Source organism: Flavobacterium sp. ZT3R18 (assembly GCF_007097385.1).
In the GTDB taxonomy this organism is placed as follows: Bacteria; Bacteroidota; Bacteroidia; order Flavobacteriales; family Flavobacteriaceae; genus Flavobacterium.
Genome location: NZ_VJZS01000015.1, coordinates 1 through 115,343, shown reverse-complemented (window position 1 = coordinate 115,343; position 115,343 = coordinate 1). Strand labels below are relative to the sequence as shown.

General features: G+C 34.3%; 76 protein-coding genes and 4 tRNA genes. 45 read left to right on the top strand and 35 right to left on the bottom strand.

What is annotated here, in order from left to right:
* Positions 1 to 248 precede the first annotated feature (248 nt).
* The 5 genes from FNW52_RS15240 to FNW52_RS15220 all read left to right on the top strand — a co-directional run bounded on the left by FNW52_RS15240 (position 249) and on the right by FNW52_RS15220 (position 6,083).
* Complete coding sequence (locus tag FNW52_RS15240) at positions 249 to 2,207, top strand: putative porin (RefSeq protein ID WP_143378295.1); 1,959 nt, start codon at positions 249 to 251, stop codon at positions 2,205 to 2,207.
* A 155-nt stretch (positions 2,208 to 2,362) separates the two neighbouring features.
* Entirely contained in the window at positions 2,363 to 3,724 is a 1,362-nt protein-coding gene (locus FNW52_RS15235) for a pyridoxal-phosphate dependent enzyme (RefSeq protein WP_143378294.1), read from the top strand.
* 86 nt (positions 3,725 to 3,810) lie between these two features.
* Positions 3,811 to 4,293 carry a 3'-5' exonuclease gene (locus FNW52_RS15230; RefSeq protein WP_143378293.1) on the top strand — a complete coding sequence of 161 codons (483 nt, stop codon included), beginning with the start codon at positions 3,811 to 3,813 and terminating at the stop codon, positions 4,291 to 4,293.
* Positions 4,294 to 4,442: 149 nt separating this feature from the next.
* On the top strand, positions 4,443 to 5,714 hold the full coding sequence (locus FNW52_RS15225; protein ID WP_143378292.1) for a DUF2851 family protein: 1,272 nt from the start codon (positions 4,443 to 4,445) through the stop codon (positions 5,712 to 5,714).
* A 141-nt stretch (positions 5,715 to 5,855) separates the two neighbouring features.
* Positions 5,856 to 6,083 carry a PspC domain-containing protein gene (locus FNW52_RS15220; RefSeq protein WP_143378291.1) on the top strand — a complete coding sequence of 76 codons (228 nt, stop codon included), beginning with the start codon at positions 5,856 to 5,858 and terminating at the stop codon, positions 6,081 to 6,083.
* Positions 6,084 to 6,155: 72 nt separating this feature from the next.
* On the opposite strand, the gene FNW52_RS15215 is transcribed toward FNW52_RS15220, so the two are convergent.
* A complete protein-coding gene (locus FNW52_RS15215; RefSeq protein WP_143378290.1) occupies positions 6,156 to 7,649 on the bottom strand; it encodes an amino acid permease in 1,494 nt (497 codons plus the stop codon).
* 234 nt (positions 7,650 to 7,883) lie between these two features.
* Here FNW52_RS15215 and FNW52_RS15210 point away from each other — a divergent pair, with 234 nt between their 5' ends.
* From FNW52_RS15210 to FNW52_RS15115, 20 genes are all read left to right on the top strand, one after another.
* A complete protein-coding gene (locus tag FNW52_RS15210) occupies positions 7,884 to 8,768 on the top strand; it encodes a helix-hairpin-helix domain-containing protein (protein ID WP_143378289.1) in 885 nt (294 codons plus the stop codon).
* A 17-nt stretch (positions 8,769 to 8,785) separates the two neighbouring features.
* Positions 8,786 to 9,925: an acyl-CoA dehydrogenase family protein gene (locus FNW52_RS15205; protein WP_143378288.1), complete on the top strand. Its 1,140-nt coding sequence runs from the start codon at positions 8,786 to 8,788 to the stop codon at positions 9,923 to 9,925.
* A gap of 314 nt (positions 9,926 to 10,239) precedes the next feature.
* On the top strand, positions 10,240 to 10,437 hold the full coding sequence (rpsU, locus tag FNW52_RS15200) for a 30S ribosomal protein S21 (RefSeq protein ID WP_024982054.1): 198 nt from the start codon (positions 10,240 to 10,242) through the stop codon (positions 10,435 to 10,437).
* 70 nt (positions 10,438 to 10,507) lie between these two features.
* Positions 10,508 to 11,404, top strand: coding sequence for a tyrosine-type recombinase/integrase (locus tag FNW52_RS15195; RefSeq protein WP_143378287.1), 897 nt, complete (start codon positions 10,508 to 10,510; stop codon positions 11,402 to 11,404).
* A 35-nt stretch (positions 11,405 to 11,439) separates the two neighbouring features.
* Complete coding sequence (gene hpf, locus FNW52_RS15190) at positions 11,440 to 11,742, top strand: ribosome hibernation-promoting factor, HPF/YfiA family (protein WP_143378286.1); 303 nt, start codon at positions 11,440 to 11,442, stop codon at positions 11,740 to 11,742.
* Between the two features lie 91 nt (positions 11,743 to 11,833).
* Positions 11,834 to 11,907 (top strand) — tRNA-Thr (locus FNW52_RS15185).
* Between the two features lie 118 nt (positions 11,908 to 12,025).
* Positions 12,026 to 12,106: transfer RNA gene (locus FNW52_RS15180), tRNA-Tyr, on the top strand.
* An 84-nt stretch (positions 12,107 to 12,190) separates the two neighbouring features.
* Positions 12,191 to 12,262 (top strand) — tRNA-Thr (locus FNW52_RS15175).
* Between the two features lie 54 nt (positions 12,263 to 12,316).
* Positions 12,317 to 13,504, top strand: coding sequence for an elongation factor Tu (gene tuf, locus FNW52_RS15170; RefSeq protein ID WP_143378285.1), 1,188 nt, complete (start codon positions 12,317 to 12,319; stop codon positions 13,502 to 13,504).
* Between the two features lie 54 nt (positions 13,505 to 13,558).
* Positions 13,559 to 13,629: transfer RNA gene (locus FNW52_RS15165), tRNA-Trp, on the top strand.
* A gap of 18 nt (positions 13,630 to 13,647) precedes the next feature.
* Entirely contained in the window at positions 13,648 to 13,845 is a 198-nt protein-coding gene (secE, locus tag FNW52_RS15160; RefSeq protein ID WP_116763649.1) for a preprotein translocase subunit SecE, read from the top strand.
* Positions 13,846 to 13,854: 9 nt separating this feature from the next.
* Positions 13,855 to 14,406 (top strand): transcription termination/antitermination protein NusG, encoded by a 552-nt coding sequence (gene nusG, locus FNW52_RS15155; protein ID WP_116763585.1) that lies wholly within the window; start codon positions 13,855 to 13,857, stop codon positions 14,404 to 14,406.
* A 67-nt stretch (positions 14,407 to 14,473) separates the two neighbouring features.
* On the top strand, positions 14,474 to 14,911 hold the full coding sequence (gene rplK / locus FNW52_RS15150; RefSeq protein WP_035639405.1) for a 50S ribosomal protein L11: 438 nt from the start codon (positions 14,474 to 14,476) through the stop codon (positions 14,909 to 14,911).
* Positions 14,912 to 14,924: 13 nt separating this feature from the next.
* Positions 14,925 to 15,614: a 50S ribosomal protein L1 gene (gene rplA, locus FNW52_RS15145; RefSeq protein ID WP_143378284.1), complete on the top strand. Its 690-nt coding sequence runs from the start codon at positions 14,925 to 14,927 to the stop codon at positions 15,612 to 15,614.
* A gap of 22 nt (positions 15,615 to 15,636) precedes the next feature.
* Positions 15,637 to 16,146 (top strand): 50S ribosomal protein L10, encoded by a 510-nt coding sequence (gene rplJ / locus FNW52_RS15140; RefSeq protein WP_116763587.1) that lies wholly within the window; start codon positions 15,637 to 15,639, stop codon positions 16,144 to 16,146.
* 84 nt (positions 16,147 to 16,230) lie between these two features.
* Entirely contained in the window at positions 16,231 to 16,599 is a 369-nt protein-coding gene (gene rplL, locus FNW52_RS15135; protein WP_077370834.1) for a 50S ribosomal protein L7/L12, read from the top strand.
* Between the two features lie 266 nt (positions 16,600 to 16,865).
* A complete protein-coding gene (gene rpoB / locus FNW52_RS15130; protein ID WP_143378283.1) occupies positions 16,866 to 20,678 on the top strand; it encodes a DNA-directed RNA polymerase subunit beta in 3,813 nt (1,270 codons plus the stop codon).
* Positions 20,679 to 20,939: 261 nt separating this feature from the next.
* On the top strand, positions 20,940 to 25,253 hold the full coding sequence (gene rpoC, locus FNW52_RS15125; RefSeq protein WP_143378282.1) for a DNA-directed RNA polymerase subunit beta': 4,314 nt from the start codon (positions 20,940 to 20,942) through the stop codon (positions 25,251 to 25,253).
* A 59-nt stretch (positions 25,254 to 25,312) separates the two neighbouring features.
* Complete coding sequence (locus FNW52_RS15120) at positions 25,313 to 25,621, top strand: DUF3467 domain-containing protein (RefSeq protein WP_143378281.1); 309 nt, start codon at positions 25,313 to 25,315, stop codon at positions 25,619 to 25,621.
* Positions 25,622 to 25,838: 217 nt separating this feature from the next.
* Positions 25,839 to 26,201 (top strand): hypothetical protein, encoded by a 363-nt coding sequence (locus FNW52_RS15115; protein WP_143378280.1) that lies wholly within the window; start codon positions 25,839 to 25,841, stop codon positions 26,199 to 26,201.
* Positions 26,202 to 26,284: 83 nt separating this feature from the next.
* On the opposite strand, the gene FNW52_RS15110 is transcribed toward FNW52_RS15115, so the two are convergent.
* Together FNW52_RS15110 and FNW52_RS15105 are read right to left on the bottom strand one after the other, a co-directional pair.
* The gene (locus FNW52_RS15110) at positions 26,285 to 27,874 is read right to left on the bottom strand and encodes a peptide chain release factor 3 (protein WP_143378279.1); all 1,590 of its coding nucleotides are present in this window, start codon (positions 27,872 to 27,874) and stop codon (positions 26,285 to 26,287) included.
* 449 nt (positions 27,875 to 28,323) lie between these two features.
* Positions 28,324 to 29,766, bottom strand: a complete 1,443-nt coding sequence (locus tag FNW52_RS15105) for an alpha-amylase (protein WP_143378278.1) — start codon at positions 29,764 to 29,766, stop codon at positions 28,324 to 28,326.
* Between the two features lie 822 nt (positions 29,767 to 30,588).
* Between FNW52_RS15105 and FNW52_RS15100 the strand changes: the two genes are divergently transcribed.
* From FNW52_RS15100 to FNW52_RS15070, 7 genes are all read left to right on the top strand, one after another.
* Positions 30,589 to 32,019, top strand: a complete 1,431-nt coding sequence (locus FNW52_RS15100; protein WP_143378277.1) for a peptidylprolyl isomerase — start codon at positions 30,589 to 30,591, stop codon at positions 32,017 to 32,019.
* A 143-nt stretch (positions 32,020 to 32,162) separates the two neighbouring features.
* Entirely contained in the window at positions 32,163 to 33,116 is a 954-nt protein-coding gene (locus tag FNW52_RS15095) for a MoxR family ATPase (RefSeq protein ID WP_143378276.1), read from the top strand.
* 334 nt (positions 33,117 to 33,450) lie between these two features.
* Positions 33,451 to 36,222: a bifunctional aconitate hydratase 2/2-methylisocitrate dehydratase gene (locus FNW52_RS15090; RefSeq protein WP_143378275.1), complete on the top strand. Its 2,772-nt coding sequence runs from the start codon at positions 33,451 to 33,453 to the stop codon at positions 36,220 to 36,222.
* Positions 36,223 to 36,344: 122 nt separating this feature from the next.
* On the top strand, positions 36,345 to 38,612 hold the full coding sequence (locus tag FNW52_RS15085; protein WP_143378274.1) for an aconitate hydratase: 2,268 nt from the start codon (positions 36,345 to 36,347) through the stop codon (positions 38,610 to 38,612).
* Positions 38,613 to 39,030: 418 nt separating this feature from the next.
* Complete coding sequence (locus FNW52_RS15080) at positions 39,031 to 39,663, top strand: hemolysin III family protein (protein WP_143378273.1); 633 nt, start codon at positions 39,031 to 39,033, stop codon at positions 39,661 to 39,663.
* 212 nt (positions 39,664 to 39,875) lie between these two features.
* Complete coding sequence (locus FNW52_RS15075; protein ID WP_143378272.1) at positions 39,876 to 41,522, top strand: peptidoglycan endopeptidase; 1,647 nt, start codon at positions 39,876 to 39,878, stop codon at positions 41,520 to 41,522.
* A gap of 150 nt (positions 41,523 to 41,672) precedes the next feature.
* Positions 41,673 to 43,082, top strand: a complete 1,410-nt coding sequence (locus FNW52_RS15070) for an APC family permease (RefSeq protein ID WP_143378271.1) — start codon at positions 41,673 to 41,675, stop codon at positions 43,080 to 43,082.
* A gap of 370 nt (positions 43,083 to 43,452) precedes the next feature.
* Here FNW52_RS15070 and ald read toward each other — a convergent pair whose 3' ends face one another.
* Positions 43,453 to 44,547 (bottom strand): alanine dehydrogenase, encoded by a 1,095-nt coding sequence (gene ald / locus FNW52_RS15065; protein ID WP_143378270.1) that lies wholly within the window; start codon positions 44,545 to 44,547, stop codon positions 43,453 to 43,455.
* Positions 44,548 to 44,722: 175 nt separating this feature from the next.
* On the opposite strand from ald, the gene FNW52_RS15060 reads away from it, so the two are divergent.
* Together FNW52_RS15060 and FNW52_RS15055 are read left to right on the top strand one after the other, a co-directional pair.
* Positions 44,723 to 45,208, top strand: a complete 486-nt coding sequence (locus FNW52_RS15060; protein ID WP_255515611.1) for an Lrp/AsnC family transcriptional regulator — start codon at positions 44,723 to 44,725, stop codon at positions 45,206 to 45,208.
* A 192-nt stretch (positions 45,209 to 45,400) separates the two neighbouring features.
* Positions 45,401 to 46,273, top strand: a complete 873-nt coding sequence (locus tag FNW52_RS15055; protein ID WP_143378269.1) for an Rpn family recombination-promoting nuclease/putative transposase — start codon at positions 45,401 to 45,403, stop codon at positions 46,271 to 46,273.
* A gap of 613 nt (positions 46,274 to 46,886) precedes the next feature.
* On the opposite strand, the gene FNW52_RS15050 is transcribed toward FNW52_RS15055, so the two are convergent.
* Together FNW52_RS15050 and FNW52_RS15045 are read right to left on the bottom strand one after the other, a co-directional pair.
* Positions 46,887 to 48,335 (bottom strand): glyceraldehyde-3-phosphate dehydrogenase, encoded by a 1,449-nt coding sequence (locus FNW52_RS15050; protein WP_143378268.1) that lies wholly within the window; start codon positions 48,333 to 48,335, stop codon positions 46,887 to 46,889.
* 363 nt (positions 48,336 to 48,698) lie between these two features.
* Entirely contained in the window at positions 48,699 to 50,099 is a 1,401-nt protein-coding gene (locus tag FNW52_RS15045; RefSeq protein WP_143378267.1) for a S1C family serine protease, read from the bottom strand.
* Between the two features lie 139 nt (positions 50,100 to 50,238).
* On the opposite strand from FNW52_RS15045, the gene dapF reads away from it, so the two are divergent.
* The 4 genes from dapF (at position 50,239) to FNW52_RS15025 (ending at position 53,922) form a co-directional block, all read left to right on the top strand.
* Positions 50,239 to 51,021, top strand: a complete 783-nt coding sequence (dapF, locus tag FNW52_RS15040; protein ID WP_143378266.1) for a diaminopimelate epimerase — start codon at positions 50,239 to 50,241, stop codon at positions 51,019 to 51,021.
* Between the two features lie 131 nt (positions 51,022 to 51,152).
* Positions 51,153 to 51,680, top strand: a complete 528-nt coding sequence (locus FNW52_RS15035; RefSeq protein ID WP_143378265.1) for a GNAT family N-acetyltransferase — start codon at positions 51,153 to 51,155, stop codon at positions 51,678 to 51,680.
* Between the two features lie 55 nt (positions 51,681 to 51,735).
* Positions 51,736 to 52,776: an endolytic transglycosylase MltG gene (gene mltG / locus FNW52_RS15030; protein ID WP_143378264.1), complete on the top strand. Its 1,041-nt coding sequence runs from the start codon at positions 51,736 to 51,738 to the stop codon at positions 52,774 to 52,776.
* Between the two features lie 510 nt (positions 52,777 to 53,286).
* Entirely contained in the window at positions 53,287 to 53,922 is a 636-nt protein-coding gene (locus tag FNW52_RS15025; RefSeq protein ID WP_143378263.1) for a peptidoglycan-binding protein LysM, read from the top strand.
* 73 nt (positions 53,923 to 53,995) lie between these two features.
* Here the strand turns inward: FNW52_RS15025 and FNW52_RS15020 are convergent, their stop codons facing one another.
* From FNW52_RS15020 to FNW52_RS14880, 29 genes are all read right to left on the bottom strand, one after another.
* Positions 53,996 to 54,532, bottom strand: a complete 537-nt coding sequence (locus FNW52_RS15020) for a hypothetical protein (protein ID WP_143378262.1) — start codon at positions 54,530 to 54,532, stop codon at positions 53,996 to 53,998.
* A 429-nt stretch (positions 54,533 to 54,961) separates the two neighbouring features.
* On the bottom strand, positions 54,962 to 57,091 hold the full coding sequence (gene scpA, locus FNW52_RS15015) for a methylmalonyl-CoA mutase (RefSeq protein ID WP_143378261.1): 2,130 nt from the start codon (positions 57,089 to 57,091) through the stop codon (positions 54,962 to 54,964).
* A gap of 31 nt (positions 57,092 to 57,122) precedes the next feature.
* Positions 57,123 to 57,419 (bottom strand): type II toxin-antitoxin system RelE/ParE family toxin, encoded by a 297-nt coding sequence (locus tag FNW52_RS15010; RefSeq protein WP_143378260.1) that lies wholly within the window; start codon positions 57,417 to 57,419, stop codon positions 57,123 to 57,125.
* Positions 57,409 to 57,645 carry a hypothetical protein gene (locus tag FNW52_RS15005; RefSeq protein ID WP_143378259.1) on the bottom strand — a complete coding sequence of 79 codons (237 nt, stop codon included), beginning with the start codon at positions 57,643 to 57,645 and terminating at the stop codon, positions 57,409 to 57,411. Before FNW52_RS15005 ends, FNW52_RS15010 begins: the two co-directional genes overlap by 11 nt.
* A gap of 67 nt (positions 57,646 to 57,712) precedes the next feature.
* The gene (locus tag FNW52_RS15000) at positions 57,713 to 59,077 is read right to left on the bottom strand and encodes a methylmalonyl-CoA mutase subunit beta (protein WP_143378258.1); all 1,365 of its coding nucleotides are present in this window, start codon (positions 59,075 to 59,077) and stop codon (positions 57,713 to 57,715) included.
* A 38-nt stretch (positions 59,078 to 59,115) separates the two neighbouring features.
* A complete protein-coding gene (locus FNW52_RS14995; protein WP_143378257.1) occupies positions 59,116 to 59,439 on the bottom strand; it encodes a septum formation initiator family protein in 324 nt (107 codons plus the stop codon).
* A 122-nt stretch (positions 59,440 to 59,561) separates the two neighbouring features.
* The gene (gene udk / locus FNW52_RS14990; protein WP_143378256.1) at positions 59,562 to 60,170 is read right to left on the bottom strand and encodes a uridine kinase; all 609 of its coding nucleotides are present in this window, start codon (positions 60,168 to 60,170) and stop codon (positions 59,562 to 59,564) included.
* A gap of 101 nt (positions 60,171 to 60,271) precedes the next feature.
* Complete coding sequence (locus FNW52_RS14985; protein WP_255515612.1) at positions 60,272 to 61,045, bottom strand: ATP-binding protein; 774 nt, start codon at positions 61,043 to 61,045, stop codon at positions 60,272 to 60,274.
* A 106-nt stretch (positions 61,046 to 61,151) separates the two neighbouring features.
* Complete coding sequence (locus FNW52_RS21155) at positions 61,152 to 61,580, bottom strand: hypothetical protein (RefSeq protein WP_143378254.1); 429 nt, start codon at positions 61,578 to 61,580, stop codon at positions 61,152 to 61,154.
* Positions 61,581 to 61,591: 11 nt separating this feature from the next.
* Positions 61,592 to 61,798, bottom strand: a complete 207-nt coding sequence (locus tag FNW52_RS14975) for a hypothetical protein (protein ID WP_143378253.1) — start codon at positions 61,796 to 61,798, stop codon at positions 61,592 to 61,594.
* A 71-nt stretch (positions 61,799 to 61,869) separates the two neighbouring features.
* Positions 61,870 to 65,163: a type I restriction endonuclease subunit R gene (locus tag FNW52_RS14970; protein ID WP_143378252.1), complete on the bottom strand. Its 3,294-nt coding sequence runs from the start codon at positions 65,161 to 65,163 to the stop codon at positions 61,870 to 61,872.
* A 4-nt stretch (positions 65,164 to 65,167) separates the two neighbouring features.
* Positions 65,168 to 66,832, bottom strand: coding sequence for a DUF262 domain-containing protein (locus FNW52_RS14965; protein ID WP_143378251.1), 1,665 nt, complete (start codon positions 66,830 to 66,832; stop codon positions 65,168 to 65,170).
* 116 nt (positions 66,833 to 66,948) lie between these two features.
* The gene (locus FNW52_RS20835) at positions 66,949 to 67,095 is read right to left on the bottom strand and encodes a hypothetical protein (protein WP_185966004.1); all 147 of its coding nucleotides are present in this window, start codon (positions 67,093 to 67,095) and stop codon (positions 66,949 to 66,951) included.
* A 91-nt stretch (positions 67,096 to 67,186) separates the two neighbouring features.
* The gene (locus tag FNW52_RS14960; protein ID WP_143378250.1) at positions 67,187 to 67,399 is read right to left on the bottom strand and encodes a hypothetical protein; all 213 of its coding nucleotides are present in this window, start codon (positions 67,397 to 67,399) and stop codon (positions 67,187 to 67,189) included.
* The gene (locus FNW52_RS14955) at positions 67,386 to 68,588 is read right to left on the bottom strand and encodes a restriction endonuclease subunit S (protein WP_143378249.1); all 1,203 of its coding nucleotides are present in this window, start codon (positions 68,586 to 68,588) and stop codon (positions 67,386 to 67,388) included. The genes FNW52_RS14960 and FNW52_RS14955 overlap by 14 nt, the downstream gene beginning before the upstream one ends.
* On the bottom strand, positions 68,585 to 70,687 hold the full coding sequence (locus FNW52_RS14950; RefSeq protein ID WP_143378248.1) for a type I restriction-modification system subunit M: 2,103 nt from the start codon (positions 70,685 to 70,687) through the stop codon (positions 68,585 to 68,587). Before FNW52_RS14950 ends, FNW52_RS14955 begins: the two co-directional genes overlap by 4 nt.
* Positions 70,688 to 72,042: 1,355 nt before the next feature.
* Positions 72,043 to 72,552, bottom strand: coding sequence for a hypothetical protein (locus FNW52_RS14945; protein WP_143378247.1), 510 nt, complete (start codon positions 72,550 to 72,552; stop codon positions 72,043 to 72,045).
* Between the two features lie 29 nt (positions 72,553 to 72,581).
* Positions 72,582 to 73,538 carry a hypothetical protein gene (locus FNW52_RS14940; RefSeq protein ID WP_143378246.1) on the bottom strand — a complete coding sequence of 319 codons (957 nt, stop codon included), beginning with the start codon at positions 73,536 to 73,538 and terminating at the stop codon, positions 72,582 to 72,584.
* A complete protein-coding gene (locus FNW52_RS14935) occupies positions 73,522 to 74,046 on the bottom strand; it encodes a hypothetical protein (RefSeq protein ID WP_143378245.1) in 525 nt (174 codons plus the stop codon). Before FNW52_RS14935 ends, FNW52_RS14940 begins: the two co-directional genes overlap by 17 nt.
* Positions 74,039 to 75,226, bottom strand: a complete 1,188-nt coding sequence (locus tag FNW52_RS14930; protein ID WP_143378244.1) for a PilN domain-containing protein — start codon at positions 75,224 to 75,226, stop codon at positions 74,039 to 74,041. Before FNW52_RS14930 ends, FNW52_RS14935 begins: the two co-directional genes overlap by 8 nt.
* Positions 75,226 to 77,040 carry a type II secretion system protein GspD gene (locus FNW52_RS14925; protein WP_255515608.1) on the bottom strand — a complete coding sequence of 605 codons (1,815 nt, stop codon included), beginning with the start codon at positions 77,038 to 77,040 and terminating at the stop codon, positions 75,226 to 75,228. The genes FNW52_RS14930 and FNW52_RS14925 overlap by 1 nt, the downstream gene beginning before the upstream one ends.
* A 99-nt stretch (positions 77,041 to 77,139) precedes the next feature.
* Positions 77,140 to 78,543: a GspE/PulE family protein gene (locus FNW52_RS14920; protein ID WP_143378242.1), complete on the bottom strand. Its 1,404-nt coding sequence runs from the start codon at positions 78,541 to 78,543 to the stop codon at positions 77,140 to 77,142.
* Positions 78,544 to 79,026: 483 nt separating this feature from the next.
* Positions 79,027 to 79,461 carry a type IV pilin protein gene (locus tag FNW52_RS14910; protein WP_143378240.1) on the bottom strand — a complete coding sequence of 145 codons (435 nt, stop codon included), beginning with the start codon at positions 79,459 to 79,461 and terminating at the stop codon, positions 79,027 to 79,029.
* A gap of 74 nt (positions 79,462 to 79,535) precedes the next feature.
* Entirely contained in the window at positions 79,536 to 80,657 is a 1,122-nt protein-coding gene (locus tag FNW52_RS14905; protein WP_143378239.1) for a type II secretion system F family protein, read from the bottom strand.
* Entirely contained in the window at positions 80,657 to 81,142 is a 486-nt protein-coding gene (locus FNW52_RS14900) for a type II secretion system protein J (RefSeq protein WP_255515607.1), read from the bottom strand. The genes FNW52_RS14905 and FNW52_RS14900 overlap by 1 nt, the downstream gene beginning before the upstream one ends.
* On the bottom strand, positions 81,135 to 81,482 hold the full coding sequence (locus FNW52_RS14895; RefSeq protein ID WP_143378238.1) for a hypothetical protein: 348 nt from the start codon (positions 81,480 to 81,482) through the stop codon (positions 81,135 to 81,137). The genes FNW52_RS14900 and FNW52_RS14895 overlap by 8 nt, the downstream gene beginning before the upstream one ends.
* On the bottom strand, positions 81,457 to 82,668 hold the full coding sequence (locus tag FNW52_RS14890) for a hypothetical protein (protein ID WP_143378237.1): 1,212 nt from the start codon (positions 82,666 to 82,668) through the stop codon (positions 81,457 to 81,459). The genes FNW52_RS14895 and FNW52_RS14890 overlap by 26 nt, the downstream gene beginning before the upstream one ends.
* Before the next feature lie 6 nt (positions 82,669 to 82,674).
* A complete protein-coding gene (locus FNW52_RS14885) occupies positions 82,675 to 83,571 on the bottom strand; it encodes a toxin-antitoxin system YwqK family antitoxin (protein ID WP_143378236.1) in 897 nt (298 codons plus the stop codon).
* Between the two features lie 149 nt (positions 83,572 to 83,720).
* Entirely contained in the window at positions 83,721 to 86,444 is a 2,724-nt protein-coding gene (locus FNW52_RS14880; RefSeq protein ID WP_143378235.1) for a reprolysin-like metallopeptidase, read from the bottom strand.
* A gap of 414 nt (positions 86,445 to 86,858) precedes the next feature.
* Here FNW52_RS14880 and FNW52_RS14875 point away from each other — a divergent pair, with 414 nt between their 5' ends.
* The 7 genes from FNW52_RS14875 to FNW52_RS20975 all read left to right on the top strand — a co-directional run.
* Positions 86,859 to 87,308, top strand: coding sequence for an OmpH family outer membrane protein (locus tag FNW52_RS14875; protein WP_143378234.1), 450 nt, complete (start codon positions 86,859 to 86,861; stop codon positions 87,306 to 87,308).
* A complete protein-coding gene (locus FNW52_RS14870) occupies positions 87,295 to 87,897 on the top strand; it encodes a hypothetical protein (RefSeq protein WP_143378233.1) in 603 nt (200 codons plus the stop codon). Before FNW52_RS14875 ends, FNW52_RS14870 begins: the two co-directional genes overlap by 14 nt.
* Before the next feature lie 8 nt (positions 87,898 to 87,905).
* Positions 87,906 to 93,497, top strand: coding sequence for a hypothetical protein (locus FNW52_RS14865; protein ID WP_143378232.1), 5,592 nt, complete (start codon positions 87,906 to 87,908; stop codon positions 93,495 to 93,497).
* Between the two features lie 13 nt (positions 93,498 to 93,510).
* Positions 93,511 to 99,621 carry a DUF5977 domain-containing protein gene (locus FNW52_RS14860; protein WP_143378231.1) on the top strand — a complete coding sequence of 2,037 codons (6,111 nt, stop codon included), beginning with the start codon at positions 93,511 to 93,513 and terminating at the stop codon, positions 99,619 to 99,621.
* 116 nt (positions 99,622 to 99,737) lie between these two features.
* Positions 99,738 to 104,249 carry a VWA domain-containing protein gene (locus tag FNW52_RS14855; protein WP_143378230.1) on the top strand — a complete coding sequence of 1,504 codons (4,512 nt, stop codon included), beginning with the start codon at positions 99,738 to 99,740 and terminating at the stop codon, positions 104,247 to 104,249.
* Between the two features lie 3 nt (positions 104,250 to 104,252).
* Positions 104,253 to 104,969: a hypothetical protein gene (locus FNW52_RS14850; RefSeq protein ID WP_143378229.1), complete on the top strand. Its 717-nt coding sequence runs from the start codon at positions 104,253 to 104,255 to the stop codon at positions 104,967 to 104,969.
* A 13-nt stretch (positions 104,970 to 104,982) separates the two neighbouring features.
* On the top strand, positions 104,983 to 115,343 hold a 10,361-nt coding region (locus tag FNW52_RS20975; protein ID WP_221933400.1), incomplete at its 3' end, for a thrombospondin type 3 repeat-containing protein.

Below are 115,343 nucleotides of genomic sequence, written 5' to 3'. Positions count from 1 at the left end.
AGCTACCAAAGTAGCGCGGATAGCCCGACAGCAGTAGAGAAAGGGGCGAATAAGCGGTACTGTGAGTTAGCCCCTTTTTCTACTGGTGGCTCGCCCAGGTTATTCGGAATAGTGGAGTTGTAGTTTATAACTAAATTATGTTTTGTTGTTTGTTCTATAAATTGAGGTGTTTTTTTATTTATACGTTTTTATCCTTTACCTTTGCTCGATATATCAGTGAAATAATTGCCTAATTATAACCTTTTCAAATGAGAATTTTCTTTTCTTTATTTTTTTTAGCTTTCCCAATTCTCCTGTTTTCTCAAGTAAATAGTGCCAAAGAAATAGATTATAATAGCAAATACAATGCTACGGACTCTATAAAAAAGAAAAAAGCGCCAGTGGCAACTATTGATATGTATCAGTTTATTTCGGTAGATCGTGATACGACTTATATTGATACGACCCAGTCTATAAAGAAAGAATATAGTCATAATTATTTGAGGAAAGATATTTTTGGTCTTTTGCGTTTTACCAATGTGGGACAAACATACAATACGTTGCAGTACGGAATAAATGGTTTTTCGCCTTATCCCGAGTTTGGTTTTACAGCAAAACAGTTTGATTACATCAAAGCCAATGAAATTAAATATGCAAATGTAGCCACTCCAGTAACCGAGCTGTATTTTAAAACGACGATACAAAGAGGGCAATCGGCGGATTCTTATTTTACGTTGAATACGTCTCCAAGACTGAATTTTTCTATTGCGTACAGAGCATTACGATCGGAGGGAAGGTATATTAACCAAGAGTCTCGAACCGGAAATTTTAGATTCACAACGAGTTATAATACAAAGGATGGTCGTTATGTTGCCAATACACATTATACCGGTCAGAAGATTCAGAACGAGGAAAATGGTGGAATTAGCTCTGTAAGTGATTTTGAAAATGGTGAAACTGCTTTTGACAATAGAGCCCGATTGGGGGTTTATTTTGAAGATGCCATGTCTTTGCTAAAAGGAAACCGAATTTTTGTGGATCAAGCCTTTAGAGTAAATAGAAAAAAAGATGCCAATAATTTATATGTGACCGAACAGTTTAATTATGAAAATATACATTTTAATTATACACAGAAAACGATAGCCTCTTCAGTTGCAGGAAAACAGGTGTATCGTTACGGGGAATCTTTCGTGACAAGCGGCATCAACGATGAGACAAAATACAATAAAATGTACAACAAGTTGGGGTTGATGTATGAGAACACCACTTTAGGAACTTTTACTTTTTTTGTAGATGATTTTCGCTCTAATTATTACTATAACAAAATACTGTATTTTAGTAATAATGTGGTTATTCCAAATTTGTTAAGTCAAAACATAAACACGGTTAGTGGACAATATAATTATCGGAAAGACAAATGGAATGGGAAGTTTTTATATTCGAAATCGGTTACGGATCAAAATTTATCGAACTTAGATGCTTCGGCTCAGTATGATATTAATGACGAGAATCAAATCTCTTTCCGTTACCAGAATATGAATAAATTGCCAAACAACAATTATAATTTGTATCAAAGTAGTTATAAGGCATACAATTGGTCAAACGATTTTCAGAATGAAAAAATTAACGCCATTAGTGTCAATGCCACAACAAAATGGGTTTCACTTTCTTTGCAACTCAATTCGATAAAAGATCATTTGTATTTTGCAGATATCACAACAGCAATCGAAAGAAATGAAGGTAAGCAAATAGTAACACCAGCTCAATATGGTAACGTGATTAATTATGCTTCGCTAAAGGTTGCTAGAGAGTTTGTGTTTGGAAAATGGGCATTAGACAATACGTTGTTGTTTCAAAAAGTAGAGCAATCTAATTCTATTTTGAATGTTCCAGAATTTGTAACCAGAAACACCTTGTATGTGTCGGATTATTTTTTTAAGAAAAAGTTGTATCTGCAAACAGGGATAGAGTTGAATTACTTTACCAGTTATTATAGTGACGGTTATAATCCGTTGGTTGGAGAGTTTTTTGTTCAAGACAAAGTGAAGATAGGAAATTATCCGAATCTTGATTTCTTTATAAATACAAGAATTCAACGTACTCGAATTTATTTGAAAGCGGAACATTTTAATTCACTGTTTTCAAAAAATAATTATTTTTCGGCTCCCGATTATCCGTATCGTGATTTCTTAATCCGATTTGGATTAGTTTGGAACTTCTTCAACTAATTTTTTTGAAAAAGTGTAAATGTAAATTGTATAATGTAGCCTGTAAATTGTAAAAAGTGAAATTGTAATTTGAAGGTGTAAGGCCTGAGCAATATTGCTTTTGTTTTACAATTCTAAAGAAATCTAAAATCTAAATTCTAAAATCTAAACTCATAATGCAATACTCAGAAAATATATTAGGAACTATTGGGAATACACCTTTGGTGAGACTCAATAAAGTAACTGCGGAAGTAGATGCTTTGGTTTTGGCCAAAGTAGAGACTTTCAACCCAGGGAATTCGGTAAAAGACCGTATGGCTGTAAAAATGATTGAAGATGCCGAAGCTGATGGTAGATTAAAACCAGGAGGGACCATAATTGAAGGAACCTCGGGGAACACGGGAATGGGCTTGGCGCTAGTGGCCATCATCAAAGGATACAAATTGATTTGTGTGATATCCGACAAGCAATCTAAAGAGAAAATGGATATTCTTCGTGCGGTTGGTGCCAAAGTGGTGGTTTGTCCTACCGATGTGGAGCCTACTGATCCTCGTTCGTATTATTCGGTTTCGCAAAGATTAGCCGAAGAAACGCCTAACTCTTGGTATGTGAACCAATACGATAATTTATCGAATTCTTTGGCACATTACGAGCAAACAGGTCCTGAAATCTGGAGACAAACCGAAGGTAAAATCACTCACTTCGTTTCGGGTGTGGGAACAGGTGGAACGATTTCTGGGGTTGGAAAATACTTGAAAGAGAAAAATCCAAACATCAAAATCTGGGGAATTGATACTTATGGTTCAGTGTTCAAAAAATACCATGAAACTGGAATTTTTGACGAAAATGAAATTTATTCCTATATCACAGAAGGCATTGGGGAAGACATTTTACCTAAAAATGTTGATTTCTCTCTGATCGATGGATTTACCAAAGTAACCGATAAAGACGCGGCAGTTTATACTCGAAAAATTGCCCTTGAAGAAGGAATATTTGTGGGAAATTCGGCTGGTGCTGCCATAAAAGGATTGTTGCAGCTCAAAGAGCATTTCAAGCCAGAAGATGTGGTTGTGGTATTGTTTCACGATTCTGGAAGTCGTTACGTGGGTAAAATGTTCAACGACGACTGGATGCGAGAAAGAGGATTCCTGGACGATGATATTACCAAAGCCGAGGATGTGATCAAAGATCATATCGATAAACCATTGGTAATTGTTCGTACCGAGGAATTGGTTTCGCACGCTATCGAAAGAATGCGTAAATACAAAATATCACAAATTCCGGTAATCGATGTAACAGGTTTTGTAGGTTCGGTGGATGAAAGTGATTTGTTCAGAAGTTACGTGCATGACAAGAACTCGGCCAAAAGACCCATTCGTGAAGTGATGGGAAAACCCTATCCAATCGTAAAAATGGGAACGCCAATCGAAGAAGTTTCCAGATTGTTTACCAAAGAAAATGAAGCCGTCTTGGTGGATTTAGGAAACGGGCATCACCATATTATTACCAAGTACGATATTATTGGATCGATGAAGTAATCTTATTTGGATTGGGATTTTATGATTCACATAAAATCCCAATCTTTTTTTAAATCTAAAATCTGCAATCAACAATCTAAAATCACATGACTTTTACCGCTATAGATTTTGAAACCGCCACTGCATATCATCCCTGTTCCGTAGGGATTGTTACTGTTGAAAATGGTGTTATTGTAGATGAGTTTGTTACCTTAATCAAACCGCCCAATAATGAATACAATCCTTTTACGATACGAGTGCACGGGATTTATCCAAGAGATACGGTCAATGCAAAAACCTTTGCACAAGTATTTCCTGAGATTAAAAAACGGCTGCAAAACAGAGTCGTAGTGGCTCATAACGAAAGCTTTGACCGTAATGTTTTGGTCAAATCAATGGTACTTTATGGTCTTGATTACGAGGATTTAAATATTGGTTCTCGCTGGGAGTGCACCGTAAAAATATACAAAGCCAAAGGATTGAAACCAACAAAACTCAGTGATTGTTGCCGTGAAATGAATATAAAACTAAACCATCATGAAGCTTTATCAGATGCGAGAGCTTGTGCCAAATTGTATTTGCTCCGCTAGTCATTGCGAGGAACGAAGCAATCTCATTTAGCGTTTCTTAACAATGATTTTTTTGTATTTGTAAGACAAGTTATTAGTTTTTTTTACTACTTTAGTTCTTTAGGATGAGTTTATTATCTCTCATCTTTTTATCTATTATCTAAAAAGACATGAAAGAAGATTTTCTCCACTACCTCTGGAGATTCAAAAAGTTTGATACTTTGAATCTCAAAACTTCCAATCAGGAGGAAATCACTATCAGTAATGTAGGGCAGTATTTAGAATTAGCAGGCCCCGATTTTTTCAATGCCCAAATTACTATTGGAAACCAAAAATGGGCGGGAAATGTCGAAATTCATCTCAAATCATCCGATTGGTATGTGCATCATCACGAGAAAGATGCGGGTTATGAAAATGTAATTCTGCATGTAGTTTGGGAACACGATTCTGAAATTTACAGAAGTAACAATACCGAAATTCCTGTTCTCGAACTCAAAAACTATGTTAGTACAGCTACGGTCAACAATTATCAAAAGTTATTATCTCCCAAGTCTTGGATATTTTGCGAAAAGCAATTAAAAGAAATTCCTCAATTTGCATTAATAAATTGGCAAGAACGTTTGTTTTTTGAACGCTTAGAAAGGAAATCTAAACCCATTTTGGAGTTGTTAGAGTCAACCAACAACGATTGGGAAGCGGTTTTATTCTGCCTTTTGGCAAAGAATTTTGGTTTGAATACCAATGGGGAAATATTTCTCAAAATCGCTCAGTCTATCCCGTTTTCGGTAATCCGTAAAGAATGTTTTGAAGTCGAGAATCTAGAGGCTCTGCTTTTTGGTTCTGCGGGATTATTAGATGCCGAGAAAGAAGATAATTACTTTAAAGATTTAAAATTCAGGTATTTTTATTTGCTTCATAAATACCAAATAGAGAAAAGTTGCATCGAACCCGTTCAGTTTTTCAAACACCGTCCCGATAACTTTCCCACGATTCGGCTTTCCCAATTAGCCAATTTATACCACAAGCAGCAAAATCTATTTTCAAAAATAAGCGACTTGAATTCCCTTGAAACTATTTATGAAATATTTAGTGTTTCGGTCGCTCCATATTGGCAAACTCATTATCAATTTGACAAAGAAAGCCCAAAGAAAAAGAAAGCGTTGTCTCAATCGTTTCTTGATTTGATAGTTTTAAATACGATTATTCCACTTCAATTTGCTTACGCCAAAAGCCAGGGAAAGGAGGTGTCGGAGGATTTAATCAATATTTTAAATGAGGTTGAGCCAGAGAAAAATTCAATTATTGATAAGTTCAGTTCTTTTGGCTTAAAGCCTAAAAACGCATTTGAAACCCAGTCACTTTTACAACTCAAAAATGAGTATTGTAATAAGAGTAAATGTTTGGATTGCGCTATTGGAATGGAATTATTGAAAAGCAATTAGGCAGTTAGTGAGCAATTGTTGATTGTTCAATATTCTGGTTTCTTTTTGAGATAATGTGTTGAAGTACTTTTTAGGTATTCGATTTTGGTATCGAAAGATTCTGTAATTTTGCCCATAACCCATAACCCATAACTCAAAACAATGCGAGCAGTAATACGATTAAAATATTTTTTAGAAAAATACGGTTTTCACGTCTCTTCCAGATTGGCTGATAAATTAGGAATGCGAGTAACAAGTGTTCGCTTGTTTTTTATCTATATTTCGTTTGTTACTGCAGGATTGGGATTTGGGGTCTATCTTACATTGGCATTCTGGATCCGACTTAAAGATTTAATTCGTGCCAAACGAACTTCTGTTTTTGATTTATAGATAATTTTAAAGCAAAAAAAAGGGATTTTAAAGCTAAGCTTTAAAATCCCTTTTTTTGTATATCAATTGAATTTATTCTTTTGGATTATTCAATACACTATTTTTCTTTCCATAAGCAAAATAGAAAACAACTCCTATAGCCATCCAAGCAAAAAGTCTTAACCAGTTAGTCCAACCTAAACCGTACATCATAGCGCAACATACAAATACTCCTAAAAGTGGTACGAAAGGCACAAGAGGTGTTTTGAATTCTCTAACCATATTAGGTTCTTTCTTTCTTAAAATGATCACAGAAATACAAACAAGAACAAAGGCAAATAAAGTTCCGATACTGGTCATGTCTCCAACAATATCTCCAGGTACAAAAGCGGCAAAAGCTCCAACGATTACTAAAATAGCAAGATTTGCTTTGTATGGCGTTTTGTATGTAGGATGTAAATCACTAAACATTTTTGGTAATAAACCATCTTTACCCATAGAGTAAAAAACTCTGGATTGACCTAACAACATTACTAAAATAACAGATGAAAATCCAGCTAATATGGCTACAGTAACAAACTGTGCTAGCCAGTTGTAACTTGCTCCCATAGCGTGTATTATTGCATTTGAAACAGATGCTTCTTTACCACTTGTTCTAAAAAATTCTACTGGCTCTAAACCTGTCAATACATGTCCAAAAAGAATGTATAAAACGGTACACACTGCTAAAGATCCTAAAATACCAATTGGCATATTTCTTTTAGGGTTAATAGTTTCTTGAGCTGCTGTACTTACAGCATCAAAACCAATAAAGGCAAAGAAAACGGTACCAGCGGCTCCTAATATTCCCATTATTCCTCCATATGCATGTCCAACTCCGTGCTCATCTGTAAAAATTGATGGTGCTGGAATATAGGGTTTGTGGTTTTCAGGGTTGATAAAATGCCATCCAAGAACGATGATTAATATTACAATTGTAACTTTAATAATAACAATAATTCCGTTTATAAATGCAGATTCTTGTATTCCTTTTATTAATATAAGACTGATTACTCCAACAATAAACAAAGCAGGTAAGTTGATGATCCCGTGTGTTACGTGTTGTGTCACTGGATCAACTATTTTTTGAAATGGGGAGTGCGAGAATTCGAAGGGTATTGGACTCACGTGAAGCACATTGATCAGTAAATTATTGAGGTATTCACTCCATGCAATCCCTACTGTTGCAGCACCTACTGCATATTCAAGGATTAAATCCCATCCAATAATCCAAGCTAGAAATTCACCCATTGTAGCATAAGTATAAGTATAGGCACTACCAGAAATAGGAATAGAAGACGAAAGTTCAGCATAACACAATCCTGCTAACGCACAACCAATGGCGGCAACAACAAATGCTAAAGTTACGGATGGACCGGCATTTTGGGCTGCTGCTGTAGCAGTTCTTACAAAGAGTCCTGCTCCAATAATAGCGCCTATTCCCAGTGCAATCAATGACCAAGCGGTTAGTGTTCTTTTTAATCCTTTTTCAGAATCAGCAGCTTCTGCTAATAGTTGAGCTAATGGTTTTCTTTTCCAAATAGACATGGTTTTTACGGTTTAAATGTTATTAAGTGTCAAATGTATTGTTTTTTATAAAAAATAAAAATTATAATTTCATTTAACTGATAAATTAACAATGCTGTCCTTATTTTTTAGTATAAAAAAATGTATTACTGTTTTTTTTAAAGAAATATTATTTTTCTTATAAAAGCGCTAGTTTGTGAATAATTTCATATTTTTAGATTCCAAATATTCAATTAAAAAAAAATTTTTTAAAGAATGGCTTTCAATACAATCAAAGATTATTTCAAATTTACGAAAGAACAACGAACGGGAATTGTAGTGCTGTTCGGAATAATAGTCCTTTTGCAATGGATTTATTTTTTTGTCGATTTTTGCGTGACTGAAAAAGAATATCCTGATAAACAAAAATGGCTTTCTTTGCAATCACAAATTGATGCTGAAAAATTAGAGAATCATAATGATGCGCCTAAAATGCATCCTTTCAATCCCAATTTTATTTCAGATTACAAAGGGTACAAACTAGGAATGTCTGTTCAAGAAATAGATCGGCTTCTTGCTTTTAGAAAAAACAATAAATTTGTAAATTCTACCAAAGAGTTTCAAAACGTAACTAAAGTTTCAGACTCATTATTAACTGCAATCGCTCCTTTTTTTAAATTCCCCGAATGGGTAAATCATAAAAAAGAGTTCAAAGAGTATGGAGATTTTTCAAATACGGCTTTCGCCAAAAAACAAAAAGTAGTTTTAATAGACATTAATCAGGCGACCAAAGAAGATTTGATTAAAATATACGGAATAGGAGAGGCAATTTCGATTCGGATTTTAACGCAAAAAGAAAAGTTAGGCGGTTTTGTCTCTATGGAGCAGCTCAACGATGTTTGGGGATTGTCTCCAGAAGTAATTGCGAATTTAAATACTCATTTTGCCATTGCTAAGCTTCCTAATTTGAATAAAATTGACATTAACAATGCGTCATTAAAAGAGCTTTCTCAGTTTTTTTATTTCAAATACGACTTGGCAAGACAAATTGTAAAATACCGAAGCATGAATGGTAATTTTAAAAATATTGAGGATTTGATAAAAATTAACGGCTTTCCTGTTGAAAAAGCAAACTTTATTGCCTTATATTTGGACTTTTAATATAAAATACATTTACTATGAACTTTGATTATAACGAAACGCAGTCAATGATTGTGCAGTCTATAAGGGATTTTGCCGAAAAAAACATAAGACCCTTTATAATGGAATGGGATGAAGCTCAAATTTTTCCAATTCCATTGTTTAAAAAGCTTGGCGAAATGGGTTTTATGGGAGTTCTGGTTCCAACCGAATTGGGAGGATCAGGATTAGGCTATCATGAGTACATTACCATTGTCGAGGAAATTTCAAAAGTAGATCCTTCTATAGGGTTGTCTGTTGCGGCGCACAATTCCTTGTGTACCAACCATATTTTAACTTTTGGAAGCGAAGAACAAAAGAAAAAATGGATCCCAAAATTAGCAACCGCTGAACATATCGGTGCATGGGGCTTAACAGAACATAATACAGGATCGGATGCGGGTGGTATGAATACAACCGCCGTAAGAGACGGAGATCATTGGGTGGTTAATGGTGCGAAAAACTTTATTACGCACGCCATTTCTGGAGATGTTGCCGTTGTAATAGTTCGTACGGGCGAAAAAGGAGATTCTAAAGGGATGACCGCTTTCGTTTTCGAAAAAGGAATGCCAGGATTTACATCTGGTAAAAAAGAAAATAAATTAGGGATGCGCGCCAGTGAAACTGCTGAATTGATTTTTGACAATTGTCGCATTCCAGATGCTAATAGATTAGGCGAAGTGGGGCAAGGATTTATCCAAGCCATGAAAATTCTCGATGGTGGCCGAATCTCCATTGGAGCATTGTCATTAGGAATCGCAAAAGGAGCCTACGAAGCAGCGTTAAAATATTCTAAAGAAAGACATCAATTTGGTCAGCCTATTTGTGAGTTTCAAGGAATCTCATTCAAACTGGCCGATATGGCTACCGAAATTGAAGCGTCAGAGTTATTATTGCACAAAGCAGCTTTCCTAAAAGAACAGCACAAACCAATGACTACAATAGGAGCAATGGCCAAAATGTATTCTTCGGAAGTTTGTGTAAAAGTAGCCAATGAAGCGGTTCAAATACACGGAGGTTATGGGTATACCAAAGATTATCCTGTAGAAAAATTCTATAGAGATTCAAAATTATGCACCATAGGCGAAGGAACTACCGAAATTCAAAAAGTGGTGATATCTAGAAATTTGTTGAAATAACCATTTGGGCGTGCCACCATAATACTAAAGGGGCTTAAAGTAGTTTGCGTTTATTCGCCCCTTTAGTATTATGCTGTCGGGCTATCCGCGCTACTTCGGTAGCTAGCTTTTATCCCTCACGCATGATCAGGGAGATAAGAGGCTTTTTTGCAATTTTTTTCTGGATTTAATGATATTGACTTTATTATAGTGGTATCAATCCAATTGTTATGTGATACTTAAAAAAAACAAGTCTAAAAAAAAGTAAAATAAAGTGTTTAGAATTCAAAATATTAATTACTTTTGCACACTTAACGAAAGGGGGTGATAAAATTATGTTAATTATACCAATTAAAGACGGAGAAAATATCGATAGAGCACTTAAGCGCTATAAAAGAAAGTTTGATAAAACTGGAACTGTAAGACAACTAAGAGCACGTACTGCTTTTATAAAGCCATCAGTTATCAATAGAATGAAATTTCAAAAAGCTGCTTATATTCAAAACATGAAAGATGGTTTAGAAAATATCTAGTCGAATTCTATTAAAATAAAGTGCCGTTAGTCATTAAAGTTTATTAACTTTGATGCTAACGGTTTTTTTTATGGCAACAAATAAAGACGCATTTAGAGATTATCTGCAATTAGAAAAAAAATATTCTCCCCATACTGTAAATGCCTATTTAAATGACATTGCTTACTTTGAGTCGTTTAATAAAGAATGTTTTCAACAAGAGGGCATAGAGCATGTAAATTATAGCCAAATTAGAAGTTGGATTGTTTCTCTTGTAGATGATTCGGTTTCTAATGTTACAGTCAATAGAAAGATAGCTTCCTTAAAAGCTTTTTATAAATTTCTATTAAAAACAAAACAAATTGAGGTTAGTCCATTATTGAAGCATAAAGCTTTAAAGACGCCTAAAAAACTACAAATTCCTTTTTCGGAAAAAGAACTGGCCGATGTTTTAGGTCAGGTTAATGAATCGAGCGGCTTTCAGGAAATAAGAGATAGGCTTATTGTCGATTTGTTTTACACTACAGGCATGCGAAGGACGGAATTGATTCATTTGAAATGTGCTGATGTGAATTTATTTAACAGTACAATCAAGGTCTTGGGGAAGCGGAATAAAGAGCGGATACTTCCTGTTTTGCCTATTGTGGTAAAACAGTTGTCGTTGTACAATAAGGAGAGAACTTTTTTGGAATGTGTTGTTGATCAAGAATATTTATTTCTCACAAAAAAAGGGTTAAAATTGAGTGATTCTTTTGTGTATCGACTAATAAATTCATACTTTAGTGCTGTCTCCGAGAAAGTAAAAAAAAGTCCGCATATTTTAAGACATACATTTGCAACTCACTTATTAAATAACGGAGCTGATCTAAATTCAGTAAAAGAATTGTTAGGACATTCCAGTTTAGCTTCGACACAGATTTATACGCATAATAGCTTATCAGAGTTAAAAAAGGTATATAAAGAAGCGCATCCTAGGGGTGGAAAATAATTCAAAATAAGTTTAACCATTAAAAAAGATTGATTATGAAGGTAAATGTTCATGCAGTTAACTTTACTGTTGACAAAAAGCTAGTAGATTTCGTTCAAGACAGAATGGATGGATTGGAGAAGTTTTATGATAAAGTAGTGTCTTCGGATGTTTTTTTAAAAGTAGAAAAGACAAGTGATAAGGAAAATAAAATAGTTGAAATGAAAATCAATGTTCCTGGAGATGATTTTTTAGTAAAAAAGCAGTGTAAAACCTTTGAGGAAGCGATGGATCAAGCGGCGGAATCTATAGAAAGATTGTTGGTAAAACGTAAAGAAAAGTTAAGAACGCATATTTAATTAAAATTTTTTTCAAAAAATGTTTTGATTAAACGATAAAATCTCTACATTTGCAGTCCGTTAGAAATAGCGGACTTTTTTTATTGAAAATGCCAGCGTAGCTCAGTTGGCTAGAGCAGCTGATTTGTAATCAGCAGGTCGTGGGTTCGAGTCCCTCCGCCGGCTCTAAAGGATTGAAAATTTAGATTTTCGGGATAGTAAATAAAAAAGTTTAAATTTGTGGATGAAGATGCTGTTTTTAGGTTTTAATCTAAAATTGTAATTCTAAAATCATAAATTGTCTGGGGAGATACTCAAGCGGCCAACGAGGGCAGACTGTAAATCTGCTGTGTGAACTTCGCAGGTTCGAATCCTGCTCTCCCCACTAGAAGGAATTTTAGATTTCGGATTTTAGATTGTAGATTGAAAAATCTAAAATCTAAAATCTAAAATCTTAAATGAACTCTCTGCCGACTTAGCTCAGAGGTAGAGTGCTTCCTTGGTAAGGAAGAGGTCACGGGTTCAATTCCCGTAGTTGGCTCAAGTAAGTAGGAAATTGAAATAAATATATAAACTAGATTAAAAATTAAGTAAAATGGCAAAAGAAACCTTTAACCGTAATAAGCCCCACTTAAACATTGGAACAATTGGGCACGTGGATCACGGAAAAACTACATTAACAGCAGCAATCACAAAAGTGTTATCGGATGCTGGTTACTGTCAAGCAAAATCATTTGATCAAATTGATAATGCTCCTGAAGAAAAAGAAAGAGGTATTACAATTAATACGTCACACGTTGAGTACGAAACTGCTAACCGTCATTACGCACACGTTGACTGTCCTGGTCACGCGGATTACGTAAAAAACATGGTTACTGGTGCTGCTCAAATGGATGGTGCTATCCTTGTAGTTGCTGCAACTGATGGACCAATGCCACAAACACGTGAGCACATCCTTTTAGGTCGTCAAGTAGGTATTCCTAGAATGGTTGTATTCATGAACAAAGTGGATATGGTTGATGATGAGGAATTATTGGAACTTGTTGAAATGGAAATTAGAGACTTATTGTCTTTCTACGAATATGATGGAGATAATTGTCCAGTTGTTCAAGGGTCTGCTCTTGGAGGATTGAATAATGATCCAGCTTGGGTACCAAAAATTATTGAATTAATGGCTGCTTGTGATTCATGGATTGAAGAACCAATTCGTGATACTGCAAAACCTTTCTTGATGCCAGTTGAAGATGTATTTACTATTACTGGTCGTGGAACTGTTGCTACAGGTCGTATCGAAACTGGTATTGCTAATACAGGAGATGCTGTTGAAATCATTGGTATGGGGGCTGAGAAATTAACTTCTACTATTACAGGAGTTGAGATGTTCCGTAAAATCCTTGATAGAGGTGAAGCAGGAGATAACGTAGGTTTATTGTTAAGAGGTGTTGATAAAGAATCTATCAAAAGAGGAATGGTTATCATTAAGCCAGGATCAGTAAAACCACACGCTACTTTCAAAGCTGAGGTTTATATCTTGAAAAAAGAAGAAGGTGGTCGTCATACTCCATTCCATAATAACTACCGTCCACAGTTCTACGTACGTACAACTGACGTAACAGGAGTTATTACTTTACCAGAAGGTGTAGAGATGGTAATGCCAGGAGACAACTTAACTATTAATGTTACTTTGTTAAGCCCAATCGCAATGAGCGTAGGTTTACGTTTTGCAATCCGTGAGGGTGGTAGAACTGTAGGTGCAGGTCAGGTAACTGAAATTGTAGCTTAATTATAATGTATTGCTAAACCAGTGTCGTTTAGACGACACTGGTTTTTATTAACTACGGGCGTAGTTCAAGGGTAGAATAGCGGTCTCCAAAACCGTTGATGGGGGTTCGAATCCCTCCGCCCGTGCAAAATAAACTAATCACGATGACAAAAGTTGTTAATTATATATCGGAATCATTTGAAGAATTAAAATCAAATGTAACTTGGCCAGCTTGGGCTGAAGTACAACGTCTTACGATTGTTGTTGCTGTTTTTTCAGTGGTATTCGCTTTAGCAACATGGGGAGTAGATGAAGTTTTTGCAAAAACATTAGCTGTGTTTTTTAACTGGATAAAAGCATAATTTTTTGTAATGGCAGATAATAATATAAAGAAGTGGTATGTCGTTCGTGCAGTAAGCGGACAAGAAAATAAAGTGAAAGCTTATATAGAAACTGAAATTACTCGTCTTGGGATGGAGGATTATGTTTCTCAAGTTCTTGTGCCTACAGAAAAAGTAGTTACTGTAAAAGACGGGAAAAAATTATCTAAGGATAAGGTTTATTTTCCTGGTTATGTTATGATCGAAGCGAATCTAGTAGGGGAGATACCTCATATTATTAAGTCTATAACAAGTGTTATTGGTTTTTTAGGTGAAACAAAAGGTGGAGAACCGGTACCGCTTAGAATTTCAGAGGTAAACAGAATGCTAGGTAAAGTAGATGAGTTGGCTGTAAATACAGATACTCGTTCTATTCCTTTCAACTTGGGAGAAACTATTAAGGTCGTTGATGGACCTTTTAATGGTTTTAACGGTACAGTTGAAAAAATAAATGAAGAAAAGCGTAAACTAGAAGTAATGGTTAAGATTTTCGGAAGAAAAACACCATTAGAGTTGAGTTTTATGCAAGTTGAAAAAGTATAATTTTTGTTACATCTATAATAACCACCACAATCGCTTCCAATGATTGTCGTGTTAAATTTTTTAAAAAATGGCTAAAGAAATTAGTAAGGTAGTTAAACTACAAGTTAAGGGAGGTGCTGCGAATCCGTCGCCACCGGTTGGACCTGCTTTAGGAGCTGCTGGGGTAAACATCATGGAGTTCTGTAAGCAGTTCAATGCTAGAACACAAGATAAACCCGGCAAAATATGCCCAGTACAAATTACTGTGTATAAAGACAAATCATTTGATTTTGTTGTAAAAACTCCTCCAGCGGCAGTCCAGTTATTGGAAGCTGCAAAGCTAAAGTCAGGATCTGGTGAACCAAATCGTAAAAAAGTAGCAAGCGTTACTTGGGACGTTATCAAAGCAATTGCTGAAGATAAAATGGTAGATTTAAATGCGTTCACAATCGAATCTGCTATGAGCATGATTGCTGGAACAGCTAGATCTATGGGTATAACTGTATCAGGAGATTCTCCTTTTTAATTAAGAGAAAGACATGGCAAAATTGACAAAAAAGCAAAAAGAGGCTGCTTCAAAAATTGAAAAGAACAAATTATATTCTTTAAAAGATGCTGCTGCATTAATTAAAGTTATAGCTTCTGCAAAATTTGATGAGTCTGTTGATATCGCTGTTAGATTGGGTGTAGATCCAAGAAAAGCGAATCAAATGGTTAGAGGTGTGGTAACATTACCTCATGGAACTGGTAAAGATGTTAAAGTATTAGCATTAGTTGCTCCAGATAAAGAAGCGGAAGCTTTGGCAGCTGGTGCAGACTATGTTGGTCTTGATGATTACCTTCAAAAAATTAAAGACGGTTGGACAGATGTTGATGTTATCATCACTATGCCTGCTGTAATGGGTAAATTAGGTCCATTAGGTCGTATTTTAGGACCTAGAGGTTTAATGCCAAACCCTAAAACAGGTACTGTAACTATGGATGTTGCAAAAGCTGTTGCAGAGGTAAAAGCTGGTAAAATTGACTTTAAAGTTGATAAAACTGGTATTGTACATGCAGGAATTGGTAAAGTTTCTTTTGGAGCTGAGCAAATTTATGACAATGCACACGAAATTATTCAAACATTAATCAAACTTAAGCCAACTGCTGCTAAAGGTACCTACATTAAAGGAATTCACCTTACAAGCACTATGAGTCCTGCAATTGCATTGGACCCAAAAGCAGTATAATTGGTAGTTAATAATTTTTAGTATGACTAGAGAAGAAAAATCAATCGCGATTGAAGATTTAACTGCACAGTTAGCTGGTACAAACATTATTTATGTATCTGATATTTCTGGATTAAACGCAGAAACAACTTCAAACTTGAGAAGAGCTTGTTTTAAAGCAGGTATTAAATTAGAGGTGGTAAAAAACACTTTGCTTGCAAAAGCAATGGAAGCTTCAGATAATGATTATGGTGATTTACCTTCTGTATTGACAGGTAATAGCGCTATCTTTATTTCAGATGTTGCAAATGCACCTGGAAAAATCATTAAAGATTTCAGAAAAAAATCTGACAAGCCTGTATTAAAAGGAGCTTATATTAACTCTGAAATTTACATTGGTGATGATCAATTAGAAGCATTAGCTACTATTAAATCTAAAGAAGAGCTTATCGGCGAAATCATTGGATTGTTACAATCACCAGCTCAAAGAGTTATTTCTGCTTTGCAAAACCAATTCGCGAACAGCGAAGAAGTGGCTGAAACAGAAGCATAATAAAAAAGAGTCAATCTTTTTTATTTAGAAAAGCGCACAATAAATAAATTATATTTTACAAATCATTTTAAAACGATAGAAAAAATGGCAGATTTGAAACAATTCGCAGAACAATTAGTTAATTTAACTGTAAAAGAAGTTAACGAATTAGCAACAATATTAAAAGATGAGTACGGAATCGAACCAGCTGCTGCAGCTGTAGTAGTTTCAGGTGGTGGAGAAGCTGCTGCTGAAGAAGCTCAAACTGAATTTACAGTTGTATTGAAAGAAGCTGGTGCTTCTAAATTAGCTGTAGTTAAATTGGTAAAAGAACTTACAGGTTTAGGTTTGAAAGAAGCTAAAGATGTAGTTGATAGCGCTCCAAGTAACGTTAAAGAAGGTGTAACTAAAGAAGAAGCTGAAGGGCTTAAAAAATCTTTAGAAGAAGCTGGAGCTGTTGTTGAGCTTAAATAGTTCTACTCAGTTTTAAGAATTAGGTTTAGGTCTTGGATTAACTTCCAAAGACCTAAACCCTTTTTCGTATAATAAAATTATTGCGTTTTATTATAAAATAGTTTAAAATACAAAAGTGTTTTTAAATCAATACGATGAAAGAAAATAAAATAAAAGAGCTTGCTCTTTCATTATTTTTAAAGAGGTATTGATTAAAAAAGAAAGTATTGGTTAAACAGTGTTTTACACAAAAATTTACTTTTTTTTAATCAAAATTTTGTCCATAGATGATAACAAATCAGACTGAAAGATTGAATTTTGCCTCTACAAAAAACATCCCTGACTATCCAGATTTTCTAGATGTTCAGGTTAAATCGTTTAAGGATTTTTTCCAATTGGAAACCAAATCTGACGAAAGAGGCGACGAAGGTTTATATAACACCTTCATGGAAAACTTTCCAATTACAGATACAAGAAATAACTTTGTATTGGAATTCCTCGATTACTTTGTAGATCCACCACGTTACACAATTCAAGAATGTATTGAAAGAGGGCTTACCTATAGTGTGCCTTTAAAAGCTAGGTTAAAATTATATTGTACAGATCCAGAACATGAAGATTTTGAAACAATTGTTCAAGATGTTTATCTAGGTACAATTCCTTATATGACTCCAAGTGGTACTTTTGTTATCAATGGTGCAGAACGTGTTGTTGTTTCTCAACTTCACCGTTCTCCAGGTGTTTTCTTCGGACAATCATTCCATGCAAATGGAACAAAATTATATTCTGCCAGAGTAATTCCTTTTAAAGGATCTTGGATAGAATTTTCTACAGATATCAATAGCGTTATGTACGCTTATATCGATAGAAAGAAAAAATTACCAGTTACTACTTTATTCCGTGCAATAGGCTTCGAAAGAGACAAGGATATCCTAGAGATTTTCGACCTAGCTGAAGAAATTAAAGTTTCTAAAACTGGACTTAAAAAATATATTGGTAGAAAATTAGCTGCTCGTGTTTTGAACACATGGCATGAAGATTTCGTTGATGAAGATACTGGCGAAGTTGTTTCTATCGAACGTAACGAAATAATCCTTGATAGAGATACTATTATCGACAAAGATAATGTTGAAGAAATCATCGATTCAAACGTTAAATCTATTTTGTTGCATAAAGAAGATAATAATCTTGTTGATTATTCAATCATTCATAATACGCTACAAAAAGATCCAACAAACTCTGAAAAAGAAGCTGTTGAGCATATCTACAGACAATTGCGTAACGCAGAACCGCCTGATGAAGAAACTGCTCGTGGTATTATAGATAAATTATTCTTCTCGGACCAACGTTACAACTTAGGTGAAGTAGGTCGTTATAGAATTAATAAAAAACTTGGTCTTGATACTCCAATGGAAAAGCAAGTGCTTACCAAAGAAGATATCATCACTATTGTTAAGTATTTGATTGAATTAATAAATGCGAAAGCAGATATTGATGATATTGACCACTTGTCAAACCGTCGTGTGAGAACAGTAGGTGAACAATTGTCTCAACAATTTGGTGTAGGTTTAGCTCGTATGGCTAGAACTATTAGAGAGCGTATGAACGTTAGAGATAACGAGGTGTTTACACCAATAGATTTGATTAATGCTAAAACATTATCTTCTGTTATCAACTCTTTCTTTGGTACCAACCAGTTGTCTCAATTTATGGATCAAACGAATCCATTAGCTGAAATCACACACAAAAGGAGATTATCTGCACTTGGACCAGGTGGACTTTCGAGAGAGAGAGCCGGATTTGAGGTACGTGACGTTCACTATACGCATTACGGACGTTTATGTCCAATTGAAACTCCCGAGGGACCAAACATTGGTTTGATATCTTCTCTTGGTGTTTATGCTAAAGTAAACGGAATGGGTTTCATTGAAACTCCTTATCGTAAAGTAACTAATGGAGTGGTTGATTTAGAATCAACTCCTGTTTACTTGAGTGCTGAAGAAGAAGAAGGTATGATGATTTCTCAGGCAAACATCGAAATGGATGAGTCTGGAAAAATTACTGCCGATAATGTAATTGCACGTCAAGAAGGAGATTTCCCAGTTATTGATCCATCTAAAGTGGATTATGCTGACGTTGCTCCAAATCAAATTGCTTCTATTTCGGCTTCTTTGATTCCTTTCTTGGAACATGATGATGCGAATAGAGCCTTGATGGGATCTAACATGATGCGTCAGGCTGTACCATTGATACGTCCTGAAGCACCAATCGTTGGAACTGGTTTAGAGCGTCAAGTAGCTTCAGATTCTAGAGTTTTAATTAACGCTGAAGGTGATGGAGTTATAGAATATGTAGATGCTAATATCATCACTATCAAATACGATCGTTCTGAGGAAGAAAGAATGGTAAGTTTTGAGCCTGATGAGAAAACATATAATCTAATTAAATTTAGAAAAACCAATCAAGGTACAAGTATCAATCTTAAACCTATCGTAAGAAAAGGGGATAGAGTGGTTCTTGGACAAGTATTATCTGAGGGATATGCTACTCAAAATGGAGAATTAGCTTTAGGTCGTAACCTAAAAGTAGCGTTCATGCCATGGAAAGGGTACAACTTTGAGGATGCGATTGTAATTTCTGAAAAAGTGGTTCGTGACGATATTTTTACCTCTATTCACGTTGATGATTATTCATTGGAAGTTAGAGATACTAAATTAGGTAACGAAGAATTAACGAATGATATACCAAACGTTTCTGAAGAAGCTACTAAAGATTTAGATGAAAATGGTATGATTAGAATTGGAGCCGAGGTTAAACCTGGTGATATTCTTATCGGAAAAATTACTCCAAAAGGGGAATCAGATCCTACTCCGGAAGAGAAATTGCTTCGTGCAATCTTCGGGGACAAAGCAGGTGATGTAAAAGATGCTTCATTAAAAGCTTCTCCTTCTTTGCATGGTGTAGTTTTGGATAAAAAATTATTCGCAAGAGCAGTAAAAGACAAACGCAAACGTACTCAAGATAAAGATGCTTTAGGAGCACTTGAAATGGAGTTTGAAGTGAAGTTTGTTGAGCTTAAAGATAGATTGATTGAGAAACTTTTCAATATTGTAAACGGAAAAACATCTCAAGGTGTAATGAATGATTTGGGTGAAGAAGTTTTACCAAAAGGTAAAAAATATACTCAAAAAATGCTTTATGCAGTTGAAGATTTTGCTCACTTAAGTAAAGGTCAATGGGTTGCAGATGATGTGACTAATAAAATGGTTAATGATTTAATTCATAACTATAAAATTAAATTGAACGATTTGCAAGGAGCTTTACGTAGAGAGAAATTCACGATCACTGTTGGAGATGAATTGCCAGCAGGAATCTTGAAATTGGCTAAAGTATATATCGCTAAAAAACGTAAACTGAAAGTTGGGGATAAAATGGCTGGACGTCACGGTAACAAAGGTATTGTTGCTCGTATCGTTCGTCATGAAGACATGCCTTTCCTTGAAGACGGAACACCTGTTGATATCGTGTTGAATCCACTTGGGGTACCTTCACGTATGAACATTGGTCAAATTTATGAAACTGTTCTTGGTTGGGCTGGACAAAACTTGGGTAGAAAATTTGCTACACCTATTTTTGACGGAGCTACTTTAGATCAAATCAATGAATTGACTGACGAAGCTGGAGTACCACGTTTTGGACATACCCATCTTTATGATGGTGGTACTGGAGAGCGTTTCCATCAAGCAGCAACCGTAGGTGTGATCTATATGTTAAAATTAGGACACATGGTTGATGATAAGATGCACGCACGTTCTATCGGACCATACTCATTGATTACGCAACAACCTTTAGGAGGTAAAGCGCAATTTGGAGGACAACGTTTTGGAGAGATGGAGGTTTGGGCACTTGAAGCTTATGGAGCATCAAGTACACTTAGAGAAATCTTGACTGTGAAGTCTGATGATGTTATCGGTAGAGCTAAAACTTACGAAGCAATCGTTAAGGGTGAATCTATGCCAGAACCAGGATTGCCAGAATCATTCAATGTATTAATGCATGAATTGAAAGGTCTTGGACTTGACATTCGTTTAGAAGAATAGAAAAAAGTTTGCAGTATTCAGTTTTTAGGTAGCAATACCTGAAAACTGATTACTCATTTATAAGAGTTTTTAGGATTTAGACCCGTAACCCGTTCCGATTTTTTATAGTAAAGACGTTATGCTAACGTCTCTTTATAATTAGCACTTCAAAATATCGTTTTTGAAAGTTTAGAGAAGTAATCCGTGGTGTAGAGAAGTTGCATGCAACGTCTTTACATTTAAAATCAATTTTTAATTGCAAATAAATCAATAGTAAAAACTATGATGAATAATAGAAATAATAATAATAAAGATAAGAATCCTGTAAAAAGGTTTAATAAAATTTCAATAGGACTTGCTTCTCCAGAATCTATCTTGAAAGAGTCTAGAGGTGAAGTGTTGAAACCTGAAACCATCAATTACAGAACTCACAAACCAGAGCGCGATGGTCTTTTCTGCGAACGTATTTTCGGCCCAGTTAAAGATTTTGAATGTGCTTGTGGTAAATATAAAAGAATACGTTACAAAGGAATCATCTGTGACCGTTGTGGTGTAGAAGTTACTGAGAAAAAAGTACGTAGAGACAGAGTAGGTCACATCAACCTTGTTGTGCCAATTGCTCATATCTGGTATTTTCGTTCTCTTCCCAACAAAATTGGTTATATCCTTGGTCTTCCTTCTAAGAAATTAGATATGATTATCTACTACGAAAGATACGTAGTTATCCAAGCTGGTATTGCTAAAAATGCTGAAGGAGAATCAGTACAAAGATTAGATTTCTTGACAGAAGAAGAGTATTTGAATATATTAGATACACTTCCTGCAGACAACCAATATCTTGATGATTTTGATCCTAATAAGTTTGTTGCCAAAATGGGAGCAGAGTGTATTATGGATTTATTGGCTCGTATCAATCTTGACGAATTGTCATATGATTTGAGACACAAAGCAAATAACGAAACATCAAAACAACGTAAAACAGAAGCATTAAAAAGATTGCAAGTTGTTGAGTCTTTCCGTGAGTCTAACTTGAACAGAGAAAATCGTCCTGAATGGATGATTATGAAAGTGGTTCCAGTTATTCCACCAGAATTGCGTCCTCTTGTGCCTCTTGATGGTGGTCGTTTTGCAACTTCGGATTTAAATGATTTATACCGTCGTGTAATCATCCGTAACAATCGTTTGAAAAGATTAATCGAGATTAAAGCTCCTGAAGTAATCCTTCGTAACGAAAAACGTATGTTGCAAGAATCTGTAGATTCACTTTTCGATAATACGCGTAAAGCATCTGCAGTAAAAACGGAATCAAACAGACCATTAAAATCATTATCTGATTCCCTAAAAGGTAAGCAAGGACGTTTCCGTCAAAACTTACTTGGAAAACGTGTGGATTATTCTGCTCGTTCGGTAATTGTTGTTGGACCTGAATTGAAATTGTTCGAATGTGGTATCCCAAAAGATATGGCAGCCGAATTATACAAGCCTTTCGTTATCCGTAAATTGATAGAAAGAGGTATTGTAAAAACTGTAAAATCTGCTAAGAAAATAATAGACAAAAAAGAGCCAGTAGTTTGGGATATCCTTGAAAATGTTATTAAAGGTCACCCAATATTACTGAATCGTGCTCCTACTTTGCACAGATTAGGTATTCAAGCATTCCAACCAAAATTAATTGAAGGAAAAGCAATCCAATTGCACCCTTTAGTTTGTACTGCATTTAATGCGGATTTTGATGGGGATCAAATGGCAGTTCACTTACCATTAGGGCCAGAAGCTATTTTGGAAGCACAATTGTTAATGTTGGCTTCTCACAATATCTTGAACCCTGCAAATGGTGCGCCAATTACGGTACCTTCTCAAGACATGGTACTTGGTCTTTACTATATGACCAAGGAACGTTTGTCAACACCAGAGAAAACTATTTTAGGACAAGGAATTACTTTCTACTCTGCTGAAGAAGTAAATATTGCTTTGAATGAAGGGCGTTTGGAATTGAATGCTCAAGTGAAAATTAGAGCAAAAGATTTCAACGAAGCGGGTGAATTAGTGTACCAAATCATTCAAACTACTGCTGGACGTGTATTATTTAATGAAGTAGTACCTGAAGCAGCTGGATATATCAATGATGTATTGACTAAGAAAAACCTTAGAGACATTATCGGACACGTTTTGAGTTCGACAAATGTTCCTACTACAGCGGCTTTCTTGGACAATATGAAAGATATGGGGTATAAATTCGCCTTCAAAGGAGGATTGTCATTCTCTCTTGGTGATATTAGAATTCCAGATCAAAAACCAAAATTAATTGCAGATGCCAGAGAGCAAGTTGAAGGTATCTCTGCCAATTATAACATGGGTCTTATTACCAATAACGAGCGTTACAACCAAGTTATTGATGTTTGGACCTCTGCAAATGCTCAGCTTACTGAATTAGCAATGAAAAACATTAGAGAGGACCAGCAAGGTTTCAACTCGGTGTATATGATGCTTGATTCTGGAGCGAGGGGTTCCAAAGAACAAATTCGTCAGTTAACCGGTATGCGTGGTTTGATGGCTAAGCCTAAAAAATCTACTGCTGGTGGTGGGGAAATTATTGAAAACCCGATTCTTTCCAACTTTAAGGAAGGTCTTTCTATCCTTGAGTATTTCATTTCTACTCACGGTGCTCGTAAAGGTCTTGCGGATACGGCTTTGAAAACGGCCGATGCTGGATACCTTACTAGAAGATTACATGACGTTTCTCAAGATGTTATTGTTAACATCGAAGATTGTGGTACTCTTAGAGGTGTTGAAGTTTCTGCATTGAAGAAAAACGAGGAAATTGTTGAATCATTAGGGGAAAGAATTTTAGGTCGTGTAGCATTACAAGACGTAATCAATCCTTTAACTAGTGAGATTATAGTTAAATCTGGTGAGCAAATTACAGAAGTATTGATGAAAGCAATTGAAGCTTCTCCAGTGGAGAAAGTAGAAGTGCGTTCACCTTTAGTTTGTGAGGCTACAAAAGGTATTTGTGCTAAATGTTACGGTAGAAATTTAGCTACCGGAAAAATGACACAAAGAGGAGAAGCAGTTGGTGTAATTGCAGCTCAATCTATTGGAGAACCAGGTACACAGTTAACATTACGTACGTTCCACGTTGGAGGGGTTGCGGGTGGTATTTCTGAAGAGTCTAGTATTGTAACTCGTTTTGCAGGTAAACTAGAAATTGAGGATTTAAAAACTGTTAAAGGTGAAGATAGTGAAGGTAATGCAGTAGATATTGTAGTTTCTCGTTCAACTGAATTAAAATTAATTGACGAAAAAACAGGTATTTTATTAAGTACTAATAACATTCCTTACGGTTCTAGTATTTTTGTTGGAGATGGTCAATCTGTCGCTAAAGGAGATACTATATGTAAATGGGATCCATATAATGGAGTTATTGTTTCTGAGTTTACCGGTAAAATTGCTTACGAAGATTTAGAGCAAGGACAATCATTCATGGTTGAAATTGATGAGCAAACTGGTTTCCAAGAAAAAGTAATTTCTGAATCTAGAGCCAAAAAATTAATCCCTACTTTATTGGTTTACGGTAAAGAAGGAGAATTGATCCGTTCTTATAACTTACCAGTTGGAGCCCACTTGATGGTTGAAAATGGTGAGAAAATTAAAGCCGGTAAAGTATTGGTTAAAATTCCACGTCGTTCTTCTAAATCTGGGGATATTACCGGAGGTTTACCTAGAATTACAGAGTTGCTAGAGGCTCGTAATCCTTCAAACCCAGCGGTAGTTTCTGAGATTGATGGTGTTGTTTCTTTTGGAAAAATCAAAAGAGGTAACCGTGAGATCGTTATCGAATCTAAATTTGGTGATATTAGAAAATACTTGGTTAAATTATCAAGCCAAATTCTAGTTCAGGAAAATGACTTCGTAAGAGCGGGTGTACCATTGTCTGATGGAGCTATTACTCCAGATGATATTTTAAGAATCCAAGGGCCAGCAGCTGTTCAACAGTATTTGGTTAATGAAATTCAAGAAGTATACCGTTTGCAAGGGGTAAAAATCAACGACAAACACTTTGAGGTAGTAATACGTCAAATGATGCGTAAAGTAAGAGTTCAAGATCCAGGGGATACTTTATTCTTAGAAGATCAATTGATTCATACTAAAGATTTTATCGTTCAAAACGATAATTTATATGGAATGAAAGTAGTTGAAGACGCAGGAGATTCTAGCGCATTAAAAGCTGGGCAAATTATTACGCCTCGTGAATTACGTGATGAAAATTCATTGTTGAAACGTACTGATAAAAACCTAGTTGTGGCTCGTGATGTTATCACTGCAACTGCAACTCCAGTTTTACAAGGTATCACAAGAGCATCACTTCAAACGAAATCGTTTATCTCTGCTGCATCGTTCCAAGAAACGACTAAAGTATTAAATGAAGCTGCAGTTGCAGGTAAAATTGACTACTTAGAAGGATTGAAAGAAAATGTAATTGTAGGACATAGAATCCCTGCCGGAACGGGTATGAGAGAATATGATAATACAATTGTAGGATCAAGAGAAGATTACAATGATATGATGGCAAATAAAGAGGAGTACATTTATTAATTCTTTCCCAAATAGTTCTCTCCGTCTCGGCGGAGGGAGAATTGGAAAATAACATAGCTATGAATAATTCTAATCAACAGGAACAAATTAATATTGAGTTAGATGAAAAAATTGCTGAAGGAATTTATTCCAATTTAGCAATTATCAATCATTCTTCTTCTGAATTTGTTTTGGATTTTGTATGTATCATGCCAGGTGTTCCTAAAGCTAAAGTGAAATCAAGAATTGTTTTGACACCTCAACATGCCAAAAGATTATTGAAAGCAATTGGAGAAAATATTCATCGTTTTGAAGTCGCTCATGGCGAAATTAAAGATGTTGAACAACCTCAAATTCCACTTAATTTTGGACCAGCAGGTCAAGCATAATTTTAAAAGCCTCTCGATTTCGAGAGGCTTTTTTTTTGCTCAATATTTTTTTGACTGCAAATTTAGTTGGTATGATCTGATCGTTCAGATGATCAAGTTTGCGTACTTAAACGAGTATTCAGACATTTAAACGAGTATTTTTTTTTCTCGATTTTTATACTATTAGTTTAGTACCCGTAATAAGATGTGAACATATTTAATCTTTAAAACAAAGGGTATGAAAACTTTTTTCAAAAAATATAATACTAACGATAGAAGAATGTTTTTTCTTGTTGTGTTCGTGTTTTTTGGTTTTTCAAGTTTTGCTCAAGCATCCTTCAATAGTACTGACTTGAATGTGTCAGTTAAAGATTTTAATATTGCAACAGATGAATTGCCAGTTAAAACGTCTTCTTCTGCTACTTTAAATTCTAATACTAATTTTATACTTTGGTTTATGGGTACTAAAGTCGGTCCAAGTAAAAGCATGTCTAATGAGGGGATCTACACTAAAAATCAAATTATTTCCACAGGAACTGTGCCTAATCATTTGTTAATGAAAACACTTTTAAAAAAAACTATAAATTTAAAATTTTGTTAGGTTTACATAAAGTTAATTAATTCATAATAAAAAAACGCCAACTAAAAAGCTGGCGTTTTTTTTATGTCCCTGTGTCTTCTAGATTATTCAAATTCAGAAGTGAAAAATAATTTGACATTTGGGTATTTATTTTGTGTCATTTGAATCGTAAAATCAGAATCAGCAAGAAATACTAATTGACCGTATTTATCATGGGCTAAGAACTTTTGTTTGATTCTTCTAAATTCTTTAAATTCATCACTTTTTAGGTCATTTGGTTTAACCCAACACGCTTTGTGAACCGGGAAGTTTTCATAGGTACATTTAGCACCATATTCATGTTCTAAACGGTATTGGATAACCTCATATTGAAGAGCACCAACAGTTCCAATGATTTTACGGTTGTTCATTTCTAAGGTAAACAATTGCGCTACACCTTCATCCATTAGCTGGTCAACTCCTTTGTCAAGCTGTTTGGCTTTCATAGGATCAGCATTATTGATGTATCTAAAGTGTTCTGGAGAGAAACTTGGAATTCCTTTGAAACTCATTATTTCTCCTTCGGTCAAAGTGTCTCCAATTTTGAAATTTCCAGTATCGTGTAATCCTACAATGTCTCCCGGATAGGAGATATCTACGATTTCCTTCTTTTCAGCAAAGAAAGCGTTTGGGCTAGAAAATTTCAAGTTCTTCTTTTGTCGAACGTGATAATACGGTTTGTTTCTTTCAAATGTGCCTGAAACAATTTTTATAAATGCTAATCTGTCCCTGTGTTTTGGATCCATGTTGGCATGGATTTTAAACACAAATCCAGACATTTTTTCTTCTTTAGGATCTACTAATCGGGTTTCAGAGTCTTTAGGTCTAGGAGATGGTGCAATGGTAACAAAGCAATCAAGCAACTCTCTAACTCCAAAATTATTTAAAGCTGAACCAAAAAATACAGGTTGTAATTTACCGTCCAAATAATCTTGGCGGTCAAATTTTGGGTAGACTTCATCGATTAATTCTAATTCTTCACGAAGTCTATCGGCAGGTTTTTGACCAATTATTTTTTCTAATTCAGGGTTTTTAACATCCGAAAAAGCGATCGTTTCTTCAATGTTCTTGCGGCTGTCTCCACTGAATAAATTGATATTTTGTTCCCAAAGATTGTAAATTCCTTGAAAGTCATAGCCCATTCCGATAGGAAAACTTAAAGGTGTAACGGTAAGTCCAAGTTTTTGCTCTACTTCATCCATCAAATCGAAAGCATCTTTTCCTTCACGGTCTAATTTGTTGATAAAAACAATGATTGGAATTTTTCGCATTCTACATACAGCAACGAGTTTCTCAGTTTGTTCCTCAATCCCTTTGGCAACGTCAATAACTACGATAACACTATCAACGGCAGTTAAGGTTCTAAAAGTATCTTCGGCAAAATCCTTGTGACCGGGTGTGTCAAGAATGTTTATTTTTTTGTCTTTGTAATTAAATGCCAAAACAGAAGTGGAAACCGAAATTCCTCTCTGACGTTCAATTTCCATGAAATCGCTCGTAGCTCCTTTTTTTATTTTATTGTTCTTAACAGCACCGGCTTCTTGAATTGCTCCTCCAAAAAGAAGTAATTTTTCAGTTAATGTTGTTTTTCCGGCATCGGGATGTGAAATAATCCCAAAAGTTCGTCTTCGTTGTATTTCTTTTAAAAAACTCATATTTTATATAAATAGTTTGCAAAAGTACTATTTATAAATGCCAATTAAAAAAATTGTAGAATCTAATTGTGAATGTTGGTTTCTTGGGTATTAGTTCTAATCAGGGCAAACGCCTTAATATTTTTCGCTACGACTCGAGCGATAGTGAACAGGCGAAGCAATTACACGAATTATCACAAATTTTATTGATTTTTTAAAATTTAATTCGCTTCGCCTGTTCGCTTCGCTCGAGTCACGAATTCTAAGGATTTGTGTAATTTAAACAAATAATTATTCGTGTGAATTTGTGTATCCCGATAACCATCGGGACGTGTCTGATTTTTTTTAAAAGCGTTTGCCGTGTAGTTTTAATTGCTTTATGATTGCTTAGTTTGTGTTAGCAATAGGATAAAAAAAAGAGGCTGCCTATTTGTGACAGCCTCTTGGGAATTGTTATTCTATTTTAGGTTCTACATATTAATAGACCAAACACTATATCCTTTTGGTGGACATTGAATTTTCACCCATTTGTCGCCTTGGGTTGTCGGAATCCAAGATGAGGCACCTGTAAAATCCTTAATCTGAGCATTGCTCCAATTGGTTTGAATCCATCTTTCCTGCCAAGACGTTGAATTATTTATGTAAACTACCAATCCAGGATTACCATTGTATCCATTTCTTCTGGCAATGTATTCGTCATTATCAGTATATAAAATCGAAGTGGTTCCAGTGGCTTTCTGGTTGTGAATCCAGATAAGGTTATTTAGTTTGGCTTTATTTAACCATTCTTCATAATCTCTGTAAAAAATAGTCGGATAACCTTCGTGTGTTAGGATATAAGCATAAGCAAGTTCTTTAGTCCAAATTTCATCGGTGTCGTGATTGGTGACAAAAGTAACCGCCTTGTATGGGTTTCTTTTCCACATCATGTCATCATTAAGTAAATTAAGATTGTTACCGTCAAATGCATCATTCATTTTGTAGTAGCAAGCAAAGTCGAATACAGAGCTGTTTGCGTTGTTTGCCCAGTCATTTAGGGCGTTTACGTTAGAATCCCATAATTCGCCAACAGAGAATCCGCCTACGTTAGCATTCCAGTCTTTTATTACCCAAGAGCCAAAACCTTTTACGTAGTCAAATCTCCATCCGTCAAATTTCATGGTGTTTTTGTAATATTTACCTACACCGTCTGTTCTTTTCCAAAGCCAATCTTGCACATTTGGCGCTGCATGACACAAATCTGGAAATCCTCCGAAAGCACCTTCGTCGTTATTTCCGAAGGAATTTTTGTAAAAATCTGCATACGTTCTTTTGAACTTTCCTGAAGCTACCCCAGTGAAATTTGTCCAAGTATTGGTTCCTGTAAATGGATTGCTTTCAGAAGCTCCTCCGCTGTTATGATTGATTACTATATCGGCATATACTTGCATGTTTTCAGTATGTGCTTTGGTAATTAAACTGACTAATTCTGTTTTTGAACCAAATCGGGTTTCTGTTGAACCATTTTGATTGAAATCTCCGAAGTCAAAATAATCGGTAGGGTCATATCCCATTGATAAGGCTCCGTTTTGTGCTTTAGACGCTGGAGGTAACCAGATGGATCCAATTCCTGAATTTGACCATTCTGTTACTTTGGTGGCAACCGTATTCCACCAGTTTCCACCTGCAGGAACATCCCAGTAAAAGGCTTGCATCATAACGCCTCCACCAGGATTTGCAACATATTTACCTGTTAAAGAACTAGTTGTTTTGCCTGTACTAAAGGGATGGCCGTCATGATGGGTAACGTTGACTATTTTGTCATGTACTTCAGTGAGCGAAGGCTCTTTTGTAGAATCTTCGTTCGAATTACAAGAATAAAAACCGATAGTTAATGCGGTTAAGAAATACAACTTAAAATTTTGCTTTTTCATTAAATAGTAATTTAGGTTAATAATTAGGGTTTGGTTATTGGGCTATTTTTTTAATCCGATTTTAGGATTTCGAATAATTGGGTCGTCATTATAATGGAATTTTGTTTCTATTTGTCAGAAAATCAAGTGTTTTACTTTGTTTTTAAATGATAAAACAACTTTTTTTTGCTAATGTATATAAATTTTTACGTGCTCAATAATGGACTGTTTTTATTTGTCTACTATTACGTTGTAGTGTTAAAAACTTATTCTAATTTGTGTGAATTGCTAATTTTATGAGTTTTATTTGATTATTATTTTGGTGTTTTGCGTTTTTTATAAAAAAAATGAAAAAACATATTATGTAGTAAATTGCGGTTTTAATTATGATATTTTCTTTCGGTATTTAAAATAAAATTTTTTAAAGCAGTTTTTATAAAGTTGTTTAGTCGGGACAGGGGGAATCATATTAACAAAAAGAATACTATACTATGTTTGAAATTATAGTTTTTTTGCGTTTTAAAGCAAGGTTGTTTTTTAATGAATTCGAATCTTGATGGCGGAATTGATTCTAAAAACCATTTCTTTAAAAAAAGGAGCCAGAAAAAGAACTTAATAATTTTTTGTTAATAGTACTGGGGAAACTTGTTTAATGCATTCGAATTGTTATTTTTGTTCGGTTTAAGTTTCGAGAATTGTAAGTATTTTGCTGAATTAATGTATTTTAATCGCGCGAAACTTTAAATAAATCTTTTGTTTTGGTTTAAAAGCGCTGTATTTTAGAGCGGTATGTTTTTTGTTCGAAACAGATTCTTTTTTAAATAATATTATAAATAATAAATAATGCCTTTAAAAATTGTACAAATGAATTCCATAACCAATAAAGTTGTGTTGACTTTTTTTCTTTTGTTTTTGTCTTTATCTTTTGTGAATGCACAAGTAATTATAAAAGACAGTGTTGTTGCTACTACAAAATTGACGGTGCCGTCTGGGAAAAAATTAAAAATTGACGGAGTTGTTGGTACGGTTGGGGATTATATTATTTTGGATTCGGATATTGATAAATCTTTTCTTGAAATCACAAGTCAAGGCGGGTCTATTAAAGATATTACCAGATGTCAGGTATTGGGTAAATTACTCGAAGATAAATTATATGCCCATCAAGCGGTTCAAGATAGTGTTGTCGTTAGTGATGCCGAGGTAAAAGGGATGATGGATGAAAGGCTAAACTATATGGTAGAGCAAATTGGTTCTATGGATAAAGTGGTGAAGTATTATCAAAAAGATTCGGAAGAGGAGTTTAGAACTTATTTCTTTGATGTGTTGAAAGAGCAAAAGCTAACTAGTGAAATGCAAAAGAAAATTGTAGATAAAGTAGAGATTACGCCAGAGGAAGTTCGCGAGTTCTTCAAAAAAATACCTGCTGCAGATTTACCTGTTTTTGGTGCAGAATTAGAAGTGGCTCAAATTGTGATTAAGCCTAAAGTTACGGATGCCGATAAGCAAAAAGTAATTGATAAATTGAATAGTTTTAGAAAAGAATGTCTAGAAGGATCCAGTTTTGCAACGAAAGCCGTTTTGTATTCTGAAGATCCGGGTTCTAGTAAAAACGGAGGCTATTATAAAATGACTCGTAAAACTCCTTTTGTCAAAGAGTTTAAAGATGTTGCATTTAGTCTTGCTGAGGGGGAAATATCAGAACCTTTTGAGACTACTTTTGGGTATCATATTATTTATGCAGAAAAAATTAGAGGACAAGAGATAGAGTTGCGACATATCTTGATAAGTCCGGTAGTTACTCAAGAGTCGTTGAAAGAGGCTAAAGAAAAAATTTCTTTAATACGAAAAAAGATTATGGATAAAGACATCACTTTTGCGGAAGCGGCAAGAACGATGTCTGATGAGAAAGAAACAAGAGCAAATGGTGGGGCATTGGTAAATACTAAAACACAAGATACCCATTTTGAATTAACAAAAATGGATCCTAAAATTTATGGTCAAGTGTCTAATTTAAAAGACAATGAGATTTCTTCACCGTTTTTGGAAGATGAACAAGGGAAGAAAGATTATAAAATTATGGTTGTAACCAATAGAATTGATGCACACACCGCTGATTATGCTAAGGATTATGTCAAAATTAAAGATTTGGCCTTGAAGGAAAAGCAGATTAAAGCTATCGGAAAATGGTTTGATACCAAAATAAAAGATACTTATATAAAAATTGTAGGAGAGTATAGAGATTGTACTTTTACAAACAATTGGCTTAAGAAGTAGGGATTTAGGATTGAAGATTAACTCTCGATAGCTATCGGGACTGATTTTAGATTTCTTGTGGTCTTCATTTTAATCTAAAATTTGTAATCTGTTATTTGAAATCTGCAATCTAAAATCGTTAATCTAAAATCTAAAATTACAATATGTCCGACGTAGCAGCAATACAGAATTTAGTTCAAAAACGTAACGAGCTAAAAAACGAAATCGCAAAAATCATTGTGGGGCAAGAAGCTGTCGTTGATCAGATTTTGCTTTGTATTTTTTCTGGAGGTCATGCGTTGTTGGTAGGAGTTCCGGGTTTGGCAAAAACGTTGTTGGTAAATACTTTGGCGCAAGCATTAGGGCTTGACTTTAAGAGGATACAATTTACTCCGGATTTAATGCCTTCGGATATATTAGGAAGTGAAATATTGGATGAGAACAGGCAGTTTAAATTTATAAAAGGTCCAATTTTTTCGAATATTATATTGGCTGATGAGATCAATAGAACGCCGCCCAAAACACAAGCTGCTTTATTAGAAGCTATGCAAGAGCGTTCGGTTACTATTGCAGGGGAAAATCACAAATTAAGCTTGCCTTATTTTGTGCTAGCCACTCAAAACCCAATTGAGCAGGAAGGAACTTATCCTTTGCCAGAAGCTCAATTAGACCGTTTTATGTTTGCTATAAAACTAGAATATCCTTCTTTTGAAGAAGAAGTTCAAGTGGTAAAACGCACGACTTCGGATTCAGAGAATGTTGTAAATCCACTGTTTACGGCTCAGGAAATTATTGATTTCCAGCATTTGATCCGTCGTATTCCCGTTGCGGATAATGTGGTAGAATATGCGGTAACGCTGGTGAGTAAAACGCGTCCGGATAATGCACTTTCGAATGAGTTTGTGAAAAATTATTTAGATTGGGGGGCAGGGCCAAGAGCGTCGCAGAATTTAATTTTGGCTGCCAAAGCCAATGCTGCTTTTCATGGTAAATTTTCTCCGGATATAGAGGATGTAAAAGCGGTTGCAACTGGAATATTGCGTCATAGAATTATTAAAAACTACAAGGCCGATGCCGAAGGAATTACCGAAGAAATGATAATCTCAAAATTGATATAAGTATTTACTGTGCTATTTTTAATTAAATGCTGCGTTCTTAATCGAATGCAGCATTTTTTTTTAAAACTAAATTATGGCTTTATTGTAAAATAGATTTTAAATTACGGATTTCTTACTTTGGAGGCCTGAATTCAATTTTATTTCAATATAATTCATGTAAAATGATTATTTTACAATAATAATTTTTAAAAAGGCGACTTCTATTAAATTTTTTTAAATTCTCGTCTTTAATTCCTAAATTTGCGTACAAAAAATAAAAACACCTATTTATTGTGGCTTTTGACATTGAAATAATCAAGGAAATCTGCCATTAACATTAGAAAAGACCTCTATTATGAATACTTATAAGGATTACATCCAAGAGATTGAAGAAAGAAAAAGCCAAGGGCTTCACCCGAAACCGATTGATGGCGCTGAATTATTAAGCGAAATCATTGCGCAAATTAAAGATTTGAATAACGGGTACAGAGCAGATTCTCTTAACTTCTTTATTTACAATGTTGTTCCTGGAACTACTCCTGCTGCTACTGTAAAAGCTAATTTTTTAAAAGAAATCGTTCTAGGTCAATCAGTAGTTGCTGAAATTACGTCTGCTTTTGCTTTAGAGTTGTTATCACACATGAAAGGTGGAACTTCTATAGCCGTTTTACTTGATTTAGCTTTAGGTAATGATGTTGCTATTGTAAATGACGCTGCAGCTGTTTTAAAGACACAAGTTTTTCTTTATGAAGCAGATACAGATCGTTTAGAGGCAGCTTTTAAAAGCGGTAACGGAATAGCTACAGCAATTCTAGAGAGCTATGCTAAAGCTGAGTTCTTTACTAAATTACCTGAAATAGCAGAAGAAATTAAGGTAATTACTTTTATTGCTGGTGAAGGAGATATTTCAACTGATTTACTATCTCCAGGAAACCAAGCGCACTCACGTTCAGATCGTGAACTTCATGGAAAATGTTTAATTTCTCCTGAAGCACAAGCTGAAATCAAAGCATTAGCAGAAGCGAATCCTGATAAGAGCGTGATGTTAATTGCTGAAAAAGGTACTATGGGTGTGGGTTCTTCAAGAATGTCAGGTGTAAACAACGTGGCGCTTTGGAGTGGTAAACAAGCAAGTCCTTATGTTCCATTTATTAATATTGCTCCAATCGTTGCAGGAACAAACGGTATTTCTCCGATTTTCCTAACAACTGTTGACGTTACTGGTGGTATTGGTCTTGATCTTAAAAACTGGGTAAAAAAACTGGATGAAAATGGTAACGCTGTTCGTAATGAAAGTGGGGATCCTATTCTTGAGGAAGTGTATTCTGTTGCTACTGGTACTGTTCTTACAATCAACACAAAAACAAAAAAACTTTATAACGGAGATAAAGAATTAATAGATATTTCTAAGGCATTTACTCCTCAGAAAATTGAATTTATAAAAGCTGGTGGTTCATACGCAATTGTATTTGGAAAAAAACTTCAAACATTTGCATCAAAGACTCTTGGTATTGATATTGTACCTGTATTTGCTCCATCAAAAGAGGTTTCAATTGAAGGACAAGGTCTTACAGCAGTAGAAAAAATATTTAATAAAAACGCGGTTGGTTCAACTCCAGGTAAAGTTTTACATGCTGGTTCAGATGTTCGTGTTACCGTAAACATTGTTGGTTCACAAGATACAACTGGTCTTATGACTTCTCAGGAATTGGAGTCTATGGCTGCTACTGTGATTTCGCCAATTGTTGACGGTGCATACCAATCGGGTTGTCACACTGCTTCGGTATGGGATAATAAATCTAAGGCAAATATTCCTAGACTTATGAAATTCATGAACGACTTCGGATTGATCACAGCTCGTGACCCGAAAGGCGTTTATCACGCAATGACTGATGTAATTCACAAAGTACTTAATGATATTACTGTAAACGAGTGGGCTATCATCATCGGTGGTGACTCTCATACCAGAATGTCTAAAGGTGTTGCTTTTGGTGCTGACTCAGGAACAGTTGCTCTTGCACTTGCTACTGGTGAAGCTTCAATGCCAATTCCAGAATCTGTGAAGGTAACGTTCAAGGGAGATATGAAGGGGTATATGGATTTCCGTGATGTGGTTCATGCTACACAATCTCAGATGCTTAAGACGTTTGGTGGCGAGAATGTATTTCAAGGCAGAATCATTGAGGTTCACCTTGGAACTCTTAATGCTGACCAAGCATTTACGTTTACGGACTGGACTGCAGAAATGAAGGCAAAAGCTTCCATCTGTATTTCTGAGGATGATACCTTGATTGAATCACTAGAGATTGCGAAGGGTAGAATTCAGATCATGATCGACAAGGGTATGGATAACAAAAATCAAGTTCTTAAAGGATTGATTGCTATAGCTGATAAGAGAATTGCCGAGATTAAATCAGGTGAGAAACCAGCTCTAAGACCGGATGCAAACGCTAAGTATTACGCTGAAGTTGTTGTAGATCTTGATCAGATTGCTGAGCCTATGATTGCTGACCCTGACGTGAATAATGCTGATGTTTCTAAACGATATACGCACGATACCATCAGACCGCTATCTTTCTATGGAGGGGTTAAAAAAGTAGATCTTGGATTTATTGGTTCTTGCATGGTTCACAAGGGGGATATGAAAATTCTTGCTCAAATGCTTAAGAACATAGAAGAGCAAAAAGGTAAGGTAGAGTTTCTAGCACCTCTTGTAGTAGCACCACCTACCTATAACATTGTTGATGAACTTAAGGCCGAAGGGGACTGGGATGTTTTAAGAAAATACTCTGGTTTCGAATTCGACGATAATGTTCCTAAAGCTTCGGCGCGTACAGAATACGAAAACATGCTGTATCTAGAGCGTCCAGGTTGTAATCTTTGTATGGGTAATCAAGAAAAAGCATCCAAAGGAGATACGGTAATGGCAACATCTACTCGTCTTTTCCAAGGAAGAGTGGTAGAAGATACTGAGGGTAAAAAAGGAGAGTCTTTGCTTTCTTCTACGCCGGTTGTGGTTTTGTCTACAATCCTTGGTAGAACTCCAACAATAGAAGAATATAAAACTGCAGTGAAAGGTATTAACTTGACTAAGTTTGCACCTTCACATAAGCTGCTAGTAAAATAATCACATAATTAGTTAATCATATTCAAAAGCCTGAGCCATAAACTCAGGCTTTTTCTTTATATCTACTCAATTTTTTTGTACCTTGTGAAGTCTAAATAAAATAACAAAAAACACTTATTATTATGGCTTTTGATATTGAAATGATTAAAAAAGTGTACGACAACATGACGACTCGTGTTGATGCAGCACGTGAGATAGTTGGTCGCCCACTTACTTTAACAGAGAAAATTTTATACAACCACCTTTGGGATGGAGTTGCATCTAAAGTTTTTACAAGAGGTGCTGACTATGTGGATTTTGCTCCGGATAGAGTAGCTTGTCAAGATGCTACTGCTCAAATGGCTTTGTTGCAATTTATGCATGCTGGAAAAAAAACAGTTGCTGTTCCAACAACGGTTCACTGTGATCACTTGATCCAGGCCAAAGTTGGTGCTTCCACAGATTTAGCTGTAGCAAATACTCAGTCAAAAGAAGTATTTGATTTCCTTTCTTCAGTTTCAAATAAATATGGTATTGGTTTCTGGAAACCAGGTTCAGGTATTATTCACCAAATTGTTTTAGAAAACTACGCTTTCCCAGGAGGAATGATGATTGGTACTGATTCTCATACTGTAAATGCTGGTGGATTAGGAATGCTAGCCATTGGAGTTGGTGGTGCTGATGCAGTAGATGTAATGTCTGGAATGTCTTGGGAATTGAAATTTCCTAAATTAATCGGAGTAAAATTGACCGGAAAATTATCTGGTTGGACAGCTCCTAAAGATGTTATCTTAAAAGTAGCCGATATTCTTACTGTAAAAGGTGGAACTGGTGCTATTGTAGAATATTTTGGAGAAGGTGCCTTGAACATGTCTTGTACCGGAAAAGGAACTATTTGTAATATGGGTGCCGAAATTGGTGCTACAACATCTACATTTGGTTACGATGATTCTATGCGTAGATATTTGGCAGCTACAGGTCGTCAAGACGTTGTAGATGCTGCTGATAAAGTGGCTTCTTACTTGACTGCGGATGCTGAAGTATACGCTGATCCAGCAACTTATTTTGATCAAGTTATCGAAATTAATTTGTCTGAATTAGAGCCACACATCAACGGACCTTTCACGCCAGACCGCGGAACTCCAGTTTCTAAAATGAAAGCGGAAGCTGCTGCAAATGGATGGCCATTGAAAGTAGAATGGGGATTGATCGGTTCTTGTACCAACTCTTCTTACGAGGATATGGCACGTGCTGCTTCAATCGTAAACCAAGCGGTAGAGCATGGAATTACTCCAAAAGCTGAATTCGGAATTAATCCAGGTTCTGAGCAAATTCGTTACACTATTGAAAGAGACGGTATCATCGCCACTTTCGAAAAAATGGGAACTAAAGTATTTACAAATGCTTGTGGACCCTGTATCGGACAATGGGATAGGGCAGGTGCTGATAAAGGCGAGAAAAACACTATCGTACATTCATTCAACCGTAACTTCTCTAAAAGAGCAGACGGTAACCCAAATACTCACGCTTTTGTAACTTCACCAGAAATGGTAGCTGCATTGGCTATCTCAGGAAGATTGGATTTTAATCCATTGACTGATACTTTATTGAACGATAAAGGGGAAGAAGTGAAATTAAACGCTCCGTTTGGAGATGAATTGCCAAAAAGAGGTTTCGCTGTTGAAGACGCAGGTTTTCAAGCACCAGCCGAAGATGGATCAAGTGTTCAAATTACCGTAAGCGAAACGTCAGATCGTTTGCAATTGTTGGCTCCATTTGATGCATGGGACGGTAAAAATATTTCGGGAGCTAAATTATTGATCAAAGCTTTTGGAAAATGTACTACAGACCACATATCTATGGCAGGACCATGGTTGCGTTTCCGTGGACATTTGGATAATATCTCAAACAATATGTTGATTGGTGCGATAAATGCATTCAATCAAAATGCAAATTCGGTTAAAAATCAGTTGACAGGTGAGTACGATGCAGTTCCTGCAGTTGCCCGTGCCTACAAAGCAGCTGGTGTTCCTTCTGTTGTTGTTGGAGATCATAACTACGGAGAAGGATCTTCTCGTGAGCATGCCGCTATGGAGCCTCGTTTCTTAGGGGTAAAAGCTGTATTGGTAAAATCATTTGCGCGTATCCACGAAACAAACCTTAAAAAACAAGGGTTGTTAGGATTGACATTTGCTACCGAAGCGGATTACGACAAAATCCAAGAAGATGATACGATCAACTTCATTGATTTAGTTGATTTTGCTCCAGGAAAACCATTAACCTTAGAATTCGTTCACGCTGATGGAAGCAAAGATACCATCTTGGCAAACCACACTTATAACGAAGGACAAATTGGTTGGTACAAAGCGGGTTCAGCATTGAATTTGATTGCTGCTGCTAGTAACGCATAAGCTTTTAAAACATATTTTTATGTCTAAAACTCTCAAGATAACTTGAGAGTTTTTTTTGTGACTCTAGGTGTTATTGAGTTTTAATTAATTACCATTAATTGTTATATTATAGTCCAATGGTTTTGGTATAAGGACTAGGGAAATGGAAAGTAGAAAAAATAGTCCAGACAAGTTTGTGTGTGATATGATCAATATTTCAGGGATTAATAATGTTCTTGAAATCGAAAAATCATGTCGAATAAGAATCAAAGAAAACGACCCGACACTAGTAATCGTTAATCAATAAAGATGACAAAGGGTAAAATACTTTGTTGAATGAAATGGTTTGAAATTGAGATGTTTTTCGTAAATTAGAATGATTAAATTTAATCAATTATCTTATTTTGAATAGGAAGGGAGATTGTAAACAACAAATACAATGTTACATAGAGAGCAAACACGAAGTGAGGAATTAGCCAATGGAATTTCACATATCCTAGGAGTGCTTTTTTGTTTGATAGCAATGCCTTTTGTGATTGCGACTGCTTATAGACGGGACGACCCAATTACGGTATTGTCTGTTATTATTTTTGGTATCGGAATGTTATTGGTGTACACTTCTTCGGCTTTGTATCATTTGACTAAGGACGAAAAGACAAAGCGACTGCTTAATACTGCAGATCATATTAGTATATATTGCCTTATTGCAGGAACCTATACTCCGCTTATGGTGAAGTATTTGAATCATGATACTGCGATTGTTTTTCTTGGAGCGATGTGGTTTATTGTGGTTTTGGGAACTGTTTTTAAAGTTTTTTGCGCCAAGCGATTTGAGTTTGTCTCCACGTTACTTTATTTAGCAATGGGCTGGATGATCATCTTTGTCATAAAACCATTGTGGCATACTGTTCCTACAGCTGTACTTGCTTGGATTCTTGCCGGCGGAATAAGTTATACTTTTGGTGTTTATTTTTTTGTAAAGGGAGATAAACGCTACTATCATACTATTTGGCATTTCTTCGTTCTTTTGGGAACGGTATTTCATTATATCGCTATTTATATAAGTTTATAAAATTCTTTTAATGGGTTGTGATTTGCTTTAAAAAGGATGGAATTGTTGTATTTTCTAAAATTTTAGTAATCCTTTAACTTTCTAATCTAACAAATAACTTATATTTGTAAATCTTGAAAAAAAACATTTTTGAGAGACAAAATACAGCAAAATTCAATAATTCGCCTCGAAATCGCTTGTATTTGTAAAAATGAGGTAGAAATTAAAAATGTATGAAGTATTTTAGAGTAATTGTTTTTGTCCTGACTTTGTGTAGTGTTAGTGTTTTTTCGCAAGATAAAAATATCAAACATAGCATAGCAAAAGGGGAAACAATTTCTAGTATTGCTGAAAAATATAATGTTTCTGCCGCTTCTATTTACAAGCTCAATCCAAAAGCTAAAAAAACCTTGCAACTGAATCAAGTACTATTGATTCCAAATTCGGATGCAAAAAAAACGAATAAAGTGGTTGCGATTCCTGAGAAAACTATAGAAATTAATCACGAAGTCTTATCCAAAGAAACACTTTACGGAATTGTAAAACAATACAAAACGACTACCGAGTTACTCTATAAAGCTAATCCAAAATTAGAAACGGAAGGTTTAAAAGTTGGTCAAACGATTACTATTCCAACAGTAGGATTGACCAAAAAAGAAGTCGCAAGTCTATCCAATAAAAATACTTTCGAAATTGTTGCAACTGAACCAATGACGCATCAGGTGAAACCGAAGGAATCTTTGTATTCCATTGCCAAACAATACTCCGTTACTATTAAAGAATTAAATGAAGCCAATCCTAAAATTGGTAAGAAGGGATTGAGTGTAGGACAAATGATTGCGATTCCAAGTAATGGTAAATCATCTGCTGAAGCTGTTGTTGCAGAAGAAAAAGCAATTCAAGAGACATCGAATGTAGCTGTAATTCCTAAAAATAAAGAAATAGCGCAAAAAGAGAGCGTAGTTACAAAAGAAACTGAAGCAGGTACTCCAAATGAAATTACGCCATTGATCCATAAGGTCAAGTCGGGAGAATCTTTGTATGTGATTGCAAAAGAATACGCAATTACCTTGAAACAATTGAAACAAGCCAATCCAAAAGCAGGAAGAAGAGGTTTGAGTGTTGGGCAGATGATTGTGATTCCAAGCAATGGAAAATTAGAGGGAGAATCTGTTGTTTCAGATAATAAAGAATCGGTTCCAGTTGTTGTGGAAAGTACAAAAGAAGATAAAGGAATAGAGACAGATACTCAAAATGCAGGTACTGATCTTGTTCATGAGGTATTGCCAAAAGAAACCAAATACGGTATTGCCAAAAAATATGGAATTACAGTAGGAGTTTTAGAAAAGCAAAACCCTGCCATTCAACAAAAATTATTGGTTGGTTCAAAACTTACTATTCGTGTTCCAAATTCGACTATTGGAACTGCCACTAATGAGGAAGTTATTGAGACTAAAGAAACGGAATCTAATTCTACAATAACAATATCTAATGAAAACTTAATTGATCAATTGATCGCTTCGGCTTCTGATAATATAGGGACACGATACCGAAGTGGTGGTACGACAACCGCAGGATTTGATTGTTCTGGTTTTATGTGTTCTACTTTTGGAGGTTTTGATATAAAATTGCCAAGATCTTCTATCGAGCAATCTAGTTTTGGAGAAAGAATTGAAACCGAAAATGTACAAAAGGGGGATTTGATTTTCTTTAAAACAAACGGTAGAAGTAGAATCAATCATGTAGGGATGGTTGTTGAAGTGGTAGATGGAGAAATTAAATTCATTCATTCCTCTACACATGCCGGAGTGATTGTTTCCTCTACTAAAGAGCCTTATTACCAACGTAACTTTGCGCAGGTAAATCGGGTTGTGAAATGATATCTTTTTAAAATATAAACGAATTGAACTCTTAAGGAAACTTAAGAGTTTTTTGTTTTTAGGATTTAATTTCTTTGTAGAAATGCTATTTTTAATCATTTTCTAAAAAAAAGTATATCTTTAGCCAACCAAAAAAATAAACCAAAAAAAATGGAAGAAAACAAACCTGGAGAATTTAAAAAGGAATTAGGATTATTAGATGGAACAATGCTTGTGGTAGGTTCCATGATCGGTTCAGGGATATTTATTGTAAGTGCCGATATCGCCAGACAAGTGGGGTCTGCGGGTTGGCTTATATTAATATGGCTGATCTCAGGATTGATTACTATGATTGCTGCCGTGAGTTACGGAGAATTGAGCGCTATGTTTCCAAAAGCAGGTGGACAATACGTTTATCTGAAAGAAGCGTATAATAAATTGATAGCCTTTTTGTATGGCTGGAGTTTCTTTGCAGTAATTCAAACCGGTACTATCGCAGCGGTTGGGGTAGGGTTTTCTAAATTTGCCGCCTATTTGTATCCACCATTAAGTGACGAAAATGTTTTGTATGAATTGGGTGCTTTTAAGCTCAATGCTGCTCAGATAGTTTCTATAATTACGATTGTTTTGTTGACGTATATTAACAGCCGAGGGGTAAAAAACAGTAAAATTCTTCAAACGGTTTTGACGGTTATCAAAATTTTATCTCTTTTTGGTCTAATTGTGTTTGGATTCATTCTGGCAGCCAAAGCTGATATTTGGAATGCCAACTGGACTGACGCCTGGAGTTCAAGAGCTTTCGATGTAGAAAAGGGATCTTGGATGCCTATTGGTGGAACAGCTTTGTTAACGGGGATTTCAGCCGCCATGGTGGGTTCTTTGTTTTCTAGTGATGCTTGGGTAGGTGTTACTTTTATAGCGGGTGAGATTAAAAATCCAAAGCGTAATGTGGGATTGAGTTTGTTTCTTGGAACGTTGATTGTGACTGTTATTTATATCCTGACCAACTTAATGTACCTTGCGGTAATTCCTTTTCAAGAAATTGCAACGGCAAAGTCGGATCGTGTAGCGGTGGTTGCTTCTCAATATACCTTTGGCGACATGGGGACGATTATTATAGCGTTGATGATTATGATTTCGACTTTTGCCTGTAATAACGGATTGATTATGGCTGGAGCGAGAGTGTATTATACGATGGCAAAAGATGGTTTGTTTCTTAAAAAAGCAGGGGAGCTGAACAATGCAGGTGTGCCAGCATGGGCTTTGTGGATTCAATGTTTATGGGCTTCGCTATTGTGTTTGACGGGTAAATATGGTGATTTGTTGGATTTTGTAATCATCATTGTTTTGATTTTTTATATCCTTACTATTTATGGAATTTTTATTCTTAGAAAGAAAATGCCTGAGGTTGAAAGACCGTATAAAGCTTTTGGATATCCATTCCTTCCATTGGTTTACATTATTATAGCTGCTGCAATTTGTGTTGGGTTATTGTTTACTAAATTTTCAACTTGTGGTTGGGGAGTCTTGATAATGCTTACTGGAATTCCAGTGTATTATTTGACTAAACCGAAGGAGTAGTTTTTAGTGATCAGTTAGGGCAAACGCATGAGTTTTTTTACCGCAGATTCGCAGATTTTAATGAAAATTTCTATCATGAATTAACCGCTTTCAGCTGAATTAGCGCAAATTAGTTTCTATAAAATTGCAAAATTCTGCTTTTCAAGAAATAAATCTGCGAATCTGCGGTTGTTTTTAAAACTCATGTGTTTTCCCTGAGTGCTTATTAAGTGAATTATGTTTAAAACAAAAAATCCGTCTCATATAAAAGTGAGACGGATTTTTTAGTTTTTAAAAAACAGAAACCCCGTTTTCTTGAGGAATAAAACGGGGTTTTCTAGTGTAGTAAGCACTTATTTAATATTAGGAAACGGGTTCTTAATACTAACTCTTAATTCAAAGGAAGGTTCCAAGCATCGGCAACACCTTTGTAAAGGATTTTTCCGTTGGCAATGTTTAATCCTTTGTTTAATTCTTCGTTCTCAGCACATGCTTTTTCCCATCCTTTGTTTGCCAATTGCAAAGCGTAAGGTAAAGTAGCATTGGTAAGTGCCAATGTAGATGTATAAGGAACTGCACCCGGCATATTAGCCACACAGTAATGTACAATATCGTCAATGATAAAAGTTGGGTTTTCGTGAGTTGTAGGAGTACAAGTCTCGATACAACCTCCTTGGTCTACCGCTACGTCAACCACAACAGTTCCGGGACGCATTAATTTTAGCATGTCACGTTTGATTAAGTGAGGTGCTTTTGCCCCTGGAATTAATACAGCTCCAACAATTAGGTCAGATTCTGTAATCGCTTTGCTAATGTTGTAATGATTAGACATAATTGTAGTTACGTTTGCTGGCATAACGTCATCTAAATAACGTAAACGTGCTAAACTCACATCCATAATCGTTACATGAGCTCCTAAACCTGCAGCCATTTTTGCCGCTTGAGTTCCTACGATTCCACCACCAAGTACTAATACTTTAGCAGGAGGAACACCTGGAACACCACCCAGAAGAATTCCTCTTCCTTTTAATGGTTTTTCAAGATATTTAGCACCTTGTTGAATCGCCATACGACCAGCAACTTCAGACATTGGTACTAATAAAGGTAAGCTACGGTCTGTTTTTTCAACTGTTTCGTAAGCCAAACAAACAGCTTGACGCTCTATCATTGCATGAGTTAATGGCTCTGATGATGCAAAGTGGAAGTACGTGAAAAGTAATTGATCTTTTTTGATTAAATTGTATTCAGAAGCTATTGGCTCTTTTACTTTGATAATCATTTCAGCAATGGCATATACCTCTTCGATAGTAGGTAAGATTACAGCTCCGGCAGCAGTATATTCTTCGTCTTCAAAACCGCTTCCTTCACCTGCAGTTGCTTGAACGTAAACGCTATGTCCGTGGTTTTTCATCTCAGCAACACCTGCTGGAGTTAACGCCACACGATTTTCGTTATTTTTGATTTCTTTTGGTACACCGATTATCATATCAATAGTATTAAGTTATTGTTTCTAAATTGAAATACAAATCTAAGGCATAAAGAAAAATTTAGTGCATATCTATTTAAAATAAGAAAATATTATTTTTATTTAGTAATTTAGCATAAAATAATTCTGTATTTAAAGCTTTTTTTATTTCTAAAAAGAAAATTAATCGGATTATTTGAAGTTTAACGAATCGCTGCATGCTATGATTTTAGATGAAACTGACAGAAAAATATTGCGCCTCTTGCAGGAAGATGCGCATTTGACTTTAAAAGACATTTCGAGTAAAATAAACCTGTCTCTTACTCCGGTTCACGATCGGGTTAAACGTCTTGAAAAAGAGGGTGTTATAGAGAAATATGTTTCGATTTTGAATAAGAAAAAACTAGGTAAAAACTTAACGGTTTATTGTCAGGTAACATTAGTTAGGCAGACTTTTGATATATCGGATGGATTCAATCAAGCTATTTTGAATTTACCCGAAGTGGTGGAATGTAATTTTGTTTCGGGGAGTTTTGATTATATGCTTAAAATTGTTTTACCAGATATGGAAAGCTATCATCATTTTCATCAAAAGAAATTGTCGGTTTTGCCTGAAGTGTCCTTGATTAATAGTTTTTTTATTATTTCGGAAGTGAAGAGTACGACGGTTTTGCCGATTTAGAATTTAGAGGATAGAATTTAGAATTTAGATTTTGAAATAGACTTGATAATTGGAATGGGCACTGATTGTAAATCATATTGTAGTGGTCATAAGTAAATGAAAAACAGAGAACAAGTTTTTTAAAAACTTGTTCTCTTGCATTTAAATAGCCTCAATCTATTTGTATATTTGCACTATAAAATATACAGACCAATGAGCAAGAAACTGGTACGATTTGATTGGGCAATTAAACGACTTTTGAGAAACAAAGCCAACTTTGTTGTATTAGAAGGTTTTTTGAGCGAACTTTTATTTGATGACATCAAAATTGAACAAATTCTTGAAAGCGAAGGTAATCAAGAAACCGATGATGATAAATTTAATCGAGTAGATATCTTAACTCAAAACTCTAAAAATGAATTAATTATAATAGAGATTCAAAATACTTATGAAATTGATTATTTTCATAGAATGGCTTATGGAGTTTCGAAATCTATTTCAGAACACCATACCCTGGGAAATAAATATTCTGAAGTTAAAAAAGTAATTTCGATAAACATTGTTTATTTTGATCTTGGACACGGGCAAGATTACATATACCGAGGTAAAACCGATTTTAAAGGACTGCACCAAAACGATATTTTAGAATTATCAAAAAAACAAAAACAAACATTTTCTAAAGAAGAAGTGTATGAAATTTTTCCAGAGTATTATATCTTGAAAGTAAACCAATTCAATGATATCGCCAAAGATACGCTAGATGAATGGATTTATTTCCTAAAAAACAGTGAGGTAAAAGACAGCTTTAATGCTAAAGGACTAAAAGAAGCCAATGAAGTTTTAGATATAATGAGACTTCCTGCTGACGATCAATATGGTTATAATCGATACATGGATAGCTTGAGTTTAAAAGCAAGCGAAATTTTTTCGTTGCAAAGTGAAGCGGAGTATAAAGTAAGAGAAGATGAAAAAATTGAAATTGCTAAAAATCTAATAATTATTGGATTGAATGATGAAATAATATCAAAATCAACAGGTTTAACAATTGAAAAAATACAGGAACTAAGAAACGAGACAGAGAATTAAAACGAAAACGAAAAAGTCGAATATAAATACGGACGATGTGGTTGCATTAAAAAAAAACAGGAACAGTGAAAAAATAGTGTTTCTAGATCAATATGATTCTTATTGTAGTATTTATAGGTAAATGAAAAACAGAGAACATGTTTTTTAAAACCTTGTTCTTTTACATACATAACATTGTCGTGCGGGTAAAGTCTCATGACTTTGAGGAGAGAGTTGCAAATCCGTTATCGGGAGAATAAGCGATACACTTCCGCAAAGTATTTGGGCAATATTGTAAAAGGTAATTAATATAGTAAAATTGATGAATTGCAGTTTTTGCGTGAAGGATAGAAGCTAGCTACCGAAGTAGCGCGTATAGCCTGACAGCAGTAGGAAAGGGGTCGAATATGCGTAAAGTATATTGGGTCCCTTTTCTACTGGTGGCACGCCCAGAGTAATTTTAGATCTATGAGTTCAGATTTTAGATTTCAGAACCAAGATTTCAGAAAACAAAAAATCCGCCTCGTTTTGCAACTTGGCGGATTTCTATTGAATTCAGGTTGGATTGTAAAATTATTATCTAAAAAACTAAAATTAAAACTAAAAGCACAATTCCCAACCTGTAAACTGTATGCTAGTAATACGTAAAACGTCTTACTTTGGCAATGTATTTGGCAAGTCGAATCACTTGGTGGCTGTAACCGTATTCGTTGTCATACCAAATGTATAATACTATATTTTTTCCGTCTTTGGATACGATAGTTGCGTTGCTGTCGTATATTGATGGTGCCGAAGTTCCCACGATATCTGATGAAACCAATTCGTTATTCAAAGAATATTTGATTTGCTCTACCAATTCTCCTTCAAGCGCATACTTTTTCATGATGGCGTTGATGGCTTCAACCGAAGTTTCTTTGGTTACTTCAAGATTCAACACAACCAATGAACCATTAGGAACTGGAACACGAATAGCGTTTGATGTTAATTTACCCTCTAATGAAGGCAATGCTTTTGCAACTGCGGTACCTGCACCAGTTTCGGTGATAACCATATTGAGTGCTGCAGCTCTACCGCGACGGTATTTTTTGTGCATATTATCGACCAAATTTTGATCGTTGGTGTAAGCGTGAATGGTTTCTAGGTGTCCTTTTACAACTCCCAAAGTATCCTCAATCGCTTTTAGGATTGGAGTGATTGCATTGGTAGTACAAGAAGCAGCAGAGAAAATATCTATTTCGTCTGGATTGTACTCGTTTTGGTTTACACCATGAACGATGTTTGGAACGCCTTTTCCTGGTGCAGTAAGTAATACTTTGTCAGCTCCTTTTGAAGTTAAATGACGACTCAAAGCCTCTTTTGTTGTGAAAGCACCTGTATTATCGATCACTAGCGCCTTGTCAATACCGTATTGAGTATAGTCAATTTCTTCTGGAGTGTTTGCTGTGATAATATGAACGGTGGTACCGTTGATGATTAAAGCATTGTTTTCGACATCGGCAACTACAGATCCTTGGAAATCTCCGTGGATTGAATCGTAACGTAATAATGAAGCTCTTTTTTCTAGGCTTGAAGCATCGTTTTTGTCTCTCGTAACGATAGCTCTCAAACGCATTTGCTCTCCTTTACCTGTTTTTGACATTAATTCTCTAGCCAATAAACGACCAATACGACCAAAACCATAAAGAACTACATCTTTGGGTTGAATTTCTTCAGAGGATTTAGCTTCTTTTAATTTATCTAAAACAAAATGTCTAGCATCTGGATATTTTTCATCTTCTAATCCATACTCATAAGTCAATTTACCAATATCCAATTTTGATGGTGGTAAGTCTAGAGTAAGAATGACATTGGCAATTTCTACTGAGTCAGAAACCGAAATTGGTTTACCTACAAATTTACCTGCGTATTCGTGTAAGTTGATAATTTCGCTTACGTTTCTATCAATTAATTGATTTCGGAACAAAACCAATTCAATCGATTTGTCGTACCACAAATCGCTGATAATTTTGATTAATTCTACTCCTGAACGTCTTCTGTCGGCTTGAAACGAAACCTCTTTTTCGTATAAATCCATGTTATTCATAATTGAAAATTTGTAAAATAAATTAAAGCAATTTTTAAAATTTGGTGCAAAAGTACTTATTTCAATCGATTTCGTAACTTTTTTTATGATTTTTTTTGGATAAAAAAAAGCCAGCTTACAATTGTAAGTCGGCTTTTGGTCAGGGCAAACGACTTTAAGAAAATTTTAGCCACGAATTTCACGAATTAACACAAATTAAGAATTAATAAAAATTAATTACACGAATTTTCTGTTTTTTTTTATTAATGAATTTGTGTAATTTAAAGATGTGAAAATTCGTGTTTATTCGTGAAATTCGTGGCAACTTTTTTTTTCTTTTTTTAAAGGCGTTTGACCTGGATTTTGGTTTATAGTTTTAACGTTTTAGATAATTATTCGAATGATTTCTCCGTTTTTATTAATCATTTCGATGCGGATACTTTGTTTTTCGTCCTTATTGTTTAAAAGTTTAGAAACTTCTTCAATATTTGTTGCTTTGACATTGTCAATGCTCAAAATGATATTCCCTTTTAACTCTTCACTGTATTGCAGTAAGTTTTCATTGGTAATGGATTTAATTTTTACACCATAATCCAATTTGAATTTCTTTTTGTCGGCAGCATCGATATTTTCTATTTCGATTCCTTTGAATTCGCTATTAAAGTTCTCGTTTTTACTCAATACAACTGGAGTAACCGAGGTTTTTCCATCTCGTAAATAGGTAACTTGAATTTTGTCGTTTGGTCTTTTGGTGTTTACATAACCCGAAAGATCGGCAAAAGTGGCAATATCTTGATTGTCTAATTTGATGATGATATCTCCTTTTTGTAATTTGGCGTTGTAGGCACCCGAGTTTTTGCTTACCTTATTAATGTAAAAACCTTGTGTTTGTGTGATACCTAGTTCTTTGGAAGCATTTCCGTTTAACTCTCCACCTTCAACGCCTAGAATTCCTCTTTGTACATTACCGAATTCCATAATGTCTTCGATTATTTTTCTAGCATTATTGGATGGAACGGCAAAGGAGTAGCCAACATAAGAACCTGTCATAGATGAAATCATGGTGTTGATTCCGATCAATTCGCCACGAGTGTTTACAAGAGCGCCACCACTGTTCCCGGGATTTACGGCAGCATCGGTTTGTATGAACGATTGAATTCCTCTAGTGTCTAGATTTCTGGCTTTGGCCGAAACAATTCCCGCTGTTACGGTTGAAGTTAAGTTGTACGGATTTCCTACTGCCAGTACCCATTCCCCAACCTTAACCGAATCGGAATTGGCAAATGTGGAATACGGTAATTTTTCGTCGGCATTAATTTTCAGCAAGGCGATGTCCATTTTAGAATCGGTTCCAACGAGTTTTGCTTTGTACGTTTTCTTGTTGTTTAAGGTGATTTCAATATCAGTAGCATCTTTCACGACATGATTGTTGGTTACAATATAACCATCTTCGGAGATAATAACACCCGATCCTGTTCCTACTTGTTCTTGTTGTTGCTGTCCGCCATAGCCATAAAAATATTCCATTATGGGATTAGAAATAGTTCTTACCGATACGTTTTTTACGTGCACTACAGTATGAATCGTTTTTTCTGCGGCGACTGTAAAATCAACGTTTTCGGCACCCAAACTAGCCTGTCTTCCATAGGATTCGGGAGCAACTGTTGTAATTCCATTTTTGTTGGACGAAAAATAACCATTGTTCTCAAATAATAATTTGTATGCGCCAATGGTTGTTGCGCCACTTAACAAGGATACCAAGAATAATTTTGAAATTTGTTTCATAATATATTTAAGTTTTATTAGTTATTTGATTACGAATTTAGCGGAAATTTTTTTTCGCGCAATATGGTTTAACGCTCTTTAACAATGATTAACAATTCATTAATAGTTTGTACTTTTGTGTGACTAAAATTAAAATAAAATGCAATTAGAATTTTATAAATACCAAGGAGCTGGAAACGATTTTGTGATGATCGACAATCGTTCTGGATTTTTCCCAAAAGAAAACATACAATTGATTGCTCATTTGTGTGACAGACGTTTTGGAATAGGAGGAGACGGACTTATATTGTTAGAAAACGATTCGGATACTGATTTTAAGATGGTCTATTATAATTCCGACGGTAATCAAAGTTCAATGTGTGGCAATGGAGGACGCTGTTTGGTGGCTTTCGCCAAAGATCTAGAAGTGATTGAAGATAAAACTACTTTTATTGCTACGGATGGTTTGCATCATGCTTCATTCGAGGATAATGGAGTGGTTTCTTTGCAGATGATTGATGTTCCCACTATAACTATTAAAAATGATCATACATTCTTGAATACAGGATCTCCGCATCATGTACAAATGGTGGAAGATTTAGAACATTATAATATAAAAGAAAATGGCGCTGCTATTCGCTATGGCGAATTGTATGGCGCAGCAGGAAGCAATATTAATTTTGTAAAGAAAATAGACGATACTACTTTCAGACTTCGTACCTACGAAAGAGGGGTTGAAGATGAAACCTTGGCTTGCGGAACTGGAGCTACAGCGGTTGCAATCGCCATGAATGCTACAGGACAGACCGCTGCCACTACTGTTAATGTGAATGTAGAAGGAGGGAAATTGGTGGTGTCTTTTGATAAAAATCAAAATGGGTTTACGAATGTTTTCTTGAAAGGCCCAGCGGAATTTGTGTTTAAAGGGGTAATAAAGATTTGAGTCCCGAAAGCTTTCGGGAGAAGATTAACGATTTTAGATTTACGTAGAATCGAAAATCAGAAGTTATCTGTAGTTCGCTGTTGCTCATTTCAAAAATCAAAAATCGTTAATCAAAAATCAAAAATTCCTCAATGAAAACATTAAAAGGCGATACCATTTACATTCGAGCACTCGAACCCAATGATTTGGAGTTTATTTATGCCATAGAAAATGATCAAAGCATCTGGGAAGTGAGTAACACGCATACACCTTACAGTCGGTTTTTGGTAAAGCAGTATTTAGAAAATGCCCATCAGGATATTTATGAAGCCAAGCAATTGCGATTGGCTATTTGTCAAGATCAGGATTTTCCGGCTTTAGGGTTAATTGATTTGTTCGATTTTGACCCCAAAAATAATAGAGCGGGTGTTGGCATTGTAATTCAGGGTGTTGAGCATAGAAATCAGAATATTGGATCGGAAGCATTGGACTTACTTATTCAGTATGCTTTTTATAATCTTAATTTACACCAATTATATGCAAATATTGGATGCGAAAACAAGGCTAGTATTGCTCTTTTTACTAAATTTGGTTTCGAAAAGATAGGCGTAAAGAAAGATTGGACTTTTGTCAATGGAGTATACAAAGACGAAGGGATTTATCAACTAATTAACGTCTAAATAAGTCCAGATAATTTTCGGGATGAATTAGAAACAATTTTAAATTTAATATATTTTGAACGTAAAGAAAATAGTATCCGTAGGGGCTGTAGTAATTGTATCCGTTTTAATCGTTTACGGTTTTGTTTTGATGACACAAATTTTTAGTGACAACACAAAATTTGCCGAAAAAGAGGTATATGTCTATGTACCAACGGACTCGGATTATGAGCAGGTAAAGAAAATAATTGCTCCGTATGTGAAAAATATGGATCGTTTTGAAATGGTTGCTGGAAAAACTAGCTATCCCGAAAACGTAAAGTCAGGGCGATTTTTGTTTAAAAAAGGAATGAGCAGTTATGATTTGGTTAGAACTATGCGAATTAATGATCCCGTAAGTTTAGCTTTTAACAATCAAGAGCGTTTAGAAAATTTTGCCGGACGTGTTGGTTCTCAAATAGAACCGGATAGTTTGGAATTGTTGAATACGTTTAAAGATTCTGTTTTTTTGAAAGAAAACGGATTTAACGAAGAAAATGTTTTGGTAATGTTTATCCCAAATACGTATGATATTTATTGGAACACTTCTGCGGAGAAGTTTCGAGATAAAATGATTAAAGAATACCGAAATTTTTGGAATGCAGCACGCACGGCCAAAGCAGCTGCACAAGGTTTAACACCTATTCAAGCTACAATTTTGGCATCGATTGTACATAAAGAATCAGTTAAAAAAGATGAAAGACCAAGAATAGCGGGAGTTTATTTGAATCGATTGAGACTTGAAATGCCCTTGCAAGCTGATCCAACAGTTATTTTTGCTATGAAAAAGAAATCGAATGATTTTAATCAAGTTATTAAAAGAGTTTTCTATAATGATCTGATTATGAGTCATCCTTATAATACGTATGTAAATATAGGTCTTCCTCCAGGTCCAATTGCTATGCCTGATATTACGGCACTAGAAGCGGTTTTGAATCCTGAAAAGCATAATTACATCTATTTCTGTGCAAGTGTAGATCGTTTCGGGTATCATGAATTTGCGGCTACTTTGCCAGAGCATAATAGTAATGCCAAAAAATACTCGGATTGGATTAATAGCCAAGGAGTTCAACGTTAGTGTTTTAGTATTGACGGGTTTTTTTAAAGCTTCAAAATTGTTTAGTAACAGTTTTGAAGTTTTTTTTTGTTTTATTGTTGGTCAAATTAAATGTAACCAACAATGGTTTTATGAAAATGAGATTGCATGAGGGACAGCTCTCCCGATAGTTATCGGGATTGTGGTCATGCCTAAATAGCGAAATTTTGATAGATAAATAGTGTGTTTTTGTTTGAAACGATATTGTAAAATAGGGAATTGGCGATCAGATATCCTTGATTTCTGCTTTTCTAGACGTTTTTACTTTTTTTAAATACGAATAAACTGATTTATTTAGGCTGTTTATTTACAGGTTTTTTGTTTATTTCTATTTTTTTTCAAAACTGGAATGCCCGTACTACTAGGAACTTAAGGGTTTTATCTTTCAAATATCGCTAAGTTTAAAGTGTTGATTTTCAGCTTTATTTTTTAAGTTGTATCTTTGTGCGTAGAAATTTCATAACGGGACAGCGTTTTGAAGAAATCCAAATTATGATAAAAAAATGGTATTATTGCGCAAGTTTGATTGTTGTTGTAGCTTTTTTAAGCTCCGGTTTTAAACCCTCTAAATTAGAATCAACCCCATGGTTTCTAATTCACGAAGCAGATGATTCATCCTACTTACTACCATCATTAAATGTTGACGATTATACCAATTCTGAGATTCCCTATACTGGAACTTTTTTTATTGGTTATAAAGAAGCAATCGGCTTCAAAGAGTCACAAGGAAAATACAAAAAAATTAATTCCCTCGGCTATTTAGGAAAATACCAATTTGGTATAGAAACGTTAAAAACTATTGGAATCCACAATAGAAACGCTTTCCTAAACAGTCCCAGAATGCAAGAAAAAGCTTTTATTGCCCTTTTGTCTAAAAATAAATGGGAGTTAAGAGATGTCATAGAGAAGTATGAAGGTGCCGTTATAAACGGAATTAGGATTACGGAATCTGGTATTTTGGCAGCAGCGCATCTTGGCGGTGTAGGATCAGTAAAAAAATATTTTAGATATAAAGGGAAGCGTTATTTCAAAGATGCTTATGGAACTTCGTTAAGAAGTTATCTAAAGAAATTTGGAGGGTATGATACGTCCTTTATTATTGCTGACAGCTCTGCAAGTGTAATTTAAATTTTCTTGAATCTCAATTTTATTAGTAAGAGGCGGTTTGAAATTAATTCCAAACGGCCTCTTATTTTTTTGTTTAGCTTTTAGCTATAATTTCTCCTTGCGGATTTACTTTTAATTTAATTGTTTCTTTGTCTTTTTTGAGTTTTAAATTGTATTCTTTTTTTGTTACATCCCCATTCTCTTGGGTGTAAAGAAACTTGTCATTTACAATTTGCCAACCTGGGTACGCTTTGTAGATGGAATAAATGACAGGTGCAGGTAATTGTACATTGTCGTATTTTTCAACAACGCTAGTGAGTTTTCCATTTGAATCATAAGTAGCGGATAAAATTCCTTTTTCTCCTTCTAGAATAACAAGATAATTCTCGAAACCTTCATAGTCTTTTCCTAAATTATAGGCAATAAATTCGCTTTGAAGTTTTTTTACACTTGGGTCTGGATTTTTATCGGGTAGGTAAAATGAAAAATCTTTTCCTGCATTTTTAATTACGATCTCTGGTAGGTCTATGGATTTCATTGTGCCCTCATCGTTCCCTCCGTTGTTCTTATTCTGAGAATAAGAAGTATTGTACATTCCTAAAAACAGCACAATAATGATAAATAATTTCATAATATTTTTTTTTAATTAATATTATTTTGAAAATTTAGGTTTAAAATAAACACTAAGGTTTTTGTAATTGCTTCCCCTTCTTGTTATTTTTACTTATTTTAAATACCAGCTATAAAATTAATGCAATTATAAAGCACTGAGTGTTAATGATTTACTTAATCACTGTTAATTTAAGAGGGTTTTTTACTTCGTTTTTTTATTCAGATAGTGAGTCGTAATACAATTTAATTACAAAGTATAATAGGACTATGTCAAACATGAAAAAGTGACACTCTATATTGGATGAAATAGAATGTAAAGTAGTGGTCTAAATCGAGTAACTATTCACTTTTTTATAGAGCCAGTGAATAGTTATCGATAGTTTTAGGGGGGGATTTGCAGGGTCTAATTTTTAAAATCTTAGTAAATTCAGCTCTAAATCAAATGCTATTAATCAATTAAAATTTCTAATATTTTGATGGCGGCCTCACTTATTTTTGTTCCAGGTCCAAAAACAGCCGCTGCACCAGCATCAAATAGAAACTGATAATCTTGCGCAGGGATTACTCCGCCAACAATGACCATAATATCTTCTCTGCCGTATTTTTTTAGTTCTTCGATTACTTGGGGAACCAATGTTTTATGACCTGCGGCGAGTGAAGAAACTCCTAAAATGTGGACATCATTTTCTACAGCTTGTTTGGCCGCTTCGGCAGGAGTTTGAAAAAGAGGACCAATATCCACATCAAAACCTACATCGGCATAGCCAGTAGCCACCACCTTGGCACCACGGTCGTGACCGTCTTGTCCCATTTTGGCAATCATAATTCTTGGTCGACGTCCTTCTTGTTTGGCAAAGGCGTCTGCTAGTTGTTTTGCTTTTTCAAAGCTTTTGTCGTCTTTCATTTCTTTGCTATACACACCGCTAAAAGATTTAATTTGTGCTTTATACCTACCGAATATGGTTTCTAATGCATCGCTAATTTCTCCTAATGTACAGCGATTTCTCGCAGCTTCAACGGCAAATTCCAACAAGTTCCCTTCTCCTGTTTGCGCGCAAAGTGTTAATTTCTGGAGTGATGCCTGAACTTTGTCAGAGTCTCTAGTTGCTTTAATTCGATCAAGTTGTTCGAGTTGTTGTAGTCGAACCATCTGATTGTCAACATCGAGAATTTGCAAAGGATCTTCTTTCTCTAAACGGTATTTGTTGACTCCTACAATGATGTCCTGACTGCTATCGATTCGGGCCTGTTTGCGGGCTGCCGCTTCCTCAATTCGAATCTTTGGAATTCCGGTTTCAATGGCTTTGGTCATTCCGCCTAATTCTTCTACTTCTTCAATGAGTTTCCATGCCTTATCGGCTATTTCTTTGGTTAAGCTTTCAACATAATAACTACCTGCCCAAGGATCTACTGTTTTGGTGATTTTGGTTTCTTCCTGCAAATAGATTTGGGTATTTCTGGCAATTCGAGCCGAAAAATCGGTAGGCAAAGCTATTGCTTCGTCTAGCGCGTTGGTATGTAAAGATTGTGTTCCTCCAAAGGCTGCGGCAGTTGCTTCGATGCACGTACGAGCCACATTATTGAATGGATCCTGTTCTGTTAAACTCCAGCCCGATGTTTGGCAATGGGTTCTAAGTGCCAATGATTTATCATCTGTTGGGTTGAATTGTTTTACCAGTTTGGCCCAAATCATTCTGCCAGCTCTCATTTTGGCAATTTCCATAAAATGGTTCATCCCAATGGCCCAGAAAAAGGATAGGCGAGGCGCAAAATCATCTATTTTCATTCCGGTTGCCAATCCCGTTCTAATGTATTCTAATCCATCGGCAAGGGTGTAGGCCAATTCGATATCAGCAGTGGCTCCGGCTTCTTGCATGTGATATCCTGAGATGGAAATGGAGTTGAATTTCGGCATTTTATTGCTGGTAAATTCGAATATATCGGCGATGATTTTCATCGATGGAGTAGGTGGATAGATATAGGTATTACGTACCATAAACTCTTTCAAGATGTCATTTTGAATAGTTCCTGAAAGTTGTTCGGGTTTTACTCCTTGTTCTTCAGCTGCAACAATATAAAAAGCCATAATAGGCAAAACGGCACCATTCATAGTCATAGAAACCGACATTTCGTCAAGTGGAATCTGATTAAACAATACTTTCATATCTTCAACAGAGTCTATGGCTACTCCTGCTTTTCCGACATCTCCTACAACTCGTTCATGATCAGAGTCGTAACCCCTGTGTGTGGGTAAATCAAAAGCGATAGAAAGTCCTTTTTGACCAGCCGCTAGATTCCGTCTATAAAAAGCATTACTTTCTTCGGCTGTAGAGAATCCGGCATATTGACGTATTGTCCAAGGTCTACGCACGTACATAGTAGCGTAAGGCCCACGCAAATTTGGTGCAAAACCGGCTCCGAAATCAAGATGCTCGATCGTTTCGATGTCTTTTTCAGTATAGGTTTTGTGGAGTTCAATTCCTTCTGCAGTTTGAAAATTTTGTTCCGAGTTTAAGGGAGCAGTTTCCAAGTTGTTGGAATTTCCAAGTGTTATGTGTTGTAGATCTTTTCTTTTCATTTTTTTTGCAATGGGAATTATATTACCATAATTAATCTTGATTAACCCAAATTTTAGAATTTCTGGAAGTATGATAAACGGCCTTTATGACAATTGTAGTTTGATAAATTGTAAAATGAATTGAATATGGAAATGTTGCTGTAAATGCAATTCTAACATCATCATATCGAATTTGGTATAAAAAAGGGTTTTTATGGATAATACTGACCTCTTTTTTTACAGCATTAATAAATTTTTTTTCCAAATTACTTTGTTTACCTCCATACCAAAGTGCAATTTCCTTAATATCCTGTTTTGAGACTGCAAGAATTTTTAAACTATAATTCATCTTCAATTTCTTTCATAGCTTCAAAAAAGTCTTGGGCAGTAGATGGGTCTTTTAAATATTCGCTTGTTCTTTCTCTAACTTCATTTATTTGCCATTCCGGAATAATAATTTCTTTTTTTTCGGTTGGTAAAATGATAACTTCTACTTCATCAGCAATAAAATCAATAGGTAAAGTGATATTGATCTGGTGGTTTTTTACGGTAACTATTTGTCTAATTGCTTCCATGATGCTTTTTTATACTGTAAAGATAGTTTTTTATGCTTTTATATTAAATACTAAAACCGACAGCAGATTACTCTTCCAAAAGTCGTTCCTGTTCCAATTTCTCGGCCAATCGTTTTTCAATTATTGGAGTGATCAAAGTTTTTCTGGGTTTTACTTTTACAAAAGGAAACAATTCTAAGTCCTGTTTCATTTTGTCATTTTTGTTGGGATACTTATTGGTACCTAATAGTGGTTCTTTTCCGGAATCAAATAAAGCTTGTTCGGCATCGGCGCTTTCTTGGATTTTTCTTTTGATAATCCCTTCATTCAGTTGTTTAAGAAAACCTCCATTGGCTTCAATGTCTTTGAATAATACTAATGCTTTTTCGGCCAATTGATTCGTTAAGCTTTCGATATAATAACTGCCGTCAGCAGGATTATCTACTTTATCAAAATAGCTTTCCTCTTTTAGAATCAACAATTGATTTCTGGCAATTCTGTCGCCAAATTCATTGTCTTTGTGGTACAAGGTATCATACGGTAAATTGGCAATGGCGTCAGCACCTCCAAGAACGGCACTCATGCATTCGGTAGTGGTACGAAGCATGTTTACATTATAATCGTAGATGGTTTTGTTACGTTTTGTTGGAGTAACCAGCAAATGGCAATCTTGATTGTGATTGTATTCTTGTGCTATTGTATTAAAAAGGATTCGTAAAGCACGTAGTTTTGCGATTTCGAAAAAATAATTGGTTCCTACCGAAACTTGAAATACAATTGGTTGATTGATATCCGTTATTCGGTTAAAATATTCATTGGCGTGTGCTACACTATAAGCGATTTGCTGTGCCATATTGGCACCGGCATTTTGATACAAACCACTATTTATGCTGATAATCGAAAGAGCTGGAGCTTCTTTTGATAGTGTGTTTAGCGTATCAAAATTATTTTTCTCATTGGTCACAAACCAATTTCCGTCTTTGGCCAATTGTCCTATTGGATCTATATTACAATAGATAGTCGCTTTTTTTTCTTTTGCAATAGCATCAATAGTCTTTACGAAATCGATTGAAATAAAATTGAAATTAAAGTAAGTGGTAACTTTGTCTAAAGGCAATTTTTCTAACAGTTTTGCAATAGCAATGGTGTCATCTTGAATAGTAAAGCGAAGACTTTCGGCACCACGATTTATAGCATCCAACGCTTTTTCGACCGATTTCTCTACATCAAAAACAAAGATGTTTTGGCAAATTTTAAATTGCGAAGCTTTTGTGGAAACGGGATATTTTTTAGTAAAATCCTCTTTGTCGTAAAATGGTTTTACTTTGATATCCTCCGGAGAATTCCAAATCAGGGTTTCATTATAGTCGGCTCCTTTGAGTTCAAATTGAATTTTTTGTTTCCAAAGTTTCGCAGAAACAGGGCTGAAATCGTCGAATAAGTTCTTAGCCATTTTTAATTGTAATTAGTTTTGATTGTAATACTTAACGATTATTTCTTTTTAACAGTATCACCTTCAAATTCGATGATGTAAATATCTTCACTATCTTTTTTCATATAGTATTTTTCACGAGCATACTTTTCGATTTGCAAAGGGTTTTTCAATTGCTTGATGTGCTCTTCATCTTTTTCTATTTCGCCTTGGTAATAAGTCGCATTGTCTTCTAGTTCCTCTATTTGTTTGTTTAAAAAACGATGTTCAAAATAAGAATAGTTGTCTAGAAAGACCATCCAAGTCAAGAAAGATAGTGAGACCCAAACGTACTTGTTGCTTAAAAGTTTAAACCAAGTTTTGTCTTTATAAGGATTTTTCATTGGGGTGTTTTTTACCTATTTTTTAATGGAAAAGTCTCTGTTTTTAGTTGTAATTCTTTATCTTTTAATGTTAAAATCAAAGAATTGTTGTGTTTTGAATCCGCAATAAAATTACAACAAAATTATAAAATACGTTGATTAATTACGGCACGAACTACATCTATAGCCACGGTATTGAATCTGTCGTTGGGTATTATAATATCGGCAAATGCTTTTGTAGGTTCTATAAATTGCTCATGCATGGGTTTTAAAGTGTGTTGATAGCGGTTTAAAACTTCATTCATGTCGCGACCACGTTCGGCGATGTCTCTTTTCAAGCGGCGAATTAAGCGTTCGTCTGAATCGGCATGCACGTATATTTTAATGTCAAAAAGATTTCTTAATTCGGGATTTGTTAGGATTAATATTCCTTCAACAATCATTACTTTTCTGGGATGTGTGACAACTACATCATCGGTTCTGTTGTGTTGCACAAAAGAATAGACGGGTTGATTTACAATGTTTCCGGCCTTCAATTCTTTGAGGTGCTCTACCAGTAATTCAAAATCAATGGCTCTTGGATGGTCAAAATTGATGTTGGAACGATCTTCGTAGCTAAGGTCATGGGTTTCTTTATAATAGGAGTCTTGAGAGATAATCCCAACTTCCGCTTCGGGTAATTCATTCATGATTTGATGAACGACTGTTGTTTTTCCACATCCTGTTCCTCCTGCAATTCCTATAATGAGCATAAAATTGATTTGTTTGTTTATGATGCAAAAATAGCAATAATTCTATTGAGAAAAATCGATTCAAGGAGTTCAGATGCTATTCTTATAAACAAAAGTGTTTTTTAGTAAAAAAGAATGATTGTGTGTTGCAGTTTTCCTTCCTCTTTCATTGGTAGGATATAATTTCTGTACACATAATTTTCGTTCCTATTCAATATTAGAGCAATTTGTTTAACGGAATAACTTTTATGTTTGCAAAGTTCATATATAACACCTTTAATTTTATTAGGGTCATTTTCTCTGACACCTAACTTTTCTATTTGTTCTCTTATCACAGAAGGTAACTCCTGTGTTAGTGATTGGGGTTCTGTGTTAAGCAAATTAGGTTCTGTGTTAAGATTATCTCCAGTGATGTAATAAGTGGCTCTTCCTTTCCCTTTTTGTTCTATAAGTCCTTTGTCCCGTAGGTTTCTTAATTCATTACTTGCTTTTAAAACATCACATGCATTTAGTTGTCTGTAAGTAGAATTGTCTATTGCTTCTGCTTCACGAATAAAGATTAATCCTTTTTTTTGTTCCGTATTCAAGTCAAATTTACAAAAAGTATTCAACCATTGTAAATCACTTTCGTTGAGAAAATGATGCAACAATAATCTTGTGGTAAATAAATTTGCCGTGTGATCGCTTTCGAAAGTTGGTGGTGCCAATGACGATTTCTCCATCAAGTTTCTCATCGTTCTAATTCCGCTTCCTTTTGTTTCCGCAAGGTTTGTTTCGTGAAATATTGATGCTATAAATGGGTTTCTATTTTTAGATCCTGGTTCTCCCAATTGCTCTTCCGGTTTTAAAGAAAATCCCGGGTTTTTGATTTCTATTCTGTTTCCGTATCGGATTATTTGAATGGGCTGATTTTCTCTATACTATCTTTGGATAAATCGTAAATTGCTATTTGCTGTGATCGATTTTGATATTTTTTTCTTTTACTTCTAAATTTCCCATAATCTAATTTCCCATATTCATAAAATTGTCATCATTTCTAATATCTCGATTTATTTCATAACTAAGAAAATAATAGAAAAACAAAGCCCTCATTGGTTTTGTCAGTTCTTTGTTTGATGATAAAATTAAACTCAAATTCGATTTGTCTATTGCTAATTGTTTTATTAAATCGTTTCTCTTAATTCCGTATTCTTTCATTTTTTCTTCAATCCAATCAATAGTAACAGTAGCAACGTCCAAATTATAGACTGCTGGTTTTATATGATAATCCGGAAAGATACTTTTGGCAATTTCAACCAATTGTTTTTGATTTAGGACATAACCATTTAATACTCTTTCTTGCTTTATTACAATAGTATCTTCTGAAACTTTAGAAAATTCAAACCCATATTTTCTATAGTGTTGAATCGATTGTATTTGTTGTTCTTCCATATCAAAAAGAATTAGCTGTAAGTTATCTGATAATCTCCTTTTAAAACATCGGGAACGTTTTCGGGCGTATTGTTTTCCTTTAGTAATCTGATAGCATTTAAAACTGACTGTTTAACTTCCTGTAATGTGTCGCCACCAGCATAAATGCCTTCAATGTTATCGGCATAGGCGGTAAATCCGTCTTTTGTTTCTTCAACTATAATTTTGATGATTTTCATTAGAACTATTTTTATTTACTATTCTATACAATTTCTTCCTCATTCAACCCACCTTAATGAATGTTTTCGTTTTAAGCCGCAAAACCTCTTCCTATTTGCGCCAATTCATAAAAATGCCGAAAAGCAACATCCACTTTCTGAGAGAATATCATTCTATCATAACTGGTTTCCGGTAAAAGATTTCCCAATACCATTTGAATTTCCCATCTTACTTTTTCTTGAGTAGCTTTTTCTTTATGCCATTCCTGAATTAATATTTTATTTTTAGCATCATATAGTTTTTCCAATAATGTTTTAGCGGCCAGTTTTACGCTTTTCTCTTCGTCTTTAGTTAGTTTGTCTTTTTTTAATAAGTCAAATAATTCTTGTTCTTCCTCGGTCATTTCGTTTTTGGCAGCTCTTTGTTGCTCTTCATTCGATTCTTCTGCTAGTTTCAATAAATCTTCATAAGCCTGCTCAATTGATAAACTTCCAGAATTGTAATCGTCAATGACTTTTTGAAAACTTTCTAAAAATGAACCTCTTGTTTTGTTTTGGGCCATCATTTGTTTCAACTTAATTTCCAATAACTCCCTAAGGTCTGCAAATTGAATGTTTTTATGTTTCTTCTCTGGGAATTCGTCTCGTAGTAAAGCAAAATTCAATTTGCTCAAATCGATTTGTTTTGAAGAGTCTATACTGTATTTTTCGCTTGGATCTTGTAAATCACCTTTGCCCAAAATGCTGGAGTCCAATAAAGCATCAATTTTCTTTTTTGCTCTTTCTACGGCTTCATCCTGATCTACATTTCTATCTACAACAGCTCTCAGATATAGAAATACATCTCTGTGCCTTTTGATTACAGGAAAATCATAGACTTCTGGTTTCGCAGAATCATATAATGATGCAATGGTATTAACAAATAACCCCAATTGCTTTCTAAATTCATCTTTACCCAGAATGATGTTAGCGTATTCCTGAAATAATTCAATTTCTTTAAATCCTTTTTCTCCCAGGTTTAGAATATGGTCAATATCTGCTCCCAAGTTTTTGCAATATACTTTTGCCTCGGCAATTCCTTCATTTAATAATGCTATTAATTCTTCAAACTCTTTTACAGGATACTCTTCCTCATCATGGCCATCATTCGCTTTTCCTTTTGTTCCTTCCGCATAAGCCGCCAAAGCCATTTTTAGATTTCTAAAAACCCCAAAATAGTCAATAACCAAACCGTTTTTCTTGCCTTCAATTACACGATTTGCTCTTGCAATGGTTTGCATTAGCGTATGATTTTGTAATGGTTTATCCAAATACAAAGTAGATACTGATGGTGCGTCAAAACCGGTCATCCACATGGCAGTTACAAAAACAATACGATACGTGTTGTTCGGATCCTTGAAATAATCTTCAATATTACGCCCATCATCATCAGGGCTATCCATCAATTTTCTATGAAGTCTTATGTCTAATCCTTCTTTGTGAAATTTTTCTTCCTCTTCCTTATCACTTCCTTCCTGACTTATTACAACTGCCATTTTTGTTTCGTTCATAAAAACAATGGCTTTTTCATACCTCGTTTTTATTTCCGGATTTGTTTCAATGACTATCTTTTTTCTCAGCTCTTTTATTTCCTCTTTCAAGTGATATTGCACTTTGTCATACATCTTCACTGCGGTGAATTTATCAATACTGATAACCATCGCTTTCATTGGTCTTCTTCTTTTTTCATCGTCTATTACATCTAAACGAGAGGGAAAATGTTTTACAATATGTTTTGCTATTTCTTCCAGACGGTCATCTCTTCTAACTACATTGAGTAAAGTTGAATATTCTCTATCTAGTTTTTTTCTTTGCTCTTCGGTTAGATTTTCATCTTCCAGAATAGCGGCTGCTTCTCCAACCAAATCAGGGTTAACCTGTTCTACTTTTGGAACACTCTTTCTATAATATAATGGAACCGTAGCTTCATCTTCAATACTCTGTGCAAAATTATATTCTGAAATATACTTGCCAAACCAATCTTTTGTGAGCTCGCTTTTTAATAAAGGGGTACCCGTAAAGGCAATATATTGCGCATTGGGCAGACCAATTCGCATGTTCTCGGCCAAGCCTTTGTATTGTGTTCTATGGGCTTCATCTACAATTACAATCCAATCGTTTCTGTCAGTAAGCTGCTTGAAGGTTTTACCGCTTTCAATGCCAAATTTAAAAATAAGTGAGAATACATAAGCTCTGTTTGATTGTAGATATGCTGCGAGTTTTTCCTTATTTGCAGGTCTGAAATAGTTTTCTTTTTGGTCTTTGGTTTCGACAATTGTATCTGTTTCCAGAAAGTTTCTATAGATCTGACCATCCAAATCTTTACGATCGGTAATAATCAAGAAGGACCAATTGCCAATAACTTTGCGTTGAATTTTTCTGGAGAAAAATATCATAGAATACGATTTTCCAGAACCTTGTGTATGCCAAAATATACCTAATTTCCCCTTATTAGTTTTCTTATACTGAAGAGCAACTAAAGCATTATTCACCCCCAAATATTGGTGATTTTTGGCAATGATCTTGACTTTGTTTTTGTGGTACAATACAAAATTTTCAAAGTAATCAATCAAAGCCTCTTTTTGACATAGCCCTTCACCGAATATTTTGAGACTTAAATGTTCTCCAGTTCTTTCACTTTCTTCTTCTATTTCCTCTTTTGTGGGTTGCTCATGCGTTATGGCCGTGTCTGTTAGTTTTAACCAGGAGAAAAAATGACCCCAAGGGGAATTAAAAGATCCTACCCTTGTTTGGATGCCATTTGAGATACACACAAAGAGATTGAACCAAAACAATTGTGGAATATCTCTTTGATAGTCCTTTAGATTTTTATCGTATCCTGCTTTTACCTTTTCTGTAGCATTTTTTAACTCAATCATTACCAATGGCAATCCATTGACATATAATATCAAATCGGGTCTGCGGGTAATGTTTTGTGTTTCTTGGTATTCAATACTTAATTGGGATACTAACAAGAAATCATTGCCATTTTCAGGACTAAAATCAATCACTTTCACATAATCGTTTTCTTCTCTTCCATGCTCATTGATGTAATCTACTTGAACGCCATTTTTAATGAGATCATAAACTTCTTTATTTGCAATCACAGGAGTTAGCGTAGCTCTGCTTTTGGTTATTTCGCTAACCGCATGGTCAATACACAATTCCGGTAAATGTTGGTTTAAATTTATTAAATTAGTCTTTAGCCGATCTCTTAAAACCACCTCTTTCAGGCTGTGTCTTCCGATAAGTTGTTTTTCCCATGCATTGATATGAGTGTAGCCTAATTTTTCGACAAAGAAATTAATGTCGGCTTCTTCAATATGTGATTCGTTTAGATAGGCCATGTTATTAAACTATTTTATTTGGATTCCAATATTCTTTTGCAAAAGTTACTATGTCGTCTTGACGATTTTTTATTTCAACATCACTCCAGTTGTTTTTAAAAGGTTCTAACTTTTGTCTTTGAATTAAAACTGAATGTGTTTCTCTATCAGAAGGCATATCATTACTATCACTTGCATTACGTCCTCTGGTTGACAACACTAAATTTCCTAAATTATTTAAAAATTTGTCTTTAAAAATTTGTGTGTATTCAACTCCTTTTGGTTTCTGTGGAGTCCAATGATCTAACGTATTCTCTAATTTATGTTTTCCATAAAGGTTTGCGAAATCGGAATACTTCATTGCCGGTTCTCTATCTTCTGCTCTCAGCTTATTTTCATATTTCCATAATAGATATTTAGTAATCGACCAATAGTGATAATCTCCCTTTAAACATCGTTCAAAATCACCTGTGAAATTCCAATACTCTTTAAACCCATTTTCTGCAATTACCAATAGTGAATTCTCTAATTTTTCGGAATCCCCTTTATAATTCAAAGCCATTGAATGCAGTCTATTGGTTCGATAATTACCAACTGTGTATTCCATTTTAAACAATATAATTTCTATAAGTCTAAGTGTTTTTTGAATTTGCTCTATCTTATGATAATGAAAAAGCTTTAAAAGAATAGGGAAGCTATTATATTGATCGAGGTAAAGTATATCAGCTAATAAAATTTCCTTGTTTTTTAATTTTTGGATTTCAATTACAGAAGTGAAACTCGTTTTTAATGCTACCGAAAATTCTCTTACCCATTGTGATTTATCATCTTGTTTCTTGATGGTTTTTTTTACTCTTTCCAGAGAAGTGCCATCGTTTGAAATAAAAGCAATGGTGTGATAATTTAAAACTTGATCTTCATCAGCAATTTTTATAACTTCTAATAATTGATAAATAGTTTCAAATTCTTTTTCGACATAGGAAATATCTCTATTTGGATTTATACCTGAAACAGTACAATCCAGATAAATATTAAACATTAGAAAAGATTTTAATTTTTCTAGTTCTGTTAAATCTTTTCCTCTATCATTTTGGAAAGTGAATAATTGAGTAGCTTCTGATTTATCAGAAACGGAATCAGTAGTGATTTTAGCATTTTCAATTAAATCTTTCCAACGAAGAATTTCTTCAATTGAAACATCTTTTTTATTGAATTCATCGGTGAAATATTCAAATGATTCTGAAATTCTTCTTCTTGAACGGGTATCTATTGTATCTGAAACAGGTTTAATAATTAGATTTCGAAAAAAATTATCATCATAGCTTACGGTAGAATATTTTTGTTCTCCATCTGTGTTTTCCAAATACTCATTATAAATATTTGTTGCGACAGATTTGTAGTTTTCTAAATTCTTAATTTTGTTGTAAACACAGCTTAAAAAAATAACCACAGTTGTAAGTCGCTGTTGACCATCAATAATCCAGAACTTATTTTTATTGTGTTCGTCAGCCTCAAATAGAAAATGTCCTAAGTGATATTGGGAAACAGATATCGGATGTTCCTTTAAATCCGTAAGAAACTGTTTGATTTGTTTTTCTTTTTCCCAAGAATAGGCGCGCTGATAATTGGGTACTGAAAATAGATTTTTACGAGGACTGAATATATCGCTAATGGTTGATTTATAATCCATTTACATTTTTTTAATTAGATCTTACAAATTACAAATTCAATATTAGGAAATTCTTTTCTATTTTTATTAAGAAATATTTTATTTCTATCATTTAGTGCAGTTTCGTTGAAGGCAATTTAACCGGATTTACCATCACTAAATTTCTTCAGCTCACTTCTCATTTTTACTTGAAAAAAGGAATGAGCCGTGTTAAAAGCTTCTCCAACAAGTGCTTTATTGTCTTTGTCAATTACTGACAAGTCATTGCCTGCATGATTGCTCATGTTTAGTTGTATGCTTTTTATTTTGTGTTCTCTAAACAAAACTTGAGCTGCTTCTAACAAAACCAAATCAGAATAGATGCGATTGCTAATTTCAAAAAAAAGTTAAGTCTTGATAAGGGCCAAAAGTTATTTTTTCTCTTTTTGCCCAAAGCATTACTTGCAAGGTTTCCTGATTTGGAAAAAATAAATTACTATTGGCTATTGCATCGTTATATGCTGTTGTTAATGCATTTAATTTTTCTAACGACAAGGTTTCTTTAAAGCTTTGCGAGAGTAAAAAAGTTTCCTTTTTAGTTTTTTCCATAAGCTGAAACGGGCTCTGCTGCCATTAAGTTTTTTTCTTCCTCCACTAAATGCTCCACACTCAATTTACCACTAATTAATCGTGGCAATAACAAATCTCGGGTTTCTTGAAGGAGTTGGATCTTCTTGTTCAAGGTAATTATTTCATTTAAAAAAGGTAATGTTGTTTCACCAAATTTCTCAATAACAGTTATACAAGGCTCAATTAATTTGATATTATGAAAGCCTTCATTAGTCAATGAAACTTGTGTTGCTCCATTTGCAAATACATCTTTGTAATTGTGAAATGAATTGCTTTTTATTAACCAAAATAAATAAGGTAGAAATTTTTCATTTGGAGCTTTTAAACCAAGAAAACCACTTGTTAAAGCTAATTCCTCAATGAGTTCTTTATTTGTTTCTGAAAAAACTAAAACTTTGTATGTATTACTCATTCTAGCAAAAAAAACAGAATTTAATTCCGGTACAAGTTGTGCTCTAGATGGTTTATTTTCCCAATCAATAATTTCACCTTGTCCTGTAATATTAATATCTGTAACATCAGCTGTAGCTATATATGTTTTAGTATCATTAAACTTTTTTAGTTTAGCTTTTGACATACTAAATGAAGAAAATTCATCGATAGGTTTTTTTTTCCAACCCTCAGGCAACCCTTCAATGATTTTAGCATTTTCAAAACCAGGAAAACGCAACCTTACAAACCATTCTTTATAAATTTCTTCTGCCATTTCTTCTAATAGCTTGATGCGTTGCTTGTTGTTTTCAATCAATTCATCATAAGAAGATAGGATGGAGGCTATTTTACTTCTATATTCCTTTTTGGGGACTTTTAATTTTAGTGAATGTATATGATTTCTATTTAATGTAGGGTTTGCTGCACCAGCATCAAATTTTTCAAAATGAAGAACCTGTAATAGATAATAAATAAATTTAGGATCATTACCCTTAAAATCTTTAATCCATAAAGTAGTGTCATGTGGCCAATAGTTTTCAGATGAAAAATACACTTTGCCCAAAGTACCCTTCCTTCCAATAACAACTCCAGGTCCTTTAACCTTAAATTCGTTATGATAACTTGAAATTCCTCCAGAAGATATGATAGGTATTGAACCGGCCGTTTGCTCTTTTACAGTAATGTCGAAACCTCTTTGAAGGGTAATTAAATCGTCTAACCTCAACTCTTCGATCATACAAATAAAGATTTAATATTTTCTTTAATCAAAATTCCTAAATTAGTAGCGTTTTCTTCTAATTTGTCAAGTTTTTTAGATTGAGTTATTATTTTATTTTTGAAGTCTAGAACACTTGTATTATCATCTTCAATTTCTATTCCGACATATCTCCCTGCATTCAAAGAATAATCTTGTTCCTCAGCATATTCTATTTTATCAGCTACTTTACATAGACCCACTACGTCAATATATTTTGCTTCTGGGAAACGAGATTGTAACCAATCTAAATTGGTAAACCAATAATTTACTTTTTCAATAGCAGTTTTCCATTTTTGTTGCAATTCGTCCAAGGCTTTCATTTGGTTCAGACCTAAGTTTGCCCAGTCTTTGTCGGTTTTAATTTTTAATAGTTTATCTGCTGCTCCCCAAATTTCAGTTAAAGTGTCTTTGTTGGTTTTTAGCGTGGCATCTAGTTCTTTTAGTTGGGTGGTGTAAACGGCTAATTTTTTTGAAAAAGCCAGCTGCTGTTTGTTGGATGTGATTGCTTCGTTCCTCGCAATGACTGGTAAAGACAATTCCGGTAAAACCAAATCGTTTATTTTTTGGAGTACCCCACTTTCATTTAGTTTTTTTAGGGCATCGCCTTTGTGTTTGGCTTTGCTGTCTAGAGCATATTGTTGCAAGTTTGTAACAACTGTTTTTAATTGATTATTGAAAACCTCAAACGAAGCAGGCACTGCTTGTGTCGCTTCATTTGCTTCTTCTATATAATGGCTTACTAATTCCAGGTAACGCTCGTTTTCTCCACGATACAAGCGCACAATGGCAGTCAGGTTTTGGATGTGTTCTTCTTTCCATTCACGATGCGCACGATCTATTTGGTGATAGGTATTTCGGGCATCAATAAAAAGAATTTGGTCTTTTCGCTCTGTGTTTACTTTTTGTTTATCAAAAAACCAAAGTGTTGCTGGTAATGTAACGGTAAAAAACATATTAGAAGGCATAGAAACCATACAATCTACAATGCCACTATCTACAATTTTTTTACGAATGTCGTATTCCGAATTTCCAGCATCAGAAGCGGAGTTGGGCATTACAAAACCGGCTCTTCCTTTTTTGTTTAGCGAAGTGGCAAACAGAGAAATCCAAAGGTAATTGGCATCGGTAATGCTGTCGTTGGTGTTTTTGCCTTTGTTTTTGGGTAGACCGTATTTATAAAAGCGTTCATCGTTTTTTACGGTAGTTTCCTTTACAGATTTTACATTAAACGGCGGATTGGCCATTACGAAGTCGAACTTTCCTAAACCATTATAAGGATCATTTTCATAGGAGTTGGTTTCGGTAATTTCGCCACGAATATTATTGACCATCAAGTTCATTTTGGCCAAACGAGCGGTTTCGCCCATATATTCCTGACCATATACATAAATATCGCTGAGGTCATGTTTGGCTTCTTGTACGAACGTAGCACTTTGCACAAACATTCCACCGGAACCGCAGGCAGGATCGTAAATTTTTCCTGCGTAGGGTTCAATAACTTCTACAATAAAACGAACGACAGAAGTTGGCGTAAAGAATTCGCCTCCTTTTTGTCCTTCACTCATGGCAAATTCGCCAAGGAAATATTCATAAATCTTCCCAAAAATATCCCCTGTAGCATCCATTGGAATATCAGAGAATGTTTTTAGTAATTGTGGTAGTATATCGGCTTTCTTTTTTTCTATGTCAAAATAAGCTTCTTTAGGCAAAACGTCCTTAAACTTTTCGTCTTGGTATTCTTCAATGCCTTCCATAGCTTGTCGCAAGGCTTTTGCCATGCTTTGGTCGCCAGGAAGTGTAAGTAAATAATCATAACGGGCATGATCGGGTAAATAGAACCCACATTTAGCCAAAGCAATAGAAGCTAAAGAGCGTTCCATGCGCGTTCCTTTGTCGGCTTCGTATTCCTTAATGATCTCGGCTTCGTAATGGGTGTATTTATTTTCTGCAAATCGTAGAAAAATTAAACCTAATACGGGAACAGCATAATCAGCCGCTTTTAATCCACCATACGCTCTAAGAGAGTTAGCAGATGCCCAAAGGTCATTTTCTAGTTTTTTGAGTTGTTCGTTTGTCATTATAAATTATTTGTTTTCTTCGTGTTTTTTTTAAACCACAATAAAATTTCTACTATTCGATTTCTTAAAGATTCAACGGCGTATCAAAAAATCATATAGCCATTGTGGTTTTTATCTATAATTACTATTTACTTCGTTTAATGGTGATGAGGTCGGATAAATAGTTGTTCCTAAAGGTATTACTTCAACTACTGTTTTTGATAAATCTAAAGACATATACTAATTTAAAATTATGGAAGTTGAAAGCCGTTAAAACGTAAAACTAATTATTTTTGAATCAATAACCTATTCAAATAATGAACAGTTAGCTAGGTGTTTTCTATAAACTATTGCTCGATATTTATAATCAGTTCATTACAATCAGAAAATCAAAAATAGCCTTTGTGTTTTATTTAATTTTACGGTTTTCCACATTAGATAGAAATAATGTGCGGATTTATAATCTCACCTCTTATTCCTCGTTTTTTTTATCAAAAGCAATCAATTTAAATGTAATTCGCAGCTCATGATTTTATTAATAAAGCATAAACAGATATCTATACCATTGGATGTCGTTTATTGTTCCTCTGAAGTATTTTAAAGAAAATATTCTCAAAATAGTTGTAATAAAGGTGTAAAATAATTTAACATTATATAATTTTCCTTGTCGAAGGATAGATGCGTCCTATTCTTAGAGGGTTTTGAGTGAGCTATTCAGAAGTTTAAGAAAGATAATTGGATTATCTTTCCCAGTGGAATCGATGGGGCTACAGTCGAACAGTTATATAATTATAAAAGCGCTCCAGCAATTTTTAGTGATTTATTTTGAGATTTTAAAATTGATCTCTGAAAGGCATCTAATGAACTTTATTGGTATAACCACCAGTGGAAAACCTGTACGCATAAGATTTGCGAGGCGTTGAAACCATTTGTTTTCCTACTGGCGGAGAAAAAGGCTCCGCAGCCTTTATTATTTTTCTAGTAATTTAGGGGAGTACAATATGCTATTTAAGAATAGTGTTACCAATGGGGTAATTTTCAAAGTTTCTATATTGCTAAAAGTAGATGAAAATTGATCATCATGAAATAAATAATGATTGATTTTTGTTGAAACATGTTTTGGTTAGATCATTATTAAGAAAAGTGGAGCTGTAATAAAAACATAAATTAATATTTGTTTACTAATGTTTTTATATGTTTTGTTGATCTAATTGAGAAGGTGTTGCAGATACAAAAACTATCAGATTTATTATTGAACACCATTGTGTACTAAAAAATGCTAGCTTAAACCGAACTAAGAAAAGCTTGTGTTTATAGGTGTGATTAGTAAATTATTCTTGTTCTCATGATAAGATAGATTTTTTAGGAATTCAAAACTAATTTAATCGAAATATTTTTTTTTCTCTATTGAAATCTAATTCAATAGAATCTTTAAACACTTTTTTCAATGTTATTCCATCCGATTGCTGATTTAGTTTTAATCTGTATAGTTTTTTATCTACGTCGACTAGAATCAATAACTCGCTATTTCTATCTTTAGAATTAATATAGCCATGATACGAAATTTGGGGCCAGATTACAAACTCTTTTTGTTTTACAAGTGCATTTTTAACTTCTTTTTTTATAGTTACTTTTTTAAAATATTGCTTTTTAGAGGATGAAGAAATGTATGTTTTGCTTTCTTTGTTTAAAAAAGGATCTCGTGCAATATTACCTAAGGCGAAAGTGTCCTTATTTATCTTGTTAATGGTTAGTTTGGAATTAAATTTCGCACCGTTAATCGTTTTTTTATCTAAAAAGAAATATTGGCTTAAAGTTTTTGATGCAACAAAACCCCACACTGTCAAAACAATTAAGATTAAAGCAATATTTATTTTCTTTTTCATATTGATGATTGAAAATTTAAAAAATTTGATTATTTAATTATGAATTTAAAGGGAGTACTATAAATACTCACGTTCTCTGCTAGATCAGTAGCTTTAATTCTCCAATAATAATTTCCAATTAATGTAAAGGATTTTTCAAATGTAGCGGTTGAAACGATGTTTTTTTGGATTATAGTTGTAAAATTCACATCGTTTGAGAATTCTATTGTATATGAAATGGGCGATTGAATAGCACCTATATCTGCTAGTATTGACCAACTAAAATTGATTGATTGATTGATTGTAAAGGAGGCATTTTGTGCAGGAAGAGTGTTACTAGGTTGGTTAGGACTGGTTCTGTCAACTGAAAATGTACTTGTACTAAATAGTGTTTCAGATGTTCCATTTACTCCTTTTACTTTCCATTTGTATTTAGCCTCGGCACTTAAATTAGTGTTGTTTATTATAAGAGTAGGATTTATTATATTTGTATCCTGAAAAACTACAGTTTCTCCATTGGTCATATTTAGTAATTCAAACTTATAATAATCGGCCAATGTAAGCGCTGTCCAACTGCATGTTAGGGTGCTACTTTTGGTGTAATAATTATCTGCGGGACTTTTTAAAATTACTTGTTGTTTGCTCAAATCAGTTGATTCAATTACAGAGAAGTCAGCTTGAATTGAATAGGAAGATTGGTATGCGAAATTCTCGCCTCTTACTCTCCATTGGTATTCACCTTGAGGCAGTGGATATGTTAAATTTGTTTTGGTTATCAATGTGTCTAATATTTTTATTTTGTCTACTTTAAAGATTTGGATGCGATATTTATTCACTTTAGTAAGACTATTCCATTTAAAAATCACCACGTTACTTTCTGTTTCTTTGAAATTTATAGGAGAAATAAGTTCTACCATATCATTTATTATGTTTTTTTCTAAGATGTCGTCGCAAGAAAATAAAAGTAATGCAATTGCGATTAATGAAACTCTATTTATTTTTTTCATAATTTTGAAATATAATTTTAAAATGTAAAAGATCTGTTTTGTTGTTTTTTTTTGAGATGTAGTAATGCATATTTACTATTCTTGAATAACTAAAATTTTTCTCAAAATCATAACCCAATTGTAGTAGTTGATTAACGTTACCTGTAACATCCAGTTGATTTGTGATAATAGTATGGTTTTCATCTTGAAAAAGGTGTATTGGTTCTAAAATGTTAATTGATACTTCAGGATGTCTTTTCGATGTGAAGTTTACAATTTCTTGTTGAATAGCCTCTTTTGACACACCCTCTTTGCCAATTATCCTGTCTAAATAGGCTACTTCTTCATGTAAATTATTTGAATTACCAGATTTTTTATTCACATCTTCATTTTTTTTTGATAAAGTATTGTACTCTTTCATTACTTGAACTAATGTGTGAAATGATCTTTTGTATGCTGTTATTGCAATTATAAAAGTCAAAACTAGTAATGCTAAATTTTTTTTCTTATAGGAATATTTTTCAAACATTTTTGATTGCAATTTTTACTTCAAATTGAGATACGTTTTTTTTGTCTTTTTTAAAACTAATAATTTCAAAATTTTCTAGCCAATTCATTTTTTTTAAACGCTCCATCCATGTGTTAAATGATGATTCATTCAAAGTTTCTCCTTTTACATTAATAGTATTTGATTCAAAAATTAATTTTTGGTTTATTTTTGGCTCTTTAGTTAATGGAGTTATTTCTAAAACAGTTAAAGAGACATCTTGTGGGACTATTTTAATGATTTCATAAGAGTAGAAGGATAGAAACTTTGAAGAGGAAAAGCCAGACTCTAATAATATTTTTTGTTTGTTTTCTTTTTGCTTTTCTAAATCTAAAGTTTGCTGATAATTCTTATCGGTGTAAATATTTTGAATAGTAAGGTCAGCATTTTTTGATGAATAATATTGTATTAAAATAAAGCTTACCAAAAGGGAAATTAAAAAGCCAATTAGAATTGAGATCCCCAAATATTTAAAAGCTTTTTTATATATAATTTCATCTGTGTTTAAAGTTTCAATTTTTGCTTTTGAAATTTCCTTAGATTGAATAAAAAAATCAATTACAGTGGCATATAAAGGCAAGTATGTGTTAGTAATTGTTTCTTTTCCTATAATGTAATCTTCTTTTTTTGTAAAATCAGTTTGTTTTACAAAGTTATGTAATTTGCCATTTTTGAATTCTAATAATAAATCATTTGAAAGGATTGTTTCTTTTTTTATAGAATTAATCAATATTGCTGATATGAAAGCTCCTAAATAAACATCAATTATTTGAAAATTGTTTTTTCTAAATTTCGTAATGGTGTCATTTATAATATTTTTTCTGCTAAAGCTTATAAAGTCAATGTTTAAGCCTTTTAGACTGGTGTGATATATTGAGTTTAAATCTATGTTTTTGTACCAGCTTACATCTGCTTCATTATTGAAATCAATAGCCTTGTTTAATACCCCCTTTCCATCAATAAATAATAGTAACGGAAAATTTTGATCTATATTTTTTTTGAGGTCTTCAAATTTAGAAAAAGATGACATAGAGACAATATCTACTTTATTTGCCCTTTTTTTAACAGTTAAGACATGATATAGCTCTTCATTTTCGTTTTTAATGATTCCTACAACATGTAGTTCGTTGATTTTTATTATTTTAGTTAGAATCGGAATCATTAATATACTATCGTTGGCTTGATGAATAAATGTAATTTTGACGTGCTTTTACCTTTTTGTCGACTACTGAAAAACCATTTAATAACAGGTATTCTAGAAATTAAGGGAGTCCCTGTTCCAGAATTCTCTTTTTTTAATTCATCTAGCCCTCCTAATAAAATCATTTCATTGTTTTTTACCCTAACCAGGGATTCAAACTTTTGCGTAGCCTTTCCAGGAGGCGCATCTTGACCAGCTCTTGCCAAAAAGGAGCTTTTTTCTACAGCGATGGTTAAAGTTACATTTTCATCAGTTGATACAAAGGGTTTTATGGATAAACTTAGATTTGCATCTGTAGATTTCCAAGTGCCTGAATTCAAAACGTCATTTCCTATGTTGTTATTTATTAATCGATTAGTTTGTTCGAAATAGTAACTGGTTTCACCTATTGATAATTTAGCTTCATGACCACTGATTGTAGCAATTTTTGGTGTTGACTCTACATTAATTATAGAATTATTTTCAAGTAATTTTAAATTGGCATAAAACGATTCTGCAACTTTTCCTAATTTAAAAATGCCAAAACCATTAAAGGCGTCAATTAGAGTATTTAGAGAAGATGAATTAATTACAACATCTGTGGTGGGGAATACTGTCCCACTGGTAACTACCTTATTTAATCTATCTATCCCAGCCTTCATTCCTGTTTGAATAGAATAGGATTTATTATATTGAACAATAATTACCTCAATTTGAACCATAGGTACAATTTTGTCTATTTGTTTAATGTATAATTTTAATTCATCAACTGTATTTTTTGATCCAGAAACTATTAATCCATTTAATTCTGTAAATTCCTTTATTTCTAATTTATCTGAAAATACTTTTGGTAAAGAGCCAAGAACCAGTTCTATGGATCTGTTTTCCATCTGTATTAGTTCAGTTACTCTTAATCCTTCAGCAATTTGTTCTCCTATTAAATAAAATTCGCCTTGCTTTTTGAAGGTGTATTTTTTTCCTTCAAGGATTTGTTCTAAAAGGTCATCAAATGTTATATTTTCTACTGATAGTGTTATTTTTTCGTTTTCTGGTTTGTTATAAAAAAAATAATTAATTTTTAGTTTTTCTGCGGATTCAGTTATTAAATCTGCAACATCAGCTGCATATGCTTTTACAGATAGTAATCCATTCTTATTTGTCAAAACATCATAATACCCTGGTAGCCCTACTGCAGCTTTAGGTTGTTTGGCTTTTAAATTTGAATTGCTATTTGTTGAATTCATGGTAGATTCTATATTGTTTTTTTCAATATAATAAATACCATTATCATCTTTTGTAGCTAATAAATCATTTGACTTTGCAATCATTTGTATTACTTGATCAAATGGTCGATTTAATATATAGGCAGAAACCGTTATGCTTCTTATGGCTGGTGCCAAAATTAAATTTTTATTCGTTTTGTTTGTAATCTCTTTAATAACAGATGATAAGGTGTCGTTTTCTAGTTTAACAGACAAGAAATCATTTAACGGATTATAGGTAACATCAATTATTTTGGCAGTTTTTTTCGGAACTACAATTTTTTCTACTCTTTTGTTGAAAATGATAATGTTGTTTCTGAAAGTTACTTCGAGATCATATTTTTGAACTAAATGTATAAATACGTCTTTGACTTTTACATCAAAAAAATTATTGGATACCATTTGATTTAAGCTTTGATCAACATCAACATTTAATTGATGATCTTCTGCGATAGTTGAAATGAAGTCATGAAGTGTAAGTCCATTTATATCAATTTTTATAGATTCTTCAAGTCCTTTATTTTGTGCTGACATTGCATCAAAATTTTTAACTAATTCATTTATATCTTGTTGCGCAATAATAGTATTTGTGAAAAATAAACCAATTAGAACGTAAATAATTTGTTTGAGCATTTATATGTTTATTAAAATAGAATAAATTTCTTCTAGTGCCGTTTCTCCTTTTGATAAGATATCAAATGCCTTTTCTGACAATGATTTGTAGTTATCGTTAGTGTTAAATTGTTTTGATATTGTATTGTTTTTTATGGCTTCAACGATAGTGTTTTCAATCGGTAAAACTTCATAAATAGCTGTTCTTCCTTTATAGCCAGTATGGTAACATTTGTTACACCCTACTGCTTTATAATAACTAGAAATTTCATAAGGGAATTGAAAATTATTAGGAAAATCTTTTTTATTACACTCAATTTCTTTTTTACAATCATCACATAATTTTCTTATTAATCGTTGAGCAACCGAAAGGTTTAAAGTTTCGGCGATCAAATACGATGGAACTCCCATGTCGATTAATCTTGAAATGGTTCCAATTGCGGAATTGGTATGAATGGTTGATAATACTAAATGACCTGTCAATGATGCTCTAATCGCCATTAATGCGGTCTCTGAATCACGAATTTCTCCTAGCATAATTACATCAGGGTCTTGTCGTAAAAACGATTTTAAAGCAGTTGAAAAAGTAAGTCCGATGTCCTCTTTTAATTGAACTTGATTGATTCCTTTTAGTGTATATTCAATTGGATCTTCTACCGTAACAATATTTCTTTTACTGTCATTGAGTAATCTCAGAGTAGCGTATAGAGTTGTTGTTTTTCCAGATCCAGTTGGACCGCTTATTAAAATTATTCCGTTCGGTTTTTTTACTGCTTCTAAATAGTTTTCTAATTCTTCTTGTTGAAGACCAAGAGTATTCAAATCAATATTTGAGGCATCTTGTCCTAGCAAACGCATGACTATTTTTTCCCCAAATAAAGTGGGTAAAATAGAGACTCTTATGTCAAATGAATCGTTTGTAATTCTTCCATCTTGAGGCAAACGTTTTTCAGTAATGTTGAGTTTAGCTTTTATCTTTATTTTATTGACTAATTCTAGATAATTGTCTCTTTCAACTTTATAACGCTCGATTAATTGGCCATCAATTCTAAACCGAATTCTAGACGAATCTTCATAAATTTCAAAATGAATATCACTGCATTTTAGAGATTTTGCTTCTCCTAATAAATTTTCAAGAAAATCACCTTTGTCAACATTAATCGATTTACTTGAACTCGTATGTCGTTCTTTACGATAGTAAATTGATAATGCTTTTTCAATTTCTGATGAATCAAACGAGATTAAGATAATGTTTTTTCCAAGAAAAAGTTCTAATTCTTCTTTCGTGTCTAGATTGTTATTCGATTCATCTATATAAAGTTCTAAACCAGAATCTGATGTGGTTTTTGGTAATACTCTATACTGATTTGCTATGTCATTGGACAAAACATGCTGGTTTTCTGGATGAACTATTATAGTTTGCATTATAGCACAGAGATTTTTGGGAGGCTTAATAAACTATCCATTGCAAGAATTATAAATAAAAATAAGGACGAAAATCCAGCTAGAGGAACCGTATTGTGTTTCATTTTTTTTCTCAATGTAAACTGTAAACAAATAGCGAAAAGCATTGAAAGTATAAAAAAGAGAATGTAGTTTTTAAGATTGAATAATGGGGTAATTGTAATATAAAACAACAAATCACCTAATCCAAAATAGTTCTGAAAAGGATTTAAAAAGCGTTTGTTTTTTAAACTCATATAAATGGTTAATATGCTCAGAGTGATTAAAAAAAAGGATGCATTTAGTAGTATTATTTTGTTAGAAAGGTTATTTTCAAGCTTTACTATCAAATAGGACGAGAGAAAAATCAGTATAGGTAAAAGCACATGAATTGCACGGTATTCCCAATCTTGAAAAAATACAATTAGTAAACAAAGTAATAAACCTATAAAAATTATATCCAATTTATTCTTTTGTTACTTCTGTTAACATTTTCTTACTGTCAATTTCCCAAGTGTTTAAGGTTCCATCTCCGTCCAAATCTGATGTTGCTGTTGCACGGGCTAGAAAGGAATCATTTGAAGCTTCAACAATTTCAATTTTATATACCGCTTGTCCACCTTCCTCAACAGTAAGTTCTGTCTCAAAACCAAGCTCTTCTAGGTTACTTGAATATTTTGAATGTCTATAAAAATGGCTTTTTTCTAATCCATAGACTTGATTTAACATTGCTTGAGCTTCAATCGCTTTTGCCTGACCAATCACTGATGTTTGGTTAGGTAATACCATTAAAAGCAGTATTCCAATGATGCATAATACAATTAAAATTTCGGTTAGAGAGTAGGCTTTAACCATTGCTTTTTTATTGTTTTGAAAGTGTTTCTTAATGTTATACAACATCTTTATCTTATTTTATTCGTTAAAACTTGTTAATTTCAATGACGGCAAAAATACAAATAGTAATCAAATTATTGTTATTTATTTATTATTTTACTTAAATCAAACATTGGTGCATACATTGACACCATTATAACCCCTACAATCACTCCAATTACTATAATAATCATGGGCTCTAAAATGACACCTATCATCTTGGTTTGATGACTTATTTCCTCATTATATTGCTCTGTTAATCTTTCGAACATAGTTTCAAGTTGATTGACCTGTTCTGCTACTTCAACCATAGAAACCATTTTATTCTCGAATACATTATGTTTTTTTAAACTTTCATGTAAGGAAGCGCCTCTTGTTATGTTTTCTTTTATTTCTTGAATCGCAATTTCAATAGGGTAAAAGCCAATCATTTTTGCGGTCAACGTTAAAGAATTTATTAGTGTCGTTTTAGAAGTAATTAATAAATTCATGGCTTGACAAAATCGAGAAATATAAATTTTTCGAATTAAGTTCCCGAAATACGGTGTCCTTAAAATTATTTTAGAGGTAAATGCTCTATAGTTTTGTTCTTTTTTCAATAGAGTATGTGTAGTAATTAGCCCAATTATAACAGCTAATACAACAGTGAAAATTGCCCCTGAATGATTTGATAATTTTATAATGATTTGTGTACTTTTAGGCAATTCACTTCCAAATTGTTTAAAAACAGAACTGAACATTGGGACTACTTTATTGAGCATGAAATAAAGTACTAAAAACGTGACTAACATTACAATTGCAGGATAAGTTAGAACGGAAATGATTTGCCTTTTCATTTGAATTTTTCTGTTGAAATACTTTTGTAATTCGGCTAATACTTCTTCTAGTTTTCTAGTTTCTTCCCCTATTTGGATGCTGTAATATTCGTAGGGTGAAAACTGTTTTGTTTCTTTTATTGATTCATATATACTTCTTCCTTCTACAACTTTATTCTTAAGTTCAATAATTATTTCCTTTTCAAATTTATTAGTAGATTGATTACCTAATATTTCTAATGCTTTTTTAAAATCTACTCCAGATTTTAAAAGCATACTCAGCTCTCTGTAGAATACTTCTTTTTGTTTGTCGGATAGAGATTTTGAAAACTGAAGGTTAATGCTTTCAATTTTAACAGGCTTCTTTTCAGATTTTACAGGTTTATAGGTGTTTAAATCAAAACTCATTAGTCTTTAATTTTGTTTAATAATTCATTTGCATAAATGCGTTTGTAGAATTTCAAGTCCATTTTGTTTTCGTTTACTTCTATGTTGAACTTTAATTTTTGAAAAACAACTTGTTCAGATTTACTTTTTACGGTATCAATGGTTATTTGTTTTAGCTTTATTTTAAAGGTATCTATAAATATTTCGTTATTTCTCAATGTATAGTCTTCAAGGAAATTGTATTTTATAATTTCACCTGAATAGCTTTTGAAAGTAATTTCATTGTCAATAACAGTCATTTTTTCATTTTCAAAAATATCTTTGTTAAGACTGTAGGTCAACCGGTTTAAATCGCAAATAAGTTCGTTTTGGTTTTTGTAATCTATCATTCTTTCTGTTACAATAGAAAAAACGACAAAGATTATACTCATAATTATAGCCGTTATGGCCATGCCAACAATAGTTTCTATTATTGAAAAGGCGGATATCATTCTTTTGTTATTCATGATTCTTTTGAATATAAAAACTTTTTTCAAACTCAAATTGTGTGCTGTCTTTAAATCGTATGGTTGTTTTTTTTAAGCCTTTATTTATGTCTTCTTCTTCAATTATGAGGTTCTCGTCTTCGTTTTCATTCAATAATGAGTCGTTTTTTATTTGTGATAAAAAGAATAATTCATTTACTTTATTCTGTGTAGTATAGAATTTTGCAGATGTTCTTGACGTAAATACGGTTGCGAAAATCAGAATTGTAAAATAAAAGCAAATTGAAATAATAGTCAAAGCAATTATGGATTCCAATATAGAATTTGCTTTAAGGCTATAAGACTTTTTTAATGATACCATGAGATAGGCTTTTTGAATCAAATATTGGAATTGAAATAAAATAGTTGGGTCTTTTTTTAGCATTAATTTCTATATCCGAAATAGTGTTGTCATAGGATGCAGATTCTGTCTTATGAAATAACCGGTTGGTATAAACAGAACCATATACTTTAGTTTTTAAAAATAATTTTCCAGTACAATATATGTCTCCAAATAACAAACCGTCTTCTTCTATTTCAATACTATTTTTGTCTATCATTTCGTTTGTGTTGCCAAATAGCACTACGGAGCCAGTTATTTTACACTTTTTTTTTATTTTTATTTTACTTTCATCACTAGTTTCATTATAAATGCATAGTACAGAAGGGTAGTTTAAAATAACATTTTGTTCCAATTCTATTCTTTCCGATGCAAACGCCTGAACAGTTCCTTTAAATCCAGATTCAAATGTTATTTTTGGGGCTATCAATATTACATCTTCTAAAACGGTGTTTTTTTTAATGTGCAACGAATCTTTGGAACGTAAAATAAAATTGCCTTTAAAAATCACATTAGAAACGTTGGAATTTAGATAGATTTCTTTAGTAGTATTAAAAAAAGAGTTGAAGTATAAAGAATCTTTTGGTTTTTCTACATCAGATAAATTTGTTTTCTCAGCACGTATTCCGTAGAATATTTTCTTAAAATTAGGATTAATCTCTGGAAGTTGATTTTCAGAAATAGTGTTTTTTCCATCAATCAGGAGTTGATTGGGTCTATTATTGATATAAGCAGTTTCAATATAGGTTGATGGGAGTGAATTGTCTCCGATTAATTTTACAGTGCCAGTATAAGTAAGAGGTTTAGAGAAATTGGCTAAAAACAATGCTGTTTTGTCTTTGGTATAAAGACCTATAAAATGAGCAGATTGGATGGTGTCTTTATTGGTTTCCGATTTTACCAGCAAAAGGTTTAGCAGGCCGTAGGGTCTAGTTATATAACTTCCTGTAATACCTGATTTTTCATCTTCAATAGGTTCTTGTGTTACCTCTTGATTCTCTAATGCAAAATTTACTGTTGATTGATTGTTAATATATAATTCTTCCTGAAGATTATAGTATAAATTGAGTTGCCCATATAAATTCGAAAAAAATAATATCGCACCACAAATTATAGAGACAATCAAGCAAATATAAATAGCATATAATAAACTGTGAGCCTTAACCATTTCTTTTTATTTACTTGTTTTCTTTTTAAATAATTTATTATAAAATTGATTAAATAAATTTTCTTTTTTAGGTATAGTTCCAGAGTTTATATTGGCTTCTTTGTTTGCTTTTTCTAAAGCTTTTTTCTTCTTTTTTTCTTCTTTTTCAGCCTTTTTGTTTGTCTTGTTAGTTAATCTTGTTGTTTTTTTAGTCTCATTTGCTTCTTTTTTGCGAATCTTGGCATTAGCTTTTTCATTTTCTAATGCTAATTCTTGTGCTTTTATAAAGTCTTTTTCAGTGTTTTTTGCAGCAGTTATTTTGTTTTTTTCAGTTTCGATCAACATTTTTTTGTTTGCATCGTCTTTTAACGTTTGTAGTTTTAATGTTAGTTTATCTAGTTTTGATAATTTTTGTTTTTTCACGGTTTGGATTCCATTGTTATAATAAACAGTGTCTTTTTTTGCAAGATCATACCATTTTCCCTGTTTTTTATCGTTTTTATAACATCCTGTTTCTGCAACAAGTCCATTTTTATCGTATTTGTAATACATGCCTGTTCGTAGTCCCTTAGTCCATTTTTGAGTACTTTCTATTGAACCATTGGGATGCCATGTTTTCCAGATGCCTATTTTTAAACCATTTTTAAAGTTTCCTTTTTCGGCGATTTGATTACTATGGTAGGTTTTTAAAAACATTTCATTTAGTAGATCTCCTCCAGATCCACCTTGAGCACTATGAATAGCACCACCTTTAAACCAATAATATACTTTATTCGGTTTTGGAGTAACACTTTTATCTGTAACATAAAATTCATACCTGAAATTTTCATCAGAAATACGTTTTATGCTATAGGGGTCTGAAAAAGAATAGGATAAAAATATTATGGGGAAATATAAAAAAAGAAGTGTTATTTTTGTTTTCAAAGTGAAATAGGTTTATAAATGGGTACAAGATAGTATAATATTTAGTTTTTTAAATATGATTGTAGCCTTTTTATTTGGTTTGTCGTTAGGGTTCGTTTCTTTTTTTTGTTTTATTCAAAATTTAGTTAGTAGCATTATTTGATTCGATTTTACTCAATCACTATTTTTTTCACAGTTTCTTTATCTCCATTAATTATTTTTAATAGATACACCCCCGTTTGAATATTATTCAATTGTATGTTTTGTTTAAAATTTGATTCGTTTTTATATACTTTATTAAAAATTTTCCTTCCTAATAAATCGTAAACAGAAACTTTTATGTCGTTTGTGCTAGTGCTATTAAACTGGATATTAAAATTCCCTTTGTTTGGATTTGGATATAAATTGAAATTATCGGCTTCAAAACTTGAAGAGGCTAAAGAACTTGATTTTGTGCAGATTGTTAATGAGGCAGACTCTAATATTCCTTTGTCTCCAGGAAACGCATCTCTTATTCGTAATGACCATTTACCTTCAGGATTGAGATTATTAAATGCAGTTAGTGGTTGAGTTGGGATGACTGTTTGTAAGGTTGCTTTAGTGCAAGAAAGTGCAATTCCAGAATCATCAAAATTTATAAATAGTTTATCATTTGAAGCACCGCAAAAACTATCAAACAATTTTACAACTATTCCTTGGGGATTGACTAATTCTATTTGAACATCAGGTAAATAGGGATGCGTAAGTTTTACTTCAATATTTATGTCTGCTATTTTTTCTGTGGATGATGGTACGTCTATTATTAATGGAGTATATACTTCAGATTCTGGTATTGAAAAAGGGGTTGTAAAAGTGTATGTGTTACAAGGAGAAGCAATTGAATTTGTAATCGAAAAAGATTGGCTATTCACAGCGTAATAAATGTTTGCTGTTGGTTCTATCAATATTCTACAATCTGTTGCATTACTATTTGGTACTATTATTTGTGCAGATCCATTATTTGGTATATTAGACGCTAATATTGTTGGAAAAGTCAAACCTTTATCGGTTGAAAGTTTGATGTTTATATTAGTCGAACCTGGTAAAGTATTCGTATTGTTTACAGTCCAGTTTATTGTTTCTGCGGTTCCGCCAACCCAATTTGAATTAGGATTATTTTGTGAGATTATTGCAAATGGACCCGTACTAGCATTTACAGTTACCAGCATAGCATCGGTTTTGCTTTGTCCTAAACCCAAAGGAGCATTGTCTCTTCCTGTTAGAGTAAAGTTCAGTGCTCTACTTATTGATGAAAGCGATTCCCAGGTAGTGTTTAATTGGCCTAATAAAACTTTATTAAGCTCAGGCATATATCTAATGGGAGATATACTTGGCAGTTTTGATATAAAGAGGGGGCCATTGAGTTTCGTTTCATAAGCGATACTTTTTTCTCCACTTTCAGTATTGGTAGCTGAATCATTTTGCTCCCAGCAATAAGTCATAGCATTCCCATTTGGGTCGGAACCCGAACCGGTTAAGATAAATGGAGTTTTTTTTGGAATGGTGTAATCCAATCCTGCGCTTACTATTGGTGTTTGATTACTTAATATTGTGTTTACGGGACAAGTTTTTGAGGACAAATTATTTTGTATTTGCAATATGCTAGCATATCCAAAATAATCATCAGAGTGATTTTGAATGTCATAGCTAGTAATGCCAGCATATCCCATAATAGTTGACCCACTACCAGGCTCAACACTTACTCCTGTACCTTCCACATCATATGAAAAAGTATGGTTTGCCCCTAGCTGATGTCCCATTTCATGGGCTACATAGTCAATATCAAATGTACTTCCTTCTGGTTTTGAATCGGCAGGTGATGTATAGGCACTACCTTTTCCTTTGGTGTAAACTGGTGTTGAGTTTGTATTTGTTATTGAGCTGCAAACACACCCAATACAGCCAGCATCTCCGCCACCTCCAGAGGCAGCAAATAAATGACCTATGTCATAATTTCCTTCTCCTATCACATTGGAAATTGTACTTTGAACTTCTTTATTCCAAGTTCCGGGGCAGTCTCCCGTGCAGCCAGGAATTGTTTTTAATCCTATTGTTTGATCTGAATAAGGGTCCGTAATGGGATTGGTAAATAGGATCAAGTTATTATTAGGAATTAGTATTAATTTTAATGCCAAGTCTTTGTTGAAAATTGCATTTACCCTTGTCAGAGTAGCATTCATACCAGCTAAAGCTCCTGCTACAGTTCCTCCAAAATAATTTGCATATTCACCTGTACAGGATAAGGCCAAACGCATGGTTTTAAAAATACTATTACTGGAGTTTAATTGGCCGCTTTTTTTTGTTAAATCTTTATTTAATGCAAGATCGGAAGTTTTACATCGTAAAGCCAAAACATCTTTGTTTCTATTTTTTGAAGTTGATACCACATAAATTGATTTATCTTCGGTCAATGGTTCAATATATTCTGAATCGCTATCGCCTCTTAAAACCATGGTCTGTATGCCATTTGGAGAAAAGCTAAAGCTAATAGACGCATTTGGGTCTGTAATTCCAGTTCCTGAATAGGCACGAATATTAGGGTATTGTGCTTGCAATTCTGGAGAAAAATTTGAAGACTCTTTTACCGAAAATTCCTCCATTGTTCCATTATTGTTTGGAATTGAGATTTTTATGGTTTCATTTTTTTTAGATTCATTTTGAAAACCGTCAAGTGTTTGTTTTAAGTCTATTTCATTCAAAGTGTAAAGTAAATTCTCTTTTAAACGGGGATTGCTGGCAAGCCTTTGATATGAGGTATAGTTTACTTTAGTTATTGCTTTCCATAGAGGCTTCTCTTGTGAATACCCCGTAAAACATAAAGCAAAAATTATAAAAAAAGATAGGAATCTATTCATGAATTTAAAAATTGAATGGCTAAATTAATTATTTTAATTGGAATGCAAGAATAGTACTTATACATTTAATTTTGAATGTTTTTTCACAAAAAAAAAATAGGTACAATTGCTGCAATTTTTAAGAAATACCTTCCAAGCAAAAAATAGACACTAAATAGTTTTAAAGTTTGTTTTGGTTGATTTTTTGTTAAAAATACATGTTAATTTAATTTGCTAGAGAATACTTTTTTTAACATTACTTATTCTGCTAAATAATTTTTTTTTAAGTTTTTTCATGTTTATTTTAAAGTTTTGTATTTTTTTGCTTGTAAATTCTTAAATAATTCTATTTTTGCATTTTTAAAAATTAACAAGTTATTTGTGCTTAAAAATAAATTTACCTTTCAGTTTGTAGTCAACGTTCTGCTAATAAGTATGTTGACTCTTTTTTTACTTTTTTACTTTTTTAAATCGGATAAAGAAATCGTCTATGTAGATAATGTAAAATTATTTGATGGTTTTGTGATGACCAAAGAGATGAAGAGGGTAGGAGAAAAAGAATTTAATTCAAGAAAATTAGTTTTAGATAACTTGTATTCCAATTTGCAATCTGCTACAATTTCTGCTTCAGAAAAAAAAGAACTCATGCGACAATTTATTCAAGGAAAGGAAGAATTGGAGCAGTTCAATCAAACTTTTGCTGCTGAGCAAACGGATAAAATTTGGTCAAGAATAAAAAGTTATACAGCTGAATTTTCTAAAGATAAGAACTATCAATTAGTGGTTGGGTCAGATAATAAACAAGCCGTTTTGTTTGCAGACGAAAAAATTGATGTTACCAATGATCTTCTTAACTATTTAAATAAAAAGTATGAAGGTCTGTAATACGTTATTTTTTATTTCTTTTATATTTCTTCTTGTTTCTTGTAAAAAAGAGCCGAAAAACAGTCAACCAGATTCTGAAATTAGAGATCGATATTTCAACCTTGAAAAAACAGGTTGGAAATCCCGTGCATACACCCAAAAAGTCGATGATATTGGTTTTACCGCTACCGAAGTTCCCATTCAATATTATTTATTAAAAGATCTAGGAAATGAAAACCTCAAACAGGTAGATTCTCTGTATGAAGCAAATAAAACAGAGCGAGTGATCGAATTCGTTTTTCAGCAAGATGAAGAGAAAGATTTACTAGGAAAAGATTTTACAGGTATGGATTACACCGCTGCTGTAAAGTATATGTCTTTTGGTCTTGATAAAGATTTCTACGTAGTGACCTCAAAAAAAGATACAATTCTTTGTTCCGGTGTAAATTTTGAACGCAATTATAAAATAGCTCCTTATCAAAAAGTACTATTATTCTTCTCCGGAATAGCCCCCAACGATAAAATACAATTGATTTACAATGATTACCTTTTTAGAAAGGGAACATTAAAATTTAAATTCAAAGATCCTTTTACCCCTATAGCCTTATGATCCAACAAGTGAAAAAAAGTAAGTTAAAAAAAACAGTTGCTATTTATTTAGCGATGATGATTCTTTTAGAAACGTTTCAGCCTATGCAACTGTATGCATTAACTGGAGGCCCCTCACAACCAGAGTTTGAGTCATTCACGCCTATCGGGACCTCAGATATGGTGGACTTAGCCAGTGGCGATTTGAATTATAATATTCCTGTTATGGATGTAGGCGGGTATCCTTTGAACTTGGCTTATAGTTCTGGTGTATCTATGGATCAAGAAGCGTCCTGGGTGGGATTGGGATGGGATCTTAATGTAGGACAAATTTCAAGACAGCTCAGGGGATTGCCTGATGATTTTAATGGGGATGAAATGATTTATGAGAATAACATGAAGCCCAATGTGACAGTAGGTTCTAAAGCTAGTATATATGTCGGCTTTACAGGTCTAAGAGAGTTGAAAGCGAATCTTGGAATGGGAATTAAATATAATAACTATGATGGTTTTACGGCCTCTGTAAATGGTGGACTAAGTGTTCAAATTGCAAATAGTTTAAGAGTAGGAATGAATTTAGAATCTTCAGCCGCCGAGGGCGTTACCGCTTCTCCTACTTTGTCTTTTAGTAATAAAAACAAAGATGGAACTTCTAAAAATACTGATGTGGGTCTTAACGCAGGCGTTAGTTATAACAGTAGAAAAGGGGTAGAGAGTATGACATTGTCTGCTTCCGTTAAAAAGAAATCGGATAACTCGACCGTTAAGTCAAAGTGGGAAGCAGATAAAAGTGGAGTTTGCGGTATTTCTGGATCTGTGTCCTTTTTAGACGCTTCATATACTCCCACTAAACGGGTAGGTATGGTGTCTAATAATTTCATGTTTAGCCTTTCTCTTGGTGGAGAAATTTGGGGAATTGAGCCAACACTAAATTTTTCAGGATTTAGAACCAGTCAAGGAATTAAAGACTCTGAGAAATACAAAGTAGAAAAAGGATATGGCTTTGAGAACACTTACAATGCAGGAAAATCCGATATTCTTGATTTTAACAGGGAAAAAGACAGAACATTCAATAAAAACACAACTTCATTACCCATTACAAATAATACCTATGATTTGTACAGTATTCAAGGACAAGGAGTCTCAGGGATGTTTCGCCCATACAAATCACAGGTAGGATATGTTTATGACAATGAAGTTACTGATGGAAGTTTTGGTGGTACTTTTGGGCTTGAAATTGGGGTTGGTCCTGGGGCACATATTGGTTTTGATGCAACAGTAACTATTGGAAAAAGTAGTACTTCGTTATGGGAAGATTCAAATCCTGCTTTAGGGAGATTCAAAGAACAGCGAAATGGAAATAAACCAGATTATGAAAAAGTTTTTTTTAAGAATATTGGAGGTTTTCATACCGATAAGGAGTATGGTTTATTTAATGATAAATTAGGCGGATATGACCCAATTAAACTGGGAATTACTGGAGATGGATTTTCTAGAAGAACCGATGTAAATTATACTACCGATAAAGCAAGTATTGCAAATAGTAAAGCTGTAATTAGAGAAAATCGATTAGCAAGAAATCAATCTATTGAAAAATTGACTAAAGCACAGGCTAAAAAATTTGGATTTGCAAAACAGTTTAGTCGCTTTGCCAAGGATAATCATACTGCCGAGATAAGAATCACAAAAGAAGGGGGTGAACGCTATATTTATGGGAGAGCCGCCTATAATTCTATCAAGAAAGAAGCAACATTTGATGTAGGAACTACTCCAGAAGTTGATTCTAAAAAAGGATTGGCAAAATATGTCCCTGGTAAAGATAATTCAGCAAGAAATAGTCAAGGAGGGGACCAGTATTTTAACAGAGTTACTACCCCAGGCTATGCCCATTCCTATTTATTGACAACTGTTTTATCCTCGGATTATCAAGATTTGAAAGCAGATGGCCCATCAGATGATGATTTGGGCACCTATACCAAATTTGAATATGAAAATAAAACAAAGGATAACATTTATAAATGGAGAATTCCATTTGATGCCAATCAAGCCAATTTTGACGAAGGTTTACGCTCTAGCAAAAAAGACAATAAAGTCAATTATTTGTATGGCGAAAAAGAAATCTTATACATTAAGAAAATAGTGACCAAAACCCATATTGCTATTTTTCATCTTTCCGAAAGAAATGACGGTTACGGAGTGAAAGATGAGAATGGTGGAAGAGGTGATGATTCAAAAATGTATAAGTTAGACAAAATCTCACTGTACTCAAAACCAGAATATCTAGCCAATGGAGAAAAAGCAGTACCAATAAAAGAAGCTCATTTTGAATATAATTATAGTCTTTGCCAAGGAATTGATAATAATATAAATAAAGGTAAAGATGTAGAATTTAAGGGTCAACAAGGAAAACTAACCCTTAGCAAAATTTATTTTACCTATAAAAATTCGAACATGGGTAAATTTACGCCCTATGTTTTTAACTATGGATTTAATCCTTCTTATGACATGAAGGCTTATGATGTTTGGGGGAACTACAAACCTGTTGATAATAACGTTAGTCTAGCTACTACTGCTCCGTTATCAAATGCCGAATATCCTTTTGTTGACCAAAAAGACAAGGTAAAAACGAATGAATATACTTCGGCTTGGTTGTTAAAATCGATTCATTTACCATCAGGCGGACAGATGGAATTAAATTATGAATCGGATGATTATGCTAAGGTACAGAACAAAGATGCCATGCAAATGTTTAAAGTTGTAGGTAGCGGTAATAAAAATGGACTTGTAGCGGCTAACATCAACGATTCAGAAAAAAGGGCTATAAAAGAGTTGGGCAATTACATTTATGTAGAACTTGATCACAAAATAGTAGATAAGTCCTCCAATAGCAACCGTTCTATCGCAGACATTTTTTATGATCAGTATCTCAAAACTATAGGAAATGAAGAGAATCCACTCTATTTCAGGTTCTTACTTAATATGGCAAATCCAAATCCCTCTCCAGGGATTAATGGGACGGATAAATACGATTATGTTACGGGCTATATGAAGATTAATAAAAAAAATAGGGGCGAATATGTTTTCAATGAAATAAATGGAAAACAATATGTGGCCATACCACTCGAATATGTAGGGAAAGGAGATGGATTTAATAGTGATGCAGAAGCAAACCCCATCCAAAAAGCAGGTTGGAACTTTGGAAGGCATAATTTGAACAGGCTCGTTTATAGTATGGACAACCAGGAAGACACTAATAATTTAAAAGGTATTGTTGTACAATTGATTGGTTGGTTGCCTACCTTACTTGATATTTTTAAAAGTCCGAATGCTAAATTAGAACAAACAGGGATTGCCAGTAGATTTATTACTGGTAAATCGTGGATACGTTTGATGCAACCTGATGCCAAGAAACTAGGAGGTGGCAGTAGAATAAAAGACATCCGCATTCATGATCAATGGGATGTGATGACGGAGCATGATAATAACGCTAACTACAAACAATTTTATGGTCAAAAGTATTTGTATAATGCAGTTGATCTATACGGGAATCCTACAGAAAAGTCTTCTGGGGTAGCCACTTATGAACCTCTAGGCTGTAAAGAAAACCCATTTGTAATACCATTTTATGATTTAAAGAAAAGAGAGTTGCTGTTAGGGCCAGAAAACGATAATTATGTCGAAGAACCGTTTGGGGAATCTTTTTTCCCAGCGCCAAAGGTAACCTATAGTAGAGTAACCGTTAGTAATTTACCCAGAGATCCCTACGACAAGGATGGAGTAACAATGGCTGTAAAAAAACACGCAACAGGTACAGTTGTGACCGAATTTTACACAGCCAATGATTTTCCAACCATTGCTGATAGAACAATTATGTCTGGTGGGTTTAAACAATCTAGTGCTTTGGCTAGTTTCCTAAATTTAAAGGTCAGGAATAATTTGACCTATTCACAGGGTTACACTATACATACCAATGATATGGATGGTAAAATGAAAAGCCAACGAGTGTATGGTGAAGGACAAAAAGATGCCATATCTGGAGTGGACTATAATTATAATACGGTTTCCAATAGAGAAAGTAAAAACAAGGGTTTATTAAACAATACGATACAAACGGTAGATTCCAAAGGCGTTATAGCACCTAAAATAGTGGGTGTTGACTATGATGTAGTCAATGATTTTAGAGACTGTAAGTCTAATAGTTCTACTTACGGAATTCATTATAATACTGCAATTTTGCCATTTACTATTATAGTTGTCGTAATTCCTATCCCCTTACCGAGTTATTCGGGTGACGAAAGTCAAATGCGTACAGCTGTGACCACAAAGGTTATTCATACCTCTGGAATCCTTGCAGAGAAAGTGGCTTATGACCTAGGATCAGTAGTATCTACCAAAAACCTGGCTTGGGATGCCGAAACTGGAGAGGTATTGCTGACCGAAACGGTGAATGAATACAAAGATAATTACTTTAATTTTAATTTCCCGGCCTATTGGAGTTATGATGGAATGAGTCAGGCCGCAAAAAATATTGGACTCGAATGGGGTGTTTCCCAAACGGGTAATAATCAATATCAGTTTACAGGAAACAAGGCTGCTGATTATTTGATTGATGGTGACGAAGTTTGGTTCAGCGGAACAGCCCCTGATGGTAAAACCAAAAATGCACTTAAGGCTTGGGTTGTACAAGTAAAAGATTCTGGTTTTCAGTTGATAGATAAAGACGGATTACTGGTTAAGGCAAGTACCATTACTACAGGAACCCTAAAAGTCATACGCTCCGGACATCGCAACATGCAAATGGCTTCTATGGCGAGTGTAACTTCTATGCGAAACCCTTTGTATGATTATGATGCCAATAACAAAATAACGACAGTAAAAAAGAATATAGGAGAAAACCCTTTCTTATCGACCACTGCAAGTGATCGAATTGTCAATGCCTCCGCTATTGAGTACAATAATGTATGGCCGTCGCAATGTGAGTGTAATTTGCCTAAAATGTTTTTTGCAGGTGATAAACTGAAATTTGAATACGAAAATGGCAATAGCCAGGACGAGCAAGACGATATTATCAAGCGTTCTTATAACCCGTATTTGTATAACATATTAGGAAATTGGCGAGCCAATAAATCATACGCCTACCTAACCGGAAGGAACTACACCATAGACCCAACCCCTCGTAAAACAGGATATTTTGCTGATTTTTCTCCGTTTTATATACTTACAGGCGGAAAATGGGGGATTACGGTCGATAATTACAAGCGATGGACATTTGCCTCACAGGTTACCCAATACAATCCTTATGGGCAGGAAGTAGAAAACAAGGATGCTCTAAACCGCTATTCTGCTGCTTTGTACGGGTACAACAATCGTTTCCCGGTAGCTGTTGCTTCCAACACCAAATACAGTGAGCTAGCCTCGGATGGTTTTGAGGATTATGACTCCATTGCCTGTGCGAAGGAATCTCATTTTGATTTTAAAGCGCAACTAAAAGTCAATGAAGTGAGCGTCTCTACCAAACAATCCCACACCGGAAGGAAAAGTTTAAAAGTAGAACCGAGTAAAAAAGCAGTATTAAAAAAACAAGTTGTTAGCTGTAGCGCAGCAGGAGTAATCACTAAATAAGAATAAAACCAAGATGAAATTAAAATATACATTAGTTTTTAGTATTATAAGTTTTTTTATTACCACTGCTGGATTTTCTCAGGAACTTAGTGATCAGGAGATAGGGTTTGATGTGGCTCGCGCGACCATTATGCTTAAGGAGCATGGAGCAAAAGACCAAGATATTGCTCGAGAAATTGCTATGATGCGGGAGATGCAGATTCACCGACATGTGGAGATGAAAAAAATAGAGGAAGGTATTTTGCAGAAAATTATGGCAGAGCAAACCGCTAAAGTCAATACAAGTCGTAACTCTAATACTGCAAAAGCAGCATTTGTTGATATCCCACAAATAGAGCGGGATGCGCTTATCGCTTTTTACAATAGTACGGGAGGGGCAAATTGGAAAAGTACTAAATACAATTATAGTGTTTGGGATATCACTAATCCTACCGCTGATGTATCCAAATGGTTTGGTGTTACCGTAGAAAATGGACATGTAGTAGGATTAGGTATGTTTAATAATGTGGGGAGTCTTGCGACTAATAATCTTGTTGGTACAATACCTAAAGAAATAGGTAATTTAAGTTTTCTTAAAGTTCTTTATTTGCCTCATAATCTCTTGACTGGTAGTCTTCCTGTCGAAATATGGAAATTAATGAGTCTTACGCATCTGGAATTAAATAATAATCAATTCTCTGGTAGTATTGCAGAAATAAGACAATTAAAGAGTCTTACGAAGCTGGATTTATCTGTGAATCAATTCTCTGGTAATTTACCTATTGGAATAAGTAATTTAACAAAACTTACCTATTTGAATTTATTTATTAATCAATTCTCTGGTAATATTACAGAAATAGGAAAATTAACGAGTCTTACGTTTCTGAATTTAAGTTCTAATAAATTCTCAGGTAGTATTGCCGAAATATTGGAATTAACAAGTCTTACGTTTTTGAGTTTAGAAGCTAATCAATTTTCTGGTATTCTTCCTGTAGAAATTGGAAAATTAACAAGTCTTACGTATTTGGGTTTAACAAGTAATCAATTTTCTGGTAGTCTTCCTGTAGAAATAGGAAAATTAACAAGTCTTACGGTTTTGAGTTTAGGTGCTAATCAATTCTTTGGTAGTATTGCAGAAATAGGAAAATTAACGAGTCTTAGGTATTTGAATTTATCTGGTAATAAATTCTCTGGTAGTCTTCCTGTTGAAATAGGAAAATTAACGATGCTTAGGGATCTGTTTTTAAGTGTTAATCAATTCTCTGGTAGTATTGCAGAATTAGGAAAATTAACGAGTCTAACTAATCTAAGTTTACAGAGAAATCAATTCTCTGGTAGTCTCCCTGTTGAAATAGGGAAATTAACAAGTCTTAAGGATCTGAATTTAAGTGAAAATCAGTTCTCTGGTAGTTTCGCAGAAATAGGAAAATTAACGAGTCTTTATCAACTGGATTTAAGGTTTAATAAATTCTCTGGTAGTCTTCCTGTTGAAATAGGGAAATTAACGAGTCTTGAAAATCTGTATTTATCTTTTAATCAATTCTCTGGCAGTATTGCGGAAGTAGGAAAATTGACACGTCTTACTTATTTTCATTTACAAAATAATCAATTTCGTTTTGTAGATTTTGTTGATGTATTTCAATATTTAAAAATAAAAATGCCTACAAGAGTAAATTTTGAGTACTACAATCAAGCCAAAATCAACACCCCAGAAACCCTCACCAAAGGAACTGGACAATCTATTGACTTAAAAATGTTTGCAGATGGAGATACTCGTTATTTAGCAGATGATACCTACCAATGGTTTAAAAATGGTATTAAAATTGATAAAGCAGAAAGTAGTGTCTATACCATATCAAGCCTATTGGCAACAGATGCGGCTACTTATGTATGTAAATCGTATCACGCAAAAAATCCAGACATGTCATCGTTGGTCTTAGAGCGAGAGCCAATTACACTAAAAGTAATTCCTTGTAGCACAGTAGTAGGAACCCTCAAAGCCTCTACGGAGAGTACAGTTGTCAATGCCAGTACTACATTTTCTTTAAACACTACAGCAACAGGCTTAACCTATAAATGGACATTCTTTAATGACGCAAACGGGACTGTTGTAAAAGATGGCACTCAAACCACCCCAACAGCAACACAATCCTATAGCGTAGCTGGAACTTACTTAGTACGACTAGAGGTTACTGAGGCTAATGGTTGTATAACAAAGTTTCCTGATTATAAAGTAATTGTAACCCAACCATGTATTTCTATTGAAGGAACAATCAAAGCATCGACTTTGAAACCAATAATAAACGAAAACACTAATTTCTCATTCGAAACCACAGCTACAGGCTTAACTTATGAATGGACTTTTTATAATTTAGACAATACAGAGAAAGCCAAAGCAACAACTGCACAGGTATCTCAAATCTATACTGTACCAGGCACTTATAAAGTAAAACTAGTAGTTACAGATGCTAATGGTTGCACAACTACTCTTCCAGAATATACAGTAACTGTCATCGATAATTGTGTTGATTCCTATTCTCCAAACCGTAATGGTAGTATAAATCCACCTTATCCTTATGGAGATTTAGTTGGAGTAATACTTAATAAAGTAACGAATTTGTCATTTAACAATTATTCATCTAGTACGGACTTATCCTATCAATGGAATTTATATAACTCAAGTAATTTATTAATAGCGTCTAGTAATCAGGTCGTATTTCCTATTACATTAACAATTGCGGGGGATTACAAAGTTACTTTGCGTGTTACGGATGCTACTGGCTGTTCTTCATTTGAAAGACCTTTAAAAACTAGAGATGCAATTGTTTGTGTTGTTCCTGCAAATGAACGTGAAGGATATATAAGTGCTCCTGGGAGCGGTAACCAACTTTCGGTCAATTCCGAAACAGTTATTTCTTTCAATCCTTCTTACTCTTACACTGCTGGTCTTAGTTATAAATGGGATTTTGTTAAAAATGGAGTTGTAGTTTTTTCGGGTGAACAAGAAAAATTTACTGTAAATCCTACTGTAATCGGTGATTATATAATTAATTTAAAAATATCAGACCCTAATGGTTGTACCACGGATTATTCAAAAGAATATCAAGTTATTGATGCATGTGACTATTTTTGGATATATAAGGGCGGTGTAAGTATAAGCGCAGATGATGAATATACCTACGGGCCTACATTTTTTGCTAAAGCAAACGTGACAAAATTTTTAAATGCTGAAGATTATCGTGAAGTTTCCCTTTATACTTTCAAATGGAAGTTATACGACCCAAACTTTGTATTAATTAGCGAGGGTAATCAAAAAAGATTTCCGATCACTCTTACTAAAGCAGGATTTCACAAAGTTGAATTAGAGATTGACAATGGTAAAGGATGTGTTACTAAACGTACTGTAATGGTTGGGTGCATAATAGATAAGAGTTGCACAACATTAAATCCAAAAGCTGTTGTAGTTAAAGAGTTGTATTTTAATTTATTAAAAAACCTAATATCAAGATCACTTCTTGGAGAGACCGATGCTCAGATTAATACAAGTGAAGCTTCTGCAGAATTGAAAGCCTTAAAGCCTTATATTACAAATGGAATTGCAGACAGAATATATAATTTTGTATCCACTAAGAACCAGTACGGAGAAATTACCAAAATTGATTTTTCATTTGCTCCAAATAGAGAATATGATGTTCACCTTTCGATTCCAAGAGGGATTAATTTTGACGCCAATTGGACTTCAGCCGAATTAAATTCTAATATAGAGCGAATTATTTACTTTAATTTGGACCAATATAGTACTTCAGATGACTATTTAGTATCGTGTTATGTTAGGCAAGTGGAAGAGGGTAAAAACGCAAATCCAGATAGAGTTGTATTGCAGCCTGGAGATTGTCAATTAGAGTCGGAGGTTCGATATATCGATTTTTGTCCTGTGGATTGTATTTCAATAGCAGGAACCCTCAAATCTACACCACAGGTTCTAAATGCAAATGTAAATGCCACTTTCTCTTTAGAGACGACGGCAACAAATGTAACTTACGATTGGATTTTTTATAATTTAGACAATAAGACAGAGTTAGCCAAAGCTACAACTGCCATTGCAACACAATCTTTTAACGCAGCAGGAAAGTATCGAGTAGTGTTGAATGTTAAGGATGAGAAAGGATGTATAACTCCTTTTGAAACTTTTACAACAGTATTACCCGCCTGTACTGCTATAACGGGAACCATCAAAATTGGTAATGCTGGATGTCAGGCTAATGTTATGGCGACTCCTTTCTCTCAAACTATTTCTTCTGGACAAACAACCAATATAATGTTGAGCAGTACAGCCATTGGAACAACATTTAATTGGACTGTACAACAAACAGGCGTAACTGGAGCCACAGAAGGAAGTGGGAATTCTATAGCGCAATTAGTAACAAATACCGGTAGTGCTAAAGGTGTTGCAGTTTATACCATAACTCCTATATTAGGTGATTGCTCTGGCACGCCAATTAATGTTAGTATCAATGTAGAAACCAAATCCTATACGAATATTGCCCAAAGTGGTTCCTTCACTCGAAACTGTGGGGCAGGCGGCACATCAGCAGCAGTAACCTATACCGTAGAGGCCAACAAATATAGTTCGAATAGCTCTCAGGCAGCTGCAGATGCGCAAGCACTGGCAGATGTAACCGCCAGTGGTCAGGCGTATGCCGATACCCATGGGATTTGTACTTTTAACTTTAAGAGTATAGCCCAAAGTGGTTCCTTCACACGAAACNNNNGTGGTCAGGCGTATGCCGATACCCATGGGATTTGTACTTTTAACTTTAAGAGTATAGCCCAAAGTGGTTCCTTCACACGAAACTGTGGGGCAGGTGGCACATCAGCAGCAGTAACCTATACCGTAGAGGCAAACAAATATAGTTCGAACAGCTCTCAGGCAGCTGCAGATGCGCAAGCACTGGCAGATGTAACCGCCAATGGTCAGGCGTATGCCGATACCCATGGGATTTGTACTTTTAACTTTAAGAGTATAGCCCAAAGTGGTTCCTTCACACGAAACTGTGGGGCAGGTGGCACATCAGCAGCAGTAACCTATACCGTAGAGGCCAACAAATATAGTTCGAACAGCTCTCAGGCAGCTGCAGATGCGCAAGCACTGGCAGATGTAACCGCCAATGGTCAGGCGTATGCCGATACCAAAGGAATTTGTACATATAACAGTGTAGCCCAAAGTGGTTTATTCACTCGAAACTGCGGAGGAGGTACATCAGCAGCAGTAACCTATACTGTAGAGGCAGGCAAGTATCATTCGAACAACTCTCAGGCAGAAGCAGATGCACAAGCACTGGCAGATGTAACCGCCAATGGTCAGGCGTATGCCAATACCAAAGGAATTTGTACATTTAACAGTGTAGCCCAAAGTGGTTCATTTACTAGAAACTGCGGTGGAGGCACATCAGTAGCAGTAACCTATACCGTAGAGGCAGGCAAGTATCATTCGAACAGCTCTCAGGCAGCTGCAGATGCACAAGCACTGGCAGATGTAACCGCCAATGGTCAGGCGTATGCCAATACCAAAGGAATTTGTACATTTAAAAGTGTAGCCCAAAGTGGTTCATTTACTAGAAATAATTGCGAAGTTGATTCAGGATCTAGCGTTAACTTTAGTCTTCCTGCTGGAGCAGTTATTTCTACGCTATCTCAAGCCGATGCAAATGCCAAAGGATTAGCTAAATTTAATACCGAAGGGCAAGCCAATGCCAATACTAAAGGAACATGTGTTTTTAAATATCAAGGGTATTGGTCTGCTTTTGATACAAAATATGACCCCCAAAGCAATTCATGGGTAGATTATATCGATGAAAATGGTATTCAGAAAAGAGTTTTCGTTGGTGCACTCGAAAATGGTTGTAAAGAAATTGCTGCCGCAAGTATTGTCGCTACTAATTATGCTAGTGTTTGTGCTCCTTGCCAAGAGTTGCAACTGCGACCAAGGATGGCAGGTTTGTGTTATAATGCTTCATTCCTAAATTGCGCAGGAACAATAGAAAGTATTATTTATAGTGATGAAATAACTTTTATGGGTAGATACATTATTAGAGTTACAACAGATTGCGATTCTACTGACCCAGTGATTGTTCCAGAAAATTAATTCCTCTTGACTGATTTTAATCGAACAGCGCTTAAATAAGTTTTGACGTAGCAATAGCAAGCTTACAATTGTTTATAAACAAACAAAAAGTATAAAAAAATAACATATTAGGAAATATGACAAATTGTTTTAAAATAAAAAAATACTGGATCCTTACTTTTTGTTTGGTACTTTGTTCTTTGGCAACTTTTGCTCAGGATTTAAGTGATCAGCAAATAGGTTTTGATGTGGCTCGAACTACCACCATGCTCAAAGAACATGGCGTAAAAGAACAAGATATGGATAGAGAGATTGCATTGACTAGAGAGATGCAAAAATCACTGTTTGTAATTTCTGAAAAAATATCGAATGAAATTAAGAGTAAAATAATTAAAGGTCAGATAATTAATAATAAATCAAGCGGAAAGGGACTTGTAACTGCTAAGGTATCAGATATTGAACGTGAGGCATTAGTTGCCTTATATAAAAGTACTAATGGATCTAAATGGGAAAACACAGAAAGATTATGGGATGTTAATAATCCCAATTCGGATGTTTCTACATGGTTTGGTGTTAGAGTTTTTAATGGTTCAGTAATAAGTTTATATCTTAATAATAATAATCTAGATGGATTTATACCAAAAGAGATAGGAGCTTTGAAAAGTTTAACTTATCTTTCATTAGCCTATAACAAATTAATAGGTGAACTCCCATCGACTATTGGCAATCTAAAGTCATTACAATTTCTTTCTTTGAATTTTAATCAATTTTCAGGAAAAATTCCGCAGGAAATGAATTTCTTAAAAGATTTAAAAAGTTTAGGATTGGGAACTAATCAATTTACAGGAGAATTACCGACAGATTTCATGGATTCAGTTGATCTTGAATGGCTTGGTTTAGCTGGAAATAATTTTGAGGGTACTATACCTTCAGGGATATTCAAAATGAATAATTTAAAATTCCTTCAGCTTCAAAATTGTCAATTTAGTGGATTTCCAGTTGAGATAGGCACAATGCCATTATTAGAACATTTCTATTTGCATAGAAATAAATTACAAGGAAAAATCCCTTCACAAATAGGTAGTTATAAAAATTTAATAATGTTTGAATTACAAGATAATCAACTGAGTGGCGGAATACCTCCTGAATTTGGTAATCTTTTAAATCTTAATAGCTTACGTGTATATTCAAATAAGTTGAGTGGTCCAATTCCAAAGATATTTACCAGTCTTGCTAAACTCAAAAGTTTGAATTTTAGCTATAATAATTTTCGATTTGTTGATTTCTTTGACGAATATCAAACTAATATGTCTAAATTTCTTGATTTTAGTTATATTTGGCAATCTAAAACAGATTCAGAAAAAACAGTTGCTGGGGTTTCAGGAAACACTGTAACATTAACAATGTGTGAGGACGGTCGATATGTTCCCAACGTTGATACTTTTCAGTGGTTTAAGAATGGTGTTGCAGTAACCGATGTGTCTATTAATAATAGAAGTTACACAATTTCGAATTTATCAGCTGCAAATGCTGGAGATTATTATTGTGTTTCAAAAAATCCCCAAATAACGGATCTTACATTACAAAGACACCCAATCCATTTATCGGTAACTAACTGCACCCCAAAAGAGGGGGAACTAAAAGTAATGTCAGAGAAATTGTCAGTCAATGAAACGGTAAATTTTTCGTTTCTGGAAATGGTGCAAGCAGTGGGCGGTAAGACAATAAGCGCACTAGCCAATAAAGACAGCTTACCTGGCACAAAATATACTTGGACTATTACAGATGAAACAGGCAAAGAGGTAAGCAAGCAGGAGACGACAACCACAAGTTATGGTTATGCATTTACTACCCCAGGAAAATATCTGGTAAAACTGGATATTATCGATGAGAATGGTTGTCCAGCCAATATTCCTGCAAAAGAAGTGATTATAAAAGCACAAGTGTTATGTCTAAATGAGAACATACTCTTTTCGTTTGAGACCACCGCACCCAACTTAAGTTATGTTTGGACCAGTACCAATGCTGCTGGAGTTGTTGTAAATTCCTCAATGCCTAGTCCTTCTAGTTTATACAATGTGTCGTTTGCTATCCCTGGCGATTATACCATCACCATGGTAGCAACAGATACGGCAACCCAATGTTCTGAAACGTTTATCAAAAAGGTAACTGTAGCATCTTGTGCGCCTACGTATTGTACTAAGGTTCATTTTAATTTCAATTTTAAGATTCCGGATATAAAGAAAGGTTTTGGAGGTTTAGTTTTAAACCTAGACTCTAGAATGAATATTGCCAACGGTATTGTTGATTTTATGAAAAACAGCACGAACAAAAAATTGTTTGCTACCACATTTGATTTGTCAGATAAAGGGACTATTAACGCTGTTATTGTCAATAAAGAAATTACAGTTAGTCCAGGTGATGTGTATAAAGTGGGAACTACAAATGACATTTCGAATAATAAGCCAACAGTAATACGAATCCAGGATCAGACTTTTAGCAATTCATTTACCACTTTGATTAATAATGGAATTCTTAAGAATACCTCATTGAAGAAAGAGGATCCTGTTGATGTTTCGTTCTTTATTATTTCCGAAGATCACAATACCGCTACATTAGATGGAGCCAAACGAGCCTATCAAGACTTATTGGCTTCTGGCAAAGCCAAAAAAATATTTTTTGTTTTGGTAAACGAAGGGAAGTTTAGTTATATAACAAAACGAGTGGGGTTACCCGCTAAAAAAACATTCATTACGCCAGTAGAATTTCTAACCGAAATGATGGGTTCAGTACCTGTAAATTATTCGGATACCAATTCTATTTTAAGTTCAGATTATGTTCAATTTTCGAAATTGGATATTGCCAAAGTAGGGTTTAAAGAGGTGCTTACTACCTTTTTAGAAAAAGGACATAAAGATGTGTTGGCATTGTGTGTAGATGTCCAATCGTGTACAAAGGACAATAAGAATACTCCAGTACTCAAAAAGTTGTTGTTAAATTTGGCTAATAAACTAAAAGACATTCCAGACGGAAGTGATGCCAATACGTATGCACAAAAAGAAATAGCAGCATTTGCACCTTATACGGTGGATAAAAAACCAATCATTTATAATGTAATCAATACCGCTAGTACAATAAGTTTTTCTTTTTCGGAGAGCGGTTTAGAGAATGATGTGCAACTGCCCAAACCAGTTTCGGGTTCTATAGTAGATATTGATTTAAGCCAATATACAGATGCCACTACAAAAACACCTGTTATTACTGCATTTAGCAATGGAAAATCGGATGCTACGAATGGATTTGTACGAAATATTGATTTTTGTATTAAGGAATTATCCTGTGTATCGCATGTGGCACTTGTACTAGACGAATCGGGTTCTATAGATTCGAGTGAAATGAATAAAATCAAGAAACAATTAAAAAGATTTGTTTACCAACAAGGAGTGACTAATGAAAAGATTGGGTCTAATATACATGTCTCATTAACCGGAATGTCTGATAGTGATACCAATACTAGAACCGATTATGTAGAGCCAATTAAAGCTTCTACAGATATATTAGTATTGGGTAAATTTTACGATTGGATTGATAATTTAGGAATGCGAAATGGTCAAACAACAGGAATAAGCGCCAGCTCTGATTATTGGAAAAGCGGATTGGACGGAGCCTTAAGTTATACATTAAAACCAGATGTGGTTATTATGATTACCGATGGTTGCCAAACGGCAGATGTTACGACTCTTAAAACCACGATGAGTCGATTTAATAATGCTAAAGGGAGTAGCCCAGAATCACCTCACTTATATGTGGTAGGTATTGAAAACGGGTTTTATGTAGATAGACCATCTACGGGTAAAACCTTAGATCGTAATGAAGATCCTAATTATAATCCAGCCTTGCAAAAAAGAAGTTTGACGGGAAAGGTGGCTGCTAGATTGACCAAGTCTTTACATTATCTATTAGGATTTCCTGAGACGGAGTTTCCGGTATCGAGTATAATTGATTTTAAGAACGCGACTTATTTCGGTCATGATAATTTTAATTTATTGGCTTCGGATGAAACTTATTTTTCAGACAAACTGATTGATAATGAAATTATTTGTGGTACATCTGCCGTTAAGGATTTTTGTGATGATTGTTTTTCTTTCAAGCCAGAACCTGGTCATGAATATTTAATAAGTGCGTGGGTCAAAGAGGAATCTTTTACTCAGGTAAAATCGTATATGAATTCAGCAATTAACATAGTTTTTTATAGACAAAAAGAAGCTTTAGATGTGCCTGGACATATTATTGCTACAGAAACTGCTAATCCTTCTGGAGAAATTATTGATGGTTGGCAAAGAATAGTATGGAAATTTAAGGTGCCTACTACTACCATAACTATCGGTTTTTCTTTAGAAAACAAAAGTGCCAGTATTCCGGTGTACTTTGATGATATTAGAATACACCCTTTAACAGGAAGCATTAAGTCATTCGTTTATGACCCAGAAACTTTTAAACTGATGTCTGAATTGGATGAGAATAATTACAGTACTTTCTATGAGTATGATAACGAAGGCGGGCTGGTTCGTGTAAAAAAAGAAACTGCCAAGGGTGTTAAAACAATTCAGGAAACACGTTCAGGGAGCTATATAAACACAAAAGAGTAAGGTATGTTTGGTAAAATAATAATTTGTGTTTGGCTTCTATTTATTGGTTTTATGGGTAATGCACAATCAGTGCGTACCGTTTTTAAAAAACTAGGACAACAATATAGTATGGCAAAGCCGTTGCAGTATCAATCAAAATATGTTTTATACAAGGATTTTGATTCAAAAAAGATTATGGAAAGTTATACCGGTGTTTTTTATAAAAACAATCAAAATGAAATCTATATGAAAATTGGCGAAACAGAGATTCTGAATTCAAAATCGGTAAATCTTAAGGTTAGCCATCCCGAAAAAGCTATAGAAATTTCAACTGCTGTGCCTACTTATTTTGGTGATTTTGATATGAAGCCATTACTGGAATTATGCAAAATTGATAAGTTCGTTGATTATAAGGGATATTGGGAAATTACCATGACCGCAAAACCATTTTCGAGTCTTCCCTATTCTAAAATTGAGGTTAGGGTTTCTAAAACTTATTTTTTACAAAAACAAGTTTTTTATTACAATACGGCTACCAATTTTTCGCAGGATTTTAGAAAACCCGATGTGCATTACCCCAGATTAGAGGTGATTTATGCCAATTACAACAGGAAAGCGGTTAATGCTTCGGTTTTTAAAAACAGTAGCTATTTTTCGACTTTCGGGAAAGATAGAATTGTCTTGTCTCCGCGTTTGCAGAAGTATGAGATTGTCGATCAAAGAAATAATTCCAATAATTAAAATAAATAGATATATGTATATCAATAAAAGTATAATAGTTTTTGTATTTACATTTTTTTCATTGTTTGCCTTTGGACAGAATGAAGAACCTGTAATTGATTCTAAATCTGGAAACAATTTAAAAGTTGGAGCAATATTAAAAGTTGTTGATTCTAAGTTTAATGATTTAAATAAGCAAAATTTATTTGCTTCTATAAATCCTAATGTGACCATTCATTTTGGATTTGATAATACTAATAAAGACGCCTCTGACTTTAAAGATGTTTATACTTGTACAATAATGTTAAGCGTAACTTCTTCTTATGATAGTAAAGGAGATGGTATAAATCCAAAAACAGTATCACTTACTATCGTACATGATAATAGTTCGAAAGGATTGGAGTTTAATGATTATGTTGTTTATAAACTTCCAGGAATTCATAAAGCAGATGTTAAAGTAGTGTCGATTACATATTCGAAGTCAGTACCAGTTTCTACAGCCTATTTAGCCTTGAAGTTTAACACAGAGCGTTATTACAATTTGCAAGTGAGTGGTTCGAACTCATTGGTATTGCCGATATCTTACCAATTATTGAAATACAATGGCACAAAAGAAGAGGCTGTTTCTAAAGTTAGTGATGCAGCCGAAGAGCTTGTCATTAAATGGACAAAAGACACCAAAGCACCCGCTGTAGAATATGAATTGGAATGGACTTGGATTGATAGTTATAAAAAAGATGGCGGTCAATTATTGCCTAGTGAAATTGCGTTAACCGAACAGGATTTTAAACAAAACAGTACGAGAATTCAAACTAAAGACGTTAGTTATAGAATCCCCTTAGTGTATTCTAATGGATATTTGGTGTATAGAATAAGACCTGTTGGACGATTTCTAGATGATACTTCAAAGAATTATTATGGAGTTTGGTCTTCGGGTATTTCAGATAATTATAAGAACGTAAGTGAATGGCCTCATAGTATAGAAATTAATAAAGCACACGAGTCGGGTTTAAAAAACTGGCAATATCAAGCTTCATTTGCAGAAGATGGTAAGAAAAAAGAAGTCGTAAGTTATTTTGATGGATCTTTGCGCAACCGTCAAACGGTAACTAAGGTAAATACAAACAACAAAGCTATAGTAGGAGAAGTTATTTATGATAATCAAGGAAGAGCAGCTATTGAGGTATTGCCCACTCCAATTGAATCTTCTGGGATACGTTTTTATACTAATTTAAATACCAATGAAGCGGGTTCTTTATATTCTCATAAAGATTTTGATTGGGATAATGCCAGTGTTAAGGATTGTAATCCAATACCAGTTCCTAAAATGTCTAGTAGAGCAGGGGCTAGTAAATATTACTCCGAAAAGAATGATGCACAGAATAATTACCAAGATTTTGTTCCTGATGCTTTCGGCTATCCTTTTTCTCAAATCGTGTACACTCCTGATAATACAGGAAGAATTAAAAGCAAAGGCGGGGTGGGTTCAAATCATCAAATAGGTTCAGGACATGAAATGCAGTATTTTTATTCTCAACCAAAGCAAGAAGAGTTAAACCGTCTTTTTGGTTATAAAGTAGGGAATTTTTCTCATTATAAAAAGAATACGGTCATTGATCCTAATGGTCAAGTGAGTGTGAGCTATTTAGATCCACAAGGTAGAACAGTGGCAACGGCTCTTGCAGGAGACAATAACGACAAAGGAAGTTTAGTATCCCTTGAAGATGAGAAGAATAAAACCTTACACCTGATGACCACTACTAACTTGTTGTCTAATAATGATAAGTATGTGTCTGGAGAAAATGGCGTTGTTCAAGATGGAATAAAATTGAATACTCCTATTGCTGTAGTAAAAGAAGGAAATGTCAAAATAGAATATTCTTTTGTCAAAGCCAAGGGAGGCTACTCGGATACTTGTTTGAATAGTAAGTTTTACCCTTTTGTGTATGATTGGTCTATGAGTTTAAAAAATGATTGCGCCTTGGAGTTACTTACAGGTAATAATCCAAGGATTTCAAAAATTGGATCTTCTAGCTTAAGTGCAACTACTGCGTCTGAATTAAGTTTTAAGAATATGGTTTTTAATGCCAAAGAGGGAGGCGAATTTTTAAAGGTGGGTTCCTATCCTTTAAGCAAAGACCTCCGTGTCGATGCTGATGTTTTAGATAAATATGCGACAGATTTTATCGCTGAATTAAGAAAAAGCACGAAGTGTTTACCCGATTTATCTTCATTAGACACAGAAATTAATTTGAAGGATTGTAACATAACTTGTAAAAGTTGTGAACAATCATTGGTTTGTGACAATCTAACCCCAGAGGAGTGTACTGCTTTTCAATTACTGCTTGCTACCGAATCTAATAAACTTGGAAATGTTGCCGCAAGAGAATCCTATATTGTAAAAGCCGAGGCTAAGTATGTTGAAAAAAACAGGCTTACGGTTCAGGCACAGGAAGGGTCGGGAGCTACTAATGATGAAAAACATTTTAAATTTGAATTCAACAGTTTGCTAACTGGCTGTAGAAATTTATGCGAGCAACCCGTAAACTTGTGTGGTCTTAATTTTGATACGTTGTTGGATGATGTTAGTCCACATGGTCAGTATGGTTCTGTTGTGGGGATTGAAACGGAAGATGATGAAGAAGTTGCTGATGCTGCTGCAGCTGCATCAAAAATAATTGATCCTTTGAGTCTTTTTAACAAAAACAATCAATTGCTGTATGGAGGATATACAATACATACCTATAAAGATGCTGCTGATAAAGACGTAACAGAGAATATTTCTAACTACAATTGGAAAAAACCATTTGATGGTTCTTATAAGGAAGAGGATGGTTCTGTCTCCAAAATTAGAGTTAAACTTGTTAGTGAATATGCTGAAAACCCTAAGTTAAACGTTTATGAGCCTGCTTTGGAGGATAGTGTTACCTTAACAGATTTAGAACATGATCCAGAAAGTGATGACATTAATGATTACCTAGTTCAACCAAAGTATTTAAAAAATGTAGCTCAGTTTGTAGCTCTTTGGAAACCGAGTTGGGCTAAATCATTGGTGCAGTTTCACCCTGAGTACGCGTATTACACTTACAATTTGAATTTATGTAGCAAAACAAATGGAGAGGGTTTTAACTCAGATGGTTTTAATGAGAATTTGCGTAAAAAAGAGTTTTATGATGCAGAAACCAAAGCTATAAATAACACCATTTTTAGTAGTACTGGTACAATTGCTCAATTATTGGATATTGATAGTGACGCCAACAATGGCGACCCATTTTATAGTGCTATAAATGATGATGATAAATTAATATCAGGAGAATACACTGTTCGAAAAGCTTTGATGAAAGAAGCACTAGAAGTGAATTTTGACGGTATGACTTTATCATCGGGTAAAAAACTGAATATGTTGCAAGCAGCTTATTATTTTGCTGTTTTCTCCAACGGGATTGCCCCACAATCTGCCTATACTACTTTTTCAAATGCCACTAATTCTCAATTATTGGATATTATTGACAAATTGGGGCAGAATGGCAATATTGCAGATTTAACTATTAAACAAAGAATATGGTCTAATTTCCGCTCGTATTATACTGCGTTGAAAGAAAAAACCCGCACTGTTTTTGCTCATATTTATGCCAGCAAAAACAATAATTATAATGATTGTATCGGGAATACGGAGAGCAAAGATACTTTTGTTACTTTATTTATAAAATATAATGTAGCATCCCCAAATAATTACGAGAGTCTCATAACACTTATTAATTCAATTCCCGAAGATGGTGTTTTACCCGCTACAACTCCAGCTGGTACTGGAATTGAATTGGCTTGTTCTAGTGTAACATCAGCTTTGTATAAAGACAAAGTAAAGCGTTTTGTTCCTGCGGATTTTGGTTATGATTCCGCTATTGGCGATACGGAATTCTTGGCCGCTACAAAAGCAAGTACAGATTCTAAAATGTATGCAGAAACAGGAAGATGTCCTATCTCATTTGATTTAGAAAATTTTCTAAAAGGTTTAGTAGATACTACTATTCAGGATAAAGGGTTGTTGATTAATGGTTTTAATACCTGGAGTATGCCTTATTTAACTTCAAGTGTATTTAATGCTCAGGCAAATCTAGGGTTTAATTTAGAGGGTTCTGTAAATAGCCCAAAAATTACCACCCGCGAGGTTGGAGGTAAACTAAATATTGTTTTTACCCAAGACGGAAATGATATTTCTACTCCAATAGAATTGAGTTTTGCTAAGAGTTTTATAAACTATCAAAATCCTTGTGGCGCAACTGTCACTCCACCAAAATGGGCGGATATTATAGGATTTAAAAGTATGTATGCCATACCAGAGTCTTTTGACAAGGTGCTTAAAACCTATAGATTTCGTATCGTAGGGATTATAAATAGAAAGGGAACTGTATCAAGTTGTACCACCCCCGAAGAAATACTTATTGATGGAATTACTAAAGCAAATATTTCAGAATGTGGAGCACTTGTAGTTGCACCATGCGATAAAAAGCAAAAGTTTAGTACAGCATTCAATGAGTTAGTACTTCATTTGCAAGCGAACAGTACTTTAAAAAGTGCGGATTTAAATATTGCTGCTGATGCTACTTTTGTAAATGGATACTTGTACGAATATTTCGGTGTCAAAGCTGGAGATAGAGTGAATTGGCATAACAATTCAGAGGGCATTTCTATTACAGTAAATGATTTGAAACGAGTTTCTGTGAATCTTGGAAACTACAGTTTAGGAAACGATGTAATAAAAAGTGTATTCATTAACGGAGCACAATCTGGGAACAGTAGTAATTTGCTAAACATCCGTATTAAAACAAGGTTTTTTAGAAATAGACAAATAACGGGTATAATAGGTTCTAGTGTTGTAACTATGCCTTTGTATTTTGCCTGTTGTTCCCCATGTGGTGATACGGATTATAACGGAGATGGATATGGAGATATTTGCGGACCTGGTGGGCCTGGAGACTGTGGGCCTGTAGATACTGATGGTGATGGTATTTTTGATTTATGCGACCCCTGTCCTATAATTCCAAAAAATTTACCATGTGATACAAATCCTCCTTACACTCCTGTAACTTCTTGTGAGGTAGTAGCTAATGATGAGTTTGTTTATGAGCAAAGAGTTAAGGATATTTTAAATAATCTGTTAGAGAATAATAATTACGCTATAAATGAAGATGGGGATTTCTATAAAGCAGGAAGTATTTCAGACGATACATCAATCAAAAATTTTGTGGAGCAATCTAAGTTGGCATCCCATTTTCAAGCAGAAAGAACGCGTTATAGAGTAAATAATTTGAAAAGCGTGGTCATGGATCGCTATTCTGTTGTTATCGAGAATGGTTTGATGAGTATTACTTTTGATGAAAATTCGGGAAGTGTAAACAATAAAAATTTCATTAATTTTTATGATGTAAATTTAAAGAGCGCTAAAAGGATTAATTATATTGATATAAAAAGTGACCTAAGTTTTGTTGTCAATTTTACCGATAACCAAGGTAAAACAGTAAATCAAGTCGGTAGTGCAATTTCACATTATACTTTTGTAGAAATAACAAAACATGAAGCACGAGCTATTGCAGTACCTTATTGTCAATTTGCTTCGGAAATTTACCCTCCAAAATTATCAAGCAAAAATGCTTTGGCTGGTTTAGGTGATATATATGTTACCCTCTCTAATCAGGGAGTGATTGATTATCAAAATAGTACATCGCCATCCTCTTTTATGAGTAGAAAAGCGACTTCAGGGAGGTTATTTGCTTTGCGTGATGGTGATCCAATAACTCCTGCTCCAGTTGCTTCTAATTGTTCTAATATTTGTATTCCTCCAACAGTTGCCCCTATAGTTTGTGGGGATAAATGGATGTCATTTCGATCGAATGTGAAATCACAAGTTGCAGATTATGTATTTTCAACTAATCTCGACAAAGAGGGTCTCTTTTTTTGTGAGGCTAATTATGGATATATTAGTGAAGAGTATATTTATTACTTGAATAAGTTAAGAATTTCGAGTGTTAAAAACCCTTTGTTTCTAACTATTAGCGAGTTTGGTGCTACCAAGTTGCATTATGGTAATAGTAAAACTCAACTGGTAGTCAATTATTATTTCAATTATCTGGAAGCTCAACCTAAAACTCCAACACAAGAAGCATTAACTTGGTCGCAATTTGCCGACAAGTATATTTTGGATAATAAAGAATGTGTACCAGCAATGATGGTGCCAACTTTTAGTTTAGAAATAGAGAACCCTGCTATATTAACTCCTTGTGAGTTATTTGCAGCGTCAATAAAAGCATCCAATAAACAACAATTGGAAGAATCCTTTTATGCAAATAAAAAAGAAGAATTCATTCAGAATTATTTAAAGGAAGCATTAGAAGGGATAACCGAAACCTTGACCCAAACTGCTGCAGACAAAGAGTATCAATATACGTTGTATTATTATGATCAAGCGGGTAATTTGATACAAACAGTACCGCCAGAAGGGGTTCACAGATTAACACCCAACTCGGATAAGACTATAAACACAGTTCGAAAAAATGATTCTGAAAAAGAGGATTTAACGCTTGTTGATGGTGTAGCTGTTGTTCCAGCAAATACTTTGCAAACGCAATACCGTTACAATTCATTAAATCAATTGGTTTGGCAAAAAACACCAGATGGAGGAGAAACCCAATTTGCGTATGATGCTTTGGGAAGAATTGTATCGTCTCAAAATGCAAAACAAAAACCAGCTGCCCAATTGAGTTATACTCGTTATGATGGTTTAGGTCGAATTACCGAAGCAGGGCAAATAAAGGCAACTACTGCGGTAAGCATTAATGATAATGGAAGATTGGTTTACGGTGATGTTGTACCAGTTCCCATTGATGCCAAAGAAGTTCCCGTAGATGCTATTGCCGATACTTTTCCATATAATTTAGGAAAATACACCCAGCAAGTTACCAAAACGTTGTATGATGCTCCACTTGCAAGTACATCGGCTTTGTTTACCTCTTACGGATCAGACAACAGTCATAAAAGAGTCACGGCTGTTCTCTACTTTTCTGCAATGGAAAGCAAGACCCTTTCTTCGGCCTATGAAGATGCTATTTTATACGATTATGATGTGCACGGAAATGTAAAAGAAATGCTCCACCATACGAATACTAAAGAGGCAATTGCTTTTGATAACCAGAAAAAAATAGTTAAAAAAATTGTATACGATTATGATTTAATAAGCGGAAACGTAAACAAAGTAACATATCAGCCTACCAAAACAGACCAATTTATACATCGATATGAGTATGATGCCGACAATAGAATCAATCAGGTTTATACCAGTAAAGACAACATTATTTGGGAAAAAGAAGCCAACTATCTCTATTACGACCATGGGCCATTGGCTCGTGTAGAAATTGGAGACAAGAAAGTACAAGGACTCGATTATATTTACACCTTGCAAGGTTGGTTAAAAGGGGTCAATTCAGAACAATTGAATACCGCTTATGATGCTGGAAAAGATGGTTTAAATGTAGCCAAAGATGCCTTTGGTTTTGCTTTGAATTATTATACAGGAGATTATCAATCTAGAAAAAACACTGAATTTACCAAAAATGTATTCAGTCTTAGCAAAGAAGGGAAAAAAGAAGGCAATGCAAACCTGTACAACGGAAACATCAAGGAGATGGTTACCTCCTTGTTAGACACCAAACAGCAGTCATTAGCAACACAGTTTAATCGTTATACTTACGATCAGCTCAACCGCATCATGACTATGAATACCGAAGCGATATCGCTTAGTGGTTCAAAGCCATCTTACCAATCAAGCTATAGTTACGACAGAAACGGTAATTTATTGACATTGTATAATACTGCTCCAAAACAAGATGGAACTATTGCAGTTATGGACAATCTAACTTATAAATACTTGACTAAAGAGGTTATAACAAAAGCGGGTGTTAAAACAGGGGTGTTTTTGCCTACAAATCAATTAGGAAATGTAGATGATACCGTGCCAAATAAAGCATTTACGAATGGCGTTGACAATGATACTTCTTTAGATATTGATGACCAAGACCCTAATAATTATGCTTATGACGAAATAGGGCAGCTGACTAAAGATGCGAAAGAACAATTAGACAAGATTGAATGGCGTGTGGATGGTAAAGTAAGCAAAATTACCAAAAGGAATGGTGCAGTTATTAGTTTTGAGTATGATGGTTTAGGAAACCGAATTGCCAAAAAAGTAGTGAATCCTACAAAAACAGCAACAACCATCACGTATTATGAGCGCGATGCTCAAGGCAATGTGTTGAGTACTTATGAAATGGTAACCCAGGGCGGAACAACAAAGTATTTTCTTGTAGAGCAAACTATTTACGGCAGTAGCCGACTCGGTGTAGAACAAGGTCGAAAAGAAATTACTGCTGATGCCTTTGCCTCTACCTTAAAAAATACAGAGCGACAACTTGCCAGTACACCAAACTTGTCTGCCATGCAAAGTAGTACAGCTACTACAATTGCAGGTTTGCTGTTTACAGGAAAAAATAGCATCACTTGGAAGGATACGAAAAGTAATTTGAACTTTTTTGATTTTGATGCACCTATAACCAATACAATCAATTTTAAGGCGCACCTAAAATTAGATAACACTACTTTTACATCAGGTTCTAAAAGAAGTTTGTTCGAACTTAAAAATGCCATTACCCGTGGCGGAGGGAATGATTTTATTGATTATTACAGCTCTTTTGAAGTAATGATAGAACGCGATTCTAAAAATCAAACCTACAAATTGAGCTTCTCCTCCAAAGGATTACAAAGAAATTCGTCTGCCAAAAGAAAAAGAGTTTGGCCAAAATGGCGTTATTGGGATGAACGAACGGATAGATTGAATACAGAAACCTTTGTAGTCAACACTGCAATTCCAGAATCGGAATGGGATTTGGATGTAGTAGTTCAACGAAATTTTGCCACAAACAAATTTGAACCTGTTGTTTTTATAAACGGCAATAAATTTGCAATTAGCAATAAAGGGATAACAGCAACCAAAGATATTTCTAGTGTTTCTAATGGAAAAGGGAGAACTGGATTGATTCCTACTGATTTTGATAATGCTTTGGGTGCAAATCCTATTGTCAAGGGCGTCCCTAACAGTATGTGTGATTTTACTTATCAAGTAATCAACGAGAATAATGATGATGAACACCCTGTATGGAATGAGTTTGCTTTTGATGGCACTGCCAATAGTACGGCCAACAACACTTCATCCAAAGACGGCTCGATTAGTATGAATACTACAAGCGTTACTTTTGTGGAAGGCTATTGTGGCTCGGCCGAAGGAGACAAAGACGGCGATGGTATAAAAGACATCAATGACAAATGCCCCAACATCTTCAACCCAAAACAAGAAGACACCGATGGCGATGGCACAGGCGATGTGTGCGACAATTGCAAAACGGCAAACCCCTCACAAACCGACACCGACAAAGATAATGTGGGCGACGATTGCGATAATTGCAAATTAATTGCAAATTTTGACCAAAGCGACATTGACAAAGACGGAATAGGCGATGTATGCGACAATTGTAGTACGATAAACAATCCCGATCAAGCCGATGCCAATCATAATGGCGTAGGCGATCTATGCGAAGGCTTGGATCAAGGAGCTGGAACAGTAGCCGCAATTGGAGCGTTCAAAGAATATTACCGTTATGTAGGAGACAAACGTTATGAGTTGTCTAATCATTTAGGAAACGTATTAAGTGTAATTAGCGACAGGAAACTAGCAGGGTTAGGGAATTTGCCAAGCCAAGAAATACTAAAACAGTTTGATTTTACAGGCTGGGAAAACATAGGAGTAGATAATAATTGGAATCCAAACTCGGGAGCAAAAGTCACCACCAACACCGATAAATTGGTAATGGCAGTTGATGACATACAGGAAGGTATGTCTTATGGTATGCTTACCGAAGCAGGCAAAAAATATACCGTAACCTACGATTTAGAGTTAGTGAGCTCGCCAGAAATAAAAGTAAAAGCCTCTAATTTTGGCACTATATTAACCAGCAAAATTGATACCGCTACAGGCAGACAAAACATAAGCTTTACCGCCACGGGAGTTGTAACCATGATACAATGGGAACGTACCAGAGACAAAGATGGTATCGAGGAAGTGTTTACTTTAGATAATGTAACAACAACTAGAGAATCTATAACTAATACAGTTGCTTTTACTACTTTTGTACCAGACGTTCTTAGTTATAGTGACTATTACCCTTTTGGTATGTTAGTCCCAACTAGACACGGACAAAGCGACAGTTACCGTTATGGCTTCCAAGGGCAGGAGATGGACAACGAAATTAAAGGCGAAGGAAACTCTTTGAATTATACCTTTAGGATGCA

Bases quoted from the DNA above. Each gene is read 5' to 3' on its own strand.
- FNW52_RS15240 (WP_143378295.1), top strand. From the start codon at position 249: ATGAGAATTTTCTTTTCTTTATTTTTTTTAGCTTTCCCAATTCTCCTG.
- FNW52_RS15235 (WP_143378294.1), top strand. From the start codon at position 2,363: ATGCAATACTCAGAAAATATATTAGGAACTATTGGGAATACACCTTTG.
- FNW52_RS15230 (WP_143378293.1), top strand. From the start codon at position 3,811: ATGACTTTTACCGCTATAGATTTTGAAACCGCCACTGCATATCATCCC.
- FNW52_RS15225 (WP_143378292.1), top strand. From the start codon at position 4,443: ATGAAAGAAGATTTTCTCCACTACCTCTGGAGATTCAAAAAGTTTGAT.
- FNW52_RS15220 (WP_143378291.1), top strand. From the start codon at position 5,856: ATGCGAGCAGTAATACGATTAAAATATTTTTTAGAAAAATACGGTTTT.
- FNW52_RS15215 (WP_143378290.1), bottom strand. From the start codon at position 7,649: ATGTCTATTTGGAAAAGAAAACCATTAGCTCAACTATTAGCAGAAGCT.
- FNW52_RS15210 (WP_143378289.1), top strand. From the start codon at position 7,884: ATGGCTTTCAATACAATCAAAGATTATTTCAAATTTACGAAAGAACAA.
- FNW52_RS15205 (WP_143378288.1), top strand. From the start codon at position 8,786: ATGAACTTTGATTATAACGAAACGCAGTCAATGATTGTGCAGTCTATA.
- rpsU (WP_024982054.1), top strand. From the start codon at position 10,240: ATGTTAATTATACCAATTAAAGACGGAGAAAATATCGATAGAGCACTT.
- FNW52_RS15195 (WP_143378287.1), top strand. From the start codon at position 10,508: ATGGCAACAAATAAAGACGCATTTAGAGATTATCTGCAATTAGAAAAA.
- hpf (WP_143378286.1), top strand. From the start codon at position 11,440: ATGAAGGTAAATGTTCATGCAGTTAACTTTACTGTTGACAAAAAGCTA.
- tuf (WP_143378285.1), top strand. From the start codon at position 12,317: ATGGCAAAAGAAACCTTTAACCGTAATAAGCCCCACTTAAACATTGGA.
- secE (WP_116763649.1), top strand. From the start codon at position 13,648: ATGACAAAAGTTGTTAATTATATATCGGAATCATTTGAAGAATTAAAA.
- nusG (WP_116763585.1), top strand. From the start codon at position 13,855: ATGGCAGATAATAATATAAAGAAGTGGTATGTCGTTCGTGCAGTAAGC.
- rplK (WP_035639405.1), top strand. From the start codon at position 14,474: ATGGCTAAAGAAATTAGTAAGGTAGTTAAACTACAAGTTAAGGGAGGT.
- rplA (WP_143378284.1), top strand. From the start codon at position 14,925: ATGGCAAAATTGACAAAAAAGCAAAAAGAGGCTGCTTCAAAAATTGAA.
- rplJ (WP_116763587.1), top strand. From the start codon at position 15,637: ATGACTAGAGAAGAAAAATCAATCGCGATTGAAGATTTAACTGCACAG.
- rplL (WP_077370834.1), top strand. From the start codon at position 16,231: ATGGCAGATTTGAAACAATTCGCAGAACAATTAGTTAATTTAACTGTA.
- rpoB (WP_143378283.1), top strand. From the start codon at position 16,866: ATGATAACAAATCAGACTGAAAGATTGAATTTTGCCTCTACAAAAAAC.
- rpoC (WP_143378282.1), top strand. From the start codon at position 20,940: ATGATGAATAATAGAAATAATAATAATAAAGATAAGAATCCTGTAAAA.
- FNW52_RS15120 (WP_143378281.1), top strand. From the start codon at position 25,313: ATGAATAATTCTAATCAACAGGAACAAATTAATATTGAGTTAGATGAA.
- FNW52_RS15115 (WP_143378280.1), top strand. From the start codon at position 25,839: ATGAAAACTTTTTTCAAAAAATATAATACTAACGATAGAAGAATGTTT.
- FNW52_RS15110 (WP_143378279.1), bottom strand. From the start codon at position 27,874: ATGAGTTTTTTAAAAGAAATACAACGAAGACGAACTTTTGGGATTATT.
- FNW52_RS15105 (WP_143378278.1), bottom strand. From the start codon at position 29,766: ATGAAAAAGCAAAATTTTAAGTTGTATTTCTTAACCGCATTAACTATC.
- FNW52_RS15100 (WP_143378277.1), top strand. From the start codon at position 30,589: ATGCCTTTAAAAATTGTACAAATGAATTCCATAACCAATAAAGTTGTG.
- FNW52_RS15095 (WP_143378276.1), top strand. From the start codon at position 32,163: ATGTCCGACGTAGCAGCAATACAGAATTTAGTTCAAAAACGTAACGAG.
- FNW52_RS15090 (WP_143378275.1), top strand. From the start codon at position 33,451: ATGAATACTTATAAGGATTACATCCAAGAGATTGAAGAAAGAAAAAGC.
- FNW52_RS15085 (WP_143378274.1), top strand. From the start codon at position 36,345: ATGGCTTTTGATATTGAAATGATTAAAAAAGTGTACGACAACATGACG.
- FNW52_RS15080 (WP_143378273.1), top strand. From the start codon at position 39,031: ATGTTACATAGAGAGCAAACACGAAGTGAGGAATTAGCCAATGGAATT.
- FNW52_RS15075 (WP_143378272.1), top strand. From the start codon at position 39,876: ATGAAGTATTTTAGAGTAATTGTTTTTGTCCTGACTTTGTGTAGTGTT.
- FNW52_RS15070 (WP_143378271.1), top strand. From the start codon at position 41,673: ATGGAAGAAAACAAACCTGGAGAATTTAAAAAGGAATTAGGATTATTA.
- ald (WP_143378270.1), bottom strand. From the start codon at position 44,547: ATGATAATCGGTGTACCAAAAGAAATCAAAAATAACGAAAATCGTGTG.
- FNW52_RS15055 (WP_143378269.1), top strand. From the start codon at position 45,401: ATGAGCAAGAAACTGGTACGATTTGATTGGGCAATTAAACGACTTTTG.
- FNW52_RS15050 (WP_143378268.1), bottom strand. From the start codon at position 48,335: ATGAATAACATGGATTTATACGAAAAAGAGGTTTCGTTTCAAGCCGAC.
- FNW52_RS15045 (WP_143378267.1), bottom strand. From the start codon at position 50,099: ATGAAACAAATTTCAAAATTATTCTTGGTATCCTTGTTAAGTGGCGCA.
- dapF (WP_143378266.1), top strand. From the start codon at position 50,239: ATGCAATTAGAATTTTATAAATACCAAGGAGCTGGAAACGATTTTGTG.
- FNW52_RS15035 (WP_143378265.1), top strand. From the start codon at position 51,153: ATGAAAACATTAAAAGGCGATACCATTTACATTCGAGCACTCGAACCC.
- FNW52_RS15025 (WP_143378263.1), top strand. From the start codon at position 53,287: ATGATAAAAAAATGGTATTATTGCGCAAGTTTGATTGTTGTTGTAGCT.
- FNW52_RS15020 (WP_143378262.1), bottom strand. From the start codon at position 54,532: ATGAAATTATTTATCATTATTGTGCTGTTTTTAGGAATGTACAATACT.
- scpA (WP_143378261.1), bottom strand. From the start codon at position 57,091: ATGAAAAGAAAAGATCTACAACACATAACACTTGGAAATTCCAACAAC.
- FNW52_RS15010 (WP_143378260.1), bottom strand. From the start codon at position 57,419: ATGAATTATAGTTTAAAAATTCTTGCAGTCTCAAAACAGGATATTAAG.
- FNW52_RS15005 (WP_143378259.1), bottom strand. From the start codon at position 57,645: ATGGAAGCAATTAGACAAATAGTTACCGTAAAAAACCACCAGATCAAT.
- FNW52_RS15000 (WP_143378258.1), bottom strand. From the start codon at position 59,077: ATGGCTAAGAACTTATTCGACGATTTCAGCCCTGTTTCTGCGAAACTT.
- FNW52_RS14995 (WP_143378257.1), bottom strand. From the start codon at position 59,439: ATGAAAAATCCTTATAAAGACAAAACTTGGTTTAAACTTTTAAGCAAC.
- udk (WP_143378256.1), bottom strand. From the start codon at position 60,170: ATGCTCATTATAGGAATTGCAGGAGGAACAGGATGTGGAAAAACAACA.
- FNW52_RS21155 (WP_143378254.1), bottom strand. From the start codon at position 61,580: ATGGAAGAACAACAAATACAATCGATTCAACACTATAGAAAATATGGG.
- FNW52_RS14975 (WP_143378253.1), bottom strand. From the start codon at position 61,798: ATGAAAATCATCAAAATTATAGTTGAAGAAACAAAAGACGGATTTACC.
- FNW52_RS14970 (WP_143378252.1), bottom strand. From the start codon at position 65,163: ATGGCCTATCTAAACGAATCACATATTGAAGAAGCCGACATTAATTTC.
- FNW52_RS14965 (WP_143378251.1), bottom strand. From the start codon at position 66,832: ATGGATTATAAATCAACCATTAGCGATATATTCAGTCCTCGTAAAAAT.
- FNW52_RS20835 (WP_185966004.1), bottom strand. From the start codon at position 67,095: ATGAGCAATCATGCAGGCAATGACTTGTCAGTAATTGACAAAGACAAT.
- FNW52_RS14960 (WP_143378250.1), bottom strand. From the start codon at position 67,399: ATGGAAAAAACTAAAAAGGAAACTTTTTTACTCTCGCAAAGCTTTAAA.
- FNW52_RS14955 (WP_143378249.1), bottom strand. From the start codon at position 68,588: ATGATCGAAGAGTTGAGGTTAGACGATTTAATTACCCTTCAAAGAGGT.
- FNW52_RS14950 (WP_143378248.1), bottom strand. From the start codon at position 70,687: ATGACAAACGAACAACTCAAAAAACTAGAAAATGACCTTTGGGCATCT.
- FNW52_RS14945 (WP_143378247.1), bottom strand. From the start codon at position 72,552: ATGAAAAAGAAAATAAATATTGCTTTAATCTTAATTGTTTTGACAGTG.
- FNW52_RS14940 (WP_143378246.1), bottom strand. From the start codon at position 73,538: ATGAAAAAAATAAATAGAGTTTCATTAATCGCAATTGCATTACTTTTA.
- FNW52_RS14935 (WP_143378245.1), bottom strand. From the start codon at position 74,046: ATGTTTGAAAAATATTCCTATAAGAAAAAAAATTTAGCATTACTAGTT.
- FNW52_RS14930 (WP_143378244.1), bottom strand. From the start codon at position 75,226: ATGATTCCGATTCTAACTAAAATAATAAAAATCAACGAACTACATGTT.
- FNW52_RS14925 (WP_255515608.1), bottom strand. From the start codon at position 77,040: ATGTCAGCACAAAATAAAGGACTTGAAGAATCTATAAAAATTGATATA.
- FNW52_RS14920 (WP_143378242.1), bottom strand. From the start codon at position 78,543: ATGCAAACTATAATAGTTCATCCAGAAAACCAGCATGTTTTGTCCAAT.
- FNW52_RS14910 (WP_143378240.1), bottom strand. From the start codon at position 79,461: ATGTTGTATAACATTAAGAAACACTTTCAAAACAATAAAAAAGCAATG.
- FNW52_RS14905 (WP_143378239.1), bottom strand. From the start codon at position 80,657: ATGAGTTTTGATTTAAACACCTATAAACCTGTAAAATCTGAAAAGAAG.
- FNW52_RS14900 (WP_255515607.1), bottom strand. From the start codon at position 81,142: ATGAATAACAAAAGAATGATATCCGCCTTTTCAATAATAGAAACTATT.
- FNW52_RS14895 (WP_143378238.1), bottom strand. From the start codon at position 81,482: ATGGTATCATTAAAAAAGTCTTATAGCCTTAAAGCAAATTCTATATTG.
- FNW52_RS14890 (WP_143378237.1), bottom strand. From the start codon at position 82,668: ATGGTTAAGGCTCACAGTTTATTATATGCTATTTATATTTGCTTGATT.
- FNW52_RS14880 (WP_143378235.1), bottom strand. From the start codon at position 86,444: ATGAATAGATTCCTATCTTTTTTTATAATTTTTGCTTTATGTTTTACG.
- FNW52_RS14875 (WP_143378234.1), top strand. From the start codon at position 86,859: ATGTTGACTCTTTTTTTACTTTTTTACTTTTTTAAATCGGATAAAGAA.
- FNW52_RS14870 (WP_143378233.1), top strand. From the start codon at position 87,295: ATGAAGGTCTGTAATACGTTATTTTTTATTTCTTTTATATTTCTTCTT.
- FNW52_RS14855 (WP_143378230.1), top strand. From the start codon at position 99,738: ATGACAAATTGTTTTAAAATAAAAAAATACTGGATCCTTACTTTTTGT.
- FNW52_RS14850 (WP_143378229.1), top strand. From the start codon at position 104,253: ATGTTTGGTAAAATAATAATTTGTGTTTGGCTTCTATTTATTGGTTTT.